Annotated in this window: 106 protein-coding genes, 3 tRNA genes and 1 pseudogene (1 of these 110 only partly in view); 59 read left to right on the top strand and 51 right to left on the bottom strand. The window is 64.4% G+C overall.

Annotation, left to right across the window (positions count from 1 at the left end; all coding sequences use genetic code 11):
* The 3 genes from cobA to ACH488_RS11940 form a co-directional block, all read left to right on the top strand.
* On the top strand, positions 1-485 hold the final stretch of the coding sequence (gene cobA, locus ACH488_RS11950; protein WP_397324409.1) for a uroporphyrinogen-III C-methyltransferase. 778 nt of this gene lie to the left of the window's left edge; the window shows 485 of its 1,263 coding nt (coding positions 779-1,263); its start codon lies off the left edge, out of view; the stop codon is at positions 483-485.
* 104 nt (positions 486-589) lie between these two features.
* Positions 590-2,056, top strand: coding sequence for an FAD-dependent oxidoreductase (locus ACH488_RS11945; protein ID WP_397324407.1), 1,467 nt, complete (start codon positions 590-592; stop codon positions 2,054-2,056).
* Positions 2,057-2,136: 80 nt separating this feature from the next.
* Positions 2,137-3,588 (top strand): rhodanese-like domain-containing protein, encoded by a 1,452-nt coding sequence (locus ACH488_RS11940; RefSeq protein ID WP_397324406.1) that lies wholly within the window; start codon positions 2,137-2,139, stop codon positions 3,586-3,588.
* Between the two features lie 64 nt (positions 3,589-3,652).
* Here ACH488_RS11940 and ACH488_RS11935 read toward each other — a convergent pair whose 3' ends face one another.
* From ACH488_RS11935 to ACH488_RS11925, 3 genes are all read right to left on the bottom strand, one after another.
* Positions 3,653-4,339: a FadR/GntR family transcriptional regulator gene (locus ACH488_RS11935; protein WP_397324405.1), complete on the bottom strand. Its 687-nt coding sequence runs from the start codon at positions 4,337-4,339 to the stop codon at positions 3,653-3,655.
* Complete coding sequence (locus tag ACH488_RS11930) at positions 4,336-5,619, bottom strand: MFS transporter (protein WP_397324403.1); 1,284 nt, start codon at positions 5,617-5,619, stop codon at positions 4,336-4,338. Before ACH488_RS11930 ends, ACH488_RS11935 begins: the two co-directional genes overlap by 4 nt.
* Positions 5,620-5,729: 110 nt before the next feature.
* The gene (locus ACH488_RS11925; RefSeq protein WP_397324401.1) at positions 5,730-7,172 is read right to left on the bottom strand and encodes a PucR family transcriptional regulator; all 1,443 of its coding nucleotides are present in this window, start codon (positions 7,170-7,172) and stop codon (positions 5,730-5,732) included.
* A gap of 147 nt (positions 7,173-7,319) precedes the next feature.
* Between ACH488_RS11925 and ACH488_RS11920 the strand changes: the two genes are divergently transcribed.
* Both ACH488_RS11920 and gabT read left to right on the top strand, forming a co-directional pair.
* Positions 7,320-8,750, top strand: a complete 1,431-nt coding sequence (locus ACH488_RS11920; RefSeq protein ID WP_397324399.1) for an aminobutyraldehyde dehydrogenase — start codon at positions 7,320-7,322, stop codon at positions 8,748-8,750.
* Positions 8,751-8,843: 93 nt separating this feature from the next.
* On the top strand, positions 8,844-10,199 hold the full coding sequence (gabT, locus tag ACH488_RS11915; protein WP_397324398.1) for a 4-aminobutyrate--2-oxoglutarate transaminase: 1,356 nt from the start codon (positions 8,844-8,846) through the stop codon (positions 10,197-10,199).
* 153 nt (positions 10,200-10,352) lie between these two features.
* On the opposite strand, the gene ACH488_RS11910 is transcribed toward gabT, so the two are convergent.
* Together ACH488_RS11910 and rarD are read right to left on the bottom strand one after the other, a co-directional pair.
* On the bottom strand, positions 10,353-12,761 hold the full coding sequence (locus ACH488_RS11910; RefSeq protein WP_397324396.1) for a polysaccharide lyase 8 family protein: 2,409 nt from the start codon (positions 12,759-12,761) through the stop codon (positions 10,353-10,355).
* Between the two features lie 413 nt (positions 12,762-13,174).
* Positions 13,175-14,269, bottom strand: coding sequence for an EamA family transporter RarD (gene rarD / locus ACH488_RS11905; protein ID WP_397324445.1), 1,095 nt, complete (start codon positions 14,267-14,269; stop codon positions 13,175-13,177).
* 130 nt (positions 14,270-14,399) lie between these two features.
* Between rarD and ACH488_RS11900 the strand changes: the two genes are divergently transcribed.
* From ACH488_RS11900 to ACH488_RS11875, 6 genes are all read left to right on the top strand, one after another.
* Positions 14,400-15,833, top strand: a complete 1,434-nt coding sequence (locus tag ACH488_RS11900) for an FAD-dependent oxidoreductase (RefSeq protein ID WP_397324394.1) — start codon at positions 14,400-14,402, stop codon at positions 15,831-15,833.
* A gap of 130 nt (positions 15,834-15,963) precedes the next feature.
* The gene (locus ACH488_RS11895) at positions 15,964-17,325 is read left to right on the top strand and encodes a GAF domain-containing protein (protein WP_397324392.1); all 1,362 of its coding nucleotides are present in this window, start codon (positions 15,964-15,966) and stop codon (positions 17,323-17,325) included.
* A gap of 100 nt (positions 17,326-17,425) precedes the next feature.
* Positions 17,426-18,949, top strand: a complete 1,524-nt coding sequence (locus ACH488_RS11890; RefSeq protein WP_397324391.1) for an aldehyde dehydrogenase family protein — start codon at positions 17,426-17,428, stop codon at positions 18,947-18,949.
* 95 nt (positions 18,950-19,044) lie between these two features.
* Positions 19,045-20,067, top strand: a complete 1,023-nt coding sequence (gene adhP / locus ACH488_RS11885; RefSeq protein ID WP_397324389.1) for an alcohol dehydrogenase AdhP — start codon at positions 19,045-19,047, stop codon at positions 20,065-20,067.
* On the top strand, positions 20,067-20,492 hold the full coding sequence (locus ACH488_RS11880; RefSeq protein WP_397324388.1) for a DUF779 domain-containing protein: 426 nt from the start codon (positions 20,067-20,069) through the stop codon (positions 20,490-20,492). Before adhP ends, ACH488_RS11880 begins: the two co-directional genes overlap by 1 nt.
* Positions 20,493-20,731: 239 nt before the next feature.
* A complete protein-coding gene (locus ACH488_RS11875) occupies positions 20,732-22,240 on the top strand; it encodes an amino acid permease (RefSeq protein ID WP_397324386.1) in 1,509 nt (502 codons plus the stop codon).
* Here the strand turns inward: ACH488_RS11875 and ACH488_RS11870 are convergent.
* The 4 genes from ACH488_RS11870 to ACH488_RS11855 form a co-directional block, all read right to left on the bottom strand.
* Entirely contained in the window at positions 22,237-22,872 is a 636-nt protein-coding gene (locus ACH488_RS11870) for a DUF2461 domain-containing protein (RefSeq protein ID WP_397324385.1), read from the bottom strand. The genes ACH488_RS11875 and ACH488_RS11870 overlap by 4 nt on opposite strands.
* A 120-nt stretch (positions 22,873-22,992) precedes the next feature.
* Positions 22,993-24,474: a catalase gene (locus ACH488_RS11865; RefSeq protein ID WP_397324383.1), complete on the bottom strand. Its 1,482-nt coding sequence runs from the start codon at positions 24,472-24,474 to the stop codon at positions 22,993-22,995.
* 7 nt (positions 24,475-24,481) lie between these two features.
* Complete coding sequence (locus ACH488_RS11860) at positions 24,482-24,958, bottom strand: Fur family transcriptional regulator (RefSeq protein ID WP_397324382.1); 477 nt, start codon at positions 24,956-24,958, stop codon at positions 24,482-24,484.
* Positions 24,959-24,988: 30 nt separating this feature from the next.
* Positions 24,989-25,819 (bottom strand): hypothetical protein, encoded by an 831-nt coding sequence (locus ACH488_RS11855; protein WP_397324380.1) that lies wholly within the window; start codon positions 25,817-25,819, stop codon positions 24,989-24,991.
* Positions 25,820-25,910: 91 nt separating this feature from the next.
* On the opposite strand from ACH488_RS11855, the gene ACH488_RS11850 reads away from it, so the two are divergent.
* Together ACH488_RS11850 and htpX are read left to right on the top strand one after the other, a co-directional pair.
* On the top strand, positions 25,911-27,182 hold the full coding sequence (locus tag ACH488_RS11850) for an MFS transporter (RefSeq protein WP_397324379.1): 1,272 nt from the start codon (positions 25,911-25,913) through the stop codon (positions 27,180-27,182).
* 87 nt (positions 27,183-27,269) lie between these two features.
* Positions 27,270-28,139 carry a zinc metalloprotease HtpX gene (gene htpX / locus ACH488_RS11845; RefSeq protein ID WP_397324378.1) on the top strand — a complete coding sequence of 290 codons (870 nt, stop codon included), beginning with the start codon at positions 27,270-27,272 and terminating at the stop codon, positions 28,137-28,139.
* A 105-nt stretch (positions 28,140-28,244) separates the two neighbouring features.
* On the opposite strand, the gene efeB is transcribed toward htpX, so the two are convergent.
* The 5 genes from efeB to ACH488_RS11820 all read right to left on the bottom strand — a co-directional run bounded on the left by efeB (position 28,245) and on the right by ACH488_RS11820 (position 33,037).
* Positions 28,245-29,678, bottom strand: a complete 1,434-nt coding sequence (efeB, locus tag ACH488_RS11840; protein WP_397324377.1) for an iron uptake transporter deferrochelatase/peroxidase subunit — start codon at positions 29,676-29,678, stop codon at positions 28,245-28,247.
* On the bottom strand, positions 29,675-30,871 hold the full coding sequence (efeO, locus tag ACH488_RS11835) for an iron uptake system protein EfeO (protein WP_397324376.1): 1,197 nt from the start codon (positions 30,869-30,871) through the stop codon (positions 29,675-29,677). The genes efeB and efeO overlap by 4 nt, the downstream gene beginning before the upstream one ends.
* Positions 30,872-30,901: 30 nt before the next feature.
* The gene (efeU, locus tag ACH488_RS11830; RefSeq protein WP_397324375.1) at positions 30,902-31,756 is read right to left on the bottom strand and encodes an iron uptake transporter permease EfeU; all 855 of its coding nucleotides are present in this window, start codon (positions 31,754-31,756) and stop codon (positions 30,902-30,904) included.
* Between the two features lie 211 nt (positions 31,757-31,967).
* Complete coding sequence (locus tag ACH488_RS11825) at positions 31,968-32,312, bottom strand: type II toxin-antitoxin system HicB family antitoxin (protein ID WP_397324374.1); 345 nt, start codon at positions 32,310-32,312, stop codon at positions 31,968-31,970.
* A 233-nt stretch (positions 32,313-32,545) separates the two neighbouring features.
* Positions 32,546-33,037, bottom strand: coding sequence for a YajQ family cyclic di-GMP-binding protein (locus tag ACH488_RS11820; RefSeq protein WP_397324373.1), 492 nt, complete (start codon positions 33,035-33,037; stop codon positions 32,546-32,548).
* Between the two features lie 199 nt (positions 33,038-33,236).
* Here ACH488_RS11820 and ACH488_RS11815 point away from each other — a divergent pair, with 199 nt between their 5' ends.
* Both ACH488_RS11815 and ACH488_RS11810 read left to right on the top strand, forming a co-directional pair.
* Positions 33,237-33,503, top strand: a complete 267-nt coding sequence (locus ACH488_RS11815) for a hypothetical protein (RefSeq protein ID WP_397324371.1) — start codon at positions 33,237-33,239, stop codon at positions 33,501-33,503.
* A gap of 129 nt (positions 33,504-33,632) precedes the next feature.
* Positions 33,633-33,714, top strand: a tRNA-Tyr gene (locus tag ACH488_RS11810).
* Between the two features lie 87 nt (positions 33,715-33,801).
* Here the strand turns inward: ACH488_RS11810 and ACH488_RS11805 are convergent.
* Together ACH488_RS11805 and ACH488_RS11800 are read right to left on the bottom strand one after the other, a co-directional pair.
* On the bottom strand, positions 33,802-34,569 hold the full coding sequence (locus ACH488_RS11805; RefSeq protein WP_397324370.1) for a potassium channel family protein: 768 nt from the start codon (positions 34,567-34,569) through the stop codon (positions 33,802-33,804).
* Between the two features lie 45 nt (positions 34,570-34,614).
* A complete protein-coding gene (locus tag ACH488_RS11800; protein ID WP_397324368.1) occupies positions 34,615-34,836 on the bottom strand; it encodes a hypothetical protein in 222 nt (73 codons plus the stop codon).
* A 177-nt stretch (positions 34,837-35,013) separates the two neighbouring features.
* On the opposite strand from ACH488_RS11800, the gene ACH488_RS11795 reads away from it, so the two are divergent.
* Complete coding sequence (locus tag ACH488_RS11795) at positions 35,014-35,601, top strand: acyl-CoA thioesterase (RefSeq protein WP_397324367.1); 588 nt, start codon at positions 35,014-35,016, stop codon at positions 35,599-35,601.
* Here ACH488_RS11795 and ACH488_RS11790 read toward each other — a convergent pair.
* From ACH488_RS11790 to ACH488_RS11780, 3 genes are read right to left on the bottom strand one after another with little or no spacing between them, the layout of a single operon-like run.
* Positions 35,598-36,398 (bottom strand): ABC transporter permease subunit, encoded by an 801-nt coding sequence (locus ACH488_RS11790; protein WP_397324366.1) that lies wholly within the window; start codon positions 36,396-36,398, stop codon positions 35,598-35,600. The genes ACH488_RS11795 and ACH488_RS11790 overlap by 4 nt on opposite strands.
* Positions 36,391-37,401 carry an ABC transporter ATP-binding protein gene (locus tag ACH488_RS11785; protein ID WP_397324364.1) on the bottom strand — a complete coding sequence of 337 codons (1,011 nt, stop codon included), beginning with the start codon at positions 37,399-37,401 and terminating at the stop codon, positions 36,391-36,393. Before ACH488_RS11785 ends, ACH488_RS11790 begins: the two co-directional genes overlap by 8 nt.
* Positions 37,367-38,074, bottom strand: a complete 708-nt coding sequence (locus ACH488_RS11780; protein ID WP_397324363.1) for a TetR family transcriptional regulator — start codon at positions 38,072-38,074, stop codon at positions 37,367-37,369. The genes ACH488_RS11785 and ACH488_RS11780 overlap by 35 nt, the downstream gene beginning before the upstream one ends.
* A gap of 258 nt (positions 38,075-38,332) precedes the next feature.
* On the opposite strand from ACH488_RS11780, the gene ACH488_RS11775 reads away from it, so the two are divergent.
* Entirely contained in the window at positions 38,333-40,063 is a 1,731-nt protein-coding gene (locus ACH488_RS11775) for a GDSL-type esterase/lipase family protein (protein ID WP_397324362.1), read from the top strand.
* Between the two features lie 185 nt (positions 40,064-40,248).
* Positions 40,249-40,629 (top strand): thioredoxin family protein, encoded by a 381-nt coding sequence (locus tag ACH488_RS11770; RefSeq protein WP_397324361.1) that lies wholly within the window; start codon positions 40,249-40,251, stop codon positions 40,627-40,629.
* Positions 40,630-40,720: 91 nt separating this feature from the next.
* Here ACH488_RS11770 and ACH488_RS11765 read toward each other — a convergent pair whose 3' ends face one another.
* Positions 40,721-40,999 (bottom strand): putative quinol monooxygenase, encoded by a 279-nt coding sequence (locus ACH488_RS11765; protein ID WP_223934120.1) that lies wholly within the window; start codon positions 40,997-40,999, stop codon positions 40,721-40,723.
* Positions 41,000-41,082: 83 nt separating this feature from the next.
* Between ACH488_RS11765 and ACH488_RS11760 the strand changes: the two genes are divergently transcribed.
* Positions 41,083-42,759 (top strand): AMP-binding protein, encoded by a 1,677-nt coding sequence (locus ACH488_RS11760; RefSeq protein WP_397324360.1) that lies wholly within the window; start codon positions 41,083-41,085, stop codon positions 42,757-42,759.
* Positions 42,760-42,828: 69 nt separating this feature from the next.
* Here the strand turns inward: ACH488_RS11760 and ACH488_RS11755 are convergent, their stop codons facing one another.
* On the bottom strand, positions 42,829-43,803 hold the full coding sequence (locus ACH488_RS11755; protein WP_397324359.1) for a DNA-3-methyladenine glycosylase family protein: 975 nt from the start codon (positions 43,801-43,803) through the stop codon (positions 42,829-42,831).
* 141 nt (positions 43,804-43,944) lie between these two features.
* Here ACH488_RS11755 and ACH488_RS11750 point away from each other — a divergent pair, with 141 nt between their 5' ends.
* From ACH488_RS11750 to ACH488_RS11715, 8 genes are all read left to right on the top strand, one after another.
* On the top strand, positions 43,945-44,337 hold the full coding sequence (locus ACH488_RS11750) for a VOC family protein (protein ID WP_397324358.1): 393 nt from the start codon (positions 43,945-43,947) through the stop codon (positions 44,335-44,337).
* Between the two features lie 67 nt (positions 44,338-44,404).
* Positions 44,405-45,382, top strand: a complete 978-nt coding sequence (locus tag ACH488_RS11745; protein WP_397324356.1) for a type IV toxin-antitoxin system AbiEi family antitoxin — start codon at positions 44,405-44,407, stop codon at positions 45,380-45,382.
* A gap of 67 nt (positions 45,383-45,449) precedes the next feature.
* Complete coding sequence (locus ACH488_RS11740; protein WP_397324355.1) at positions 45,450-46,211, top strand: hypothetical protein; 762 nt, start codon at positions 45,450-45,452, stop codon at positions 46,209-46,211.
* A 79-nt stretch (positions 46,212-46,290) separates the two neighbouring features.
* Positions 46,291-47,676, top strand: coding sequence for a cystathionine beta-synthase (locus ACH488_RS11735; protein ID WP_397324354.1), 1,386 nt, complete (start codon positions 46,291-46,293; stop codon positions 47,674-47,676).
* Positions 47,677-47,709: 33 nt separating this feature from the next.
* Positions 47,710-48,879 carry a cystathionine gamma-synthase gene (locus ACH488_RS11730; protein WP_397324352.1) on the top strand — a complete coding sequence of 390 codons (1,170 nt, stop codon included), beginning with the start codon at positions 47,710-47,712 and terminating at the stop codon, positions 48,877-48,879.
* A gap of 4 nt (positions 48,880-48,883) precedes the next feature.
* Positions 48,884-50,191 carry a glycosyltransferase 87 family protein gene (locus ACH488_RS11725; protein WP_397324351.1) on the top strand — a complete coding sequence of 436 codons (1,308 nt, stop codon included), beginning with the start codon at positions 48,884-48,886 and terminating at the stop codon, positions 50,189-50,191.
* 148 nt (positions 50,192-50,339) lie between these two features.
* The gene (locus ACH488_RS11720) at positions 50,340-50,867 is read left to right on the top strand and encodes a winged helix-turn-helix transcriptional regulator (protein WP_397324349.1); all 528 of its coding nucleotides are present in this window, start codon (positions 50,340-50,342) and stop codon (positions 50,865-50,867) included.
* A complete protein-coding gene (locus ACH488_RS11715) occupies positions 50,864-52,198 on the top strand; it encodes an MFS transporter (protein WP_397324348.1) in 1,335 nt (444 codons plus the stop codon). The genes ACH488_RS11720 and ACH488_RS11715 overlap by 4 nt, the downstream gene beginning before the upstream one ends.
* 71 nt (positions 52,199-52,269) lie before the next feature.
* Here ACH488_RS11715 and ACH488_RS11710 read toward each other — a convergent pair whose 3' ends face one another.
* The 4 genes from ACH488_RS11710 to ACH488_RS11695 are packed head-to-tail and all read right to left on the bottom strand — an operon-like array spanning position 52,270 to position 58,560.
* The gene (locus ACH488_RS11710) at positions 52,270-55,347 is read right to left on the bottom strand and encodes a glycoside hydrolase family 2 TIM barrel-domain containing protein (protein WP_397324443.1); all 3,078 of its coding nucleotides are present in this window, start codon (positions 55,345-55,347) and stop codon (positions 52,270-52,272) included.
* A 5-nt stretch (positions 55,348-55,352) separates the two neighbouring features.
* The gene (locus ACH488_RS11705; RefSeq protein WP_397324347.1) at positions 55,353-56,285 is read right to left on the bottom strand and encodes a carbohydrate ABC transporter permease; all 933 of its coding nucleotides are present in this window, start codon (positions 56,283-56,285) and stop codon (positions 55,353-55,355) included.
* Complete coding sequence (locus ACH488_RS11700; RefSeq protein WP_397324346.1) at positions 56,282-57,229, bottom strand: carbohydrate ABC transporter permease; 948 nt, start codon at positions 57,227-57,229, stop codon at positions 56,282-56,284. The genes ACH488_RS11705 and ACH488_RS11700 overlap by 4 nt, the downstream gene beginning before the upstream one ends.
* Positions 57,226-58,560, bottom strand: a complete 1,335-nt coding sequence (locus tag ACH488_RS11695; protein ID WP_397324344.1) for an ABC transporter substrate-binding protein — start codon at positions 58,558-58,560, stop codon at positions 57,226-57,228. The genes ACH488_RS11700 and ACH488_RS11695 overlap by 4 nt, the downstream gene beginning before the upstream one ends.
* A gap of 151 nt (positions 58,561-58,711) precedes the next feature.
* Here ACH488_RS11695 and ACH488_RS11690 point away from each other — a divergent pair.
* Both ACH488_RS11690 and ACH488_RS11685 read left to right on the top strand, forming a co-directional pair.
* Positions 58,712-58,864, top strand: a pseudogene (locus ACH488_RS11690) (TetR family transcriptional regulator); the annotation flags it as partial.
* The gene (locus tag ACH488_RS11685) at positions 58,865-59,371 is read left to right on the top strand and encodes a TetR/AcrR family transcriptional regulator (protein WP_397324442.1); all 507 of its coding nucleotides are present in this window, start codon (positions 58,865-58,867) and stop codon (positions 59,369-59,371) included.
* Positions 59,372-59,443: 72 nt separating this feature from the next.
* Here the strand turns inward: ACH488_RS11685 and ACH488_RS11680 are convergent, their stop codons facing one another.
* Genes ACH488_RS11680 through ACH488_RS11665 form a run of 4 tightly spaced genes read right to left on the bottom strand, consistent with a single transcriptional unit; the run spans position 59,444 to position 64,038 of the window.
* Positions 59,444-60,610, bottom strand: a complete 1,167-nt coding sequence (locus tag ACH488_RS11680) for an acyl-CoA dehydrogenase family protein (RefSeq protein WP_397324343.1) — start codon at positions 60,608-60,610, stop codon at positions 59,444-59,446.
* 1 nt (position 60,611) lies between these two features.
* Positions 60,612-62,135: an APC family permease gene (locus ACH488_RS11675; protein ID WP_397324342.1), complete on the bottom strand. Its 1,524-nt coding sequence runs from the start codon at positions 62,133-62,135 to the stop codon at positions 60,612-60,614.
* On the bottom strand, positions 62,132-63,340 hold the full coding sequence (locus ACH488_RS11670; protein ID WP_397324341.1) for a glutathionylspermidine synthase family protein: 1,209 nt from the start codon (positions 63,338-63,340) through the stop codon (positions 62,132-62,134). The genes ACH488_RS11675 and ACH488_RS11670 overlap by 4 nt, the downstream gene beginning before the upstream one ends.
* A 2-nt stretch (positions 63,341-63,342) precedes the next feature.
* Positions 63,343-64,038, bottom strand: a complete 696-nt coding sequence (locus tag ACH488_RS11665; RefSeq protein ID WP_397324340.1) for a Tat pathway signal protein — start codon at positions 64,036-64,038, stop codon at positions 63,343-63,345.
* Positions 64,039-64,189: 151 nt separating this feature from the next.
* On the opposite strand from ACH488_RS11665, the gene ACH488_RS11660 reads away from it, so the two are divergent.
* From ACH488_RS11660 to ACH488_RS11620, 9 genes are all read left to right on the top strand, one after another.
* Positions 64,190-65,692: an ATP-binding protein gene (locus ACH488_RS11660; RefSeq protein ID WP_397324339.1), complete on the top strand. Its 1,503-nt coding sequence runs from the start codon at positions 64,190-64,192 to the stop codon at positions 65,690-65,692.
* Positions 65,689-66,363 (top strand): response regulator, encoded by a 675-nt coding sequence (locus ACH488_RS11655; protein WP_397324337.1) that lies wholly within the window; start codon positions 65,689-65,691, stop codon positions 66,361-66,363. Before ACH488_RS11660 ends, ACH488_RS11655 begins: the two co-directional genes overlap by 4 nt.
* Positions 66,364-66,754: 391 nt before the next feature.
* Complete coding sequence (locus tag ACH488_RS11650; protein WP_397324336.1) at positions 66,755-67,411, top strand: MOSC domain-containing protein; 657 nt, start codon at positions 66,755-66,757, stop codon at positions 67,409-67,411.
* A gap of 382 nt (positions 67,412-67,793) precedes the next feature.
* Complete coding sequence (locus ACH488_RS11645; protein WP_397324335.1) at positions 67,794-69,854, top strand: DEAD/DEAH box helicase; 2,061 nt, start codon at positions 67,794-67,796, stop codon at positions 69,852-69,854.
* A 97-nt stretch (positions 69,855-69,951) separates the two neighbouring features.
* Entirely contained in the window at positions 69,952-70,410 is a 459-nt protein-coding gene (locus tag ACH488_RS11640) for a LysM peptidoglycan-binding domain-containing protein (RefSeq protein WP_397324333.1), read from the top strand.
* A gap of 117 nt (positions 70,411-70,527) precedes the next feature.
* Positions 70,528-70,599: transfer RNA gene (locus tag ACH488_RS11635), tRNA-Thr, on the top strand.
* 60 nt (positions 70,600-70,659) lie between these two features.
* Positions 70,660-70,733: transfer RNA gene (locus ACH488_RS11630), tRNA-Met, on the top strand.
* 84 nt (positions 70,734-70,817) lie between these two features.
* Positions 70,818-71,474 carry an NAD(P)-binding oxidoreductase gene (locus ACH488_RS11625; protein WP_397324332.1) on the top strand — a complete coding sequence of 219 codons (657 nt, stop codon included), beginning with the start codon at positions 70,818-70,820 and terminating at the stop codon, positions 71,472-71,474.
* 85 nt (positions 71,475-71,559) lie between these two features.
* Positions 71,560-73,131, top strand: coding sequence for a Na+/H+ antiporter (locus ACH488_RS11620; protein ID WP_397324331.1), 1,572 nt, complete (start codon positions 71,560-71,562; stop codon positions 73,129-73,131).
* A gap of 24 nt (positions 73,132-73,155) precedes the next feature.
* Here the strand turns inward: ACH488_RS11620 and ACH488_RS11615 are convergent, their stop codons facing one another.
* Positions 73,156-74,373, bottom strand: coding sequence for an ROK family protein (locus tag ACH488_RS11615; protein ID WP_397324329.1), 1,218 nt, complete (start codon positions 74,371-74,373; stop codon positions 73,156-73,158).
* Positions 74,374-74,605: 232 nt separating this feature from the next.
* Between ACH488_RS11615 and ACH488_RS11610 the strand changes: the two genes are divergently transcribed.
* The 5 genes from ACH488_RS11610 to ACH488_RS11590 all read left to right on the top strand — a co-directional run bounded on the left by ACH488_RS11610 (position 74,606) and on the right by ACH488_RS11590 (position 80,535).
* Entirely contained in the window at positions 74,606-75,877 is a 1,272-nt protein-coding gene (locus ACH488_RS11610; protein WP_397324328.1) for an ABC transporter substrate-binding protein, read from the top strand.
* 23 nt (positions 75,878-75,900) lie between these two features.
* A complete protein-coding gene (locus ACH488_RS11605) occupies positions 75,901-76,845 on the top strand; it encodes a carbohydrate ABC transporter permease (RefSeq protein ID WP_397324326.1) in 945 nt (314 codons plus the stop codon).
* Positions 76,845-77,741, top strand: coding sequence for a carbohydrate ABC transporter permease (locus tag ACH488_RS11600; protein WP_397324325.1), 897 nt, complete (start codon positions 76,845-76,847; stop codon positions 77,739-77,741). The genes ACH488_RS11605 and ACH488_RS11600 overlap by 1 nt, the downstream gene beginning before the upstream one ends.
* 73 nt (positions 77,742-77,814) lie before the next feature.
* Positions 77,815-79,569, top strand: a complete 1,755-nt coding sequence (locus ACH488_RS11595) for a glycoside hydrolase family 13 protein (RefSeq protein WP_397324323.1) — start codon at positions 77,815-77,817, stop codon at positions 79,567-79,569.
* A 12-nt stretch (positions 79,570-79,581) separates the two neighbouring features.
* On the top strand, positions 79,582-80,535 hold the full coding sequence (locus ACH488_RS11590) for an aldo/keto reductase family oxidoreductase (protein WP_397324322.1): 954 nt from the start codon (positions 79,582-79,584) through the stop codon (positions 80,533-80,535).
* Between the two features lie 92 nt (positions 80,536-80,627).
* On the opposite strand, the gene ACH488_RS11585 is transcribed toward ACH488_RS11590, so the two are convergent.
* The 4 genes from ACH488_RS11585 to ACH488_RS11570 are packed head-to-tail and all read right to left on the bottom strand — an operon-like array spanning position 80,628 to position 84,456.
* Positions 80,628-81,551, bottom strand: a complete 924-nt coding sequence (locus ACH488_RS11585; protein WP_397324321.1) for a TauD/TfdA dioxygenase family protein — start codon at positions 81,549-81,551, stop codon at positions 80,628-80,630.
* Between the two features lie 54 nt (positions 81,552-81,605).
* Positions 81,606-82,508: an ABC transporter permease gene (locus ACH488_RS11580; RefSeq protein WP_397324319.1), complete on the bottom strand. Its 903-nt coding sequence runs from the start codon at positions 82,506-82,508 to the stop codon at positions 81,606-81,608.
* Positions 82,508-83,392, bottom strand: coding sequence for an ABC transporter ATP-binding protein (locus tag ACH488_RS11575; protein ID WP_397324318.1), 885 nt, complete (start codon positions 83,390-83,392; stop codon positions 82,508-82,510). Before ACH488_RS11575 ends, ACH488_RS11580 begins: the two co-directional genes overlap by 1 nt.
* Positions 83,393-83,394: 2 nt before the next feature.
* The gene (locus ACH488_RS11570; protein ID WP_397324316.1) at positions 83,395-84,456 is read right to left on the bottom strand and encodes an ABC transporter substrate-binding protein; all 1,062 of its coding nucleotides are present in this window, start codon (positions 84,454-84,456) and stop codon (positions 83,395-83,397) included.
* A 378-nt stretch (positions 84,457-84,834) separates the two neighbouring features.
* Between ACH488_RS11570 and ACH488_RS11565 the strand changes: the two genes are divergently transcribed.
* The 6 genes from ACH488_RS11565 to ACH488_RS11540 all read left to right on the top strand — a co-directional run bounded on the left by ACH488_RS11565 (position 84,835) and on the right by ACH488_RS11540 (position 89,026).
* Positions 84,835-85,698, top strand: a complete 864-nt coding sequence (locus tag ACH488_RS11565; protein WP_397324314.1) for an HpcH/HpaI aldolase/citrate lyase family protein — start codon at positions 84,835-84,837, stop codon at positions 85,696-85,698.
* A gap of 2 nt (positions 85,699-85,700) precedes the next feature.
* Positions 85,701-86,621, top strand: coding sequence for a DUF2797 domain-containing protein (locus ACH488_RS11560; protein ID WP_397324313.1), 921 nt, complete (start codon positions 85,701-85,703; stop codon positions 86,619-86,621).
* 31 nt (positions 86,622-86,652) lie between these two features.
* Positions 86,653-86,877 (top strand): DUF3188 domain-containing protein, encoded by a 225-nt coding sequence (locus ACH488_RS11555; protein ID WP_397324311.1) that lies wholly within the window; start codon positions 86,653-86,655, stop codon positions 86,875-86,877.
* A 60-nt stretch (positions 86,878-86,937) separates the two neighbouring features.
* Positions 86,938-87,399 carry a MaoC family dehydratase N-terminal domain-containing protein gene (locus ACH488_RS11550; RefSeq protein ID WP_397324309.1) on the top strand — a complete coding sequence of 154 codons (462 nt, stop codon included), beginning with the start codon at positions 86,938-86,940 and terminating at the stop codon, positions 87,397-87,399.
* Entirely contained in the window at positions 87,399-87,833 is a 435-nt protein-coding gene (locus tag ACH488_RS11545; protein WP_397324307.1) for a MaoC family dehydratase, read from the top strand. The genes ACH488_RS11550 and ACH488_RS11545 overlap by 1 nt, the downstream gene beginning before the upstream one ends.
* A 125-nt stretch (positions 87,834-87,958) precedes the next feature.
* The gene (locus ACH488_RS11540) at positions 87,959-89,026 is read left to right on the top strand and encodes a UDP-N-acetylmuramate dehydrogenase (RefSeq protein WP_397324306.1); all 1,068 of its coding nucleotides are present in this window, start codon (positions 87,959-87,961) and stop codon (positions 89,024-89,026) included.
* Positions 89,027-89,047: 21 nt separating this feature from the next.
* On the opposite strand, the gene ACH488_RS11535 is transcribed toward ACH488_RS11540, so the two are convergent.
* On the bottom strand, positions 89,048-89,527 hold the full coding sequence (locus ACH488_RS11535) for a hypothetical protein (protein ID WP_397324305.1): 480 nt from the start codon (positions 89,525-89,527) through the stop codon (positions 89,048-89,050).
* A gap of 86 nt (positions 89,528-89,613) precedes the next feature.
* Between ACH488_RS11535 and ACH488_RS11530 the strand changes: the two genes are divergently transcribed.
* On the top strand, positions 89,614-90,762 hold the full coding sequence (locus ACH488_RS11530) for a winged helix DNA-binding domain-containing protein (protein WP_397324303.1): 1,149 nt from the start codon (positions 89,614-89,616) through the stop codon (positions 90,760-90,762).
* 73 nt (positions 90,763-90,835) lie between these two features.
* On the opposite strand, the gene asd is transcribed toward ACH488_RS11530, so the two are convergent.
* The 11 genes from asd to ACH488_RS11475 form a co-directional block, all read right to left on the bottom strand.
* Positions 90,836-91,978 carry an aspartate-semialdehyde dehydrogenase gene (gene asd, locus ACH488_RS11525; protein ID WP_397324302.1) on the bottom strand — a complete coding sequence of 381 codons (1,143 nt, stop codon included), beginning with the start codon at positions 91,976-91,978 and terminating at the stop codon, positions 90,836-90,838.
* 105 nt (positions 91,979-92,083) lie between these two features.
* A complete protein-coding gene (locus tag ACH488_RS11520; RefSeq protein ID WP_397324300.1) occupies positions 92,084-92,305 on the bottom strand; it encodes an NF038396 family protein in 222 nt (73 codons plus the stop codon).
* Between the two features lie 7 nt (positions 92,306-92,312).
* On the bottom strand, positions 92,313-92,912 hold the full coding sequence (locus tag ACH488_RS11515; protein WP_397324299.1) for a dihydrofolate reductase: 600 nt from the start codon (positions 92,910-92,912) through the stop codon (positions 92,313-92,315).
* Positions 92,909-93,712, bottom strand: a complete 804-nt coding sequence (locus ACH488_RS11510) for a thymidylate synthase (protein ID WP_397324297.1) — start codon at positions 93,710-93,712, stop codon at positions 92,909-92,911. Before ACH488_RS11510 ends, ACH488_RS11515 begins: the two co-directional genes overlap by 4 nt.
* Positions 93,709-94,107 (bottom strand): GntR family transcriptional regulator, encoded by a 399-nt coding sequence (locus tag ACH488_RS11505; RefSeq protein WP_397324296.1) that lies wholly within the window; start codon positions 94,105-94,107, stop codon positions 93,709-93,711. Before ACH488_RS11505 ends, ACH488_RS11510 begins: the two co-directional genes overlap by 4 nt.
* Entirely contained in the window at positions 94,104-94,709 is a 606-nt protein-coding gene (locus tag ACH488_RS11500) for a hypothetical protein (RefSeq protein WP_397324294.1), read from the bottom strand. The genes ACH488_RS11505 and ACH488_RS11500 overlap by 4 nt, the downstream gene beginning before the upstream one ends.
* A 47-nt stretch (positions 94,710-94,756) precedes the next feature.
* On the bottom strand, positions 94,757-95,143 hold the full coding sequence (locus ACH488_RS11495) for a hypothetical protein (protein ID WP_397324293.1): 387 nt from the start codon (positions 95,141-95,143) through the stop codon (positions 94,757-94,759).
* A gap of 437 nt (positions 95,144-95,580) precedes the next feature.
* A complete protein-coding gene (locus ACH488_RS11490) occupies positions 95,581-96,549 on the bottom strand; it encodes an NUDIX domain-containing protein (protein WP_397324291.1) in 969 nt (322 codons plus the stop codon).
* An 8-nt stretch (positions 96,550-96,557) separates the two neighbouring features.
* On the bottom strand, positions 96,558-98,807 hold the full coding sequence (locus tag ACH488_RS11485) for an RNA degradosome polyphosphate kinase (RefSeq protein ID WP_397324289.1): 2,250 nt from the start codon (positions 98,805-98,807) through the stop codon (positions 96,558-96,560).
* Between the two features lie 104 nt (positions 98,808-98,911).
* On the bottom strand, positions 98,912-99,883 hold the full coding sequence (gene mshD, locus ACH488_RS11480) for a mycothiol synthase (RefSeq protein ID WP_397324287.1): 972 nt from the start codon (positions 99,881-99,883) through the stop codon (positions 98,912-98,914).
* Between the two features lie 206 nt (positions 99,884-100,089).
* Positions 100,090-100,788: a winged-helix domain-containing protein gene (locus ACH488_RS11475; protein WP_397324286.1), complete on the bottom strand. Its 699-nt coding sequence runs from the start codon at positions 100,786-100,788 to the stop codon at positions 100,090-100,092.
* A gap of 264 nt (positions 100,789-101,052) precedes the next feature.
* Between ACH488_RS11475 and ACH488_RS11470 the strand changes: the two genes are divergently transcribed.
* From ACH488_RS11470 to ACH488_RS11440, 7 genes are all read left to right on the top strand, one after another.
* On the top strand, positions 101,053-101,787 hold the full coding sequence (locus tag ACH488_RS11470; protein WP_397324284.1) for a permease: 735 nt from the start codon (positions 101,053-101,055) through the stop codon (positions 101,785-101,787).
* A gap of 166 nt (positions 101,788-101,953) precedes the next feature.
* The gene (locus ACH488_RS11465; protein ID WP_397324283.1) at positions 101,954-102,553 is read left to right on the top strand and encodes an FABP family protein; all 600 of its coding nucleotides are present in this window, start codon (positions 101,954-101,956) and stop codon (positions 102,551-102,553) included.
* Between the two features lie 78 nt (positions 102,554-102,631).
* Positions 102,632-103,354 (top strand): flavodoxin family protein, encoded by a 723-nt coding sequence (locus ACH488_RS11460; protein WP_397324282.1) that lies wholly within the window; start codon positions 102,632-102,634, stop codon positions 103,352-103,354.
* Between the two features lie 52 nt (positions 103,355-103,406).
* Positions 103,407-104,492, top strand: a complete 1,086-nt coding sequence (locus ACH488_RS11455) for a YgfZ/GcvT domain-containing protein (protein ID WP_397324281.1) — start codon at positions 103,407-103,409, stop codon at positions 104,490-104,492.
* The gene (locus ACH488_RS11450; protein WP_397324280.1) at positions 104,489-104,914 is read left to right on the top strand and encodes an ankyrin repeat domain-containing protein; all 426 of its coding nucleotides are present in this window, start codon (positions 104,489-104,491) and stop codon (positions 104,912-104,914) included. The genes ACH488_RS11455 and ACH488_RS11450 overlap by 4 nt, the downstream gene beginning before the upstream one ends.
* 119 nt (positions 104,915-105,033) lie before the next feature.
* A complete protein-coding gene (locus ACH488_RS11445) occupies positions 105,034-105,663 on the top strand; it encodes a PadR family transcriptional regulator (RefSeq protein ID WP_397324279.1) in 630 nt (209 codons plus the stop codon).
* Complete coding sequence (locus tag ACH488_RS11440; protein WP_397324277.1) at positions 105,647-107,179, top strand: DHA2 family efflux MFS transporter permease subunit; 1,533 nt, start codon at positions 105,647-105,649, stop codon at positions 107,177-107,179. The genes ACH488_RS11445 and ACH488_RS11440 overlap by 17 nt, the downstream gene beginning before the upstream one ends.
* A 99-nt stretch (positions 107,180-107,278) precedes the next feature.
* On the opposite strand, the gene ACH488_RS11435 is transcribed toward ACH488_RS11440, so the two are convergent.
* The 5 genes from ACH488_RS11435 to ACH488_RS11415 all read right to left on the bottom strand — a co-directional run bounded on the left by ACH488_RS11435 (position 107,279) and on the right by ACH488_RS11415 (position 111,444).
* Positions 107,279-108,019, bottom strand: a complete 741-nt coding sequence (locus ACH488_RS11435; protein ID WP_397324276.1) for a GNAT family N-acetyltransferase — start codon at positions 108,017-108,019, stop codon at positions 107,279-107,281.
* A 9-nt stretch (positions 108,020-108,028) separates the two neighbouring features.
* A complete protein-coding gene (locus tag ACH488_RS11430; RefSeq protein WP_397324275.1) occupies positions 108,029-109,054 on the bottom strand; it encodes a 6-phosphofructokinase in 1,026 nt (341 codons plus the stop codon).
* A gap of 209 nt (positions 109,055-109,263) precedes the next feature.
* Entirely contained in the window at positions 109,264-109,512 is a 249-nt protein-coding gene (locus ACH488_RS11425; protein WP_397324274.1) for a PspC domain-containing protein, read from the bottom strand.
* 2 nt (positions 109,513-109,514) lie between these two features.
* Positions 109,515-109,916 (bottom strand): hypothetical protein, encoded by a 402-nt coding sequence (locus tag ACH488_RS11420; protein ID WP_397324273.1) that lies wholly within the window; start codon positions 109,914-109,916, stop codon positions 109,515-109,517.
* Position 109,917: 1 nt separating this feature from the next.
* Complete coding sequence (locus tag ACH488_RS11415) at positions 109,918-111,444, bottom strand: PspC domain-containing protein (protein WP_397324271.1); 1,527 nt, start codon at positions 111,442-111,444, stop codon at positions 109,918-109,920.
* 125 nt (positions 111,445-111,569) lie between these two features.
* On the opposite strand from ACH488_RS11415, the gene ACH488_RS11410 reads away from it, so the two are divergent.
* Entirely contained in the window at positions 111,570-113,054 is a 1,485-nt protein-coding gene (locus ACH488_RS11410) for a PspC domain-containing protein (protein ID WP_397324270.1), read from the top strand.
* On the top strand, positions 113,051-113,725 hold the full coding sequence (locus ACH488_RS11405; RefSeq protein ID WP_397324269.1) for a LuxR C-terminal-related transcriptional regulator: 675 nt from the start codon (positions 113,051-113,053) through the stop codon (positions 113,723-113,725). The genes ACH488_RS11410 and ACH488_RS11405 overlap by 4 nt, the downstream gene beginning before the upstream one ends.
* Positions 113,726-113,838: the final 113 nt, after the last annotated feature.

Here is a 113,838-nt window from a genome sequence, read left to right as displayed (position 1 = left end):
GTGGCGAGGAAGCAGAATTCTGCCGGCAGAACGGCGTCGAGGTTGAGGTGGTGTCCGGCGTGACGTCGGCAATCTCGGTTCCGGCCGCGGCCGGCATCCCCGTGACCCACCGCGGACTGGCCAAAGGCTTCAGCGTGGTGACCGGCCATGAAGAGTTGTCCGAAGTTCCCGCGCGTCCCGACCACACTGTGGTGTTGCTCATGGGAGTGGCCCAATTGCGCGAGTCTGCGGCCGCCCTGGCCGGCTCGGGTCTGCCTTTGGACACTCCAGTAGGTATCGTAGAAAACGGGTATTTGCCGGAACAGCGCGTCACCATCGGCACCTTGGAGACCATCGCGGACCAGGCGGAAGCCGTCGGCGTGGCCAATCCAGCGGTGATTGTCATTGGCGATGTTGTCCGTGTCAGCCCCTTCGCGCCCCAGCATTTCAAGACCGCTGACTACAGCACCATTACCCCCAACCGTCCCCGCGTCCGCACCAACTAGCCCCGCCCAACCCAACTAGGTCGCAGTTAACGCCGTTTTGAGCCCTCAAAACGGCATCAACTGCGACTCAGTTGGGAGGACTGAGAACAAGAAGGAACACAGCCGTGTCAAATAGCACCCCCGTAGGTTCTGCGGACCGTCCGCTTCGCGTCGCCGTCATCGGCTCCGGCCCTGCCGGCGTGTACGCAGCTGACATCCTGACCAAGAGCGAAGCCGTAAAGAGCGGCGAACTCACCGTCAGCATCGACCTCTTTGACCGCTACCCGGCCCCGTACGGCCTGATCCGCTACGGTGTTGCTCCGGACCACCCCCGCATCAAGGGCATCGTCAACGCCCTCCACAAGGTGCTGGACCGCGGCGACATCCGTTTCTTCGGCAACGTGGACTACGGCACGGACCTCTCCATCGAGGACCTGCGCAAGCACTACGACGCCATCATCTTCGCAACGGGCGCCATCAAGGACGCGGACCTGAACATCCCGGGCATTGAGTTTGAGGGTTCCTTCGGCGGTGCCGACTTTGTTTCCTGGTTCGACGGACACCCGGATGTTTCCCGCGAATGGCCGCTGGAAGCCACCGAAATCGCTGTCCTCGGCAACGGCAACGTGGCCCTGGACGTGGCCCGTGTCCTCTCCAAGCACGCCGATGACCTGCTGGTCACCGAAATCCCGGACAACGTCTACGCCGGGCTGAAGGCTTCGCCGGTCACCGACGTCCACGTCTTCGGCCGCCGCGGCCCGGCGCAGGTGAAGTTCACCCCGTTGGAACTGCGCGAACTCTCGCACTCCAAGGACGTTGACATCATCCTCTACGCCGAGGACTTCGAGTTCGACGAAGCCTCGGACGAGGCCATCCAGAGCAACAACCAGGTCAAGACCATGGTTGGCACGCTCACCAACTGGATCGCCGAGCAGCCCGAGGACCTCTCCGAGCTCAAGGCTTCCCGCCGCCTGCACCTGCACTTCCTGCACAGCCCGGTGGAGATCGTCGATTCCCCGGAGACCCCGGGCAAGGTTGCCGGCATCAAGTTCGAGCGCACGGAGCTGGACGGCACGGGCAACGCCCGCGGCACCGGCGAATTCATCGACTACCCGGTCCAGGCCGTGTACCGCGCCATCGGCTACTTCGGTTCGGCCCTGCCGGACGTTGAGTTCGACCACAAGAAGGGCGTCGTAACCAACGACGGCGGCCGTGTCCTGGACGCCGACGGACAGCACGTTCCGGGCCTCTACGCAACGGGCTGGATCAAGCGTGGTCCGGTTGGCCTCATTGGCCACACCAAGGGTGACGCCCTCGAGACCGTCACGTACCTGCTCGAGGACCGCGAAAACCTGCCTTTCGCCGAGGTTCCCTCCGCGGACGCCGTGGTGGAACTCCTGGATTCCCGCGGCGTGGAGTTCACCAGCTGGGAAGGCTGGCTGGCCCTCGACGCCCACGAACTCGCCCTCGGCGCAGCGGCCACCGAGGCCGGCACGTCGCACGGTGTTGAGGTCAAGCGTGAGCGCATCAAGGTTGTTCCGCGCGAGGAAATGGTGAGCATCTCCCGCGACGGTGTAGCTGCACAGGTCTAACCGCAACGCGGGGTCACGTACAGCCCATTCCGGACCTTCGGATGGGCTGTAAGTGACCCCGCGTTGTTTTAATCTGGGGTATGGACGTTGTCGTGATCGAGACTCCCCAGTTGGGCGACCGCAGCTACCTGGTCCATGACGGCTCTGTTGCCCTGGTGATCGACCCCCAGCGGGACATTGACCGGGTGGAAGCGGCCGCCTTTAAAGCGGGCGTCCGCATCACCCATGTGGCGGAAACCCACCTGCACAACGACTACGTCACCGGTGGCCTGGTCCTCGTGGAGAAACACGGCGCCTCCTACCTGGTCAACGCCGCGGACCGGGTTTCGTTTGCGCGGACGCCGGTGATGGACGGCGATGTCTTGTCCGTGGGACGCCTGTCCGTGCGGGTGGTGGCCACCCCGGGCCACACGCACACGCACCTTGCGTACGTGGTGCGGGATGTAGCGGACGACGGCGGCCCGGAGGCTGTGTTTTCCGGCGGCAGCTTGCTCTACGGCTCGGTGGGGCGGACGGACCTGGTGTCCCCGGAAGATACCGCCGCGTTGGCGCACGCCCAGTATTCGTCGGTCCGGCGCTTGGTATCTTTTGCGTCCGGGGCGGCCGCACTCTATCCAACGCACGGATTCGGATCCTTCTGTTCCATCGGCCCGGCAAGCCATCAGGATGCTTCCACCATGGGGGAGCAGTCAACGTCTAACCATGCCCTGACCGACCCCAGCGAGGACCACTTCGTGGCAGAGCTGCTGGCCAACATCACGGCCTACCCTGCCTACTACGCACACATGAGCCCTCTCAACGCTGCGGGTCCTGCCGCCGCAGACCTGGCTGTTCCGGAATCCGTGGAACCGTCTGAGCTTGCCCGGCGCTTGCACGACGGTGAGTGGGTGGTGGATCTCCGGCACCGGGTGGCTTTCGCAGAGGATCATCTGGAAGGCAGTGTGGCCTTCGAATACGGCAACGGGTCCAACTTCACCAGCTACCTGGGCTGGGTGATTCCTTGGGAACAGCCCTTGACGCTCCTGGGCGCACGCGAGGAAGTCGGTAAGGCGATCCGCGACCTGGCGAGGATCGGCATCGAAAGCCCGGATGCCGCCGTCGGGCCTGTAGACGATCCCCCCGCGATAGGTAGCCAAGCGCTCGTAGGAGAAGGGGCCGACAATCCGGGGCCGGGTGCTGGCCCGGGCGCGAGCTGGGTGGGTGCCCTGGCGCCAGGTATTCGGCGGCGAAGCTACCCTCACGGAGACTGGAGCCGGCTGCTGCGGGAAAGAACAGCGGCGGACATCGTCCTGGATGTTCGGAGGCCTGAGGAATTCAACGCCTCCCATGTGCAGGATGCCGTGAACATCCCTGTTTATGAGCTCCTCACGAGGATCACTGAGTTGGCCGGGACCAGGATCTGGGTCCACTGCGCCACAGGGTACCGGGCCAGTGTTGCCGCGAGCCTGTTGGACAGGGCCGGGCGTGAGGTGGTGCTGCTCAACGCCCGGTTTCGGGACGCGGCCGGCGCGGGGGTCGAGTTGGCTCGGTAGGATGCCGAAAGCCCACAGTTCCTTTGCCGGGCGGCAACGGGACTGTGGGCTCACCGCGTAAGGCTCAGGACTGATCCGGGCTCTTGTCCGCGCAGAAGTCCAGGTTCCGGTAGACGCTGGAAACAGCCGCCTCGGGATCGTGTGCCTCAAGGGCGTCCACCAGCTCATCGTGGCCCTCGCGGGGGATTCCGTTGAAGCCGTCCACGCGCTGCTGGCGGAGGAGATCGTTGTGGAACACGCCGCCGAAGGAGACGTACAGCTGGTGGAGCAGGGGATTGCCGGACGCCTGCGCTACGCGTTCGTGGAACTCCCAATCGGCGCCGGCCCACGTGGGGTAGTCCTCGGCGAGCCAGGCATCGTGGCGGAGTGCCAGGAGCCGGCGCATCTCGGCGATGTCCTCGGCCGTGGCGTGCTTGACGGCCAGACGGGCTGCCTGGGTGTCCAACCCTAGCCGAACCTCGACGATGTGTTCCTGCGTGTGCTCCTGGTACATGCGCTGGGCAGCACCGGAGATTTCGCTGTTGGCCCGGACATAGGTGCCGTCCCCGCGGCGCACTTCCAGCATGCCCGAGTGTGCCAGCGCCTTGATGGCTTCACGCAAGGTGCCCCGCGAAACGCCCAAGGTGGCCATGAGTTCAGGCTCCGCCGGGATGCGTTCCTGCAACGGCCATTCACCGGACTTGATCATGTCCCGCAGCTTGGCGGTGATCTCCTCGGCCAGGACCGGGCGATGCGAAGGGGTAAGGGTCATGCCGTCCTCGGTTGGGTCTTGGATACAGTGCGCTTGCTGGTGAGCAGGTGGCAGGTGACCATGAGCGCCACGGCCACGATGGACAGCAGGCTCAGCGGCAACACCCAGCCACCGGTGGCGCTGTGGAGCAGCCCCATGCCGAAGGGGCCGATTGCCGCAATCAAGTATCCCAGTGATTGGGCGATGGTGGACAGCGCAGTGGTCTCGGCGGTGGAGCCACCGCTGCGGCTGATGATCACCAGGACCAGCGGGAAGATGCCCAGCCCGAAGCCGAACAGGACGGCCGGAATGACGGCGAGCGAAGTGGGCAACCACAGCATGGTGCCGATGGCCACCAAGGTGGAGCTGCTGGCCAGGTACAACGCGGGGCGCAGCATACCGGGCCGGGAACCGAAAGCCAGCAGGATCATGCCGGCAGCAACGGAGACCAGCTGCATCACGCCGAACTGCAGCCCACTCTCGGAAGCGCTGAGTCCCTGTGACGTGAGGATGTAGGCGAACCAGCTCATCACGGCGTAGGCAAGGAAGGCCTGGAACGTGAAGATCGCGGTGATGAGGATGCCCAAGCGGGTGCGCAGCAGGGGCCACATGGACACCCGGGGGCGTTCAGTCTTGGCGGCATTGCGGTGGCTGTGCAGGACCACGGGGAGGAAGCCCAGGAGTGCGGCCACGCCCAGGAGTCCCCAGGCTGCCAAGCCCATGGACGGCGAACCCAGCTGCTGCGCCAGCGGAACGCTGACGGCTGCTGCGAACGTGGCGCCGCCGGACATGGTGAATGTGTAGAGCCCGGTCATCATGGAGGTGCGCTCGGAATAGTGCTCGCGGATCAGCGAGGGCATGGCCACGTTGCAGACAGCCAGCCCGGACATCGCCAGTACCGTGCCGCCCAGAAGTGCGCCAGTGGCGGGAACACCACGGACCAACAGGCCTGCCGCCAAGAGCGCCAAAGCGATGAAGATGGCTTTCTCTACGCCTACCCGGCGGGTCAGCCACGAGGTCCCCAGCCCGGCCACGGCGAAGCACAGCAGCGGAATGGAGGGCAGGATCGAGGCAACCAGTGCGCCATAGCCCAGGAACTGCTGCAGTTCATGGAAGAGGGCGGCTGCGCTGGTGATGCCGGCACGAAGATTGAGGCCGATGAGCACCACGGCAATAATGCCGACGACGGCGACGACGCGCGACTTGGGTGCGCGGGCGCTGGCTACCGGAGCAGCGGCAGTGCCGGCGGGGGAGATCGTAGGGATGTTTCCTGTCGTCGTAGTGAGTGAAGTCGTCGCCATATTTAAAGGTTAGACGTTTGACGTCTAATGTCCAGACTTCTGTGGCGAATCTCTCCAGCGTGGGACGCAGGTGCGGTGCGGCTCCCAACGGGAGTGCCGCCGTCGTACGTTTACCTGGGGTTGCGCGAACCGAGTCTCTGGACCGCCAAAGCCAGCCACAGCTGCACCCGGTCCTGGGTCTGGGAAGGGTCGTACCCGGTAAGTTCGGTGATTTGGGCCAGCCGGTAGCGGACCGTGTTCCGGTGCAGTGTGAGGGCCTCGGCCACGGCTGCCACGGAACCGTTGTGGTTCAGGTAGCTTTCCAGCGTGGCCACGAGTTCGGCACCATGGGCGGCGTCGAATTTGCGCAGGGGAGTGAGGGACTCGCTGGCCATGTCTGCCAGCGGAACGTCCTCGCTCGCCAGCAGCAACGACGTCAAACTCAGGCGCTCCGGCTCGTTGACCGGCAAGCCGTGCGCCACGGCGTCGCGTGCTTCGAAGTAGCTCCACCGCAGGCCGTTCGGCTTGGTGTAGGCGCCGCCAATGCCGATCACGGCATGGATTCCCGCCTCCTGCAGATGGTCGCTGAGGCTTCTCGCCAGCGCGGTGGCCGAACTGCCGTCGTCCGCCACCACCGCAACCAGGTCCTTCCCGACGACGGCGCTCACGCCACCTTCCAGCGCCTGCGGCAGCGAGATGCTGACCAGTTGCTTGTGGTGGGCCGTGGATTCGGCAACCAGTACCACGTTCTTCCGGGTGCTGTTGATGCCCACGCCGGCCAAACGGCGGGCGGCCTCAATGGTTTCCAGGGTGCCATGGATGACGTCGTCCAGCACCTGGCCGGCCATGGCGCGCTGGGCCTGCCGCTGCTTGACCATGTTGTTGAGCTCTACGCTGATGAGGTTCTGCGCGTAGCTGACTATGCCGGAGTCGATGAAGGGCTGCCGCAACCAGAGCGTGCAGGCGTCGCGGCGGCCGGTGGGGATCGGATAGGAGGCCCAGCCTTCCGCGGTGGGGGCCGGCTTCCCGGGCACGCTGTTGTAGAGCTGTGCGCTGAACTGGGTGAGCACAACTTCCGTGCGCAGCATGCTGCCGAGCTGCTTCAGTAGTTCTGCCAGTCCGCCGCCGGTGAGGAGGGCGCGGGCCAGGATTTGGTGCCCGGCGAGCAGGCGTTCCAGGTTTGAATAGTGGTCCGCGGAATGCGATTCGGCCACGAGCTTGCCGATGGCGATGAACGGTATCGCGTACGGCACCTCGACCAGTGGCAATCCCCAACGGTTGGCCTCGGCGATGAGGGGTTCCGGAACGGCCTCGTGGGTGAGCCCGATGCCGAAGCCGATGCCCACGGCGCCCGCGCGCTGGACCTGGCGGACAAAGCGCCGTTGGTCCGCTGCGCTCTTGAGGCGCAGGCCGGTGGTGAGGACCAGTTCGCCGCCGCTGAGGAAGCGTTGCGGATCTTCGAGTTCGGTCACTGCAACCCAGCTGATGTCCTGGTTCCACGTGGTCTCCGCAGCGCCCGTTTTCCGGAGTTTCAGGGAGGGGACAGCAAGGAGGGAAGCGAGGGACATGGCCATGGATACAAGGGTAACCCGGCACTGGGCAAGCGCACTAAGAGCCGGGTCTGGGAGTGTGCAGCTGACTATTCCGTGGGGCACCTCACTGGCATAGGCTCTGATCAGCTAACCAGCCCATGCCAACACACCGAAAGAGGGTTGCACACCGTGGTTCAAACCTTGCAGAACTTCATCAACGGCGAATTCGTCACGCCGTCAGGTACGGGTCTCCTGGATGTCGTGAATCCCACGAACGGGGAGATCGTCGCCAAGTCGCCCATTTCGGTGCAGGCAGATGTTGACGCTGCCATGGCCGCCGCCAGCGAGGCTTTCAAGACCTGGAAGCACGTCACCCCCGGCCAGCGCCAGCTCATGCTCCTCAAGCTCGCCGACGCCGTGGAGGCCAACAGCGACGAACTGGTTGAGGCACAGCACCGCAACACGGGCCAGGTCCGCTCCCTCATCGCCTCCGAGGAAATCGCAGCCGGCGCTGACCAGCTCCGCTTCTTCGCCGGTGCCGCCCGCCTGCTGGAAGGCAAGTCCGCCGGTGAGTACTTCGAGGGTCACACCTCTTACGTGCGCCGCGAACCGATCGGCGTCGTGGCCCAGGTGGCACCGTGGAACTACCCGTTCCTCATGGCCATTTGGAAGATCGGCCCCGCCCTGGCCGCAGGCAACACCGTCGTCCTGAAGCCCTCGGACACCACCCCGGAATCCACCCTGGTCCTGGCACGCCTGGCCGGCGAGATCTTCCCTGCCGGTGTCCTCAACGTTGTCCTGGGCACCGGCGAGACCGGCTCCCTCATGGTGGAGCACAAGGTCCCCGGCCTGGTGTCCATCACGGGCTCCGTCCGCGCCGGCATCGCCGTGGCCAGCGGTGCAGCCAAGGGCCTCAAGCGCGCCCACCTGGAACTCGGCGGCAAGGCCCCCGCGATCGTCTTCAAGGACGCCGACATCAAGAAGAGCGCCGCTGCCATCGCCGAGTTCGCCTTCTTCAACGCCGGCCAGGACTGCACCGCCATCACCCGCGTGCTCATCGAGGACTCGGTCCACGACGACGTAGTGGCCGCCATGGTGGAGCACACCAAGACCCTGCAGACCGGTTCGCAGAACGACGAAGACAACTACTTTGGCCCGCTCAACAACGTGAACCACTTCAACGCCGTGACCTCCGTGGTGGAGAACCTGCCGGAGAACTGCAAGATCGTCACCGGTGGCCACCGTGCGGGCGAGAAGGGCTTCTTCTTCGAGCCCACCATCATCACCGGCGCCAAGCAGAGTGACGACATCGTGCAGAAGGAAACCTTCGGCCCGGTCATCACCGTCCAGAAGTTCACCACCGAAGCCGAAGCGCTCGAGCTGGCCAACGACGTCGAATACGCCCTGGCTTCCAGCGTCTGGACCACGGACCACGGCACGGCCATGCGCATGAGCCGCGACCTCGACTTCGGTGCCGTCTGGATCAACACCCACATCCTCCTCACCGCCGAAATGCCCCACGGCGGCTTCAAGCAGTCCGGCTACGGCAAGGACCTCTCCATGTACGGCGTCGAGGACTACACGCGCATCAAGCACGTGATGTCTGCGTTGGATGCATAACCCCGCCGCATAGTCACCTTCGGCTCACCACTTCGCTTCGCACCGGCCAGGACCCCGGCTAGTGCGGCCCCCATCAGTAAAGAAGGAAACTCCATGACCACCACCGCGAACGAACTCTCGTACCGCATCGAGCAGAAGCGCAACATCAACGGCGCCTTCCCCGGCCCCAAGTCGCAGGCACTGGCTGAGCGCCGCTCCGCCGTCGTCGCTGCCGGCGTCGCTTCCGGCGTCCCCGTCTACGTTGAAGACGCCGACGGCGGCATCATCCGCGACGTCGACGGCAACTCCTTCATCGACCTCGGCTCCGGCATCGCCGTGACCAGCGTCGGCGCGTCCGATCCCGCCGTCGTCGCCGCCGTCCAGGACGCGGCCGCGCACTTCACGCACACCTGCTTCATGGTCACCCCGTACGAGGGCTACGTCGCAGTTGCCGAGCAGCTGAACCGCCTCACCCCGGGCGACCACGCCAAGCGCACCGTGCTCTTCAACTCCGGCGCCGAAGCCGTGGAGAACGCCGTCAAGGTTGCCCGCCTGGCCACCGGCCGCGACGCCGTGGTTGCTTTTGACCACGCCTACCACGGCCGCACCAACCTGACCATGGCACTGACCGCCAAGGCCATGCCCTACAAGACCAACTTCGGCCCGTTCGCGCCCGAGGTCTACCGCATGCCAATGAGCTACCCGTTCCGTGAAGAGAACCCGGAAATCACGGGTGCCGAGGCTGCCAAGCGCGCCATCACCATGATCGAGAAGCAGATCGGTGGCGACCAGGTTGCCGCGATCATCATCGAACCCATCCAGGGCGAAGGTGGCTTCATTGTTCCGGCCGAAGGCTTCCTGCCGGCGCTGTCCGCCTGGGCCAAGGAAAAGGGCATCGTCTTCATTGCTGACGAGGTCCAGTCCGGCTTCTGCCGCACGGGCGAATGGTTCGCTGTCGACCACGAAGGTGTTGTCCCGGACATCATCACCATGGCCAAGGGCATCGCCGGCGGCCTCCCGCTGTCCGCGATCACCGGCCGCGCCGACCTTCTCGACGCCGTACACCCGGGTGGCCTCGGTGGTACCTATGGTGGCAACCCGGTTGCCTGTGCAGCAGCACTCGCCGCGATCGACACCATGGAACAGCACGACCTCAACGGCCGCGCACGCCACATCGAAGAACTCGCCCTGGGCAAGCTCCGCGAACTGGCTTCCGAAGTTTCCGTGGTCGGCGATGTTCGTGGCCGTGGCGCCATGCTGGCCATCGAACTGGTCCATGCCGGTTCCAAGGAGCCGAACGCCGAACTCACCAAGGCTGTGGCCGCCGCTTGCCTCCAGGAAGGCGTCATCATCCTGACCTGTGGCACCTACGGCAACGTGATCCGCCTGCTCCCGCCGCTGGTCATCAGCGACGAACTGCTGCTGGACGGCCTCGACGTCCTCGCGAAGGCCATCAAGGCTCACGCGTAAGTCTTACTGCGAGAGGCGGGCCGGGGATTCAATCCCCGGCCCGCCTCTTTTAGCGTTGCCTCGTTACCGCTGATTTCGCGGGAAACCGTCGATTTCGCACGGAACCTTCCGGCGGTTTCGCAGGCTTCCGGCGAGTTCGACGGCGGTGCTTGCCTAGGCGCCGAGCGTCAGGTTCTTCTGGTGGCCATGACCGTCGAGCTGGACCTCGACGGTGTTGCTGCCAACCAGCGTGACGCCCTCATCGGACTGAACCAAGGTGTTCCACGCGCCGGGTACGGTGATCCGGACGCTGGCCTGCGTCCGGGACGGATCGGCAATCGAGACGGTGAGCTTGCCGCCTGTTTGATGTGTGGCGAGCGTACATGGACCGGATGCCGCATGACCGGCCGCATCAATTGCCGCAAAGAAGTTGGCCAGCACCAAGCCTTCCTTGCCCCACTGGATCATCTGGACCTCCGCCGAGTTGGCCAGCACCGTCACGTCCGGGTTGGCAGACTGGGAGAACGTGGCGTCGTGGGTCGCGGCGGGCAGCATCATGTACGCGTAGCCGGACCCCAGGGGATCCTTGCCGTGCCGGTGCGTCAGCGTCACGTAGTCCCGTGTGACGTTGTCCTTGCTGCCGCCCGTATCCGCTCCGGAGTTGATGTCATACCAACTGCCCGTACGGCGGACCACGGCCACCTCCGGACCTCCCGTAACTCCTGGTGCGTCAAGGAAGACGTAGCCACCATGACCCTCGATGTGCAGTGAGCGCTTCAGGACCACGGCCGCATCCCCGGGTGCCATGGCACGCTTCCGTGAGTCTGTCCGCAATGCCGGCGCCTTGCCTTGGGCGTAGGAGCGGTTTTCGATGGTGGTCTGAACCGAAGCGCCACCCGTGCCGGTGATGGCCGAACCCAGGCACACCACGGCGTCGTCGAGGAAGAACCACGACTTTCGGCCTGAGAGGGTCTTGTTGTGGTTGAGGTGGTCCATGCCGATGACACCCCAGCGGCCGTCAACTGTGAGCCCACCTGCGAACGCTTGGTAGGCGCGGGGAATGCCTGTTCCTGCTCCTCCTGCACCACTGGCCCTTGTTTGGTCGTTGACCGTGGTGCCAGGCAAGCCATAGGGGTCCACCGTGGGCCAGAAATCGGCGCTGAACTGGGACGGGTCCTGCCTGGTGTAGACGAACGTCATCCCATCACCTTGGTACCAACCCAGGTTGTTTTCGCTGTTGCCCCATTCGTACCGGCCAATGCGCTTCGAAGAGAGGTTGACGGTGCATCCCCACTGGGGACGGTGGTGCACCAGCCTGTCCTGGTCCGCGAACATGCGGCTATAGACCGGAGCCGGGGCCGCCGTCACGGAGGCATCGGACAACACCGACAGGGACAGCAGGGATTTCGCCAGGCTTTGCGTGGGGTGGCCTACCAGTTCCTGGTCCGCGCACCGTTCCAACCACCCCTTCGCCAGGGCAAGGAAGCGCGAACGGTAGGGCTCTTCGCAGCCTGGGGCCAGCAAGAGGACAGCGGAGATCAAGCCAAAGCCGCTCACGTAGTCCGGCTCACGCTGCCGGGAAACGGCACGCCCGCGCACGGTGTCCATGATCCGGCCGTCCCACACGAACGGAGCGTACGTGGCTTCAATGGCGTCGAGGAGAACTGATTGCTTGGGGTCGTTGATGGCCCAAGTGCTGCCGCCCAGCATCGCGATGATTTCGGCAATGCCGGCCAAGGCAACCACACCGTACGTTCCCGCGTAGGGCAGGTAGCTGTGCTGCACGAACGAGCCGTCCGTGTAGAAACCGTCGCCGCTGGTCACGTAGGTGAACACACTGTTGGCTCCTCCGCGTACAGTGTCGCTCAAGGCATCCCTGCCCAAGGCGACCTCATCCGTGTTGTTGTCCAGGATGCCCCGCATGCTGCACGCCAAAGACTTGTCCACCCGGTTGGCTCCGGTCTCCGCCAGGGATGTAGCACGCCCGCGCCAATTCGGGTTCGGCGCGAACCAACGAACTGCGGCGAGCAGGGAAGCCCTGAGGGATTCAGGGACTTCGGCGTACAGCAGGGTCAGGATGTCCACCGACTTCCGCGGAACCCCGATCTCCCAGAACCACCAGTTACCGGCGGCTCGGATGCCGGGGTTGTAGGCGGTGTCGTTGAGCAGCTTGAGCCCGGCGACGATGTCCGCCGCGAGCTCCGCGTTGCCGGCGTAGGGGTTACCCGGCACGGCGTACCCCAGGGCCATGTCGTAGAGCCTGTTGAAGTGCAGCCCCAGGTTTCCAGTGGCTGCAGCGGATTGGCCGATGCCGGTCAACGGGATGTCGTTCCAGAGGGAGGTCCGGACCGGGGCCTTGTCCATGGAGTTCCACCAGTTTCCTGCGGTTTGCCCCATTCCCTCCAGCTGGGTGGCCAGTTCGGGAACCCCTTCTGCGCTCCGTGCGCCCGTGAGGACCAGCTTGCGGCGGTCGATGAGTTCCTTGAGCCCTGCCGATGCTGCCAGGGCGGGGCCGGCCTGGGCCAGCATGGCTCCGGCGAGGGCGGCTGCGCCTGCAGCGCGGAAGAGGGTCCTGCGGCTCATGTGGTGTCCAAGGGTGTTCAAAGCTGCTCCGTTTCGAGAAACACACCCAACTGACTGGCAGCAGTGGTTGTTCCCAGCGCTGAGAACAACAACAAGTGCCAGTTACTTGGGTGCGGCGGAAATTTTCAGCAACCCTACGATCAGCCGCGGCCCACCTCAACAGAAGTGAACAGAAGTGCTCAGGATCTGCCCTGGCTCTTCAGGGAACGGAGCGGTGAAACAGGCGGGAGCGCTCAACTCGTGGGAAGCCTGCGCTGTCGCCGGGAAACTTCCGGCGAACCTGCAGTCTTCCCACGAACGCGGCGAATCGCGGCGCGGCGTTCCCACGAACCCGGCGAAACCGGGCGCAGCGTTCCCACGAACTCGGCGAAACGCGGCGCACCGTTCCCACGACCTCGGCGAAACCCCGGGACTCAGGCGGCCGCGAGCTTTGCCTGCCTCCGGAGCACCGCATTCTTCCGGGCGGTCCGGAGCATGTCGATGGTCAGGAGCAGCAGGGCCAGCCACACCACGCAGAAACCGATCCAGCGGGCTGTGGTCATGGCCTCGTGGAACACGGTGAGCGCCACAATGAACTGAAGCACAGGGGCAAAGTACTGCAGGAGGCCAATGGTGGTCATGGGCAGGCGCCGGGCGGATGCCCCGAAGAAGAGCAAGGGAACCGCGGTGATGACACCCGAGGCCAGGATGAGCCAGAAGTGCCCGGCGCCGTGCGTAGTGAGCGTCGCAACCCCGGAAATACCGAGGACCACCATGGTGATGGCCGCGAAGGGGGCCAGCACCACGGTTTCAACGGAGAGGCTGGTGAGCGCGTCCACCTTGGGTCCCACCTTCTTCTTGACGAAGCCGTACAGGCCAAAGCTGAAGGCCAGGAGCAGGGCGATCCACGGGAGCTGCCCGTAGGAGACCGTCAGCACGCCCACCGCGACGAAGCCGATTCCGACGGCTGCCCACTGCAGCGGCCGGAGCTTTTCTTTCAGGACGAACACGCCCAGGAGTACGGAAACGAGGGGGTTGATGAAGTATCCCAGGGAGGTCTCAACTGCATGGCCGGTGGTGACGCCAAAGGTGTAGGTGAGCCAGTTGACCGCGATCAGGCCTGCCGCCAACGCCAGCGGTCCCATCACTGAGCGATCCTTCACCGCCGCAAAAAGGATCCTCCAGGACCGCGTGATGGTGATGAGCAGTGCGCAGAAAACCAAGGACCAGACAATCCGGTTGGCGACGATCTCGATGGCGCCGGCAGGCTGCAGCACAAAGAAGTACAGGGGGAGCAGCCCCCACAGTCCGTACGCGCCGATGCCGAACAACACACCGGTGGTGGTCTCACTGCGAACCGGCTTTACCGCAACAGCACCCGCATCCGTACTGCTGCCACCGCCGCCCCTGGCTGCCGCCGTCGTGGGCTGGTTCGAAGAGGACGTGTTCGAAGAGGACGTTGCTGCGGTGGTTTGTTCGGGTGTCGACACAAAAGCGCCAACACCTCCTAGCGGCGCAATATTCCGCAATATTCCCTGAAACATTAGGAATTTGTGTGAGTCCTGCCATATGAGCGGCCGGGCGAGGGGTCGAGATCTAGAATTGGAAACCTGCGCGCCCCAACAACGGGCGTGGCTCACTGCTTCGGAAGGGCTCCCGGTGTCTGACTCAGCCGTAACAATCCCCAGTCGTCCACTCCGTGTTGCGATCGTCGGTGCGGGCCCGGCCGGCGTGTACGCCGCGGACATCCTGACCAAGTCCAATGAGGTCAAGGACGGGCATGTGGACGTCAGCATCGACCTCTTCGAGGCATATCCCGCGCCGTATGGCTTGATCCGTTATGGCGTAGCGCCGGACCACCCCCGCATCAAGGGAATCGTCAACGCCCTCCACAAGGTGCTGGACCGGGGCGACATCCGCTTCCTGGGCAACGTGACCTATGGCCGGGACCTTACCCTCCACGATTTCCGGGCTTTCTATGACGCCGTGATCTTCTCCACGGGGGCCATCAAGGATGTCGAACTGAACATTCCCGGCATCGAATTGGACGGTTCCTTCGGCGGCGCGGATTTTGTCTCCTGGTACGACGGCCACCCGGACGTTCCCCGCGAGTGGCCCCTTGAAGCCAAGGAAATCGCGGTGATCGGCAACGGCAACGTGGCCCTGGATGTGGCGCGCATGCTGGCCAAACACCCCGATGAACTCCTGGTCACCGAAATTCCGGACAACGTGTACCAGGGCCTGAAGAAGTCGCCGGTCACGGACGTCCACGTGTTTGGCCGCCGCGGCCCTGCGCAGGTCAAGTTCACACCCTTGGAACTGCGTGAACTTTCGCACTGCAAGGACGTGGACATCGTCCTGTACCCGGAAGACTTCGAGTTCGATGACGCTTCGGATGAGGCCATCCGCACCAACAACCAGATCAAGACCATGGTCAACACCCTGACCAACTGGCTGGTTGAGGAGCACGCCGAGTCTGAGCAGCCTTCCTCCCGGCGCTTGCACCTGCACTTCCTGCACAGCCCCGTGGAGATCCTGGATTCGCCGGAAAACCCGGGCAAGGTGTCGGCGATCAAGTTCGAACGCATGGAGTTGGACGGCACCGGCAACGCCAAGGGCACCGGCGAATTCATCGAGTACCCCGTGCAGGCCGTGTACCGGGCCATCGGCTACCACGGCTCCCCGCTGGAGGAGCTGCCGTACGACGCCCGCCGCGGCGTCATCCCGAACGACGGCGGTCGCGTCCTGGGTGCCGACGGCAAACCCGTACCGGGAATCTACGCCACGGGGTGGATCAAGCGCGGTCCCGTGGGCCTGATCGGGCACACCAAGGGCGATGCACTGGAAACCATTGGCTGCCTGCTTGAGGACCGGCTGAACCTGCCCCCGGCCGAGAACCCGGATCCGCAGGCCATCATCAATCTCCTCGAAGAACGCGGGATCGAGTACACCACGTGGGAGGGCTGGAACCGGCTGGACGCACACGAGGCTGCCCTGGGTGCATCATGGAGCGCGGACAACGGCGACGGCGTAGTCCGTGAACGCATCAAAGTGGTCCCGCGCGAGGAAATGATCCGCATCTCCCGCGGCTGAACCCCGGAGCAACCCGGCCGGCAACAAGCACGGCTGTACCCAAAGCCCGGCCGCCGAACTAGACTGGCCCGTACCGCCCGCCGTGAACGCCGCCCCGTGACCGCGGCAAGTACCGCAGCCAGGGAGTTCGATGAAGAGCCCAGTCCACCCGCCGCTTCCGGGTAGCGAAGCCGCCAAGCTGCTGCAGCGGCGTGCCCTTGCGGGCCACGAGCATCTTGAGTCCGGGGATCCGGCGGACCTGACCGGCCTTCGCAGCCTGGTGCGCGAGTCCTGGCAACGTTCGGCCATCCTGCAGGCCAACCCGGACATCGCCGAAGCGCCGCTCGCCATGGACATCGAGGAACTGGAAGATTACCGGCAGCGGCACCCACTGGCCACCATCATGCCGGTGATCCGGAAGCTCTTGATCCAGCCCAGTCACGACAGCGGCCTGCTGGTAGCGGTGGGGGACGACGTCGGCCGCCTCCTCTGGGTTGATGGCGATCCCGTGATGCAGCGCCGGGCTGAGGGCATGATGTTCGTCGCCGGCTCGGACTGGTCGGAAGCGTCGGTGGGGACCAGCGCACCCGGCACCGCGCTCGCCCTGGACCGCAGCATCCAGATCTCCGGCGCCGAGCACTTCAAACGTTCGGTCCATCCGTGGAGCTGCACAGCCGTTCCGTTCCACGATCCCGATTCCGGAGCCCTTCTGGGCGTCGTGGACATCACGGGCACGGAAACAGCTGTTGCCCCACACACGGTTTCGCTCGTGGAGGCGACCGTTGCGGCGGCCCAGGCACAGTTGCGGATTGAACGCCTGCAACTCGCGGCGTCAGCAAACGCAAAACCACGACGCCGGAGCTCACCTTCGGCTGCAAGCACCGGTGCCGGGGCCACGCCACAAAAGCAGTCCCTGTACCGCAACAGCCTCCAGCTCCTGGGCCGCGACCAGGCATTGCTGAGCATCGACGGAAAGACAGCGACCCTGTCCGCGCGGCACAGCGAAATCCTCGCCATCCTGGGCAACCACCCGGCTGGACTGAGCGCCGATGATCTCTGCGCCCAGCTGTACCCCGGGGAAGGTTCTGCGGTGACGCTCCGCGCCGAGATGGTCCGGCTGCGCAAGGTCATCCAGGAACTCAGCCCCGAAGCCGTTCCGGAGTCCAGACCCTACCGCTTGCCCGTGGAACTCCTGCCCGACTCCGGCCAGGTCCTGACCTGCTTGCAGCGCGGCGCCCACCGGATTGCCCTGGAGATCTACAAAGGTGCCGTCCTCCCACGATCGGAGGCGCCCGGCGTCGTCCAGTTGCGCGAACGCGTCTCCCATCTGCTGCGCGAGGCGCTGCTGAGCGACGCCAGCGCCGATTCGCTGCTCAAGTACGCCGAACTGCCTGAGGCAAGGTTCGACGTCGAACTCCGCCTTGCGATCCTGAAGCTGCTGCCGCCGCGCTCGCCCAAGCGGGCCGCAGTCGTCGCCGACCTTGAGCGGCTGGAAGACGAACTGACCGCTTGAGTGACCTGACTCACAAGGTTGCAACGTAGCTGCAACCTTCCCGCTCCTAGGCTCGGATCAATGGCGACAGCCACCGTGATTCGCAGCAAAGGAGCTAGCAATGACTGTTTATGCACAGCCAGGTGCAGAGGGATCGAAGGTCACCTTCAAGGACCGTTACGAGAACTGGATCGGCGGGGAATGGGTGGCCCCGGTGAAGGGCGGCTACTTCGAGAACATCACGCCGGTCACGGGCAAGGCCTTCTGCGAAGTTGCCAGGGGAACTGCCGAGGACATCGAACTGGCGCTGGACGCCGCGCATAAGGTGGCTCCGTCCTGGGGCAAGACCTCTGCCACCGAGCGCGCCGCGATCCTGAACAAGATCGCGGACCGCATTGATGAGAACGTGGAGCTCCTGGCCGTCGCCGAAACGTGGGACAACGGAAAGCCGGTCCGCGAGACCCTCAACGCGGACATTCCCTTGGCGGCGGACCACTTCCGTTACTTCGCTTCCGCGATCCGCGCCCAGGAAGGCCATCTCTCCCAGCTGGACGATGACACCACGGCCTACCACTTCCACGAGCCGCTCGGCGTGGTGGGACAGATCATCCCTTGGAACTTCCCCATCCTCATGGCCGTGTGGAAGCTCGCCCCGGCGCTGGCCGCGGGCAACGCCGTCGTCCTCAAGCCCGCTGAGCAGACGCCGACGTCCATCCTGGTCCTGATGGAACTCATCGGTGACCTGCTTCCCGCCGGTGTCGTGAACGTCGTGAACGGCTTCGGCGTCGAGGCCGGCAAACCCCTCGCTTCCAGCCCGCGCATCAGGAAGATCGCCTTCACCGGCGAGACCACCACCGGCAGGCTCATCAGCCAGTACGCTTCAAACAACCTGATACCCGTCACCCTTGAACTCGGCGGCAAGAGCCCGAACATCTTCTTCGACGACGTCGCATCCCAGAACGATGCCTTCTACGACAAGGCCCAGGAAGGCTTCACGCTTTTTGCCTTCAACCAAGGCGAAGTGTGCACCTGCCCGTCGCGTGCGCTGGTGCAGGAAGGCATCTACGACTCGTTCATGGCCGACGTTGTCGCCCGGACCAACAAGATCATCCAGGGCAATCCGCTGGACACCGAGACCCAGATCGGCGCGCAGGCCTCCAACGACCAGCTCGAGAAGATCCTGTCCTACATCGACATCGGAAAGCAGGAGGGAGCCAAGGTCCTCACCGGCGGTGCCCGGGCCGAGCTCTCCGGCGACCTCGCCGGAGGCTACTACGTCCAGCCCACCATCTTTGAGGGCCACAACCGGATGCGGATCTTCCAGGAGGAAATCTTCGGCCCCGTGGTCTCGGTGACCCGTTTCAGCGACTACAACGACGCCATCGGCATCGCCAATGACACCCTCTACGGGCTCGGCGCCGGCGTCTGGTCCCGCAACGGCAATGTCGCCTACCGCGCGGGCCGCGAAATCCAGGCCGGCCGCGTCTGGGTCAACAACTACCACGCGTACCCCGCAGGCGCTGCCTTCGGCGGGTACAAGTCATCAGGCATCGGCCGTGAGAACCACGCCATGATGCTGGACCACTACCAGCAGACCAAGAACCTGCTGGTCAGCTACAACGAGAACAAACTCGGCTTCTTCTAGAGAGCTTGTGCACGGCAGCCGTCCGCCAGCTGGTCCCTGTGGCGGCCGCCGTGCACAACCCATCCTGTTGTTCATCTGAAAAAGGGAGATCGTCAATGTCGACGACCATGCAAGCAGCAGTAGTTACCGAATTTGGAACCGACCTTAAGGTCATGGAAGTGGAACGTCCGACGCCGGGTCCCGGCCAGGCGCTGGTCCGTCTCCTGACGTCGGGGGTCTGTCATACCGACCTGCACGCCGCCGAAGGCGACTGGCCGGTGAAGCCCACGCCACCGTTCGTTCCCGGCCATGAGGGCGTGGGCGAAGTGGTTGAACTTGGCGAAGGCGTCACGGACGTCGCCGTGGGCGACCTCGTGGGCAATGCCTGGCTGTGGTCCGCGTGCGGTGACTGCCAGTACTGCCGCACAGGCTGGGAGACCCTGTGCGAGGCGCAGAAGAACGGCGGCTACAGCATCGATGGCTCGTTCGGCGAGTACATGCTGGTGGACACCCGTTTCGCCGCGCGTATCCCGGAAGGCTCGGACCCAGTGGAAGTTGCTCCCGTGCTCTGCGCCGGAGTCACCGTCTACAAGGGCTTGAAGATGACCGAAGCCAAACCTGGCCAGTGGGTCACCATCTCCGGAATCGGTGGACTGGGACACATCGCCGTGCAATATGCCGTGGCCATGGGCCTGCGGGTGGCGGCCGTGGACATCGCGGACGACAAGCTGGCACTCGCCCGTGAACACGGCGCAGAACTGACGGTCAATGCCCTGCACGAGGATCCAGCCGAGGTGATCCAACGGGAAACGGGTGGCTGCCACGGAGTCCTGGTCACAGCTGTCCATCCTTCCGCCTTCGGCCAGGCAATCGGCATGGCCCGGCGCGGCGGCACGATCGTCTTCAACGGATTGCCGCCGGGAGACTTTCCTGCGCCCATCTTCGACATTGTCCTGAAGGGCCTCACCGTCCGGGGCTCGATCGTGGGCACGCGCCAGGACCTGGAGGAAGCGCTCGAGTTCTACGCTCAGGGGAAGATCAAGCCGACGGTCTCCACCCGCGAACTCTCCGAGGTGAATGCTGTCTTCGACGAGATGAAGCACGCCAAGATCGACGGCCGAGTGGTCTTGAAGTTCTGATGAACGCCGCCCCGGACATCCTGGAAGCTTCGGTGACACTGCCGGGGGAGGACTTCTCCCGGGTTGCGCTGACCCCGGCCGCGGTGGAACTGCTGCGCAAACTCTGGGAGCAACACGGTCCGCTGATGTTCCACCAGTCCGGTGGCTGCTGCGACGGGTCTGCGCCCATGTGCTACCCGGCGGGTGACTTCCTGACTGGCGCCTCCGACGTTCTCTTGGGCAGGTTCGATATCCGGGAAGGCGGCACGGTGTCCCAGCCGCTCGAGTTCTGGATGTCACGGGAGCAATTCGCCTACTGGTCCCATACCCACCTGACAGTGGACGTGGTCCAAGGCCGGGGGAGCGGGTTCTCCGTTGAAGCGCCGGAAGGGAAAAGGTTCCTCATCCGCTCGACCATCATGGACTGGGACGTGCCAGGTGTCTGACAGCAAGCATTCCTGAACGTCCCCTGCTGGGTACGGGGAAGGCCCCATGACGGCGATTTTTTCGCCTGAATGGGGCCTTTCGCGTGATGTGATGCGGGCAACACCGAAAGTCACAGCAGCACCATCAGTCTCACTAGTCCATTTGTTGTCTCATTATTTGGGACAAATATGGCCGTCCATTGGCCGGACACTATCCTTGATGAGTCCTATACCACCCCCATCCAGAATGTGGCATATTTATGAACATTTTCAGGACCAAATCAATCGAGCAGTCGATCGCCGACGCCGATGAGCCCGGTCGCAAGCTCAAGCGAAGCCTGAGCACCTGGGACCTGATGATCATGGGCGTCGCCGTCGCCGTCGGCGCCGGTATCTTCTCCGTGGGCGCCAAAGCAGCGGCAAACTTCGCAGGCCCTGCGGTCACCATTTCCTTCGTGGTTGCGGCTGTCACCTGTGCCTTGGCCATCATGTGCTACGCGGAATTCGCCACGGCGATCCCCGTGGCAGGCTCCGCCTACGTCTTCACCTACGCCACCATGGGCGAGGTGCTCGCATGGATCATTGGCTGGAACCTCATCCTTGAACTTTTCACCGCCGCAGCCGTGATCGCCAAGTACTGGGGCATCTACCTCAGCAAGGTCTTCGGCCTCATGGGTGTGGACATGCCTCCCGCCATCAATATCGGAGGCGTGGACCTCTATTGGGGCGCCTTCCTCATTGTCGCTATCTTCACGGTGCTGCTGGTGCTGGGGACAAAGTTGTCCGCCCGCGTCGGCAACATCTTCACGCTGATCAAGATCGGCGTGGTCCTGTTCGTGATCGTCGTTGGCTTCACCTACGTGAAGTTCTCCAACTACACCCCGTTCGTTCCTGCCTCGCAGCCCACCGCGGGCAGCGGCGTGGACGACGTCATGAAGCAGTCCTTCTTCGGCTTCCTGACGGGCGCTGTTCCGGCGCAGTACGGTACCCTCGGCATTTTCGCCGGCGCAGCCCTGGTGTTCTTCGCTTTCATCGGCTTCGATGTGGTGGCTACCTCTGCGGAAGAAGTGAAGAACCCGCAGAAGACCCTTCCACGCGGCATCTTCGGCGGCCTTGCCCTGGTGACGCTCCTCTACATCCTGGTCTCCCTGGCCTTGACCGGCATGGTCTCCTACACGCAGCTCGCGGCAGAGAAAGCACCGACGCTGACCACGGCCTTCGAGGCAGTGGGTAACAACGACGCCGCCAAGGTCATTGCCTTCGGTTCACTGGTGGGCCTGACCACCGTGATCATGGTGCTCCTCATGGGCCTGGCACGCGTGGTCCTCGCCATGAGCCGGGACGGTCTCCTGCCCCGTGCCCTGTCCAAGACCAGCGAGAAGCGTGCCACGCCTGCCCGCCTGCAGATCATTTGTGGAGCGGCAGTGGCACTGGTTGCCGGACTTACCGCCGTTGACCTGCTTGAGGAAATGATCAACATCGGCACGCTCTCCGCGTTCGTCATGGTGAGCCTGGGCATCCTGGTGCTGCGCAAGAAGCGCCCGGACCTTAAGCCTGCCTTCCGTGTGCCGTTCGGCAAGGTAGTGCCGTGGATCTCCGCGATCCTGTGCCTGTACCTGATGACCAACCTGGCTGTGCAGACGTGGATCTTCTTCGGCATCTGGCTGGTTGTTGGGATGGCCATCTACTTCGCCTATGGCCAGCGCCACTCACGGTTGAACGAGAAGTTCGCCGCGGCCAAGGAGGCTGTGGACTCTCCCGTGGGCTAGGGTGCGGCGTGTTCGCTGACCCAGTCCACCAGTGGCCGGAGGGTTTCCCATCGGGCAGCGATCTCCTGGCGGGCCGCTGCCGTGGAGAGCCACTCCGGCTCACCCACCTCCACGCCGGCTGAGAGGGACTTGTGCTTCAGGAGTTCGGCCCGTGGATGGTCTTTGTCGAAACCGCGGGGCACGGTCTTGAGCTTTTCGCCTTCGACGGCAAAGCCGGCAGCCGCCACTGCGTCAACGATCTTCTGTAGTTCTTCGCCGCTGCCCGGGGCATCCACGGCGGCACGGAAACGGGCCAGTTGGGCGGGAGTGTGGGAGTGGTAGCCGCCGCCGATCAGCAAGCCGTCGGCGCTGATCTGGACGTAGAAGCCCACGCCTTCCTTGCTTTCGGCGAAGGCACCTTGGGCCGTCTTGTACGGCGATTTGTCCTGGGAGAAGCGGATGTCCCTGTTGGGCCGGAAAATCTTTGCCGGCCCGAACTCCGGTTCCAGCTCCGAAAGGAGAGCCGAAAGCGGCTCTTTCACCTCGGCGTCGTATGTCTTTTTGTGTTCCAGCCACCACTCGCGGTTGTTGTTCTCTTCCAGTTCCTCATAGAAGCGGAAAGCGGCAGCGGGGATTCCTTCAAATGTGCTCATGCAAGGATCCTATGGATGAGCCATCAGGCGAAGCCATAGCCCGAAAAGCCTATGTGGAAAAAGAAAACACCCCGCCGCGGAGAAGAATCCGCAGCGGGGTGTTCCCGTTAAGGCTGACTCTTAGAGCTTGTTGGCTGCTTCTGCGTCGGAGGCACCTTCGCCGGCACCGAGGTTGGCGCGCAGCTTGGCGCCGAGTTCGGCATCAACGTTGGTCCAGTACTGGATGGCGCGTTCCTTGATGTCGGCGCTCTTCACGCCGCCAACAGCACCGGTGATGGTGTCGAGGAAGCGTGCCTTGGCAGCCTCGTCGTAGACCTCGCGGTACAGCGCACCGGCCTGGCCGAAGTCGCTGTCCTCAGCGTGCAGGGAGTGTGCGGAGAGGGTGAGCTCGCCGTCGTTCTCCCAGCCGCCTGCGGGGGAAGCCGGCTCAACAGCAGCCGGGCCACCAACGGTGTTCGGTGCGTAGACCGGGGTGGACGGGGAGTTGAACAGGTAACGTCCCTGGCCATCCTGGCTGTAGTTGTGGACCGGGCTCTTGGGCTGGTTCACGGGGATCTGGGCGTGGTTGGTGCCAACGCGGTAGCGGTGTGCGTCAGCGTAGGAGAAGATGCGGGCCTGCAGCATCTTGTCCGGGGAAGCAGCGATGCCCGGCACGAAGTTCGACGGCGCGAAGGTGGCCTGCTCGATCTGCGCGAAGTAGTTCTCCGGGTTCTTGTTCAGCTCCATGGTGCCCACGTGGATCAGCGGGTAGTCGGCGTGCGGCCACACCTTGGTGAGGTCGAACGGGTTGAAGCGGTAGGTCTTGGCGTCTTCGTACGGCATGACCTGGACGTGCAGTTCCCAGGACGGGAAGTTGCCGGCCTCGATGTTTTCGTGGAGGTCGCGGATGTAGAAGTCTGCATCCGAACCGGCCAGGGCTTCAGCCTGCTCGCCGGTGATGGAGTTGACGCCCTGGTTGGACTTGAAGTGGTACTTGACCCAGAAGCGCTCGCCCTCGGCGTTGATCCACTGGTAGGTGTGCGAGCCGTAGCCCTGCATTTCACGCCAGGAAGCCGGGAGGCCACGGTCGCCCATGAGCCAGGTGACCTGGTGCGCGGATTCGGGCTGGAGGGTCCAGAAGTCCCACTGCATGTCAGCGTCACGCAGGTGGGTACCCGGGAGGCGCTTCTGGGAGTGGATGAAGTCCGGGAACTTGATGCCGTCGCGGATGAAGAACACAGGGGTGTTGTTGCCCACGAGGTCGTAGTTGCCCTCGGTGGTGTAGAACTTCACGGCGAAACCGCGGGGATCGCGCCAAGTGTCGGGGGAGCCGTTCTCGCCGGCCACGGAGGAGAAGCGGATCAGCATGTCCGTCTCGGTACCCGGCTGCAGGAAAGCGGCCTTGGTGTACTTGGAGACGTCAGAGGTGGTCTTGAAGGTACCGAAAGCGCCGCCACCCTTGGCGTGCACAACACGCTCCGGAACCCGCTCGCGGTTGAACTGGGCGAGCTTTTCCACCAGGTAGTGGTCGGTGAGGATGATTGCACCGTCGGCGCCGACGGACTTAGAGTGCGAGTCCGACGTAACGGGGGCACCTGACTGTGTGGTCGAAATGGCAGTCATGTTTCTCCTATTTCTGGGTTGCTGGTTGTTTGGGAAGCTGTTGTTTGGCTTGGCAGTCCTGGCAGATTCCTTGGTAAAGGACGTCTGCAATCTGGATGGTCATTGGCTTGGAGTTCTGGTCCCAATGCGGCGTGAGGCACGGTGCGTGTCCTACCGCGCAATCCACGTCCTCCACCCGGCCGCAACTGATGCACACGGCGTGGTGGTGGTTGTCACCCACCCGCGTTTCGTAGAGCGCGGGGGAGTGCGGGGGTTCGAAGCGTCGCAGCATCTGCAAATCCGTGAGGTCGCTGAGCACCACGTAAACGGACTGCGCCGTCAGTTCAGGAAGCTCTTCGCGTGCAGCGGCAAGGATGCCCTCTGCCGGAGAGTGCGGATGATGCTGGACCGCAGCCAATACTGCCAGCCGCTGTTTGGTCACGCGCCGTCCATGGGCATGCAGGGCTGCGGCCCATGCCTGCTGGTCGGTCGTGTGATCGGTCATGCATTCATTGAAACACTTATTTTGATGAGTTCACAATAAGGCGAGACTAACTTCCGGTAAACGGAACACATCCAACAGCGGACTCCCGTCTTCGGCCCCGGACCTGCCCACGGCATGGATCCGCACGGCAGAACCGGCGCGTTCGCCTTCCACGGCTACGCAACTGAAGCCGCTCAGGCCGCTCGTCAGCGGCAGTGCACCGAGCGAGGCGGCAATGGCCACCAGTTCACCGGGAAGCAGCCCGGCTATGGAGGCGGTGCCGCTGGCAGGTTCAATGACGCTGTGGTGCCGGGCGGCATCCACCGTCGCCACCAAGGGCACCAGCGTCCGGGCACGCACGACGCCGGCGCCCGGGCCAGGCGCGAACGGCACCCCTGGCGGCGGTTGGGTGCGCGGGTGGTGGACAGCCGAAGGCTGTTCCGGCAGGAAGGGACCCTCCGCGAAGAAACGGAGCGACTCCCGCAGTTCCGAGTCCACCCTCTCCAGGGCTTCCTCGGGTTCGGCCAGCCGCCGGTGGGCAGGCAGCGCAAGCTGGCGTCCCGGCGTCGTGGTTTCGGAAGCCCAGCGGCCGAAAAGGTGGAATGTGGGAGTGGAGGATTCCGCGACGGGTTCGCCCAGCGCCGAGCCGAGCGGATGCCAGCGGTGCGCGAACATGACGGCGCACCGGACAGCACCCAGGACATCCTGCAAGGCCGCGCGGGCGAGGTTATGGCACAGCAGCCAGTCGGCCGCAGAGGCCTCACCGAATTCGGTGGAAGGATCGGACAACCGGACCACAAGGTGCCCGGTTGTCAGCGGGTGTCGGGGCCGGGCTATTTCCCAGATGGCGGAACGGAACAGCAATTGACGTGACAACACCATAAGTACCCCCCTTCCTTCCCCGGGTGAGCCTACCAAGGGTGTGGTTACGCCGGGAGTCCTGCCCACGCCGGGCACTGGGTAGGGTTGCTGGGTGGCAAGACTCCTGGCAGACATCACTCCCCTCAAAGAAAGCCCGGCCTTCCGGAGGCTCTGGTTGGGGGCATCGGTAGCTGCCGTGGGCACGCAGCTGACGCTGGTGGCCGTCAGCCTGGAGGTGTACCGGCTGACCCAGGAGAGCTTGTACGTAGGGCTCTTGGGCATCTTCGCGCTGGTTCCTTTGGTCATCGCCGGGCTCTACGGGGGATCGGTCTCGGACGCCTATGACCGCCGAAAGGTGGCGTTGGTGGCGTCCCTGGTCCTCTGGGCAACCACAGCTGGGCTGGCCTTGCAGGCATGGTTCGAGGTGGGAAACATTTGGCTGCTCTACGCCCTGGTTGCCGTGCAAAGCGGAGCGCAGGGCATCAACGGTCCCGCGCGAAGCGCCATCATCCCGCTCCTGGTGCGCAAGGACCTGCTGCCGGCCGCCAATGCCCTGAACATGCTGACCTTCGGCTTGTCCATGACGGCGGGGCCGTTGCTGGCGGGCGTCCTGGTAGCGACCATCGGTTTTGGCTGGACCTACACCATCGACGTCGTCAGCTTCACGTTCGCGTTGTGGGGCCTTTTCAAGCTCCCAGCCTTGCCGCCGTCCAAGGAAGCCGTGCGGCCAGGCCTGCGTTCGGTGGTGGAAGGCTTCAGGTTCCTGGGCACCCGGCCGAACGTCCGCATGACCTTCATCATCGACCTCATCGCCATGATCTGCGCCCAGCCCCGCGCCCTCATGCCGGCGATCGGCGCTGTAATGATCGGCGGGGGCGAGACCACCGTGGGTGTGCTTCTTGCCTCCACGGCTGTAGGGGCCTTCCTTGCCGGCCTGTTTTCCGGTCCCCTCGGCCGCGTACGCCGCCAAGGCAGCGCCGTGGTTTTCGCCGTGGTGGGTTGGGGCGCCTCCATCGCATCGTTCGGTGCGGTGGTGCTCATGGCGGGGGATTCCGGGCGGAACGGCGTGACGTTATGGCTTATCCCTGCTGCCGCCTGTTGCGCGCTCGCCGGAATCTCGGACTCAGTCAGCGCCGTGTTCCGCACCACCATCCTGCAAGCGGCCACCCCCGACCATATGCGGGGGAGGCTGCAGGGCGTGTTCATCGTGGTAGTTGCCGGCGGTCCCCGAGTGGGGGATCTGTTGGCCGGCGGTGTCACCCAGTTCCTCAGTGAGGGTGGAGTGTTGCTGATCGGTGGGGTGCTCTGCATGGTCCTGGCATGGCTGGCGTCGCGCGTGCAGCCCGGTTTCGTGGCCTACGATGCGAAGCATCCGTTGCCGTAGGCGCCGACTACCGGAACATGCTGGCCGGCGTCGACGTTAATCCAGACAGAACTCCAGCAAAAGGGCCAACGAAAGCGAAAGAACACCGTGCACAAACACAACAATGGACTCAAAACCGCCGCGCTGTTCGGTGTGCTGTGGGCTGTGCTGTTGGGTTTGGGGGCCATCATCGGCGCCGGCACCCGCAGTTCCGCGCCCATCGTCATCATGGCGTTGATCGGAGTCGCCACTACCGCCTACGGCTACTGGAACAGCGACAAGATCGCCATCCGGTCCATGGCTGCCTACCCCGTCAGCGAGGCCCAGGCGCCGCAGCTCTACCAGATCGTGCGGGAACTCTCCGTCCGGGCCAACAAGCCCATGCCGCGGATCTACCTCTCGCCCACCATGACCCCGAACGCCTTCGCTACAGGCCGCAATCCCAAGAACGCGGCTGTGTGCTGCACGGAGGGAATCCTCCACCTGCTCGATGCGCGCGAACTCAGGGGCGTGCTGGGACATGAACTCATGCACGTCTACAACCGGGACATCCTGACCTCGTCAGTCGCAGCGGCCGTTGCCGGTGTCATTACCTCTGTTGGGCAGATGCTGCTGTTCTTCGGGGGAGGAGACCGGCGCAACGCCAACCCCCTTGCCATGATCGCCATGGCACTGCTGGCGCCCTTCGCAGCTTCGTTGATCCAGATGGCCATCTCGAGGACCCGGGAATATGACGCCGATGAGGACGGCGCCGAGCTGACCGGCGATCCGCTGGCCCTCGCCTCTGCCTTGCGCAAGATCGAATCCGGAGTGACCCAGGTGCCCCTGCCGCAGGACCAGCGCCTGGTCAATGCCTCGCACCTGATGATCGCCAACCCGTTCCGGGGAGGCGGAATGCGGCGGATGTTCGCCACCCACCCGCCCATGGCAGACCGCATCCGCAGGCTCGAGCAGATGGCCGGGCGCCCGCTCACCTAGAAGCGCGGCACGAATTCCTAGAAGCGCGGCACGAAGCGCCGAAAACGGCGGAAGCCCGCTGTTCTGTTGCTGGGCGGCAACGGGACAGCGGGCCAACAACGGCAGCTAGGCGAAAAGCCCTTCGCCGATGTACCCGCCCTGCTCCACGCCCGGCGGTACCGCGAAAAGCCCCGATCCGGTGTGCTTCAAGTACTCGACGGACAGGGTGTCGCCCTTGGCCAGCGCCAACTGCATGGGCACGTAGTGGGTCCGTGGGTCTTTCACGAAGGCGATGAAGAACAAGCCCGCATCCAGGTGGCCGAGTCCGTCCGAGCCGTCGGTGAAGTTGTAGCCGCGGCGCAGCATCCGGACCCCGCCGTTCTGCTCAGGGTGGGCAAGCCTGACGTGGGAATCCAGCGGGATCAGTGGATCGCCGTCGCGCCCCGCGATCTTGAAGTCCGGGGCCGTGAACTCGTCGCCGCCGGACAACGGCGCACCCACGCCCTTGGTCCGGCCAATCAGGCCCTCCTGCTCCCGCAAGGAGGTACGGTCCCAGATCTCGATGTGCATCTGGATCCGGCGCGCCACCAGGTAGCTTCCGCCCGTCATCCAGTTTTCCTCCGGGCGGCCACCGGATGGCACCCAGACGTGCTCGTTCAACAGTGATTGGTCCTCAACCTTGAGGTTGTTGGTGCCATCTTTGAAGCCGAAGAGATTGCGCGGCGTCACCTGTGCCCTTGACGTGGACGAGGTGCGGCCGAAGCCGAGCTGGGACCACCGGACACGGACCTTGCCGAAGCCGATCCTGGCCAGGTTACGGATGGCGTGCACAGCCACCTGGGGATCGTCGGCGCAGGCCTGTACAACCAAGTCTCCGCCGGTGCGGCCCGGCTGAAGATCGTCGCCCGGGAAGTGGGGGAGGTCGATCAAGGCCTCGGGCCGGCGGCCGTCCAGACCGAAGCGTGCCTTGCCGTTCTTTTCGAACAACCCGGCACCGAACCCAAACGTGAGCGTCAATTGGGAAGCTTCCAGGTCCAGGGCTTCCCCGGTGTCCTCCGGCGGCGCATCGTAAGGACCGTCGACGGCCCCGGTGGCACCTGTCGCTCGGCCCGCAGTCATGGCCTCCGCTGCTGCGGTCCAGTCCTTCAGGAGCTTGACCAGTTCCTTGCGGTCCTCGGTGGTCACGTCGAAGGCGGCCATATGCAGGCGGTCCTGCGCCGGCGTGCTGATGCCGGCCTGGTGCTCACCGAAGAATGGGACCACCGAATCCGCTGCGGGCGTGGCAGCGCTCGCGCTCCCCGCTGTCACGGCGTCGTGGCCCAGGAAGCCTGCGGCCAGTCCCGCCACGGCGCCGGCGCCGCCCACGCCGGCGAGCGAGAGCAGCCCGCGCCGGGACAACCGCGAGGCACCACCGCCGGCGGCAGCACCGCCGTCGGACGTTCCGCTGTTGGCCTCTCCGGCAGAAGGCACGACGGCGGCAGCCGCACCGGAGCCGGTGGCGGCATTCAGTTGGTCCGGGCGGTGTTCACCATCGGTGTGCCCGAAGGGGCAGCCGGTCACAGGACTACGGCTGAGGTGAGCTTGGACAGCGGTTCGCCGAGGGAATCAACCAGGGCAGCGAGTTGCTGCACCTGCTCCTGGCTGAGCTCGTTGTAGTAGGCAAAACCGTCACCCTTGGCGTGCTTCTTGAGCTCGGCCTGCAGGGCAGCGAACTTCTCGTCCAAGGACTTGGCGAGCTCGGCGTCCTTCTGCTCAAGGGCAGGCTTGAGGCTTTCGAACGCGATCCGGGCGCCGTCCACGTTGGCCTGGAAGTCCCAGAGGTCGGTGTGCGACCAGATTTCTTCCTCACCCGTGACCTTGCCGGTCGCAACCTCGTCCAGGAGCTCCTTGGCGCCGTTGCCGAGCTTGTCGGCGGTGAGTTCCACGGTGCGGGTGCGCTGTCCCAGGTCTTCGGTGTCGGCGACGAGCTGCTTGGCGATGGCGCTGCGCTCGGCGTCGGTCATGGGGGTGTAGCCGGCCGGCGGGAACAGGTCCTTCTCTGCCTTGTGCCAGCCGGTCCATTCCTGGCCGGGCTCAAGGTCAGCTTCACGGGCGTCAAGCTTGGGGTCGAGGTCGCCGAAGGACTCAGCCACGGGTTCGATCCGCTCCCAGTGCATGCGGGTGGAGGCGTAGAGCTCGCGGGCCTTGGCCGCATCACCGGCAGCGAAGGCGTCGGCGAAGGCCTTGGTGCCCGTGACCAACTGCTCGGTCTGGTCTTTCACATAGGCGGCGTACTGCTGGGTTCCCGTGTCCAGGAGCTTCTGGAAGTCGGCGTCCACGCTCGGCTTGTTCCCGGACTCGGTGACCTCGAACGAGGCACGGATGCCATCGCCCTGCATGCCGGGCTTGCACGCGGTGTTGTACTTGCCCGCCGGTGCGGTGACCACCAGGTTGCGGGAGATCCCCGGGCCAATGTTCTCCACTTCGCCGATGATCCGCAGGCCGTCCTCGGCCAGCAGGTAGAACTCGGTGACTTCGTTGCCGTCGTTCTTCACCTGGAACGTCAGGTTGCCGCTCGGCGCCGTTGCCGAGGACACTTTGCATTCGCTGGCCGTGCTGCTGACCTGGATGGGGCCGTCGGTGGCGGTTGCCGAGGTCTTGGTGTTGTCCGTGCAGCCGGTCAGCACCAGCGGGACGGCGGCTGCTGCGCCGATCACGGCGAGGGCTTTGCGGAAAGCGGAAGAAGACGCGGTGCGCCGGAAAGTTCCAGACATGGAGGGGTCCTTATGTTGGGGAAGGTGCGGCTACGGGTGGGCCGTGACAGCAGGAGTGGTGGCGGCGGTCTTTGCCTTAGGCGGGCCGGCCTTGTTGGTCCTGATGTACAGGAAGAGAACGGGGATGACGTAAAGCAGCCACGCGGCCGCTTCCAGCCAGGTGGTGGCCGGGGAGAAGTTGAGAGTGCCCTTCAGCAAGGTGCCGTACCAGGACGACGGCGGCACTGCGGCCGAGACGTCGAAGGCCAGGTTGTGGAGGCCGGGCAGGATGCCGGCTTCCTGGAGGTCGTGGATGCCGTAGGCGAGCACGCCGCCGGCAATGATGATGAGCCCCACTCCGGTCCAGGTGAAGAACTTGCCGAGGTTCACCTTCAGGACACCCCGATGGAGCAGGTATCCGAGGCCGGCCGCGGTCAGCAAGCCCAGCAGGGCGCCGAAAAGGGGCAGGGTTGTTTCGCCGGTAGCCTGTGCTGCGGCCCAGATGAAGAGTGCGGTTTCCAGGCCTTCGCGGCCAACGGCCAGCGCTGCCACGATCACCAGGCCCCATGCGGCGCCGTCGGCTGCTTTATCCACCTGCGAGCGGAGTTCGCCTCCCAGCGTGCGCGCCGTCCTGGCCATCCAGAACACCATCCAGGTCACCAGGCCAACGGCCACGATGGAAAGGCCGCCGCCGATCGCTTCCTGGGCTTCAAACGTCAGGCCGCGGGGGCCGAAGGTCAGGAGCGCGCCGAAACCCAGGGAGATCGCCACGGCCAATCCAACGCCGGCCCACAGCCGGGGGATCAGGGCCTTCCTGCCGGTCTTGATGAGGTAGGCCATGAGGAGCACCACCACGAGTGATGCTTCGAGGCCTTCGCGCAGGCCGATCAGGAAGTTGGCGGTCATAAGGGTGTCTTTCGTTCAGGGAGCCTTACTTAGGCTCGCCTAAGCAAGAAGGATACTTGCGCGACGGCATTACGCAAAACCTTTGTGCCCTAAATAATCCCTTCCATTACGGCGATCGATGGACATATGGGCGCAAAAAAGCCGGGGCCCGTCTCTGTGATCAGAGCGGACCCCGGCTTTCGCAGCACTGTGCGCTGACGCAGGGTGGCCCCTATCCGGCGAGGCGTTCCACGAGGTATCGGTTCAGCGAGACCCCTTGTTCCTGGGCGAGAATAACCAATTGGCGGTGCTTTGCGGGGGAAACACGCACCCTGAGATTTCCACTGAACTCGCGGTCAGCCAAGGGGATTGGTACTTGCTCACCTTCGCTGATCATGTCCTGAACTACTTCGTTGACCAACTTTTCCAGCCCATGCAGAGCCTCGTCCTTGTCGGCAGCCAGCCAGGAGAGCGACGGGAACTCAGTAACCTGAGCGACGTACTCCTCGTCCTCAGGGGACCAGGTGACTGTGTAGCGGTAGTGCGCCACCTTTGGTATTTCAGTTGTCGCCATCATCGTCTGCCTCCTTCAAGAATGGTCACACTATTGGGACCATTTGGCCAGTCACTCACAGCGGCAATGTGGCATCGCGGGTGGGGTTCTTTTCGCGGTCGATCTGCAGTCAGGCCATTGCCATAATGAAACGAGGACCGCAGGATCAAGGCTGATCGCTGCGGTCCTCGGAAATTCTGCGGACCCTGTGCGGACTGCTGGAGCAAGCGCCCAGTAATCACGCGGCCATATCCGCTTTAGCTGCGGAAGTTCACGAACTGCAGGTCGGCTTCCTCGAACTTCTTGAGGATCGCCATGGTCTCCTGCAGGTCATCGCGGGACTTGGAAGTGACGCGGAGTTCGTCGCCCTGGATCTGGGACTTGACGGACTTGGGCGCTTCGTCGCGGATGATCTTGTTGATCTTCTTGGCGATGTCCTGTGCGATGCCTTCCTTGATGGTGCACTCCAGGCGGAATTCCTTGCCCGAGGGGAAGGGTTCGCCCTGCTCCAGGGACTTCAGGGAGATGCCGCGCTTGATGAGCTTGGACTGGAAGACGTCCAGTACGGCCAGCACCCGGTCTTCCGAGTTGGCCTTCATGAGGATCTTCTCACCGCTGAAGTCGATCTCCGCGCCGACGCCCTTGAAGTCGTAGCGCTGCGCGATTTCCTTCTGCGACTGGTTGAGCGCGTTGGCGACCTCTTGCTTGTCCACCTTGCTGACGACGTCGAATGTTGATTCGCCTGCCATGACTCTCCTTAGGTTGGGGGCCCGGTAAGGGCGGTTTGTCTGCCATCAAGCCCTGTTTGTCTGCCCTCAAGCCTAGTACGGAAGAAGGTGGATGTGGCTGGGGATCCCTTTCACAGTTCGCTCACAGCACACGCATGGTTGGAACCGAGCCGGCTGTCTGAGAGTTGTACCAGTTGGAAAAGCCACCCTGGAGGTAAGCATGAGCAACAAGGCCGTCCACTATGTCAGTAAGTCCGCAAGCGCTGCGGCCGGTTCCATCGGAACGGCGGCAGCGGCCGCGGCAAGCGCAGTGGCTGCGGCCGCCGTGGCAGCGTCGATTGTGCTGAGCCCGGTCCCGAATGCGGCGGCACGGATGGATGGCGTCCACGCGGACCTCCAGCGGGCGGTGGAACTCAACCAGATCACTGCAGAACAGGCTGCGAAGTTCGAGGCCAAACTGGCCGGACGGATCCTCGGGGAAGCCTGAAAAGACGGGCGAATTCCGCCCCTCGGAGCTCGATTAGATTCTTGGCCGGAAGTTCTGTAAGGTTGTCTCTGCCTTCGGTTACCGGATCGAAAGAAATGGTCTTCCGGAAGTGATCTTCTTTTGAAGTTCGGCAGATTACCCGAGCGGCCAAAGGGGGCTGACTGTAAATCAGCTGGCACTGCCTACGGGGGTTCGAATCCCTCATCTGCCACCCAAACGGGAAATCCCCGGAACCACTGGTTCCGGGGATTTTTTGTTTCCGGATGGTCCGGCATGGTCCGGAGCGTAGAGGGGGCCCTCAATTTCCTGGACTGCGCTCCGAGGCTTGGCGCAGTTCGGCGATCTCCTGGCGTAAGGCCGTGATCTCGGTCAGGAGGACCGCAATCTCGGCACGCACAGGAGCCTCGGCGGCCAGGGTCTTGTCTTCGACGGCGGCCGCCACGTCCTCGGCGTTCTCCTCGATCCGCTGCACCAACCACGAGGCAATGGAAGCAGTGACAATACCCAGGACGGCAATGCCGCTCATCATCAGGGCTGCGGCCACCACGCGGCCCATGGGTGTTACAGGGTAGAGGTCGCCGTAGCCCACGGTGGTGATGGTGGTGATGGCCCACCAGAGGGCGTCGCCGAACGTCACGATTTTCGCGTCGGGCGCGCCCTGTTCAACGTCCAGGACGGCGAGCGCACCCACCAGCACCAGCATTGCGGCTGAGCCCGCCACGTAGGTGGCGATGCGTCCGCGCAGGGTTTCTCCCACGGTGCGGTGCAGCACGGAGAGCAAGGTGACGAGCCGAAGGAGCCGGAGGGGCCGGAAGAAGGGGAGGACCACTATGAGGAGTTCGTGCAGGTTCCAGAAGAACCATCGCTTGCGGTCTTCGGCCAGCCACAGGTTGGCGATGTAGTCCAGGGCGAAGATGCCCCACGTGATCCAGAGGATCACTTCGAAGGGTTGGGCCGCGGCGCCATCGACGCGTCCAATGACCTGCCAGGCGTAGGCGCCCAGGAAGATCAGGGCCGTGATCATGAGGGGCCACTCGACGAGGTCCCGGTATCGCGCTTGCGTCATACCGGAATACTAGTCACGGTGTGGCCCCGCACGGCCTCGGCGTAACTACGCTGCCGGGGTTTCGAGCCAGTAGCCGTCCAGGTGGTGGACCAGTTGGCGGCCCAGGCCCCCCTTGAGCTGGACCCACAGGGTGCTGCGGTCATCCGTCATGCCGTCGATGGTTCCTTCGATGCGGTTCCCGCGGGCATCGGCCAGGACCACTTCCTGGCGGATGGCGAGCTCGGGCCAGACGTTCCCGCCTGCCATGGTGGTTTGCAGTGTGCTCAAAGGAGCCCCCCGTTTGTTGTACGTGTTCATGAGTTCCAGATGTTGTGCACGGTTTTCGTGAACCTGCGGTAAACGTTTGTGCAAACGTTGGACATAAAGCGGCCTTGACTGGCGCCCGCGGTCCGCCTGCTGGATGCCTCTTTCCGGCAAAAGTTACTCATGGGTAACATGGGAACCATGCACCTGCTTCTCCGCACGATCCTGTTGCTCTTTACCTCCGCGAAGCGTTCACCGTTGGGCGTCTGGGATGCGTCGTCCTTGCCCTTGCGCGTCTTGCCTACTGACATCGACATCGCGATGCACGTCAACAACGGCATGTACTTCTCGCTCATGGACTTGGGCCGTTTCGACCTCATGGTGCGCAGCGGCATTTGGCGCAGGATGCGCAAGCGCGGCTGGAGCCCGGTGGCCGCGGGGGAGACCATCGCGTTCCGGAAGTCCCTGCAGCTATGGCAGCGCTACACGGTGGAGACCAGGATCATCGGCCTGGACGCCAAGGCCATCTACTTTGAGCAGCGCATGGTGGTGGACGGCGAGATCTATGCCCGCGCGCACATCGCCACCCGGTTGGTCAGCAAGGGAAAGCCGGTGAGCCAGGAGGACATCCTGGCAGAGTTTGGTCACCCGCCCGTGGATCTGGAACTTCCGGACTGGATCCACGAATGGCGTGAACACAATGCTCTCCCGGGAGCCCGCCGACCGGCCCCGCACTCCTGGAACACTGCGGAGGCGCACGTCCAGGAGCGCGTGAAAGGCCAGGACTAGACGCCCACATCCCGCTGCTGCAGGGCCACCGCGCCTGCGGCAATGAGCGCGGCCGAGATACCCAGCAGGCCCACCGCGGCTCCCCAATCGGCGCCGTTCGTCACTGGCGAATTGCCATAGGCCCAGTGGTAGGGCGAGAGGTTCAGAAGCCACTCCATGTTCGGGCTCTGCCTGCCCACTGCGTTGAAGACGTAGCCCAGTACTGCCACTGCCGCGCCGGCGGCAATCCCGTAGACCTTCCTGCCGGTCAGCGCCCCAAAGCACAAGGCAGCGGTTCCGCTGAGCAGTGCCAGCCCGGCGAACAGCACCACGGCTCCGGCGAGATGCCCGACGTCGATACCCAGTTGCGCTGGTCGGTTCAGTACCAGCACCAGCACGAAGACGAGCAGCGCCAGAGCGGCAACGCGGACTACGAGTGCCAAGGCCCGTTCCAGGACCACCTGGATGCGCGTGACACTGTGGGCCAGTGTGAGCTCCAGCAGCCCGGATTCCTCATCACCGCCCACGGCCGCGGCACCCCAGCCCACGGATGCCAAGGACATGAGCAGGAAGCCGATCAGCCCGAACAGTGTGGCCTGGGTGTAGCCGGTTCCTGTGGCGATTTGGTCGTAGTTGAGGGCCTTGGTCATTCCCTGCGGCAGGGCATCGATCATTTGCTGCATCTGCGAGCTGCCCCCGATGGACGGGTAGAGAGGCAGGTAGAGCATGATGGCGCCGGTCAGTCCCAACCCCCACGCGATGGTGGAGCGCCAGGAATCCGTCAGTGCCTTGGTGAAAAGGGGCAGGATCCTAGGCATGATGGGCTTCTTCCTTGGGTGCGGTGGCATGGCCTGATACGGCTGGCGTGCCGGGTGAATGATGGCCGTTGCCCTCGTAGTGGCCCGTGTAGAGCGTGAGCACGGCTTCCTCGAGGTCCGGTTCCTCCAACACCAGGTCAGTGAGTTCCAGCCGGGCCAACTCGCGGACCAGCGGTTGGACCTGGCCGGACAGAGTTGCAGTGGCCTCCACGGCAGGGCGGGAGGCGCCCTCGGGGGAAACTTCCCGCAGCGCCACGTTGGCGACGCCAGGCACCCGGGCCAGCAGCGCGCCGACGTCGTGCGTTCCCGTTCCGGTGACGTTGAACTTCAGCTGCCGCACGGCCGCGTTCCGCAAGGCTTCTACTGTGGAAATGGTGACGATGCCGCCGTCGCGCAGGATCGCGACGGCGTCCGCTGCCTGCTGGACTTCGCTCAGGACGTGGGAGCTGAGGAAAACGGTGGCACCGTAGTCCACGGCTTCGCGGACCATGGCGTGGAATTCCTGCTGGACCAATGGGTCCAGCCCGCTGGTGGGCTCGTCCAGCACCAGGAGTTCGGGGCGGTGCATGAAGGCCTGGAGCAGGCCCAGCTTCTGCTTGTTGCCCTTGGAAAGCTTCCGGGTTTGCCGGTCCAGGTCGAGGTCCAAACGGTCCGCGAGCGCCTTGACGTGGGCGCGGTCCACGGGGCCGCTGATGGCCTCGAAGTGTTCCACGACGCGTCGGCCGGTGGTCCGGTTTTCCAGATGGAGTTCGCCGGGCAAGTACCCGATCCGGCGGCGCAACGTTGTTCCGGCCCGCCGGGGATCCTGGCCCAGGACGGAGATCGATCCGGCGCTGGGCCGGATGATGTCCAGCAGGCAGCGCATGGTGGTGGTCTTGCCCGCGCCATTGGGGCCGATGACGCCGAACACTGTGCCGGCGTCCACGGTGAAGTTCAGTCCATGCAGGACTTCGCGGTGGCCGAACTTCTTACGCAACCCCTCGACGACGATTGCCTGGGTCACGGGGCATGCTCCCTTCGGTGGTGCTTGATTGGTGGTGGAGGGCTTCGCGGGCCGATTCGAGGAAGCGCGAGTCTGTGTAGAAACCGTGGGTGTAGATGTCCAAGGCCGGCAGGGTCAGGTGGCGGAGCAGTTCGGGGCCGATGCCGTGTGGTTCGGAGGCCGGCGTGCCGAGCGCCCGGGAAACGTGCCGGCCCAGCATGAGCATGGACAGGCTGTTGGAGGCAATGACGACGGCGGTGGCCCGGACATCCTCGAATGCGCGGATGGTGCCGGCCTGGATGCCTGTGTGGATGATGTCTTCCGTTTGGCTGACAACCCCGTCGAAGAAGGCATCTCCGGCGTCTGACTCGTCGCCCAGGGACTGGCGGATGTAGGCGATCTCGTCCGCGTACTCGTGGGGGTTGTTGAGGTAGTCCTGGATGAGGAGCCTCGTGGTGCGGGGGTCCGTTTTCTCGCGGCCCTGGTTGGCGGTTTGGGCCAGGACATGCTGGTCGCAGACTTCGCGGAGTCCGGCTTTGCTGCCGAAATGGTGGATGACCAGGCCGGGGCTCACCCCTGCCTCCGCTGCGACGGAGCGGACGGTGGCGCGGGCAAAGCCATCCCGGCCGAACAGGCCGATGGCGGCATCCCGGATGCGGGCCCGGGTGGTCAAATCCTCCGCGGTTGAACGCATGTTCCAAACACTAAACACTTGTTCAATGCACCGCAAGAGCTTGCGGAAAATAACGATGTTGCACCAATGACCGCGTCGACTAACAGGTATGCGCCGGCGTGAAACATACTTGCCTGACTGTGTCCGGTGGGGAGGCAGCAGCCGGGCGTTCCGCCCAAGTTTTTATGGGGTAGCAGTATGGGTTCCACAGGGTCAAAAACTGGCCATGCCCGCCGCAGGCTTTCGGTCTGCGCAAGCGTTCTTTTGCTGGCCGGGAGTGTGTTCGGAACAGCGGTTCCGGCAGTAGCCACGGACACATCAACGCCGTCCGTGTCGGGTGCCATCGGTCAGTTGTACAACACCAGCGCCTGGGCCCGAAGCGTGTTGCTCAAGCCGACGTCCAAAGAGGAATGTGTGGCCTCCGGGTGCGTGCAGCGCTTTACCGGCGGAGACATCGCCTGGTCAGCCCGGACCGGTGCCCGGGTAGTGGTCAACGGTCCGGTCCGCACCGCGTGGTGGGACAACGGTGGCCCGGCGGGATACCACGGGTACCCGACGACGGACACGGCCCTGGGCCTCCGCAACGGCGGCTCCAAGCAGGTGTTCGAACGCGGCGCCATCACTTCTTCTCCCGGAACCGGGGCACAACGCACCACCGGTTCCATCCACCTTGCCTGGGCACGCTCGGGCTTTGAAAGCGGCTACCTCGGCTACCCCGTCACCGGTGAGCGGACGGGACTGCCCGACGGCGGTGCGTACCAGGTCTTCGAGCGCGGCTTCATTGTGTGGTCGGCGGCCAGTGGGGCGCATCCCTCCATGGGTGCAATCCGTGGGCGCTGGCGGGAATCCGGCCTGGAGGGCGGGGATCTTGGCTACCCCACTTCGGATGAGGCCACCGGGCTGAGGAATGGGGGATCGGCTCAGCAGTACCAGCGCGGAACCATCGTCTGGTCTCCGGGGACAGGGGCCCGCGTGCTGACCGGAGCCATCCGGGCTTACTGGTCCTCCACAGGCGGACAGAACGGGGCCCTCGGGTACCCCGTGGGAGAAGAGAACCGCCAGGCGAACTTCGTGTACCAGCAGTTCCAAGGTGGCACGGTGTACTGGTCCGCGGCCACGGGAGCCCACTCCACCACGCACGGCGACATCCACAACCGCTACGTGGCGCTTGGCGGCGCGGCGGGGCAACTCGGACTGCCGCTGACGGACAAGATTCCCAAGGCCGGAGGACTGGTCCAGCAGTTCGCCAATGGCTGGCTGGTATGGGGGCCGGGCACCGGAACCCGGATCGTGGGCCACCCGAGCTACGTGGTGTGGTCCGTGAACCCGGGCGACTTTGGCTGGCCCCTCCGTGACACGTGGACGGATTCACGCGGAAACCACGTTGCTTTCCAGAAGCTGGAAACCATCTGGAACCCCACCACCCAGGAACTGTACTCGGCGGAGGCCGTGGACGCTTCCACGGCCGTAATCCTCGGAGACTCGCAGTTGGACCTGGACTCCTGGGGCGAACAGGGCGCCCGCGCCGCAGGCTACCCTCGCCAGGTGGTCCGCAGTATCGGCGGCATGGGCTATGTGTCCGGGAGTTCGGTTGGCTCCGCGACGGACGCTGTCCTCCTGGACCGTATCCTCCTGCCGCAGGGGAACCCCGGAGTGGTGATAGTGAACCTGGGTGGCAATGATGCCCGGATCATGGCCACCGACGCGGCCATCCTTTCCCAAGCCAACAAACTGTGGGATGAACTGCGGCGTAAGTATCCCCGGAGCACCATCGTCATCAACGGCGTGCTCTCCCGCTACGATTCCAGCCATTTCCAGCGCCGTTGGGTGGATGGCATGCTGATGCGCGAGGCTGCCCTCCGAGGTTGGCCACGGGTTTCCATGGCCGGCACCGCCACTATCGCCGGGGCAGACGGAAACTACCTGGACAACATCCACATGAACCAGACCGGCCACAACAAGGTGGCGCCCCTCTACGCCTCGGCCCTCAAGTACGTGCTGGGCAGGTAGGCACCCCGGTGTCCGCCGGTTAGGCATACCCGTTGCGGGGCCCGCTTTGCATTCTTTGTAGCGCTGTTGGCACGCAGGGCAGGCCCCGCAACGGAGCAGGTTCCGTGGCTATTCCCGGTGAAGCGGGAAGCGAACAGGAGGTCCCCGCACGGGACTTCCAGACCAGGGTCGCGTACGGTGGAATCATGGCTACAGTTGACATCACTGGAGAACAGTTCGCACAGACCATTGAGGGCAATAACATTGTCCTGGTGGATTTCTGGGCCGCATGGTGCGGTCCGTGCCGCCAGTTTGCCCCCGTTTACCAGGCGTCGTCGGACAACCACTCCGACGTCCTCTTCGCGAAGGTGGACACCGAGGCCGAGCAGCAGCTCGCCGCCGAGGCCGGAATCACCTCCATCCCCACGCTGATGGCTTTCCGTGAAAAGGTCCTGGTCTTCTCGCAGCCCGGTGCCCTCAACGGTCCGCAGCTGGAGCAGGTCATCGAGGCCGTGAAGGGCCTGGACATGGAAGAGGTCCACGCCCACGTCGCCAAGCAGCGCGCCGCGCAGGCCGAGGAAAACTAGGACTTCCCCGGCGATCGACGGGATCGCCGGAAACGCAATGAGGTCGCCGGAACATTCCGGCGACCTCATTGCGTTTGCAGCGACTTCGGGATCAGAGGCGTTCCAGCTGGACCGGCTCGGCCAGCAGGGCGCTCAGGGATTCGTTCAGGTCCTGGACGGCGATGCCCTTGGAGTGCTTCTCCAGCAGTTCCTCGGATTCCCAGCGCTCGGTCAGGACGAGCTTCTCTTCGGTGGCTTCGGTCAGCTCGTAGCGGATGCAGCCGGGCTCGTTGACCACCTCGTCGATTGCGATCTCAAGGGCGAGCTTCACACGGAAGAATTCGCCTTCGTTGGGAATGAACGTTGCCTGCAGGTCGATGGGTGCACTCATGGCTTCAACACTACCGGGAGGACACGTTCACCTCTGAGCTGTTTACGGTTCTGTTGCGGGCGGCGGCTTGGTAGCGTTCCGTCATGTTGTCCTACACCGCCGGTGACACTGATGTCCCGCTGCTCGAAGAGACCATTGGCGCCAATTTTGAACGCGTAGCCGCGCGCTTCCCGTTGCGCGATGCCTTGATCGAGGCCGCAGCCGCGCCGGGCGGGCAAGCCCGCCGCTGGAGCTACCAAAAGCTTAACGACGACGTCGATCGCCTCGCCCGCGCGCTGCTCGCCTTGGGTGTGGCCAAGGGAGACCGGATTGGCATCTGGAGTCCCAACTGCGCCGAGTGGACCATCCTCCAGTACGCCACCGCAAAGGCTGGAGCCGTGCTGGTCAACGTGAATCCGGCCTACCGCAGCCATGAACTGGAATTCGTGGTGAAGCAAAACGGTATGCGCATGCTGGTGGCCGCGCCTACGGACAAGAACAGCGACTACGTCGGCATGGCCAGGGCAGCTCTTTCTACCTGTCAGGAGCTCAGGGAACTGGTGTTCCTTCCGGGCGATCCGCTCCTGGGCCTGCGCTCAGGCGTGCCGGAAACCGGCCACGAACTGACGTACGCCGAACTGCTGACCCGGGCTGACGCCGTCGGGCCTTCCGCGCTGCGTGAGCGGATGGCGCAACTGAACCCGCACGATCCCATCAACCTGCAATACACCTCCGGCACCACGGGTTTCCCCAAAGGTGCCACGCTGACCCACCACAACATCCTCAACAACGGGCACTCCATCGGGCGGCTGCTCGGTTATACCGAACACGACCGTGTGGTGATTCCCGTGCCCTTCTACCACTGCTTCGGCATGGTGATCGGAAACCTCAACGCACTCAGCTTCGGGGCCGCCACGATCATTCCGGGGCGGGGCTTCAATCCGTCGGCCGCGCTGGAAGCCGTGCAGGACTTCGGTGGGACCTCCCTGTATGGCGTGCCCACCATGTTCATAGCGGAACTGGCGCTGGAAGACTTCGGATCCTACGATCTGTCCACGCTCCGGACCGGGGTCATGGCCGGCTCCCTGTGCCCCATCGAGGTGATGCGGCGGGTGATCGGGGAGATGCACATGGTGGACGTGGCCATTTGCTACGGCATGACGGAGACCTCGCCCGTATCCACCATGACCCGCGCGGGCGACACCCTGGAACAGCGGACCAGCACGGTGGGCCGCACCATGCCGCACCTGGAAAGCCGGATCATTGACCCTGGGAGCGGGGAGATGGTGGAACGGGGCGTGATCGGCGAACTGTGCACCCGCGGATACGCCGTGATGCAGGGCTACTGGGGCCAACCGGACAAGACCGCCGAGGCCATTGATGCCGACGGCTGGATGCACACAGGGGACCTGGCCCGCATGGACCAGGACGGGTACCTCGTGATCGAAGGCCGCATCAAGGACATGGTGATCCGCGGCGGGGAGAACATCTACCCGCGCGAGATCGAGGAGTTCCTGTACCTGCACCCCGCCATCCAGGATGTCCAGGTGATCGGTGTTCCGGACGCCAAATACGGCGAGGAACTCATGGCCTGCATCATCCTCAAACCAGGGGCAGCCGCGCTCACCGCCGAGGACGTGGCGGAGTATTGCCGGGGCAGGCTGGCCCACTTCAAGATCCCGCGCTACGTGGATGTCCGGGAGAGCTTCCCCATGACCGTTTCCGGGAAGGTCCGGAAGGTCGACATGCGCCAGGAAGCCGTGTCCCGCCTCCACCTCTAAAAGCAACGCGGGGTCACTTAGAGCCCAAAAATAGCCGGTGAAGGGGCCGCAAGTGGCCCCCGCGTTGCTTTAGTGGGAGCGGTGGTCCTGGACCGTCATGCGCGGGCCGAACGTGGGTTTGCGGAAGCCACTGAGGTAGAGCATGCGGACCAGGCGCTGCCGATGCCCGTTCCAAGGTTCCAGGAGTTGGAGCATCCCGGCGTCGTCGGTCTTCCGGCCGGTCAATGCGTACCCCACGTAGGCCGCCAAATGGTAGTCGCCCACGGAAATCGAATCCGGGCAGCCATGGGTCCGCTGCACCACCTCGGCTGCCGTCCAGATGCCGATGCCAGGGATGGTCTGCATTTTGGCCCCGGCTTCAGCCGCGCTGAGCGCACCCAGGCGTTCAAGCGCGACGGCGGACTGCAGCGCCCGCATCACCGTGGCCGAACGCTGTGGCCCCACGCCGGCCTTGTGCCACTCCCATGAGGGAACACCGAGCCATTGCCGCGCCGTGGGTGGAACAAGGAGGCCCTGCGGTGCTACCCGGCCTGGAGCCTTGGTGCCGTACCGGTACATGAGGTACCGGTACCCGCGGCGGGCCTCCAAAGTGGTGACCTTTTGCTCCAAAATGGTGGGCACCAGTGAATCAACCACCCGTCCGGTGGAGGGCAGCCGCAAAGCCAGGTTCCGGCGTCGTGCTTCAGTGACCAGGCGGGGGAGGGTGGAATGGAAGGCGGGCTCATCGAAAGCTGCCCAATCGTCGTCGGCGCCCAACAGGCGCGGGACACCTGCGATGGCGTCTTCCGCACCGGGGCCCCAGGCCTGCGCGTCCACCCACGCGCCGGACCCCAAACCGCCGGAGGAAAGCCGCAACGTCACAGGTCCGGAGGCAGTTGTGAAAGCCAGCCAAAAACCGCTGGGGTGCGCCGCGAAGGAAGGATCGCCGTTGCCGCGCTGCAGCGGGAACAGGGTTTGATCGAGGCGGTAAGGGGTTCCCGGATGCCACCTGAGGGATGCGTCCGCCGCGGCCGCAACAAGCGGCGGAGCTTCAGCAATGGTCATGTTTTCATGGTCCCATGCCGGGCTGACAATTTGCTCCGCGAAGCCCTTACCGGCGCTGGGGTACGCGGCTAGACTCCCTGATGTGGCGTGGAACAGGCCGCGCCACCCCAGGAAAATTCCCAGGAACAAGGAGCGCTAGCCATGGCCGCGATTGTGCATTTCGAAATTCCCACGGACAACAAAGAACGGGCCAACACCTTCTACCAGAGCACCTTCGGTTGGAACCTCAGCCCCATGCAGGGGATGGACTACACGATCGCCCTCACCACGGATTCCGACGAGCAAACGGGCATGCCCAAGGAACCCGGCGCCATCAACGGTGCCCTCTTTCCCCGGTCGGAGAACCTGAAAACGCCTATCCTCACCATTGATGTTGACGATATTGACGCCGCCCTCGGACAAGTGGAACAGGCCGGCGGTTCGGTGGTGCAGGGCAAGGACGCCGTGCCAACCATGGGATGGTACGCGTACTTCAAGGACACGGAGGGCAACATCCTGGGCCTGTGGCAGACGGACCAGTCCGCGGGAAGCTGAACGTTAACTCCCGCTTGTTCACTATTTTCTCTTGTTCACGAATAATGAACAGCCTAGAATAGTGAACATGATTGAAGCGGAACTCTTGGAGGCCTTCCGGGACTTACTTGTCACACGAGGAATGTCGCTGGATGTTGAAGGCCTATCGGAGGATGCCGGGATACCCGCGGTTATTCATACACCAAGAAGCAGTCTCCAAGTTTCGATTCTGTCGCCGGCAGAGGCCGAGCAGCGAAACCGACGTTCACGAAACATCCCGCTGGTTCTCGCTCCGGTGATCAGGCCTGCACACGCAGAGTCTTTGAGGAGAGGGGGCGTCAACTTCGCCGATCTCAAAGGCACTATGTTTATAAGCGCGCCAGGCTTCTATGTGGACATTCGTGGACAACGCCCGGAAATCGACTTCTCACATTTGGTCGGAGAGAAACGGAACATGCTGAGGAGCCCGCTGGACTTATTCACGCCGGCCAGGGCCCAGGTAGTCTTTGCCCTCATTACTTGGCCGGACTTGATCGGCGAAGGCATTCGGGAGATAGCCAGGGCCTCCGGTGCTTCCATCGGGGCAGCCCAAGGGGTGGTCGAGTCAGTCCGGAAAGAACACCCACGATTCGATAAGGGCGATCGGGCGAAACTTTACTTGGACTGGCTCTCGGCTTACCCCAGAAGGTTGCTGCCTAAGCTCATCGTCGCCGAAGTCCATACACAGAATCCCCGATCAATCGTCGGGCCGGACATTTGGCTGAGTGGCGAGTCCGCCCTGCCAGAACTCATCCGGCCGGCCACGATTACGGTCTACGTTGACGAGCTCAGGCCGAGTCTCTTGAACGCGAACCGGTGGAAGAAGGCCGACAATCCCAACGTCAGCGTGCGTCGCAAGTTTTGGACGGCTCCCATCGACTGGAGTATTGCCGAGGATGGACAAGAGGTGGCTCCTGCCACATTGGTCTATGCGGACCTGCTGGCGAACGGCGACGCACGGATGAAGGAGGTGGCCAGCGACTTTGCCGGGACAAACGCACAACTTCGAGAGCTCACCGCACGCTGAGTTTCAGATCGTCATGGATGTCATGTCGCTATTGGAACAGCGCATCCGGGGGCTACGCAGGAGGACAATGCTCGTTGGTGCGCAAGCGCGGGACCTGATGCATCGGCGACTCGGCAGCCCGGGGCATTTCCTGCGGACCACTTCTGACGTGGATCTTGCCTTGGTCGTGGCAAGCCGTGAGGACTATGCCGCACTGACTGCCGAATTCGAGGCCCGCAAGTCGGCTTCGGACGTGAAGTACATCATCGGCGGGCTCCCTGTGGACCTGATTCCCTTTGGCGGAATCGAAGAACCAGAAGGCTCCGTTCAACCCTCGGCCGGATCGTCACCGCTCAGCGTCCTTGCGTACTCGTCCGCCTACAACGTCGCAGATGAGTACATTCTTCCGGATGGGCGGAACCTCAAGGTTGTTGATCCGCTGCATTACACGGCACTCAAATTGGACGCCTGGGTTGACCGAAGCGCCTATGGCCAATACAAGGATGCAGATGATATCCGGGTTGTCTTTGATTGGTTCCGACAGCATCCGGAACACATTGAATCCGCATACGAAGGTGACCCAACACCCGCCCAGCAGTTCGAGTGGGATGAAGCGTTGGCGTGTCTTTGGATTCTGGGATCCAAGGTGGCCCGGGCTATCGGACCGGCCAACACCCAGGCCATTGTCTCCAAATGGGACGCGAGGTGCCGGGTATCGCTCGGAAAGCACCTCGGGAGGCCATGGGAATCTGCCGGCAGCAGAGCCAGTCCCATGGCTGAGGTTGACGCGTTCGCAGGAGGGCTGCAAGCGCCTACGAGGGAGCAGGTGTCGCCCTCTACCCCGGAATGACAGGCTTTCGAACCATGGGTACGCGGTGGGACGCTCCTCCGGTCCGGGACCGCAGCGGGCAGACGGTAACTTTGTACCTATGAAGTACGCCCAGTCCGTGTTGGACCTCATCGGCAATACACCGCTCATCAAGCTCAACCACATCACGGACGGGATCAAAGCCACAGTCCTGGTGAAACTCGAATACGTCAACCCCGGCGGATCCATCAAAGACCGGATCGCCGTGAAGATGATCGAAGACGCGGAGAAGGACGGCCGGCTCAAGCCCGGCGGAACCATCGTTGAACCGACCTCGGGTAACACCGGCGTGGGCCTGGCCCTCGTGGCCCAGCAAAAGGGCTACAAATGCGTGTTCGTGGTGCCGGACAAGGTTGGCGAGGACAAGCGGGCCGTCCTGCAGGCGTATGGCGCCGAGGTAGTGGTGACGCCCACCGCTGTCGCTCCCGACAGCCCGCACAGTTACTACGGTGTGTCCGACCGCCTCGTCCGGGAGATTCCCGGTGCCTTCAAGCCGGACCAGTTCTCCAACCCCGCCGCGCCGGGCAGCCACTTCGAGTCCACCGGACCGGAGATCTGGCGGGACACCGACGGTCGCGTCACGCACGTGGTGATCGGGGCCGGAACCGGCGGCACCATCACCGGCACAGGCCGGTTCCTCAAGGAAGTTTCGGCGGAGCGCCCCGAGTCCGACGGCGGCCGGGTCAAGATCATCGGCGCGGACCCGGCGGGCTCGGTCTACTCAGGCGGCACCGGACGCCCCTACTTTGTTGAGGGCGTCGGGGAGGACATGTGGCCGGACAACTACGACCGGTCCGTTCCGGATGACGTCATTGCCGTGTCCGACGCCGACTCCTTTGCCATGACCCGGCGCCTTGCCCGCGAGGAAGGGCTGCTGGTGGGCGGCTCGTCCGGCATGGCCGTGGCAGCTGCCCTGCAGGCCGCGAAGGACCTGGACGAATCCGCCGTGGTGGTGGTGATCCTGCCGGACTCCGGCCGCGGATACCTGGCCAAGATCTTCAACGACCAGTGGATGCGCTCCTACGGCTTCCTCTCCGGCGGCGAGGAAGCGTCTGTTGGCGAAGTGCTGAAGTCCAAGACCGGAGAAATGCCGGACCTGGTCCATATCCACCCCAACGAGTCCGTCCGCGATGTCATCAACATCATGAACGAGTTCGGCGTCTCCCATATCCCGGTCCTGTCGCAGGAACCGCCCGTGGTGATGGGCGAGGTCCTGGGCGCGGTGGACGAGCGCAGCCTCACCTCCAAGCTGTTCAAGGGCGAAGCGAAGCTTACGGACACGATCGCCGAGCACATGGGTGAGCGCCTGCCCGTGATCGGCTCACTGGAAACCATTTCCGCCGCGCGTGAACTGCTGTCCGACGTCGATACCGTCATGGTCACGTTCGCCGGAGCCCCCGTGGGGATCCTGACCCGCCACGACCTGCTCGCGTACCTGAGCAACTAAGCGCCGAGCCAGAAGCACAGAAGAGGAGCACTCATGTCTGCCAACAACAACGCAGGTTTCAACACGCGCGCCGTCCACGCCGGCCAGGACTTCGAGCCCCGTACCGGTGCCGTGGTGCCGCCCCTGCACTTCAGCTCCACGTACGCCCAGGACGGCATTGGCGGCCTGCGCTCCGGCTATGAGTACGGCCGCGGCGGCAACCCCACCCGTGACGCCCTGCAGGAACAGCTCGCGGCACTCGAAGGAGGCACGGCTGCGTTTTCCTTCGGTTCCGGGCTCGCCGCCGAGGATTCGCTGATCCGCGCCGTCGCACGGCCAGGTGACCACATTGTGCTCGGCAACGACGCCTACGGTGGAACCTACCGCCTAATCAACCGTGTGCTGGGCGACTGGGGGATCGGCAACACTCCTGTGGACATGTCCGACCTCGACGCCGTTGCACGCGCCGTGGCCGCGAACCAGACCCGCATTGTCTGGGTGGAAACGCCGTCCAACCCGATGATGAAGATCACGGACATCGCTGCACTCGCCGCCGTAGCGCACGACGCCGGCGCCCTCCTGGTGGTGGACAACACCTTCGCTTCTCCCTACTTGCAGACCCCGCTCGCCTTGGGTGCCGATGTGGTGGTCCACTCCACCACGAAATACATCGGCGGCCACTCCGACGTCGTGGGCGGCGCCATCGTGGTGAAGGACGCGGAGTTGGCTGAAAAGATCGGCTTCATCCAGTTCGCTGTGGGTGCGGTATCAGGACCCATGGACGCGTTCCTGACCACGCGAGGCCTCAAGACGCTTGGCGTGCGGATGGACCGGCACAGTGAAAACGGCCAAGCGGTTGCCGAGTGGCTGCTGACGCGCCCCGAGGTGGAGGCAGTGCTCTACCCGGGCCTTCCGGACCACCCGGGCCATGATCTCGCCGCGAAGCAGATGAAGAAGTTCGGTGGCATGGTGTCCGTTCAGTTCAAGGGTGGCGAAGCCGCAGCCCGCACGGTGGCGGAATCCACCTCGGTGTTCACTCTCGCGGAGTCCCTCGGCGGCATCGAGTCCCTCATGAACTATCCGTCCGAGATGACCCACGCCTCTGTCAAGGGAACCGAACTGGCCGTCCCCGAGAACCTGTTGCGCCTTTCCTGCGGCATCGAGGAATCCGAGGACCTGATTGCCGACCTTGAACAGGCTTTCGCCAAGATCAGCAATGGCTAGGACCGTGGCATCTCCTACACCTGCGGTTTCCCAACCGGCGACGCGATCTACGGCCAGGCGCGGCTGGATCCTGACCACGGCCGCCGCGCTGACCCTGGCCGTGGCGGTCTGGTTCCTGTACACGGACTATGAGCCGGCGCTGAACGACTTCGAGGTCTACTACTACGGTGGTGGAAGGGTCCTTGAAGGCGGCGACCTGTACGCCGTCCGGGATGGCCTGCCGTTTACCTACCCACCCTTTGCCGCGCTGCTGTTTTCGGGACTGGCCGCACTGGGTTTCTTTGGTGGCAGCCTGGTCTTCATCCTCGCAGCGCTTCTTGGGGCCGGCGTGGTGGCCGCTTGGCTGTCCCGGCACTACTTCTTCGGCTTGGCCTCCTGGCGGGTGGCATTCGCCGACTACCGGTTCCGGACCACCGCGTTGCTGGGGACAGGGGCCATCCTGCTCCTGGGGCCGTGGCGGGACACGTTCGTCTTCGGCCAGATCAACATTGTGTTGATGGGCGTCATCCTGGCCGACTTTGCGCTGCACGGTAAGGCCCGGGCCGGGCAGATCCGCTGGCCTGCCGGACTGCTGATCGGCATGGCCGCAGGTGTGAAGCTCACGCCCCTGGCTTTTGGCCTCTACTTCCTGGTGCGCAAGGACTTCAGGGCCCTCGGATGGATGGCCGCCGGGTTCTTTGGATCGATCGCGTTTGCCTGGGCTGTCCTGCCCCAGGCGTCCTTGGCGTTCTGGACGCAGATCCTTCCGGACACGGGACGTATCGGCGGGCCAGGCTACGTGGACAACCTGTCGCTCAAAGGCCTCCTGATCCACTTCGGCATGCCCGATTCCTCGACCACCAGCTTGGTGTGGCTGGTCCTGTCGCTGGGCCTTGCTGCGCTCGCTGCCTTGGTCATCAAGTGGGCCGTGGACGTCGAAGAGAACTTTGTGGCAGTGTCCGCCACTGCCGTGTTGATGCTGCTGGTCAGCCCGGTTTCGTGGTCCCACCACTGGGTGTGGGTGGCCGTTGCGCTGCCGAGCATGGCCTTCGCGATGCACCGGGTGCCTTCCCGCAATGGACGGATGCGCACCGCGGGGTGGGTCATCGTGGCCTTCTCGACCATCGCGTTCTACATGACTCCAAAGAACCTCGCAGTGTGGGCCGGAGCCGCCGAGTGGGGGAAGGATCCCCAGACGCAGTGGCAGCTCATGGTTTCCAGCCTGGGCGTGGTGTGCGGGATCGCGATGCTGGTGTACTGGGCCCTCGCCTACCACCCTTCCAGGGCCGGGCTGAGGAACGAACTCCCGGCATCCGTCGTCGAGAACCGGTAACCCCTGCCGGGCCGCCACCACTGACTTTGGCGGCGGTTGGCCGGTCAGGCAATCGATAGAGGTTGCATTCACCTTCCCTGCCGGGCAAAGAGGGTCGCGAAGGCACACCACCTAGCTTTCTTTAGAAAAGTCAGCTAACTTTCAGGGTATGCCTTTGCGATCTGACTGGTCTGCCCGAACGTGCAGCCTTGCCCGTGGCCTCGATGTCCTCGGCGACCCCTGGGGAAGCCTGGTGCTCCGCGAGGTCTTCTTCGGCAACGGCCGGTACGACGCCATCAAGAAACGCCTGGAAGTGGCAGATAACGTGCTGAGCAAGCGGCTTGGCTGGCTGGTGGAGTCCGGACTCCTGGCGCAGCGGCCCTACAAGGACGGAGCGCGTACCCGGCAGGAATACGTCCTCACACCCAAGGGGGAGGACTCTCTCCCCGTACTTAACGCCATCATCATCTGGGCCGAGAAGCACCTGGACGCGCCCAACGAGGTTTCGCACATGCGGGTCATCCACACCGAATGCGGCAAGCCAACGTCCTCGGCAGACACGTGCACCCATTGCGGCGCGGCACTGACCGCCGCCAACACCAGCTGGCACAGCCTCAAACGGAGCGAACAGCCCATGCCACTCGCCGTCGCGCCGTCCACGGCCCACGAACACGCCGAAACGGAGATCCCCGCATGACCGCCCCCGAGACCACCGAGGTTCCCACCCGCAAACGACGCCGGCTCCACCCTGCCTGGATCGTCGCTGCCGTCGCGTTCCTTGCCCTCGTGGGAGCTGCGGGATTCCGTGCCGCACCGGGCGTCCTCATGGTTCCCCTGCAGCAGGAATTCGGCTGGTCCACCACGGTGTTGTCCCTGGCAGTCAGCATCAACCTGGTCCTCTTCGGGCTGACGGCACCCTTCGCTGCTGCCCTCATGGAGCGCTTCGGCATCCGCAAAGTGACGGCGATTGCACTGTGCCTCATCGGCTTGGGATCCGCACTGACGGTGCTCGTCAACCAGTCCTGGCAGATCCTCCTCACGTGGGGTCTGCTCATCGGCCTGGGCACTGGTTCCATGGCCCTCGTGTTCGCCGCCACCATCGCCAACACGTGGTTCGCCAAGAGCCGTGGACTCGTCATCGGCATCCTCACCGCAGGCAGCGCCGCAGGCCAGCTGGTCTTCCTTCCCTTCATCGCCATGCTGGCACAGGACCCCGGCTGGCGCGGCGCCTCGCTGCTCATCGCCGCCGGTGCGCTCGCAGTAGTACCGCTGGTGCTGCGCTGGCTACGGAACTCGCCCTCCGACGTCGGCGTCCTGCCTTACGGTGCGGAGCTCCAGCCGGAAAGCACGACGGCGGCCCCCGCCGCTGCGGACAACGCTGCGGTTAAGGGGGACTCACCCAACGCGGCAGTCCGGGCACTCCAGGTCCTCAAGCGGGCCAGTAAAGTGCGCACCTTCTGGGCCTTGGCTGCGGGTTTCGCGATCTGTGGGGCCACCACCAATGGCTTGATCGGCACCCACTTCATTCCCTCGGCCCACGATCATGGCATGCCCGAAACCACGGCGGCGGGTTTGCTGGCCGTCGTCGGGATCTTCGACATTGTGGGGACCATCGCCTCCGGTTGGCTCACGGACCGCTTCAACCCCCGCGTCCTGCTTGCCGTCTACTACCAGTTCCGCGGCATTGGACTGCTGGTACTGCCGCTGTTGCTGGGCTCCTCGGTTGAGCCGAGCATGATCATTTTCGTGGTGGTGTACGGCCTCGACTGGGTAGCCACCGTTCCGCCCACGGCTGCGATCTGCCGCCAGGTGTTCGGAGCCGACGGTTCCGTGGTGTTTGGCTGGGTGTTCGCCGCGCATCAGCTTGGAGCGGCTGCGGCCGCCCTCCTGGCCGGATACATCCGCGATGCCACTGGGCACTACAACTACGCCTGGCTGGGCGCGGCCGCCATGTGCACGGTGGCGGCCGTGATCAGCGCAACCATCCGCAAGGACGCTGCCCGGAAGGAGCCTGTAGCCGTCCAGTAGCCACCTTGCGGGGCCTGCTCTGCGCGCTATCTTCGTCCGAAAGCGCGCAGAGCAGGCCCCACAGTGTTCGTTTACAGCTGGGTCAGGCGGAAGGCCAGGGTCCGGGCCTCGGGCCGAAGTGTGTAGTCAGGCCACACGTCCGGCCCGCAGGCCCTGGAGCCCAGCCCATGCTGGGCCGCGTCCAGGTACAGGTAGCTGCCGCTGCTGGACGGGAGCTCATGGGGATGGGCCGCTCCCGAGACTTCCTGGGCTGTGTGCCGGGCAAGGGTGAAGCCCGGCAAGCGTCCCCTGGAGTCCGGCAGGGCCTCAAAACCAAGCCACGGAGAACCGGCGTTGTGCAGTTCCAAGGATCGGACGCCGGAGCGGTGGCCGGACTCCTGCGGCTTGGAATAGCGGACGGACAGCTTATCGATGCTGGAGGAGTACCTCCCCACGAGGGCTGAGTGGACGCTGTCCGGATAGGACTCGCGCGGACCCGTCCCGAACCAGGAGGCGTGGTCCACGGAGGCCGGCAGATCGAGCCGAACGCCCACCCGTGGCCACACCATGTCCCAGCCCGAGCCCGGCACGATCTCCACACGCAGCCAGAGCCCGCCTTCGCAGAGCTGCCATTCCTCTGCAACGGACACCCAATGGCGGCTGTTGGCAGCGGAGTACCGCGTCCGCCTTTGAATGCTGTCCGAGCCTGCAGCGACTTCCTCAACGCGGCCAACCAAGCGGTCAAGGCCAGCCTTGCGCCACGTCTCCGCCAAGGAAGGTGCCGGGACGCCATCGCCGTTGTTGAGCCACGGATCGGCGGCGTCGTAGCTGCCGCGCCCCGCACCGGCGTCGTTATCCGTGGGTGCCCGCCACAGTTCCAAGCGCGGACCGGCTACCGGTAGCCCGGCCAGTTCAACAAGCTTGCCGCCGTGGAATGTTGCCGGTCCCAGCGAGAGAGTACCGGCCGGAATGCCAGTGGAGCTGGGCGTGGGCAAAGGACGGGGTCCGATCCGGCGGTCCCGGGGCCGGACGGCTTGCAGCTGGGCCGCGGAGATCACGTGGCCGGCATCGGCCCACTCTGCGTCCTTCTGCAGCACAACCTCGGCCGTGAACCACTGTTCTCCGTCGCTCCCGGACGAAACCGGTGGGACATCAAAGCGCGCCGTTTCGCCGGCGCCAAGCGGCTGACCTGCGGCATTGACGGCCTCAAATTCACCGGAAGAGGCCACCTGGCCGTCTGTTTCCCATCGCCAGCGGACCACGACGTCGGACGCATCAGCCGAGCGCCGCAGGTTGGCGAGCGTCAGGAAGTGGTGCGTTCCGCCGTCGTCCGGTTCGGACAAGAAGCCCAAGCGCAGGGGAGCCACAACCTGCTTGTACTCGAAAAGGCCGGGACTTGGCGTCGAGTCGGAGAGGACCATTCCGTCCATCACAAAGTTGCCGTCGTGGACCACCTCGCCGAAGTCGCCGCCATAGGCGAAGAATTCCGTACCATCCGCGGCCGTCGTGCGGATGCCGTGGTCGCGCCACTCCCAGACGAAGCCGCCGTGCAGGCGCGGGTAGCGGTCCACGAGGTCCTGGTACTGGTCGATCGCCCCGGGTCCGTTGCCCATCGCGTGCACGTATTCGCACAAGATGAAGGGCTTGGTGCGTTGGCGCGCCGATTCGGCGGCCGAGCAGCCCAGCAGCAGGGATCCAACGTCGTCGCGTCCGATCGATTCGGTTTCCGGCACGGAAGAGTACATCCTCGAATACACGTCTGTGTAGGCACCGGTGTAGTCGCCTTCGTAGTGGACCGGCCGCCCGGCGTCGCGGGCATGGGTCCACGCGGACATTGCTGCCAGGTTGGAGCCGGTCCCGGACTCGTTGCCCAGGGACCACATGACGATCGAGGGGTGGTTCTTGTCCCGCTCAACCGTCCGCTCCATCCTGTCCAGCAGCGCGCCACGCCAGGCAGGGTCATCGCTGGGGTTGCCAACCCAGCCTTGGGCCTCGAAGCCGTGCGTCTCCAGATCGCATTCCAGGATGACCCAAAAACCCAGCTCGTCGGCGAGGTCCAGCAGCCGCGGGTGGGGAGGGTAGTGGCTGGTGCGGATGGCGTTGACGTTGAACCGCTTCATCATGGCCAGGTCCTCGCGGGCAAACGCCTCATCGAAGACCCTGCCCCGGTCCGGATGGGTTTCGTGCCGGTTCACTCCGTTGAACACCACCCGCCGGCCGTTGACCAGGAAGCGGTCGCCTCGGATCTCCACGGTCCGGAAGCCGAGTCGAAGTGTGATGGTCTCAGCCTCGCTGCTCACGGTGGCCGAATACAGCCGCGGCAGTTCCGCGGACCAAGGCTCGACGGCGGCGATCGCCACCGGGGCGACGTCGGCAAGCGAGTTCCAGACGACGTCGACATCCAACTCAGGTACCGTCAATCGGACCGGGAACGCGGCCGGGGATGCGGTAATTTCCGGCTCGATGGTTCCTTCGCCGGCGCTCGAATACCCCGTGCGCAACCACACGTCCTCGATTCCTCCGTGCGGCCGGGCTTGAAGCGTCACATCGCGGAAAATCCCGGGCATCCACCACTGGTCCTGGTCCTCGACGTAACTGGACGCCGACCATTGATGGACACGGACGGCGATCAGGTTCATCCCGCTGCGCACGGCATCGGTGACATCGAACTCCTGGGCCAGCCGGCTGCCCGTGCCGACGCCGATCTCCACACCGTTAACCCATACCTTGTAGCGGGATTCAACACCATCGAAGCGCAACACAACCCGTTCGGCCGAGGTCCAGTCGGCGGGCAGTTCGAAGGTCCTCCGGTAGTCGCCCGTCGGATTTTCATCCGGCACAAAGGGTGGATCGATGGGGAACGGGAACTGGACGTTCGTGTAGATGGGCCGTCCGTACTGGCCGTCTCCTTCCAGGACCCAGTGGGCGGGAACCGGGATCTGGTCCCAGCCTGAGTCGTCCAGGTCTACGGCCGCAACGCTTTCTGCGCTTTCGCCGTGGGGAAGGACTCCGTGCCCGCCGGGTGTTCCTGGCGCTCCGGGCAGGAGACGGAAGCGCCACTGTCCGTTCAGTGACAGGGTGGGTGCGTTGGTGTGCAGCCACGAGCGTGCGGGTAAACGGTTGCCTGATCCGGGGCCTGGATCGGTGATGTAGGCAGTTTCTGGGGACATTGTCATTACTTGACGGCTCCTTCTGTCAGCCCGCCGCGCCAGAAACGCTGCAGGACGATCATCGCGATGCTGAGCGGGATGATGGACAGCAGCACCCCGCCGGTAGTGAGTTCGTAGAATTCGGGCAAACGGTCAACCTGGCTGAGCCAGTTGTTCAGGCCGAGCGTGATGGGGTAGAGCTCGGAATCGGACAACATGACCAAGGGCAGGAAGTAGTTGTTCCAGATGCCCACCAGTTGGAACAGGAATACGGTGACCAGGGCCGGAGTGAGCACCTTGAGGCCGATCGTGTGGAAGATCCGCAGTTCCCCGGCCCCGTCGATCCTGGCTGCTTCGATCAAGGCAGTGTCCACCGTGGCGTCCGCGTAGATCCGGCACAGGAATAGACCGAACGGTGAGACCAGTGACGGAAGCAGCACGCTCCAGTAGGTGTTGGCGAGCCCCATCTGGCTGAACAGCAGGAACAACGGGAGGGCCGTAGCCGTACCGGGCACCAGGACGCCGCCGAGGATGGTTCCGAAGACGAGGTTCCTGCCGCGGAATTGGTACTTGGCCAGTGCGTACCCGCCGGCGGCCGCGAAGTAGGTTGCCAGCAGGGCGCCCGCACCGGCGTAGATGGCCGAGTTCAGGAACCAGCGGCCGAAGATTCCGCCGTCGTAGCTCAGGACCTTGCCGAGATTCTCCCCGAGGGCGAACGTGGGAGCGAACCAGAACCCGTTGGTTGAGAACAGGTCCGCCGTGGACTTGGTGGAGGCTACGAACACCCAATACACCGGGATGAGGAAGTAGAGGGCGACTACCACCAGGATGGCCGTGACGATGATGGTGGAAGAACGACGGCGGCCTGCCGAGCGGTCCGGGCCGGTGGCCTGCTTCTTGGCTGGTCCGGCGGTACCGGCCGTGGAGACTTTGGTTTTGCTGGTGGTTGTTGCGGTCATGATGACTTCCTGTTCGTGAATGCGAGGAAGGCGAAGGACAATGCGAAGGCTGCGACGGCGATGATCACCGATTGCGCAGCGGCGACGTTGTAGTCGTTGTAGGCAAACGCCGTGGTGTAGGCGCTCAGGTTGGGTGTGTACTGGCTGTCGATTGCCGGGGCAACGGTCTTGAGGACCTGCGCTTCGGCGAACAACTGCAGCGTGCCGATGATGGAGAAGACGGTGGTCAGGACCAGTGCCGGACGAATCAAGGGGAGCTGGATGCTCCAGGCGACCCGCCAGCTTGACGCGCCATCAACCCTGGCGGCCTCGTACAGTTCCCCGGGAATGGCTTTCAGTTGGGCCACGATGATGAGCATGTTGTAGCCGGTGTAGCTCCACGTCACGATGTTGGCGATGGACCACAGGACGCTGTTGGCGCCGAGGAAGTCGGGCGTGATGCCCACGATCTTGGCGGCATCAAACAACGGACTGAGTCCTGGCACGTAAAGGAAAGACCACAAAATGGTGGCGATGACCCCGGGAACGCCGTAGGGCAGGAAGTAGGCGGCCCGGAAGAAGCCGGGCCAGCGGGCGGACGCCGATTCGAGGAGCAAAGCGAGGATAGTGCAGAAGACGATCATCACGGGAACCTGGACGACGCCGAAGAGCAACACCCGGCCGATGGAGGCCACGAAACTACCGTCGCCCAGCGCCAAGGCGTAGTTGTCGAAGCCCGCAAACCCGCTGGTTACCCCTGCTTCCCCGAAGAGGCCGCTGCGGGTCACTTTGGTGAAGCTGGAGCCGATGGCCGCCAGGATGGGCAGGATGAAAGTCAGGGTGAAGAGGGCCAGGAAGGGTGCCAGCAGGATCCATGGTGCGCGGGCCGTGGCACCGGTCCGTCTTTTTGAGGTTCCCGCCGAGACTGTGCGTTGGGCTGCAGGAGCGGGGCGTGTTGTTGTCATGCCGTTTCCTTCCGGATGGTGAGCCCTTTGTTCTTGAAGACGTTGATGATTTGCTGCTCTGAAGCCACCACTGCATCCACCAAACTGGTCCCGGAGGCCTTCTTGCGGAAACCGTCACTGAGGATGTTGAACGACTGCTGCGTGACGGGCCACCAGGACCACTCGGTGTTCTGCTGCTGGGTAGCCGGTACGAAGACTTCCTCGTTGTAACGCTGTCCGCCGAAGAACTCCGAAGCCTGTTGCCGCGGGGTACCTATGAACTCCGGATTGGGCGACCAGCCGATGCCGCTGTACTTGATCTCGGCGTCGATGCCTTCCTTGGACGTGGTGAGCCACACGGCGAAGTCGAGGGCTTCCTTGGGGTGCTTGCTGTTGGCAAGGACGGCCGCCGAGGAACCGCCGAGGTATGTGGAACCGAAACCGCTGCCGCCCCACGTGGGCATGGGGGCCACCTTCCATTTGCCCGCAGCCCCGCTGACTCCCTCAATAAGGGCATCGCCCCAACTGCCTGTGATGGTTGAAGCAATGCCACCCTTCGCCGCAGCGGCAAACCACGCGGGGGAGAAGGCTCCGTAGGCGGTGTTGACGATGTCCTGGTCTATGGCCCGGTCAAAGAAGCGGGCGGTGTCCAGGGTGGCGTCGTCGGTCATGTTGATGACCCAGCCATTTTCCTCGGGACGCAGCCAGACGGCTCCTGCCTGGGAGGCGTACGAAGCAAAGGGCGAAGCGTCGCTGATGGGGAAGCAATCGATGTAGGCATCCTTCGATCTGAGTTCCTTTCCCAGGGCCGCCCACTCGTCCCAGCTTGCAGGTGTCTTTCCGCCCACGGACTCGAGGATGGCCGGCTGGTAGAACAGGGCCATGGGTCCGGAGTCCTGGGGGATGCCGTAGACACCTCCTGCGTAGCTCACCTGGTTCCACAGCGTCTTGTCATAGAGATGGGCGTGATCGTTGGCGCCATAGCGGGATACGTCAACCAGTCCGTTCACCAGGAGGAATTCGGGAATCGATCGGAGTTCCACCTGGGCAAGGTCCGGCCCGCCGCCGGCCGCAAGGGCTGAGTAGAGCTTTTGGTACCCGCCTGAGTTGCCGCCGGGAATCCAAACCACATCCACCTGAACGCCGGGGTTCTTGGCGTTCCAAATGTCGGCCACCTTCTGGAAGTCCTTGAGCCACGCCCAGTAGGTGAGCCTCACGGGCCCTTCCGCGGGCGGGATGGTGGCCAGGGTATTGACTGACTGGGTTCCGGGGGTTGCGCACCCCGCCAGGAAGCCCATGGCGGCAGTACCCAGTCCGGCGCCAAGCAGTTGTCTTCGCGTGAGAGCGGTCATGTGCCTTCACCTCTTTGTGTCGGTAGTGAGGCCGTTGGGCGCAGGAAGCAAACGCCCATCCGACGGCCGAATGTGACCACGGTAACACAAAAGTCGAGTGACTACTCGAAATTCATTGAAGGCGACATTTCCGCCTGTACACTGGCATGCCATGACCACAAAGGAAGGGAACCGCTCGGGGCGACGCGGTCCCTATGCCAAGTCGGAGGCCCGCAGGCGGACGATTTTGGATGCTGCCCATGCGGTTTTTGCGGCCAGGGGCTATCGCGGAGGGTCCTTGCAGGAAGTTGCTGACCACGCCGGCATGAGCCAGACGAGCTTGCTGCACTACTTTCCCTCGAAGAGCGATCTGCTCATGGCAGTCCTGGCCCGTCGCGACGAAATCACGGAGACAGCAAATCCGGCTGATATGGCCGAGGGCCTCGCCGAGGTGGTGTTCCGGACGGCGAAGTACAACGAGGACATCCCAGGGGTCATTGAGCTGTACACAGTGCTGTGCGCGGAGTCGTTGACGGAAGGACACCCGGGCCGGGAGTACTTCATGGGCCGCTTCGACCGCCTGCGCAGGAGCTACACCCGGCGGTTCATGGAACTGCAGGGGGAAGGAAGGCTGCGCCCCGGGGTCGAACCAGCGCAGGCGGCAGCATCGTTGGTGGGGCTGTGGGATGGACTGCAGACGCAGTGGCTCCTGGCCCCGGATGAGATTGACGTCGCGCAGGGTCTCCGTGGATTCTTCGACCTGGTCCTCCTGCCGGAACCGGAACCCCTAACGGAAGCCGAAGCGGAAGCTGGCCTGGATTCAGGCAAGTAATCACGTTGTGTGGCCCGCTCTGCGCCCTGACTTCGCTCGAAGGCACGCAGGGCAGGCCCAACAACGCAAGGATCAGCCGCGGAAGGCCCCGATGCCCGTGATGTGTTGGCCGAGGATCAGGGTGTGGACCTCGTCCGTGCCCTCGTAGGTCCGGACGGACTCCAGGTTGTTCGCGTGCCGGAGGGGTGAATAGTCCATGGTGACACCGTTGCCGCCCAGGATGGTGCGGGCCTCACGGGCTATGGCGAGTGCTTCGCGGACGTTGTTGAGCTTCCCCAGGGAAATCTGCTGCGGTTCAAGCCGACCCGCGTCCTTGAGCCTGCCCAGATGAAGGGCAAGCAGGGTGCCCTTCTGGATTTCCAGGAGCATGTTCACGAGCTTTTCCTGCGTGAGCTGGTAACTGGCCAAGGGGCGTCCGAACTGCATACGCGTCCCGGCATACTCGAGGGCGGCTTCATACGAGTCGCGTGCCGCGCCCATGGCTCCCCAGGCGATGCCGTACCGCGCTTCGTTGAGGCAGGAGAACGGGCCGCGCAGTCCGGAGACACCCGGGAGGATGGCATCGGGACCCAGCTTCACGCCGTCGAACTTAACATCGCATTGGATCGAAGCGCGCATGGAGAGCTTCGGCTCGATCGGCACCACGTGCACGCCCGGCGTTCCCGACGGCACCAAGAATCCACGGATGCCGTCCTCGGTTCGGGCCCACACCACCATCACGTCAGCGATGGAAGCCAGCCCGATCCAGCGCTTGGCGCCGTCCAACACCCAGCCGTCGGCAGTTTGCCGGGCAGAGGTGGCCATGGAAGAAGGATCGGAACCCGCACTTGGCTCGGTCAGCGCGAAGCAACCGATCAGCTCGCCCGCGGCCATCCGGGGGAGCCACTGCTCCTTCTGTTCCTCGGAGCCCCACTTGTGGATGGCCGTCATGGCAAGCGAGCCCTGCACCGACACGAACGTGCGGATGCCGGAGTCGCCTGCCTCCAGTTCCATCGCGGCCAGGCCATATTCAACGGCGGTCCGGCCAGGGCAGCCGTAGCCGTCCAGGTGCATGCCAAGAACGCCGAGCTCGCCGAGTTCCGGGACAATCTCCCGGGGGAACTCGGCCGCTTCGTACCAGTGCGCGATGTTCGGCTTGATGCGCTGGACGGTGTAGTCCCGCACCTTCTCCCGCACCAGGAGTTCGTCGTCGCTCAGGAGGGAGTCCAGGTCAAGGAGGTCGGAGGTCGAAGGGCCCACGCTATTCGCCCCGGACAATTCCCATGTCCGCGTGCTTCCCTGTGAAGTAGTCACGGGTGGCCGGTGCGAAGCGGCACACGATGGCCAGCACTACGCCGAGCAGCAACAACAGTACGCCGCTGACAAACGCCCCGCCGATGCCGAAGATCCGGGTGTCCCCGTAGGCCGGATCCCACATCTGGACGGCGGAAATGAAGAACGCCACCGTCAAAGCCACTGCTCCGATGAGCGGAAGGATTCCGCGGAACCAGAGGTTGCGGGCCGACTCGCGAAGAGTGGTCCGGAAGAACCAGACACAGGCGAAACCGGTCAACGCGTAGTAGAAAGCGATGAACAAACTGATGGCGCTGATGGAATCGGCCAGCAGGTCCTCGCTGAGGAAGCTCATGGCCACGTAGTACACCACGGCCGCGACGCCCATGACCTGCGTGGAAAAGCCCGGAGTCTGGAATCGCTCGTGGACCTTGCCGAACCTGGCCGGCAGTGCGCCGTGGACACCCATGGACAGCGTTCCACGGGCCGTCGGGAGGATGGTGGTCTGCGTGGAGGACAGCACCGAGGCCAGGACGGCGACGACAATCAGCCACCCCCACGGACCCAGCACTACGTCCTTCATGGCAAGGAATACGTCGTCCTGGTTGGCGGAGTTGCCCAGCCCGATCCCGTCCGTGCCGATGGTGGCGTACATCATCACCAAGAGCGCCATGGAAACGTAGATGGCCACGAGCACAAAGGAGGAAATCACGGCGCCGCGGCCGGGAGTCTTGGAAGGGTTCTCGGTTTCCTCGTTGAGGGCCAGGCAAGTATCCCAGCCCCAGTAGATGAACAGGGCCAGGAGGACGCCATGGACCACCGCGCCGGGATCGTTGAACGCGCCCACGGGGTTGAACCACTCGAAGTCGAAGGCCTGGCCTTCCGGAGCGCCGCCGGCAATACGGATGATGATCGCCAGGGCGAAGATGCCCAGGGAGATGTACTGGATGTACGTCAGCGTCCGTTGGACATGCTCACCCAGCCGGATGCCGCGGTGGTTGACGAACGTCATGAAAGCTATGAACAGCACGCCCGTGGCCGTGACAATCCACGTGTTCTCGGCGAGGGAGCCGTCGCCGATCAAAAGCCATAGATACTTTCCGGCTACCTGGGCCAGGTTGGCCAAGACCACGATCCCTGCAAGGGCAACACCCCAACCGCCAAGCCAACCGGCCCACGGACCGAAGGCCCTACGGGCCCAGATGAACGTGGTGCCGCAGTCCGGCATGGCGCTGTTCAGTTCGCGGAACGCATAGGCAATAAACAGCACAGGGATGAAGCCGAGGACCAGGATCAACGGAGTGTAGTTGCCGTTGACGGCAACGATCAGTCCCAGCGTCGCGGCCAGGGAGTAGACGGGTGCGGTGGAGGCCAGGCCCAGCATGACGGAGTCGCCCAGGTCCAGGATTCCTGCCCGCAGGCCTTTGGAAGGAACGACGGCGGTGCGGTCACCGCCGGGGGCGCCTCCCGGCGTCGAGGTTTCAGTGCTCATAATGCGGCTCCAAAGAGGGAAGTTGAGGGTGCGCTTTGGGGTGCGGGTGCGTCGATGGTGTTGGGGACGAAGCGGCAGAAGTAGTCCGTGATGGGTCCGTCCGACTCGCGGATCCCGCAGCCCACGGATTCACCGTCCACCACCCACAGGCCCAGGACGGGATGGTTTCCGTCGAAGTCCGGGAGCGAGTGGTACTGCTGGTAGCACCAGCCTTCGCGCCCGTAACCACCGGGCTGCGTGATGTCGATGCCTGCAGCGTGGATGCGGACGTTGTCCCCCTCGCGCCCGTGCAAAGGTTTGGCAACCCATTCCTTGAGTGGACCGGGATCTCCGAGGTAGGCGGGCAGGAGATTCTCGTGGCCGGGATAGAGGTGCCACAAGGCAGCAAGCAGCGCCTTGTTGGAGAGCAACATCTTCCAGGCCGGCTCCACCCAACGTGGGTTGTGGGCACGCTGCAGGAGGCGGTGGCCGAACGGCTCCTTCATCATCAGTTCCCACGGGTACAGCTTGAACATGGTGCTGATCATGAAGTTGTCCAGGTCCACGAACCGGTTCAGGTTGGGGTCCCAGCCGATGTCCGACATGTTGATGCCAATAGTGGTCCAGCCACCCTGGCTGGCAACGTCCCGCATGTACGCCGCGGTCATCCAGTCCTCGCCGGACTCCTCGGCCTCGGAGTGTGCCACGTGCAGGGTGCTCATGCCGGTGCGGAACTGCAGTTTCTTCCACTGCCGGATCAGGGCCTCATGGATGCCGTTCCACTGGTCCTTCTCGGGGAACACATCCTGGAGCCAGAACCACTGGGCCACTGCCGCCTCGATCAGGCCTGTTGGGGTGTCTGCGTTGTACTCCAGCATCTTTGCCGGGCCGCCCTGGCCGTCATAGATGAAGTCGAAGCGGCCGTAGATGTCCATGTCGCCGGCCTGCAGCGACTCCGCCGCAAGTTCCAAGGCCTGCCTGCCAATGCCGATATCGCCCATGGCACCCGTTGCCAGGTACTTGGCCGCTTCCAGGCACATGAGGTGCATGTCTTCGGCGGTTTTCTCGAGCGTCTCCACCTCGTCCATGGAGAACTCGTAGTACGCCGATTCGTTCCAGTATTCGATTTTCCGGCCATCGGGCATGGTGGTGGTCGAAAAAACCAGGCCTTGCTCTTCGATCTTCTTCTTCCAGTCCGGCCGCGGCACGGAGGAGAGTCGCCGCACGCTTAGCCTCCCGAGCTTCCGCCGCTTTTCGAGCTGCTGCCAAATCCGCCGCGGCTCACGGTTCCGCCCTTGGTGCTGTAACCGGTGGAGGTCTTTGCGCCCTGCGGGACCGTTTTGGTGGCGCTCGGGTAGGAGCTGCGGTTTTGGCCGATCCCAGGCACGCTTGCGCCCCTGGAGTAGAAGTACCAGGCATAGACGCCCGAGCTTCGGCCCGCCGAGCTGCTGTTGTTGCACTGGTCGTCGTCGACGCGCTCGCCGGTTTCCTCGTTGAAGCACACCTGTGCGTAATCGGCCTCGGCCTCGTTGCTGGCCACGATCGCCGTAATGGTTCCTGCCAGCAGCGCGGTGACGCCCAAACCTACGACGACGGTGCGGCGCTGCGAACGCTTCTTCCGTGCCGCGGCATCGCGTTCTTTGCGTTCGCGTTCCTTTTCGAAGGGATCGACGACGGGGAGCGGTCCGTTGGGGCGCTGGGCCTTCTGTCCAGCCGGCGTCCCGCCAGGGGTCTTCCCGTCCGAGGCTTTCCCGTCTGCCGGAGCCCCGCCGGGCACAGGAGTGCTCAATTCGGGGTGGAGCTCGGGTTTCGGCACTTGCCACGGTGGAAATTTGGGGGCGTTGTTGCCCGCGCCCGGATCGCCGTTGGCACCCTGTCCACCGGCATTGGTGCCGTGGCCTTCAGGGCCTTCTTTTGGGTCCATGTGTATCCCCCTGGATAGACCGTAGGAGTGGCCGGCTCGCGCCGGATAGGAATTCTGAATGCAAGCCTAGTCCTTGCCGTGGCCGCGGGCACCGCTGACATCGCCCGGTGGGTAGAACTACCCGTCTGCCGGGACGTGCAAGGATGTAGCCATGCCTGCCACCGACTCCCATAGCGACGACGCCGAGGGGTTGTTGCTGCGGCTCCCGCCGGTGCGGGGGATTGGCCGACGCCGGGTGCTCAGCGGCCTTGTCCTGGCGCTGTTGCTGCCACCCGCCGTCGAACTTTTGGTGACGGTCCTCAACTTCCGTAACTTCGCCATGATCATGCTGCTGCAGTTGGCGGTGGCGGTGGCTGTTGCAGCGATCGGGGGACTGTGGCCCGCGGTGGTGGCCGCCGTTCTGGGCAGCTTCCTCCTCAATTACTTTTCCGCGGATCCGGTGGGGTCCCTGTCCATCGCCGACCCCACCACCCTGTTCACGCTGGTTGTCTTCCTTGCCGTCGCCTGCGGCGTGGCGCTCGCCGTAGGCCTGGCCACCCGCCGGGCACAGGAAGCGGCACGGTCCGGCGCGGAAGCCACGGCCCTGAGCGCGCTGGCCCTCCGGATTCTCAGCTCGGACGGGAGTCTTGAATCCTTCCTTGAGAAGGTGCGCGGCAACTTGGGAATGGAGGCGGTCACGCTCCTGGGCGCCGCGACTCCTGCCTCGGCCGGGGTTCCGGCCACGTGGCGGGTCCTGGCGAGTGCCGGCCCCAATCCTCCGGTGACCCATGCTGCGGCCGACCATGCCGCCGTCGTCGATCCGCACTACACCCTGTTGCTGCGGGGAGGGCCGCTGACGCTCCAACACCAGCGGCTGCTGGCCGCCTTCGGCGCGTTCGTGGTTGCTGTGCGGGAGCGGCAGCAATTGGTGAAGAGCCGCAGGGACAACCTCCGCCTGGCCGAGGGCAACAAGATGCGGACGTCCATCCTTCGTGCCGTCTCGCATGATCTGCGGACACCGCTTGCGGGCATCAAGCTGGCCGTCAGCAGCCTGCGGCAGGAAGACTTGCACTTCCCGCCGGATGTGGAGCGCGAACTGCTGGAGACGATCGAAAGCTACGCCGACCGGCTCGACCATCTGGTGGACAACCTGCTGGACATGTCCCGCATTACGGCCGATGCCGTCAACCCGTTGCTGGCCGGCGTAGCGTGGGCCGAGGTGCTGCCGGACGCGCTGCGTGGAGTTCCCTCGGACAGGCTCCGCAACGAACTGCAGCCCAATCTCCCGCCGGTGCAGGCCGACGCCGGGATGCTGGAACGCGTGGTGGCGAATATTGCCGAGAACGCGGTGAAGTACGCGGCAGGTTCCGACGTCGTCCTGACGGCACGTGCCGGAGCGGGCATCACTGTGGGGGACACCCCGGCCAGTGAGCTTCGCATCGCGGACCATGGCAAGGGAGTGGGACAGGCTGAAGTCCTGGAGATGTTCCGGCCCTTCCAACGCCTTGACGATTCGGCCGGAGGCGGCCCCGGGGTCGGGTTGGGCTTGGCGGTTGCAAAGGGATTCACCGAGGCCATGGGCGGTACCCTGCGGGCGGAGCCGACGCCGGGTGGCGGCTTGACCATGGTGGTCACCCTTCCGCTCTGGACCGGGCACCAGGAAGGCATGGAATGACGCGCGTACTGATCGTCGAGGACGAAGCCCAGATTGCCCGGGCCATGCAGATCACCCTTCAAGCACACGGCTACCAGGCATTTTCCGTCGGGACAGGCGCAGATGCCCTTGTTGCCGTGGCAAAGGGGAATGTGGACATTGTGGTCCTGGACCTGGGTTTGCCGGACATGGATGGGGTGGAGATCATCCGCCGCGTCCGCGGCTGGAGCAGCATGCCCATTATTGTGCTCTCCGCCCGGCATGCCTCGGAGGACAAAGTTGAAGCGCTCGACGCCGGTGCGGACGACTATGTGACCAAGCCTTTCGGTCTCGATGAGCTGCTCGCGCGGCTGCGGGTCGCCTCGCGCAGGCTCGTCACCTCGCAAGAGGAACCCACCTTGGCTACGGCCGACTTCATGGTGGACCTGGCCGGGAAGAAGATCGTCAAGGACGGTGCCGAGGTCCGCCTGACGCCAACAGAGTGGAACATCCTTGAGCTGCTGGTCCGGAACAAGGGGAAGCTGGTCAGCCAGCAGCAGCTCCTGACACAGGTGTGGGGGCAGGCGTATGCCAAGGAGACCCAGTACCTTCGGGTCTACATAGCGCAGCTCCGGCGGAAGCTGGAACGCGATCCCGCGGCTCCCCGCCACCTGCACACGGAGGCGGGGATGGGATACAGGTTCGATCCGTAGTTCGGTGATGTTTGTATCCTCTGCGAACACCTGGCGACCAGTCGATCGCGCAACCAGCCAGCCGCCGTCGTAATTCCCTGCGAGTGCCGTGCCGCCGCCACCAACTTTCAGGGCGAAAACCGGCCTGGAGCCCGGTGGAACGGCGTGTTGTGGAGTATTCCAATCCAAAGTGGGTCGTGACGGAACGACGACGGGTGCAACACGGAGTACGAAGCCAAAGGTGAGGGAGCGTCCGGCGGGAGGGGGTGTTTGGTGAGAGAGCGTTCGCCGGGGAGGGGGTGTTTGGTGAGGGAGCGTCCGGCGGGGAGGGGTGTTTGGTGAGAGAGCGTTCGCCGGGGAGGGGTGGTTTGGTGAGAGAGGGTTGGGGTGGGTGGCTCGTAGACTAATGCCCATGAACACCGCCTCCCTCCTTGCCGTGTGCCGAGTCCACCAACTGTTGCCGGATCCGGAGGGCAGCGTGGGCGTAACCGCGATCGACAAACGCGCGGTGGAGGGGCCCGTCAAGGTGCACAAACTGGGCCTTCACGGCGATGTCCAGGCCAGCCGCAAGGATCACGGGGGAGAGGACCAGGCCCTCTACGCCTACTCGCAGGAGGACGCCGACTTCTGGTCCGCCGAACTGGGACGCGAGCTGCCTCCGGGAATCTTTGGCGAGAACCTCCGCGTTGCCGGCATCGACGCAACGGGCGCGGTCATCGGGGAGCGGTGGAAGATCGGCCTGGACCTGGAAGTCGAAGTGACCTCGCCGCGTGTTCCGTGCGCCACGTTCCAACGGGCGCTGGGGGAACCGCAGTGGGTCAAGAGGTTCACAACCGAGGGCCGGGTGGGAACGTACCTGCGCGTGATCAAGACCGGGAGTATTTCGGCCGGCGACCACATCCATCGTCTCTTCGTCCCGAAGCACGGCATCACAGTGGGGCAGTGGTTCAGCGAACCGACCCCGGAAATCGTCCAAGCACTGTTGGACGCGGAGGCAGATGGGGAGATCCGTTTGCAGGATGAATACCACTCAAAATTCGAGAAAGTCCTGCGCCGCAACGGCCTTTAGTACGGCCCAACACAGAGGAGTGTGCGCAAGCTCTCACCGCCGCTGGCGCAGTATAAGTCGCGGTGAAGATGCTGCGTGCCCTACACTGGATACATCCCCCACTCCGGAATTCCCTTTATCCTGCCCAATTTTTGAGGCAGGACTGGTAAGTGTTGGGGCCCGCAAACTGTGTGCGGGCATTTTCATAGGGAGCGCCGGCTAAAGAAAACGCTGTACAGACTGCTGGGATAGCAGCCAAGAGATGCAGCGCGAAGTCCTGCCATGGGATTGCGACAGCGCCGGACTTCTGCGAAAGCAGGGCACCCTTGCCGGGCTTTCGCGTGTACTGCGGCCAAGCCCAACCGGGCCGCGCCGACGCCCTATGGATGAGGAATTTCCCCACATGCCCGAGACTCTCAACGAGAACCTTGACGCCGAGACCGCAGAGACCGTGAGCGACGCTCCGGAAGCACCTGCCGCCGTCGAAACCCCTGCGGCCGAAACCGCCGCCCCCGCTGCCGAAACCGAAGAAGAGGGCGTCCGCTTCACCGACCTCGGCCTTGACGGCCGCGTCCTTGCAGCCCTCCAGGATGTTGGCTACGAGAAGCCGTCCCCCATCCAGGCCGCCACCATTCCGCTGCTCCTGGAAGGCCGCGACGTCGTTGGCCTGGCCCAGACCGGTACCGGCAAGACCGCAGCCTTTGCTGTTCCTGCCTTGTCCCGCCTTGCCGAGCTCCACGACCTCAACGGTCCCTCCCGCAAGACCCAGGCGCTGGTCCTGGCTCCGACGCGCGAGCTCGCGCTGCAGGTGGCTGAGGCCTTCACCTCCTACGCCAAGCACATGGACGACTTCACCGTCCTGCCGGTCTACGGTGGCTCGGCTTACGGCCCGCAGCTCGCAGGCCTGCGCCGCGGTGCCCAGGTTGTTGTGGGTACCCCTGGCCGCGTGATCGACCACATCTCCAAGGGTTCCCTGGACCTCTCCGAACTCCAGTACCTGGTGCTGGACGAGGCCGACGAGATGCTGCGCATGGGCTTCGCCGATGACGTGGAGCAGATCTTCCAGCAGACCCCGGAGACCCGCCAGGTTGCACTGTTCTCCGCCACCATGCCCGGCCAGATCCGCCGCATGTCCAAGCAGTACCTGAACGACCCCGCCGAGATTTCGGTCAAGTCCAAGACCTCCACGGGCTCCAACATCCGCCAGCGCTACGTGCAGGTCATGGGCCCGCACAAGCTGGACGCGATGACCCGCATCCTCGAGGTGGAAGAGTTCGACGGCGTCATCGCCTTCGTGCGCACCAAGATGGCCACCGAGGACCTCGCCGACAAGTTGAAGGCCCGCGGCTTCCAGGCGGCCGCCATCAACGGCGACATCCCGCAGCAGCAGCGTGAGCGCACGGTTGACGCCCTGCGCGAGGGCCGCATCGACATCCTGGTGGCAACCGACGTCGCCGCCCGTGGCCTCGACGTGGAGCGCATCAGCCACGTCGTGAACTACGACATCCCGCACGACACTGAGTCCTACGTCCACCGCATCGGCCGTACCGGACGTGCAGGCCGCAGTGGCGACGCGATCCTCTTCATGACCCCGCGCGAGAAGTACTTGCTCCGTGCCATCGAGAAGGCAACCCGCCAGTCGGTGGAGCAGATGCACCTGCCGACGGCGGAGACGGTCAACTCCCTGCGCCTGGGCAAATTCGCCGAGCGCATCACCGAAACCCTCGAGTCCGAGGATGTTTCGCTGTTCCGCGACCTCATCGCTTCCTACGAGGAAGAGCACAAGGTTCCGGCTGCCGAGATCGCCGCAGCCCTGGCTGTCATGGCACAGGGTGGCCAGCCGCTCCTGGTCAAGGACCTCCCTGCAGCACCGGAATTCCAGAAGCGCGAACGCAAGGACGGCTTCAACTCCCGCGGCCCGTCCCGTGCCCTGACCGAGGGCAACGCCACGTACCGGATCGCCGTCGGACGCCGCCAGCGCGTCATGCCGGGTTCGATCGTGGGCGCCATCGCCAACGAAGGTGGCATCTCGTCCTCGCAGATCGGTGGCATCGACATCCGTTCGGACCACTCCCTGGTGGAGCTCCCCGCGGACCTGAGCCCCGAGCAGCTGCGCGCACTGTCCCGCACCCGGATTGGTGGCGAGCTGATCCACCTCGAGCTGGACACGGGACGCAAGCCCCGCGGTGAAGGCGAGCGCGGCGGCTACTCAGGTGGCCGCGGCGGCGGAAACTTCAAGGGCAACGGTGGCTTCAAGAAGGAGTTCCGGCGCAACGACGGTGAGCGCTCCTCGGCAGACCGTGGCGGCCGCTCCTACAGCGAGCGTACGTCCGGCAGCTACGGCGACCGTGACCGCGGCCAGTCCAGCGGATCGCGGTTCGGCGGTCACGGAGACGGTGCCCGCAAGCCCCGCGGCGGCGGCGAAGGCGGCCACCGCGACTTCAACCGCAAGGGCAAGTGGTAAACCCAGCAACATCCCCAGGGGTCGGCTTTCGAGCCGGCCCCTGGGTCGTTTAACGCGGCGGGTTCCATGCCACTGGCAGCCGCCGTACCATCGAGCCATGGGATTCCTGGACAACGTGAAGAAGAACCTCGGTTTGGGTCACAAGGACCACGCTGCCGGGGAATCGGCAGCGCGCCAAGCGGCTGAGGACGCTGCCGCCGTCGAGGTTTCCGCCTCGGACACGGAGGCCGCGGAGGCCGCGGCAGCGCAGGCGGCTGAACAGCAGGAGGCAGCCACCGCTGCGGCCACGCAGGAGGCGCACGACGTCGGCCTGGAGCCTTCGGATCCGGAGGTGCGGCAGGCGGGCCAGGACGCCGCCGTGGAGGCCGCTGCGGGCGCTGGACAACCCGGGAGGGTGGCTCCCCGCGTCACGGAGGTGGTGGTGGAACCTGGGGACACCATGGGCGGCATTGCGGCCCAGTTCAAAGTGGACCTTGGAGCGCTGATCGCGACGAACGCAGACAAGGTGCCGAACCCGGATGCGATCTACCCCGGACAGGTGCTCCGCTTGCCCTGAAATGGACCCTTTTAGAACAGGAAATTGGTCGGTTCGCAAATTGTGTCGGAGCTGTTTTTCCCCGTCTTTGCGCCGATTTGGAGCTTCGGAAAACCTCCGGTAGAGTATTTACTCGTTGCCCCCCTAGCTCAGTGGTAGAGCGCGTTCTTGGTAAGAACGAGGTCACCGGATCGATTCCGGTGGGGGGCTCTGGATGAGGGCCTGCGTCAAGGCGGTTTTGACCGGCTGACGCAGGCTTTTCTCATCCGTGGCGGTGTAGCTCAGTTGGTTAGAGCGCACGACTCATAATCGTGAGGTCGGGAGATCGAGCCTCCCCACCGCTACAAAGCAAGGCCCCGCAGGTTTTCATCTGCGGGGCCTTTTTTGTTGCCACGCCGCGTGGGGCCGATGTGGGACAGAATGGGTGCATGAGCCGAATCGCAATCATTGGCGGCCACGGCAAGGTGGCCCTGCATCTGTCCAGGATTCTTAGTGGCGAAGGTCACGATGTCACGTCGTTCGTCCGGAATCCCGACCATGTGTCGGATGTCACGGAGACCGGGGCCGTCGCCGAGGTACTGGACGTGGAAAGTTCGACGACGGCGGAACTCGCCCAGGCGCTCACGGGCCATGACGCCGTGGTCTGGTCGGCGGGTGCAGGGGGAGGCAACCCGGCGAGGACCTATGCGGTAGACCGCGACGCAGCTATCCGCTCCATGGACGCGGCCGCCGAAGCGGGCGTCAACCGCTACGTGATGGTTTCCTACCTTGGCGCGGCGAAGGATCATGGCGTCCCTGAGGATCACGGTTTCTTCGCCTACGCCGAAGCCAAGGCAGCTGCCGACGACTACCTGCGCAGCACGTCGCTGGACTGGACGGTCTTGGGGCCGGGGACACTGACGGATGTGCCGCCGACGGGTCTGATCGAGGTGGATCCAGCGAACCCGGACGACGGTACGCAGACTTCCCGGGCCAATGTGGCGCTGGTGGCTGCAGCGGTCCTGGAACTTCCGGATACGGTCCGCCGCACTATCAGGTTCAAGGACGGCGCCGTGGACGTAGTGGACGCCCTGACCGGGGAGTGAGGCCCGGCCCCCGGGATATGTTGGTAGGGAACTTCCGCGGCCTGGTCCGCTGAAGTACCGGACATACTCATGGGGAAGCGGGACTATGGATCAATTGGCGCTGATTATCGGATTGCTGCTTGCAACGGTGGTGGCTGTTGGTTTGGGGGACCGGCTTCGCCTTCCCTACCCGGTTCTGATGCTGCTGCTGGCGGTGGCGCTGACGTTCATTCCGGGGTTCCCCGAGTTCGAGATCTCCCCGGAACTGATCCTCCCCATATTCCTTCCGCCGTTGCTTTTCGCCACGGCGCAGAAGAGTTCGTGGGCCGTGTTCCGTGTGCGGTGGAGGACGTTGCTGCTCATGGCCGTGGCCTTGGTGGTGGTCTCCACCGCAGTAGTGGCGGGAGCCGCCTGGCTCATGATCCCGGGCATCGGTATTCCTGCGGCGATCGCCTTGGGGGCCATGGTGGCGCCGCCGGACCCTGTGGCGGTGGAATCCGTTGCGGGCCGCGTGCACATGCCGCGTCGGCTGATCACTGTCCTGCAGAGTGAGGGATTGTTCAACGACGCAGCGGCCATCGTGATCTTCCAGGCGGCAGTTGCAGCCACGCTGGCCGGCAGCGAGGTGGGCCCGGGAATCATCCTCCAGTTCGTCATCGGCGCGGCTCTCGCCGTCCTGATCGGGATCGCCATGGGCTGGCTCACCAAGGTCATCACCAAGCTGGTGTCCTCCATGGTGGCCAGGAGCGCTGTGACGCTGGTTGTTCCGTTCGCCGCGTACATCCTGGCTGAAGAGCTGCACGCCTCAGGCGTGGTGGCCGTCGTCGTCACCGCCCTTGAACTGCAACGCCACGCGCGGCCGCAGGACGCCGCCGAACGGGTTACCCGGAACGCCTTCTGGGATGTTGTGGAGCTCCTGGCCACCGGCTTGGCGTTCGGATTGGTGGGCCTGGAGATCCGTCATGTGATCCGGGATGAGGGCACGGCCATCTTTGGCATGATCGGCATGGCCGTGGTGATCTGCGTGCTGGTGTTCGTGGTGCGCTACCTCTGGCTGGGTCTCCTGGCGTTGTCCGCCAACAGGCGCAGGAATCTCCTGCAGCCTACGACGCCCAAGGAAGTACTCATCCTGACGTGGTGCGGCATGCGCGGGCTGGCCACCCTGGCGCTCGCGCTGGCGCTTCCGCTCACCCTCCCGGACGGCAGCGATTTCCCGGCCCGGCACGAGATCCTGGTGATCGCCTGCGCGGTGCTGCTGGCCACGCTGGTGGTGCCCGGGTTGACGCTTCCTTGGCTCATGCGTGTCCTCAAGGCCACCGAGGATGGCTCGCATGAGAAGGATGCGGCCCGGTTGCTGGCCAAGCGTGCCCAGACTGCCGCGGTGGCGGCGCTCAAGGAGCATGACCTCATGAAGGAGCTGCCGCCGGAGAAGGTGGCCCTGGTCAAGGAAAAGATGCGCCGCCTGCACGCCGAACTGCTCGATGGAACGCTCAAGAATGAGTCGGCTGCGGAGAAGCGCGAGCGTGGCCGGGAATTGGCCATCACCGTGCAGACCATCGCCTTGGACGCTGCCCGTCTGGAAGTGGTGCAGGCCCGCAACGAGCCGGGGACGGATCCGGAGGTTGCCGACCGCGTGCTCCGGCAACTGGACCTGCGGACCATGTCCATGCCGGAGTAGTCCGGAGCCGCCAGCAGGGTGGTATCAGGAAGCCCGCTTTGGCAGGGATGAAGGGGAGAGGTCCAGTGCGTGCTCTTCCACGTAGTCCAAGGCGTGCCGGATGGCTCCGAGCGAGACGATGCCTTCCCCCAGGGTGGACGTGGCCAACCTCGGGGGAGTGAAGGTGAACTCCGGCAGGTGCTGCTGGATGCCCGGAAGCAACGTCCCCGCGGAGGCTGCCACCCCTCCGGCGAGCACAACGAGTTCCGGGTTGACCAACGTGCTGATGGAGCCAACTACCCTCGCCATGCGCAATGACACCCGGTCCAGCGCACTGCGGGCGGCACCGTCTCCTTCCGCCGCTGCTGCGAAGACCATCTCGGCGGTCAGGTCATCCGGGTTGCCGCCACAGAGACCGCGGAGGGTTGTCTCGTCTTCCGCTTCCATGGCTTCACGGCCCGCCAAAGCGGCGTAGAAGGCGATTCCGTACGTGTTGCCTACGCCCTCCACGTTGTTGAGGAACCCCAGTTCACCGAAGCCGCCCACCTGGCCGTGGAGGAGGCGGCCGGATTCCAGGATCCCGGAACCCAGGCGGTCTCCGGCCAGCATGACCACCAGGTTGTCCACCCCTTGGGCCGTCCCTTGCCATCGTTCGGCCAGGGCTGCGAGGTTGGCGTCGTTTTCGAGGAGAACATGCCACCCGTGGCGCTCGGATACGATCCGGCGGACGTCGAAGGATTTCCAGAACTCCTGGACGGTGAGGACCTCGCCCTCCCGGCTGACGGGTGCGGCCACGCCAACGGATACTGCCAGGACGGAGTCGGCAGGAACCCCGGCCTCCTGCAAGGCGTTGGCTGCGATCTTGTCCAGCACGTCGGCGCGTTCGGCCGCGGAGACGTTGTACGTCCGGAAAGGCATGGTGACTTGCGAGAGTGGGTTCCCGGCCATGTCGGCGACGATCGTGGTGATCTTGTTGGCACCGATGTCGATGCCCAGGACGCTGGCGGCGCCGTCGTCGAACACGAAACGGCGGGCCGGGCGTCCCTTGACGTAGTCGCCGGCGCCGCGCTGGTTTTCGAGTTCCCGAAGCCAGCCGAGCCGGACCAGCTCGTCGCAAATGGAAATGACGGTTGCCCGGGAGAGCCCTGTCTGGGCCATCAGTTCGGTTCCGGTGACGACCCCTGCGCCGCGCATGGCCTTGAGCATCGCACCGGCGTTGAGCCTGCGTACCAGCTGGGTTGAGGGCGCCGTTCCAGTGAGCATGGTGTGTTCCCACCTTTCCTGGCCGCCGGTGGAGAGAGGTATCGGCCTCTCTAAATTTAGTACATAAATTTAGACTTCGCCGTGTTACGTCTTCGAGCTTGACGGTGTGGCGGCCCTCACACAATACTTGCGACAGGTAATAAATTTATCTCCTATCTAAAATCCCGGGGTGGTGTCGCGCGCCATCACCCCGTTGGCATGCGGCAGAGGGGCCGCACGACGAAAGGATCACGTGTCTGTGAAAGTGACACGCAAGAAACGTTGGGCCGCCATGGGCCTTGGGCTGGCATTGCTTGCCGGCCTTCTTTCGGGATGTGCAGGAGGGCACGGGAAGGAAACCATCCGCTTCACCTTCAGCAAGCGCGAAGCGATTGGCTTCATGACCAAGCTCGTCTCCGAGTACAACGCCTCGCAGGACCACACAGAAGTGGTGCTGGATACGTCCGGCGTCGATGTGGTCTCGGCCAGCTTTGTCCGGGGCAATCCGCCGGACATCGCCTTGGCAAACTACAACATGGAGACCTCGCGCTTTGTCCAGCGGGGTGCGCTGAGCGATCTGTCCGGTACGGGTGCGGCAAGCCGCGTCCGCGAAGACCTCCAGCCGCTCATGGACCAGTACGGTTCCTACCCCGGCCGCACCAGCGCCCTGCCGTATTCGGTCATGGCTTCCTCGGTGATCTACAACAAGCAAATCTTCGCGGCCAACAACATCAAGGTACCCACCACTTGGAGCGAGCTGATTGCCGCGTGCGAGAAGCTCAAGGCTGCCGGAGTGACGCCGTTCTATGCCACGTGGAAAGACGACTGGACCATCGCCCAGGGCTGGTTCGACTATGCGGTGGGAGGCCAAGTGGACACCCTTGGCTTCTTCGACAAGCTGGCCTCCGAAGGTACGGCTGTTGGATCCGGCTCCGAGGCTTCGTTCCAGAAGGACTTTGGCCAGCCGGTGGAAAAGATGCTGACCCTGGCCAAAAAATACGTCAACAAGGACGCTGCCAGCAGGGCTTACGGGGACGGAAACCTCGCCTTCTCCCAAGGCAAGGCCGCCATGTACCTGCAGGGGCCGTGGGCTTTCAGCGAAGTGGCCAAGACGGCTCCCAACCTGGAACTGGGAACCTTTCCGCTTCCCATGACGGACAACCCGCAGGACCTGCGCGTCCGCGTCAACGTGGACCTCGCCGCGTGGATTCCGGAGGCGTCCCAGCACAAGGATGCCGCCCGTGACTTCCTGGAGTATCTGTACCGGCCCGAAGTCATCGACGCCTACAACCAGTCGCAACTGGGCTTCACGCCCACCAAGGATGCGGCCGGCGCTGCCGATCCCCGGATCGAGGGAATGGTGAAGTACTACGACAACGCCCAGGTGTACCAGGGGCCGTCCGTGCTGGTTCCAAAGACCATCCCGATCATGAACTACACCCAGGCGCTCGTGTTTGGCGCAGACCCCACATCCACCCTCCGCACACTCGACGCAGACTGGGCACGCCTGGCCTTCCGCCAGTAGCGCAGACACAGGGAGCCAGATAAATGTCCGTCCTCACCACTTCAACGTCATCCAAACGCCCTGCGAGCGGGCACAGCGCGCAAGGGAATCCCGCACCCAACCGCCGTCGGCCCCGGAAGGTCGAGCCGATCTTCTACTTGTTCCTCCTGCCGAGCCTTGTTCTTTTCACCTTGGCAATCACCGTGCCCGGAGTCGTCGGCATCTTCTTCAGCTTCACCGACTCCATTGGGATCGGCGACTGGGAGTTCGTGGGCCTGACCAACTACATCGCCATTTTCAGCGACCCGGCGATCCTGCAGAGTTACCTCTTTACCTTCGGGTTCTCGATCGTCACCGTGATCGTGGTGAACGTGATCGCGTTCCTGCTGGCTGTGGGACTGACCTCCCGCGTCCGGATGAAGTCTGCGCTGCGGACCGTCTTTGTCATCCCCATGGTGGTTTCCGGCATCATCATCGCTTACGTTTTCAACTTCCTCTTCTCCAATTCGCTCCCGGCACTGGGCGCGGCCGCCGGGATTCCGTGGCTGGAAGGCAGCCTCCTGGCCAATCCGGACCTCGCTTGGGTCGCCGTCGTACTGGTCACCGCCTGGCAGGCTGTCCCCGGTTCCCTGCTGATCTACATAGCTGGTCTCGTGGCCGTTCCCGGTGACGTGTATGAGGCTGCGGAACTCGATGGTGCCGGTAAGGTCCAGCAATTGCTGAAGATCACGCTTCCACTCGTGGCCGGCTACGTGGTCATCAACGTCATCCTGGGGTTCAAGGGCTTCCTCAACGCCTACGACATCATCGTGGGGCTCACCAACGGAGGTCCGGGGACCTCCACGCGGAGCATTGCCATGACCGTCATCACCGGCTTCAACGGCGGCGACTACGCCTACCAGATGGCCAATGCCACCATCTTCTTCCTGGTGGCGATCATTATCTCCCTTGTCCAGCTTTCCCTGACCCGCGGACGGAATGCCCTCTGATGAGTACACAAGCAACCCTCGGACGTGAGGGCACCACCAAAGCCACCGACAATACCCGGCGGTCTGCCGGCAGGCCGGAACGGATCAACTGGTCCGGAACCACCATCCTCATCCTGTGCGCGGTGACGGTCCTGTTGCCCCTCTACGTCACCGTGTCCATGGCGTTCAAGACCCAAGGCCAGGCGGTGGACGGCAACGCCTTCTCCTTGCCCGCTCCCTTCAGCCTGGACGGATTCGTCCAGGCCTGGACCTTGACCAACTTCCCCGTGGGTGCGGCCATGTCCTTGCTGGTGACCGCGGGAACGGTTGTCGCCACCATTGTCCTGGCGGCGTTCGCCTCCTATGCCATTGTCCGGAACTGGGACCGACGCCTCTTCAGGTATTCGTTCTTCTACCTGCTGGCCGCCATGTTCATCCCGTTCCCCGTGGTGGCCCTGCCGCAGATCCAGTTGACCGGCCGGCTGGGCTTGGACAATCCGCTCGGCGTGATCCTGCTGGCCACCATGTTCCAGCTGAGCTTCAGCGTGCTCCTCTTTACCGCCTTCCTCCGCTCGATCCCCATGGAGTTGGAAGAGAGTGCCAGAATCGACGGGGCCACCACGTGGCAGACATTCTGGAAGCTGATCTTCCCGCTGCTGGCCCCCATGAGCGCAACTGTGGGGATCTTCGCCTTTCTCTACGCCTGGAACGACTTCATGATGCCTTCGTTGATCATTTCCGATCCTGCGCTGCAAACCCTTCCGGTGCGGCAAAGTCTGTTCCAGACTCAATTCAGCAACAACTACCACGTGTCCTTTGCGTCCTACTTGATGGCCATGGCGCCGGCGATCGTTGCCTACCTGTTTACGCAAAGGTGGGTCATGGCCGGCGTGACCCAGGGAGCCGTCAAGGGCTGAGTGTTGACCTGCCGGGCCAGCCGTCAGATACTGGTTCGGGAACTAAATTTAGAATCTAAATCAAAGGAGTTTCGTGAGTACCTCCGCCACCAAGGCAAACCTGTCCCACTCCGACCGCATGGCCGACCCCAACTGGTGGCGCCAGGCGGCGGTGTACCAGATCTACCCGCGCAGCTTCTACGACGCGAACGGTGATGGGCTGGGCGACATCAAGGGCATCACTGCCAAGGTCCCGTACCTGAAGGAACTTGGCGTCGACGCCGTGTGGCTGAGCCCGTTCTACCCCTCCGCACTCGCCGACGGCGGGTACGACGTGGACGACTACCGCAACGTTGACCCCAAGCTTGGAACGCTGGAGGACTTCGACGAGATGGCCGCGGCCCTCCACGACGCGGGAATCAAGCTCGTGGTGGACATCGTGCCCAACCACTCCTCGGACCGGCACGAATGGTTCAAGGAAGCACTCGCATCGCCCAAGGGTTCCGCAGCCCGTAACCGCTACATCTTCCGCGATGGCAACGGCGAAAACGGTGAGCTGCCGCCGTCGGATTGGGATTCCGTTTTCGGCGGCCCCATCTGGGAGCGCATCACCGAACCTGACGGCACGCCCGGCCAGTGGTACATGCACATCTTCGCCAAGGAACAGCCGGACTTTAACTGGGAAAACCCGGAGATTCGCGAGGACTTCCTGAAGACCCTGCGCTTCTGGTCCGATCGTGGCGTGGACGGCTTCCGGATCGACGTTGCCCACGGCATGGCCAAGGACCTCTCCGAACCCATGCCCATGAAGGCGGACCTCGCTGCCAAGGCCCACAACACCGACGGCTTCATTGATGGTTCGCACCCCTTCTGGGACCGCGATGAAGTCCACGAGGTCTACGCGGAATGGCGCAAGCTGTTCAACGAGTACAACCCGCCGCGCACCGCCGTCGCCGAAGCCTGGGTCCACGAGTCCCGCCGTGCCCGCTATGCCAGCCCGGAAGGACTGGGCCAGGCGTTCAACTTCGACCTCCTGCAGTCGGACTTCGACGCTGCCTCGTTCAAGAAGATCATCACGGACAACCTGGTGGCCGCCAAGGAATCCGGTGCCTCCTCCACGTGGGTCTTCTCAAACCACGACGTCGTCCGCCACGCCACCCGCTACGGGCTGCCGAAGGGTGGGTCCGTAGCCCAGGGAACCAACGCAGCCCAGGACATCACCGGCACCGAACCCAAGGGCCAGGACGGCAAGGGCTGGCTGCTCGCGGGTGCCCCGGCCGCGGAACTGGACATTGAGCTTGGCCTGCGCAGGGCACGCGCCGCATCGCTCCTCCTTCTCGCCCTCCCCGGTTCGGCGTACCTGTACCAGGGCGAAGAGCTGGGCCTGCGTGAAGTCACGGAGATTCCCGACTCCGAGCGCCAGGACCCGTCCTTCTTCCGCAACAAGGGCGTGGAGATCGGCCGCGACGGCTGCCGCGTTCCGTTGCCTTGGACCCCGGAAGGGTCCGCCTTCGGTTTCGGCGGAAGTACGGCGCACCTGCCGCAGCCTGCCTGGTTCAAGGACTACGCAGTGTCCACCCAGGAGGGCGTGGAGGGCTCCACACTCGAGCTGTACCGCAAGGCTCTTCGTCTTCGCAGTGAACTGCAGACCGATGAGGAACTCGAATGGGTGGAGACCGGGAACCCGGACGTGCTGCACTTCAGCCGCCACGGTGGCTGGGAGACGGTGACCAACTTCGGAACCGAAGCCCTCGAGCTTCCGGCGGGGACCGTCGTCTTGAGCAGCGGACCGTTGGACGACGGCAAGCTGCCGGCCGACACCACCGCTTGGGTTGTCCGGGACGCCTAGGTACCTGCACCAGTGACTCATACGAACGGGCGGGGACGCCTCATTTACGGTTGCATGGGACTCGGTGGTCCGTGGGACGGCACGTCCTACGGCTCCACTGAGATCGACCAGGCTGCTGCGGTGATCGAAGCCGCTCAGGGGATCGGGATCGAACTGTTCGATCATGCCGATATCTACCGCAGCGGCAAATCGGAGGCCGTCTTCGGGGAAGTCCTCGCCCGTTCGCAGGGTTTGCGGGAGAAGATCCAACTGCAGAGCAAGTGCGGAATCCGGCTGGGGGAACGGGGGCTTGATACCCACTACGACCTCAGCCGCGAAGCCATCCTGGAGCGGGTCAACCAGAGCCTGAAAAGGCTCCAGACAGACTACGTGGACATCCTCCTCCTGCACCGGCCGGATCCCCTCATGGACGCGCGCGAGGTGGCTGACGCCGTCGGGCAGTTGCTGGCCGAAGGCAAGGTGCGGCACTTGGGCGTGTCCAACATGTCCGGGGCGCAGATTGCGTACCTCCAGGACCGGTTGGAGACGCCCATCGTGGCCAACCAGCTGGAAATGAGCCTGCTGAAGCGGGATTGGCTGGAGAGCACTGTGCTGGTCAACCATCCCGAGGGCGCTGCAACCAGCTTTCCGCACGGGACACTGGAGCTTTGTATGGCGAACGGGATCGAGCTGCAGGCCTACGGATCGCTGGCGCAAGGCCGGTACACCGGGGCCGGCGGGCTAAACCCAGCCGATACGGCGACAGCCGCACTGCTCGAACGGCTGGCAGGGGAGAAGAACGCCACTCCCGAATCCGTCCTCCTGGGGTGGCTCATGAAGCACCCCGCGGGCATTTCGCCCGTGGTGGGCACCACCAACCCGGGACGGATCGCAGCGTGCGCCCAGGCCGCCGACGTCGCGGTAACCATGTCCCGCGAAGAGTGGTACGGCCTCTGGATCACAGCCCGCGGAAGCAACCTCCCGTAAACCCAACCAGGGGACAGCAGACGTCGCTATGGGTATCCATAGGGACATCTGCTGTCCCCTGGTTGGGTGACAACAGCAACACATAAGGCCCCCTACGAAGCGTCAGCCACCACCGAGTAGGTGCTCGAATCACCCTGGATGGACTGGCTCAGCTTGCCGTCCACACCCACGGGGATGTCACCGGCAATGGTCACGCGGTTCAGCTTGCGCGGCTGGCCGTCGTAGTTGTCCGGAGCGTAGTGCTGGGTGATCCGGTTGTCGAACAGGACCACCTGGTTGGGTTCCCAGTTCACGCGGACCACGTTCTCCGGACGCGTCACATACGCCTGCAGCAAACGGATGATGTCCTTGGACTCCGTGTTGGACAGGCCGACGATCCGCAGCCGCTGCGCGAAGCCCCCAATGAACAATCCGCGCTCGCCGGTCAACGGATGGACACGCACCACCGGGTGGGCCGTCTCGAACTTCAGGCGGGTGAACTCCTTGCGGCGTTCCTCGGCGTTGGCGTGCTCCAGGTTCTTGGGCACGGAGTAGTCGTAATCATTGGTGTGGATGGCCCAGAGAGTGTCCGCGAAGTTGCGCAGTTCCTCCGGCAGGTCGCGGTAGGCACCCGCCGAGGAGGCAATCAGCGTCTCCCCGCCGTATGCCGGAAGGTCGATGCTGCGGAGCGTGGAAGCCTGCGGCGGGTTCACTACGAACGTGACATCCGTGTGCCAGTTGTTGGCCGAACCGTTCTCGCTGTCCACGGGGAGGACGTTCTCCTCGCCCTCAACCGAAGCCACCGTGGGGTGTGCCTTGGTCAGGGGGCCGAAGTGCGAGGCAAACTTCACCTGGGCTTCGTCGGTGAGGATGTTCGCTTCCCGGAACACCAGCGCCTTGTGCTCGTTGAGCGCCGAACGGATCTGTGCGACGGTCTCCGGGCTGAGGTGACCGGAGATGTCGAGGCCACGGATCTCGGCTCCGATGCGCGAGCCCAGCTTGGCGAATTCGAGCTTGGTTTCGGTGATGACAGTCATGGTTTCTTTCCTTTTCTTTCAGGGATGGGTGTGGCGGGGTGCCACGGGTACAAATCAGGCGGCAGAACCGACGGCGGTCCGCCAGCGGGAGAAGTGCCGTTCCAGGGCGACCAGCAGGAAGTTCACCGCAAGCCCCAGCAGGGACACGGTGAGGATGCCCGCGTACATGTCCGGGATGAGGAAGCTGCTCTGCGCGTTGACGATCAAATAGCCCAAGCCGGCCTTGGCTCCGACCATTTCAGCCGCGATCAGCACCAGGATGGACGCGGTGCCGGCCATGCGGATACCGGTGAAGATGGTGGGTACCGCAGAGGGCAAGATGACCTTCTGGAAGAGCCGGAAGTTGTTCAGCCCCAGTGAGCGTGCGGCCCGGATGAGCAGGGGATCCACGGTCTTCACGCCGGCGATCGTATTGAGCAGCACCGGGAAGAACGCCGCATAGGCAACGATGCTGATTTTCGATTCCTCGCCGATGCCCAGCAGCAGCGTGAACACCGGCAACAAGGCCAGCGCGGCAGTATTGCGGAACAGTTCCAGCAGCGGGTTCAGGACGGCGTTCAGCTTCCCGTACCAGGCGATGAGCAGCCCCAGCGCCACACCCGCCACCAGCGCAGCACCGAATCCGGCAACCGAACGGGTCAGGCTTGCGGCGATGTGCCCTTGGATGGTCCCGGCATCGAACAGCTTGCCCCAGGCTGCGAGGACTTCATGGAGCGGCGGAAGGAACACCCGCGTGGACGGGCTGGCCAGGTACGTCGGCCCGAGTTCCCACAGCAGGAGAAAGGCCAGGATCGCAGCGGACTTCCACACGGCGGAACCGGCAACTGCGGTGACCCGGCGGACCAACGCGCGGACCGGCGTCGTGCGTTCCGCTTCCACACGGACTGAAGGTTCGACGGCGGCAGTCGGCTGGGGTGCGGCGGCTGCGGTTTCTGCGTGCGTCAGGGTGGTTGTCATCAGGCCGCGCTCCTTTCAAGGGTTGTTGGTTCGTCGGGGGCACTGCCGTCCGGCAGGATCTTGCGGTGTCCTGCGTCCTGCGCTCGCCGGACTTCGTCGTGCAGGAGGGTCCAGACCTGATGGCGGTGTTCCACGAAGGCGGGGTTGGAGCGGATGTCCTCATCCCCGTCGCGGTCCGGAATATCGATGTCCACGATTTCCTTGAGCCGGCCGGGCCGGGCACTGAGCACGGCGACCCGCTGGCCCAGGTACACGGCCTCGTCGATGCCGTGCGTGATGAAGACGATCGTCTTGCCGGTGGCTTTCCAGATCCTGAGCAGTTCGTCCTGCAATTGCTCGCGGGTTTGTGCGTCCAGGGCTGCGAACGGCTCGTCCATCAGCAGGACGTCGGGCTCGTAGGCCAGGCTTCGGGCAATGGCCACGCGCTGCTTCATGCCGCCGGACAGCTCGTGGGGGTAGCGGTCCTCGAAGCCCGCCAACCCTACGAGTGCAAGGTACTCACTGGCTTTCGCAGCGCGTTCCCGGCGGCTCAGCTTTTTGCCGTCAGGTCCCTTACCTTCGAGTCCAATGGACACATTCGCCGAGGCCGTCCGCCACGGGAAGAGGGCGTATTGCTGGAACACCACGGCACGGTCCTTGCCGGGGCCGGTCACGGGTTTGCCGTCCACCAGGACCTCTCCGGAGGTCGGTGTGGAAAGCCCAGCCAGCAGGTCCAGCAGGGTGGTCTTGCCGGAGCCGCTGGGTCCTACCAAGGTGAGGAACTCGCCGTCGCGCACGTCCAGGCTGAGCCCATCGATGGCTGTGAGCCGGGACGCGGGTGCCCCCTTCGTGGCGCGGACAGTGAATTCCTTGGTGACGTTTTTCAGGCTGATTTTCGTGGTCATGGCTATCCCTTCGTCGTTCCGCTGGAAGCCGTGGCACTGGCCGCAGGCTGCTTGGCGAGGTCGTTGAAGTCGTTGGTGTAGTACTTGGACGGAGTCAGGTTGCCCTTCACGATTCCCGAGGAATTCAGCCACGCCTCCCAGCGGGTGAAGTCCTCGTCCTTGATCACGCCGTTGTCCGGAACGCCCGGGCTCTTCCAGTACTTGAGGTTGGCCGTGCTCTCGTTGCGCCCACGGCTTTCGATGATCTTGGTGAAGCGTGCGATCACTTCCTCACGCGGCGTTTCCGTGGCCCACTTGAGGGCTTTGGCAATGGCGGTGGTGAACTCGCGGGTGGTGTTCGGGTTCTTTTCGATGAAGTCGTTCCGGAGCACGATCTGGCCGCCGGCGAACGTCCCAAACAGCTCGTAGTCGTTGAACAGCGAACGCAACCCGCCGGCCTCGATGGCCCGGTCCTGCAGCACGCCGCCCAGTGTTCCGGCGTCAACCTGTCCGCGACGGATGGCTTCCTCGGTGTCGTTCGGCGGCAGCGGCACCAACTGGACCTGCTTGATTTCGTCTTGGCTGAGGCCGTTCTTGGTGAGGTAGGTGTTGATGACGGCCTCATGGTGGGCGCCCAAGGTGTTGACGGCGATCTTCTTGCCGATCAGGTCCCGGGGTCCTTTGATGTCGCTGTCGGCTTTGACGTAGTAGCCGCTGAAGTTCTTGGCGTCTGCTCCGTAGTAGTTGATGACGCCCTTCACGGGTGCGCCGGCCTCGATCAGCTTGGTCACCGCGCCGGTGAACGCCCCGCCAAAGTCGGTCTGGTTGGTCGCCGCCGACTGGATGTCCTGCGGACCGCTGGTGGTGTTGCCCACCCAGTTAAGCTTGATGTCGCCCAGGTAGCCGAGGTCTGCGGCGAGCTCCGGGAAAGTGACTTGGTTGGCCCAGCCCTGGTAGCGGAGTTCCTTGACTTCGGGGCCTGCTTGGCTGGCTTGACCGGCGTCGGCTGAACCGCCGCAGCCGCTCACCGTCAGCGCTAGTACGACGGCGGCCGCGACGCTCAGGAGGGGCAGTTGCAGTTTCATGGGAGCTACTTTCGGGTGGTTGGTTTGTGGTTGGGGAACCGTCTGTGAAACGGCTTGGGAACGATGAAAGCCCATATCGACGGCGGCAGGGAAGTGATCCGGTAACGGCCGGAAACGCTGGGAAACAGCGGGAAACGCAATGAAATCCGGGGCCTTTCGAGGCAACGGAACGACACAAAGACGCCGGGTTGAGCTCCGTGAAGCTTGTGTTCCGGAAAGTGACCCAGTGCTTACGGTGGGCCAAAACGACTGGCGCGTACCGGCGTCGGGCAGTCATACTGCGTGACCCCACAGCATTCGGGCGTTTAGTTCGTATTGATCCTCACAACCGGGCGCAATTCTTCGCCCCGCGGGCCGGTGGGCGGATACGGTAGATACATGACGTCTAGCATCGCCGCCGAGTCCGTTCGGCCTACCCGCAACATTCCTGCCGACATCGCCCGTTCCTGGCTCCTCGTGAACGCCATGAAGACGGAGCTTTTTGACGAATCGGCGGGCTCGCGTGCAGACGCCATCATCCTTGACATCGAAGACGCCGTTGACCCGTCCCAGAAGGACAAGGCCCGCGAGAACGTGGTGAATTGGCTGGCCAACGGCGGCCAGGCCTGGGTCCGCATCAACGACGCCACCAGCCCGTTCTGGGCCGACGACCTCGCAGGCCTGCGCGGCACCCCCGGCCTGCTCGGCGTGATGCTGGCCAAGACCGAATCCGCGGACCAGGTCACCGAGTCCTACCACCGCATGGACGGCAAGACCCCCGTGGTCGCTTTGGTGGAGTCCGCCCTCGGCATCGAAGAGGCCAACCACATTGCCCGCGCCCAGGGTGCGTTCCGCCTGGCGTTCGGTTCGGGCGACTTCCGCCGGGATACCGGTATGGCGGCCACCCCTGAAGCCATGGCGTACCCGCGTGCCAAGCTGGTTGTAGCCAGCCGCGTGGGCAACCTGCCGGGCCCGATTGATGGCCCCACCGTGGGCACCAACCACCCGATCCTGCGCGAGCAGACCGGCATCACCGTGACCATGGGTATGACCGGCAAGCTGTGCCTGGCCATCGACCAGACCACCGTCATCAACGAGGTCATCAGCCCCACGCCGTCCGACGTTGCCTGGGCCACCGACTTCATGAACGACTTCGAAGCCAACGGACGTGTGATCCGCGACGGCTCGGACCTCCCGCGCCTTGGCCGCGCAGAGAAGATCATGAAGCTCGCGGTGGCCTTCGGGGTCCAGCCTTCGCTGTAACCATGCTCGTCCACGGCGTCGTCTGGGACTCGTCCTCCCCAGCGCTGCGGCTCCACACTCACGCCGGGGAGTTCAGCGACATCGCGTTGGCCCAGGGATCATCCCTGGGCCTGCGCGTTATCCCGGGCCTGTGGTGCCTTGGCCATGTCAAAGTGCATGGGCCGGGGGACCGGACCCACGTCCCCTGCCGCAGTTCTTCCCCTGCCGAACGCGGCAAACAGTGCGGGGCCTGCTTTGCCAAGGACGATTCCAGGCTCATGCACGATTTCCACCGCGGTGGCTCCGTCCCGGCCGGACTTCGGGCCTACCTCATGCAGCCGCACTGGCTCTACGTTGCCACGTTCGCCAACGGCGCCACCAAGGTAGGGACGGCCTCTGCCTCACGGAAGTGGAACCGGCTCGCCGAGCAAGGAGCCGTTCACGCCTCCTACGTTGCGAACGCCGAGGATGGCCGGGTTGTCCGTGTACTCGAAGACCTCGTGACGCGGGATCTGGGGCTCGTCCAGCAGGTCCGCTCCGCTGCCAAGGCGACCTCGCTCGTGGAGCCGCGTCCCGGCGTCGAACTCCAGGCGATCAACCGGAAGCAGGCCACCGGCGTGCGGGAGCTCCTCGGCGGACTGGCCATGACCGGCTACACGGTTGTTGAGGAGGAGTGGGAACGCCCGGCTTTGGCCGACCAAGTGTGCAACGCACGCGTGGCCGGCGCCGTGCGGCACGCTTACCCCGCAGCGTTCGACGACGGCGGTCACGGACTGCGGGTCCGCTCGCTGTCAGGGGCCATTGCCTTGGCCGGGCTTCCGGACGCTTCCGGGGTTGAGGTGGAGGGCAGCTTCGTTGCCGACCTCGGAGCGCTGAAGGGCCGCAGGATCGAATTCGGCGAGCACGTCACGGAGATCCCCGCGCTGCAGGACTCCCTGTTCTAACGCGTTGCGGGGGCGCCGGTAGACTTGGACGGTGCTGAACGAATTCTGGGCCACTGCCTCCACCGGGTACAAAGCGCTGGTTTTCAGTGCCATGGGCCTGATCGCTGTCGGATTGATCCTCTCGATCGCAGGCAATACCTCCGGCAACCAAGGGCTGGCGATGGCCTCGCTGCCGGTCATTGGCCTGGGCCTGGTGCTGCACGTGGTGGGGCTGGTGGTCCGCGGCCAGAAAATCCGCAAGAGCTACAAGAAATAACTGCCTCCTCAGGCGGAATCCACCCGGCAGGCACACCGGCTGGCCGATAGGGTTGGAACCATGAGTATCAATCCGGACCTGCAGGGCCGAAGCTACCCTGCCGCAGAGGTTTACGACGTTGGCCGAGAGAAGATCCGCGAGTTCGCGAAGGCCGTGAAAGCCACCCATCCCGCGCACTTCGACGTTGAGACGGCACGCGCCTTGGGCCACAGTGACCTCGTTGCTCCGCCCACGTTCGCCATCATCATTGCCCAGCGCGCCGATGCCCAACTGGTGGAAGATCCCGAGGCCGGGATCGATTTCTCCCGCGTAGTCCACGCCGACCAGCGATTCACGCACCACCGTGCCATCGTGGCCGGTGACCGGTTGGTTGCCGAACTCCATGTGGACGGGGTCCGGGCCATGGGCGGCGGTGCCATGATTACCACGCGTTCGGAAATCTATGCGCTGACCGACGGCGACAACCGTGAGAAGGTAGCCACCACCACCTCATCCATCCTGGTCCGCGGAGAGGGACAGTAATGCCAAAGTTCGAAGACCTGTCAGTCGGCCAGGAAATTGGCTCCGCCAGCATCGAGGTCACGCGCCAGGACCTGGTCAAGTACGCCGGGGCATCCGGTGATTTCAACCCGATCCACTGGAACGAAGCATTCGCCACCTCCGTGGAGCTTCCGGGCGTCATCGCCCACGGCATGTTCACCATGGGCTCCGCAGTGCAGCTTGTGAGCGACTGGGCAGGCGACCCTGCCGCCGTCGTCGATTACCAGACCCGCTTTACCAAGCCGGTCCTGGTCACCGACACCACCGGTACCGCTGAAGCGGGAGCCGTCATTGACGTCACCGGCGTGGTTGGCGCGCTCGACGCCGAGGCTGGCACCGCCCGCATCGACCTGACCGTGGTTGCCGCCGGGCAGAAAGTCCTCATGAAGTCCCAGGCGGTTGTGAAGGTCGCCTGACCCAACGCCATACTGCAACGCAGCGGCGCGCCACCAGGGCAGGAATGCCAGGTGGTGCGCCGCTGTTGGTGCCCCCTACGCGGCCAGCGGCGGAGCTCGTTGCCAATCCCCGCTAGGCTTGATGGGTGACCCAGACGCTGCTTTCCGAACTGACCACGGCTGCCGTCGGCGGCCCCGCAGGTACCTATGTGGAGGCCCGTACCGAGGCTGAAATCATCGACGCCGTCCGGTCGGCTGACGCTGCGGGGGAGAAGCTGCTGATCATCGGCGGAGGCTCCAACCTCCTCGTATCGGATGCGGGCTACCCCGGGACGGTCCTCAAGATCGCCTCCGAGGGGTTCACTGTGGACTCCGAGGACAGTTGCGGGGGAGTCTCCTTGATGGTCCAGGCAGGCCACAACTGGGATGCGCTGGTTGAATACACCGTGCTGCATGCCTGGTCCGGCCTCGAAGCGCTGTCCGGGATTCCCGGTGCCACGGGCGCCACTCCCGTTCAGAACGTGGGAGCATACGGTGCCGACGTCTCGCAGACCATCGCAGCCGTCCGCACCTGGGACCGCGAACGCAATGCCGTGCAGACCTTCACCAATTCCGAGCTGAAGTTTGGCTACCGGGATTCCATCCTCAAGCAGACCACTGTGGAGGGCTCGCCACGCTACGTGGTGCTGACGGTCGAATTCCAGCTGGCACTGGGCAGGATGAGCGCTCCGATCCGTTACGCAGAGCTGGCCCGCGTCCTGGGAGTCGAGGTGGGGAAGCGTGCCTACTCCAACGATGTCCGCCGCGAAGTCCTGAAGCTCAGGGCGTCCAAGGGAATGGTCCTGGACGCCGAAGACCGTGACACCTTCTCCACGGGCTCGTTCTTCACCAACCCGATCGTGCCCGCCGAGCAGGCTGCGCAGTTGCCGGAGAACGCGCCCAAGTATCCCGCGGGGAGCGACGGACTGGTGAAGCTTTCCGCTGCCTGGTTGATTGACCAGGCGGGATTCACCAAGGGCTTCGGCCTGGAGGAGTCGAGTGCTTCCGGTGGCCGGGCCTCCCTGTCCACCAAGCACACCCTGGCCATCACCAACCGCGGCTCGGCCTCGGCCGCGGACATGGTGGCGATCGCACGCGAAGTGCGTGCCGGCGTCGTGGATCGCTTTGGAATCGAGCTCCACCCGGAGCCGCTGCTCATCGGGGTAGCGCTCTAGGGCTTTCCGGAAGGTTGGGCGTCAGCGGACGCGTCGCTCCGCGATGGGCAGAACCTTGTTGAGCAGCAGGAATGTCAGGCCACAACTGACTGCCCCCAGCAGGAAGATCTGGCTGAAGGCGATGCTCTGCGGCGACGGGCCGCTCGGGAGGAAAAGCCCTGCCGTGGCAAAACCCACCAATCCGAGCATCATGACGATGGAGCCCAGCAGGAAACTGCGGACCTGCGCCGCGGCGGCAGGGTAGAACCATGGTTCGGGGGCGTCGTCGTCGCGGTCCGATACTGGCTGGCTCACGGCAGCGGTGCCGATCAGGAGGGCAGCTGCGGCTGTGGCAACGAGTCCCGCCAGCTGGATTCCCTGCATGGAGGGGGACAGGCTCACTCCGGTGCCGACGGCAACGATGAGTCCGGCGCCGAGCCCAATGGCGGTGCAGCACCAACCGGCGGCGGCAAGCCAACGGCTGAGCGGCCGCACCAGAGGGGCAAGATCACCAAAAAGCATGAATCCATCCTAGGAAACGGTTCTGGAAGGCCGCTGGGAGGCGCGGTAAGGTTCCCTGTGTCCCCGGGCGGCCCATAGGATGAAGCATGCCTGCGAAGCCGCTTTCCTCCAGTACGCTGTCCGTCCGGCCGCAGGTCATGGGCCGCTTACGCCTGGTGAGCCAGGGACTGCTGGGCGGCGGGTTTCCTTCCGTTCCCGATGCTGTCCGCTGGATGACGGCCATGCAGGCCCAAGACCTCGGCCACGCACTGTGGGCCGTGGGACAAAGGGTGCCCGGCACAGCGGCTTCCCACGTCCGGGCCGCCCTGGACGCCGGCACCATCGTCCGTTCATGGCCCATGCGCGGCACGCTGCACCTGTTGGCACCGGAAGATCTTCGCTGGATTCTTGCCATCACCCGTCCGCGACTCCTTAAGTCGCTGACCGGCCGGCACCGCGAACTCGCCATCACCCCGGATGACATCAGCCATACCAGGGACATTGCACTGAAGACCTTGGAGACCCTGAAGAGTTCCAATGGGACCACCGGGGCCAGCCGTGAACAGCTCTTTGCAGCCTTCGAGGAAGCCGGCCAGATCACTACGGGGCAACGCGGAATCCACCTCCTGGGCAGCCTGTGCCAGGAGGCGTGGCTGGTCCAAGGTCCCATGGCGGGGACCAACGGCAAGGTGGGCGTCCAGCAACTGTTCGTGCCTTTCGACCAGTGGGTCAAGGAATCCCGTGATCTGGACCGTGAGGAAGGCATCGCCGAGCTGCTGCTGCGCTACATCCGAGGCCATGGACCGGCCACCATCCGGGATTTCGCCTGGTGGAGCCAGGTGCCGCTCACGGAGGCCCGGAAGGCACTGACTGCGGTGCAGGAGCAGATGGTGGAGCTGGCATTCGACGGTGCCAGCTATTGGCTCTCGCCGGAGACAGCCGCCATGCTCGACGCCGGTGTGCCCGGCTCCCGCTCGTTGCTGGCCCTCCCCGGTTTCGATGAGTACCTGCTCGGGTACCAGGACCGGAACCTGGTGCTGGATCCCGGGCACGCCGAATTGGTGGTCCCGGGCCGGAACGGAGTGTTCAAGCGCATCATCGTCTCCGGAGGCGTGGTGGTCGGGACGTGGGCGCGGACCGGCAACGGGAAGGACTTGGGCGTGGTTCCGGAGCCGTTCGCCGGCGGGCTCGGTCCAGCCGCAAGCCGCTCGTTCCAAGCGCAGGGCCGGGCTTTCGCGAAGTTCATGGCGGGCTGAGACGCCAAAAACCCGCTTTCCCGTCGCTGGGCAGCAACGGAAAAACGGGTTCAGGACGTGAATGCGGTGAAGCTTAGAGCTTGCCCGTCACAATGTTCAGCATGCGGCGCAGCGGCTCGGCTGCGCCCCACAGGAGCTGGTCGCCCACCGTGAAGGCGCTGATGTACTCCGGGCCCATTTCGAGCTTGCGGATACGGCCCACGGGGATGTCCAGGGTTCCGGAAGCGGCAACGGGAGTCAGGTCCGCCATGGAGGCTTCCTTGGTGTTGGGCACAACCTTGGCCCACTCGTTGTCCTTGGCCAGGAGGTTCTCGATCTCCGTCACGGACAGGTCTTCGCGGAGCTTCAGGGTCAATGCCTGCGAGTGCGAACGCATGGCGCCGATGCGGACGCAGAGTCCGTCCATGGCAATGTGTTCCTTGCCTGCGGCGCCCTTGGCGGTGCCGAGGATCTTGTTGGTTTCCACACCGGCCTTCCACTCTTCCTTGGACTGCCCGTTGCCCAGGTCGGCGTCGATCCAGGGAATCAGGGAGCCGGCCAGCGGAACGCCGAACTGCGTCGCGTCAACACCGGTGCGCTGCGTGGCGAGGACCTTGCGGTCGATTTCCAGGATGGCCGAGGCCGGGTCGTCGAGCTCGCTGCTGACCTCGTTGTTGAGGGTGCCGAACTGGTTGAGGAGTTCGCGCATGTGCCGGGCGCCACCGCCGGAAGCGGCCTGGTACGTCATGGACGTACCCCACTCCACGAGGTTGTTCTTGAAGAGGCCGCCGAGGCCCATGAGCATGCAGGACACCGTGCAGTTTCCGCCGATGAAGTCCTTCACGCCGCCGGAGAGCCCGGCATCGATGACGTCGCGGTTGATGGGGTCCAGCACGATGATCGAATCGTCGTTCATGCGCAGGGTTGAGGCGGCGTCGATCCAGAGCCCGTCCCAGCCACGGCTGCGGAGTTCGCCATGGACCTGCTTGGTGTAGTCGCCGCCCTGGGCGGTAACAATAATCGGCAGCTTGGCAAGCGTCTCAATATCGAACGCATCCTCGAGCTTGCCGGCCCCATCAGCGAAGGACGGGGCGGCACCTCCTGCGTTCGAGGTGGAGAAAAATACCGGGTTGATGTTGGCGAAGTCGTTCTCTTCCTGCATGCGGTGCATCAGGACGGAGCCGACCATGCCACGCCAACCGACCAGTCCAACGGACGGATTAGCTGCTGTAGTCATTCACCCAGTCTAAACTTTCGGACCCGCCCGCCGCTGTTGGTTACGTCACCCGCACAACGTACGACGACGGCCCGCACCACAGCGCCCGGCGACCCCGAAGCGGGACTACTGGCCGGCGTCGTGCTCCTGCATAAGTGCCGTTTTCCGGGCCCGCAGCGCAAAGAAGGCGCCGAAGGCGAAAACCTGCGTGACTACGACGAGCACGATGATTCCCAGGATCTTGTTCCCACCCAGGATCATGGTCAACCCCACGATGGCCGAGAGCAGGGCGAAGAGCGGGAGCAGCATGTAGCCCAGCACAAAGAGGGTTTCGGGTTTCTTGAGCATGCTGTTCCTAGCTTTCCGTCCGGCGCCATGTGGTGAACCGGTAGTTCGTGCCATTGTTGGCAGTGAGCCAGCCCTCCGCCGGCGCCATGGTGTCAAAGGTCCAGTCGTCGCCCAGTTCCGGAGCGAAGGTATCGCCGTCCAGGTCGGCGTCGATGATGGTGATCACCGCAAGGTTGGCGATGCCCATGGACTGTTCGAAGATCTCTCCGCCGCCGATGATCCAGACCTTTTGGCCGCCGGGCGCGAATTGGGATTCCAGCAAGGCGGCGTCGAGGGAGGACACCACGGTGGCGCCTTCGGCCTCGGGTGTTGACGCCCACTCCTGGTTCCGGGTGACCACAATGTTGGTTCGTCCCGGCAGGGGCCTGTACTTGTCCGGGAACGACTCCCAGGTCTTCCGGCCCATGATCACGGGGTGGCCCGAGGTCAGCTTGCTGAAGTGCTTCAGGTCCTCCGGCAGGTGCCAGGGCATGCTGCCGTCCTTGCCGATCACGCCGGCTTTGGTCTGGGCCCAGATCAAGCCGATACCGGTCATTGCGGCAGCGGTCTCCTGGGTGAAGATGACGCCGGGGAGTTGGGCCGGATTCTCTGGGGAAGGAGTGCTCATACGGCGATCGGTGCCTTGATGGTGGGGTGGTGCTGGTAGTTGACCACTTCGAAGTCGTCCAGCGTGTAGTCGAAGATCGAGTCCGGCTTCCGCAGGATGTTCAGCTGCGGGTACTCGTACGGCTCGCGGCTGAGTTGTTCGGCCACCTGTTCAACGTGGTTGTCGTACACGTGGACATCGCCGCCGGTCCAGACGAATTCGCCCGGCTCAAGATCCAGCTGCTGGGCAACCATGCGGGTGAGCAGCGCGTAGGAGGCGATATTGAATGGGACGCCGAGGAACGTATCCGCCGAGCGCTGGTACAGCTGGCACGAGAGCTTGCCGTCGGCGACGTAGAACTGGAAGAAAGCGTGGCAGGGCGGCAGTGCCATGTCCTTGAGCTCGGAGACGTTCCATGCGGAAACGATGTGCCTGCGCGAGTCCGGGTTGGCTTCCAAGCCCTTCATGAGCTCGGAGATCTGGTCGATGTGGCCACCGTCGGGCGTGGGCCAACTGCGCCACTGCACCCCGTAGACCGGTCCGAGTTCACCCTCGGCGTCCGCCCACTCGTCCCAAATGCTCACGCCCTGGTCCTGCATCCACTTGACGTTGGAATCGCCGCGCAGGAACCACAGGAGTTCAACGGCGACGGACTTGAAATGGACGCGCTTGGTGGTGATGAGCGGGAAGGTCTCGGCGAGATCGAAACGCAGCTGGCGCCCGAAGACACTCCGGGTTCCGGTGCCTGTGCGGTCCGATTTATGCGTGCCATTCGCCATGACGTCACGCAGAAGGTCTTCGTAAGGGGTGGGAATGCTCACGAGTCCAGCTTACTTGTTTGGGCAAGCCGGCCCCGCAGCAGATCGACGAGCGTTTCGTCACGGAACCCCGCGTGGCGGGCCGTTGCAATCAGGCCATCGACGGCGGCCATCACCGCCGCGTCTGCGCCGGCATTGCCGTGCGGCACCTCAGCCGGCCCGACGACAATAGTCCCGTTCCGCCGTCGTGCTTCAATCAGTCCGGACTGCTCAAGTTCGCGGTAGGCGCGGGCCACCGTTCCAGCGGCGATGCCGAGATCGGCGGCCAGGCTGCGGACCGTGGGCAGCCGGCTTCCGGGAGGGAGCGCACCGACGGCGATCAGGGAGCTCAGCTGCCTGCGGATCTGCTCGTAGGGCGGAACGGGATCGCCGAGGTCGATCGTGATGCCGGCCGTCATGGCGCGTTCTTTGTGACGCTGCTCCGGCGGGGAATGCTCCGAAACAAACTCCGGACGGGCGTAACCGATACTGCAACGGCGATAGCCAACAAGATGGCACCGACGAGTGTGGCGGGACTCGGGGCCAGACGATCGAACGCCGGAAAGAGCGCCCCCCAGGCCTCGACGTTGGTCAGCAGCAGCATCGCAGACTGCGCCAGGAAGTATGCCGCGAGTGTCCGGATAATCCGGCACATCGCGATGGCCCGCAGCGCAGCATCGATACCTTGCTCCTCTGGAGACTCAGGAAGACCACGACGACGGCGGGCGGCCAGGATCGAGGCGGCGCCCACTACTCCCACGCCGAAGGTGAGCAGCAAGGAAGCGGGCCACGACGGCGATGCTGCCAAGAGACCCTGGCCCGCACCGGTCATGACGATGGCAATGGCAAAGATGGCAGCGGAGGCTATCCCGAACGCGAGCAGACCCCGCGATACTGGCTGCCGCGGCCAGTGCAGCGGTGCTTCCGGGTCCCCGTAGTTGCGGGCAATCAGCAGTTCCCCGACGGCGATGGACAAGAGGACGAGGGAAGCCATGACGGCCACGAGGATTACCAGTCCCAAGCGCCCCTCGCCTTGCGCGGGTATGTAGCTGTACCAAAACACGATAGTCAGGAGGGGGCCGCTCCCATGATGCCCATCAAAGCGCCAATGGAGATGCTGAGTTTCGCCGCGCCGTGGGTCCCGGGATCGGCGCGGAGGGCGTGGCCGTTCACGGTATTGCTGCCAGCGGCGAGGGAGGGGAGCTTCGGCACCCGCCACCACCACATGGCCAGCAGGACCGCCATGTTGACGAAGCCGAGCATGTTGAACCACGAGGACTGCCAGGCAGCTCCGGGTGCGGGCAGTGCTGCGAAGTTGCCAGCGATGGCGGCCAGGCCTGCCGCGATCGTTGAGGCCGTGCGCAGGAGCCGGTTGGCCGCGATAGCGCGGAGAACGCGGTTATCGTCGCTGTCCAGGGTTTCCAGTTGCCGCCGCCGCGCGATGAGCACCAGCACCAACCCCGTCCCCGCCGCCAAGACCGCCAAAGCGCCACCGAGCCACCCTGCGAGTTCCGATCCAGGGAATCCTGCCGTCCTGGCCCTGGCCCATGTAGACGGTGGTCCCTTCCGCCGACGGGGGAGCGGGGGTGGGAAGCACGGCAGCGTAGGCCGGCAGCGACGCGATCGAAACTACTGCGGCGGCGGCGCAGGCAAAGATCACCAGTGTGGTCCAAGCCAGTTTTCGTGGGAGGAAATCGCGAATCCTGCGGACGGTGAGCTCCGCGTACCTGTGGGGTGCTTTCGGTGCCGGGTAGCTCCACTGGCCCAGGGCATGGACGATCAAAACCGCGGCGATCGGCCAAGACAATGCCGAAAGGAGCCCTTCCGAGGTGAAGGGCGTTCGAATCAATGTGTCAAGTATTTGATACAAAGACCTGGGTGGTCAACCGGGCTCAGTCGTCGAAGGGCTTGACCTGCTCCACGGACACCACTTTCCGTTCGCTGCCGCGGACCACCTGGCAGACGATGACCTCGCCCGGCGTCAGGAACGGATCCGAGTCCGGAAGCGTCTTCCGCAGTGCTCCCGGCATATGGAGGGCAAGTTGCTTCAGCACCGTGGGCAACGCCGGCCGGTGCGTGCACACCGCAATGGGGACCTGCTTGTCGAACAAGGCCTCCACTGCTGCCGCGGTCTTCTTCGGTGACCGGTCGTGGTTGTGCTCCGTCAGAGCCTCAACCAGTTTCACCTTGGCTCCGCTGGCCTTGGCATAGGGAGCGATGGTGGCCACGCAGCGCACCCACGGACTGGTCACGATGCGCTGGGGTTTCCAACCCTGCAGGAGGCGCTGCACGGCAACGGCTTGCCGCTGTCCCGTGGCAGCCAAGGGACGGTCGCCTTCGGCCTTGGTCCACGAGGACCGCGGCTTGGCCTTGGCGTGGCGGATCAGCACCAGCGGCCAGGTATCCAGTTCGCCCCGGACATGGGTCTTGGCCAGGTATTCGAGCGGGGCCACATCCGTGGGGTTGCTCAGGAATGTCGCGGCCCTCTCCGGGCTGCACCACATGACGCTGTCCACTTCCTTGCCGTCGGGACGGAGAAGGTCTCCGTTGACCCGGACAGCCCAGTAGCGAACAACCTTGAGGCCCGCATTCACGTGATAGTGGATGGGTGGCAAGGGGATGCCCAGGGTGGCATCCAGCCCAATCTCTTCACGCACTTCCCGGACGGCACACTCCGGAACCGTCTCGCCGTCGTCGAGCTTTCCTTTGGGCCACGACCAATCGTCATAGCGGGGGCGATGGATGAGCAGCACTTCCAGGGCGCCCTTGTTGATGCGCCAGGGAATGGCGCCGGCCGCGACGACGGCCACCGGTTCGCCCGGATGGTCCGTCTGGTCGGCCACGGGGGTATCGCTGTTCAACTCTTCCCTTACCGCCGCGCTGCTGCCCGCTGACGCGAACGCGAAGCCAGGAGCCAGGACTGCATGTCCAGCAGCGGTTCGCCGTTCCCGTCCAGGTGGTGCCGGGTCCAGTGGCCTTGGTTGTCCAGGTGCCAGCTGGCCGTCCCGTCGTCCACATAACGGCGCATCAGGTCCAGGACCGTGTTCACATCATCCTTGCTGGCAAGTTGCACCAACGCTTCCACACGCCTGTCCAGGTTACGGTGCATCATGTCGGCAGAGCCGATGTACACCACGGGATCCCCGCCGTTCGCGAAGGCGAAGACGCGGGAATGTTCCAGGAACCGGCCCAGGATGGAACGGACCGTGATGTTCTCGCTGAGGCCGGGAACCCCGGGCCGCAGCGAGCAGATGCCACGGACCACTACGTCTACCTTCACGCCCGCCTGGGACGCCCGGTAGAGGGAGTCGATGATGGCTTCGTCCACCATGGAGTTGACCTTGATCTGCACGCGGGCAGGAATACCCTTGCGGGCGTTGCGGATCTCCGTCTCGATCCGGTCCACCAGGCCGGAACGCACCGAACGAGGTGCCACGAGGAGCCGCTTGAACGTGGACTTCGGGGCGTAGCCGGAAAGCTGGTTGAAGAGCTTGGAGAGGTCCTCGCCCACCTGCTCGTTGGACGTCAGCAGGCCCAGGTCCTCGTAGTAGCGGGCCGTGCGCGGATGGTAGTTTCCCGTGCCGATGTGGCAATAGCGCCGCAGTCCGTCCACTTCCTGGCGGACCACCAGTGACAACTTGCAGTGGGTCTTGAGGCCCACGATGCCGTACACCACATGTACGCCGGCCTGCTCGAGCTTTCGTGCCCAGGAAATGTTGGCTTGCTCGTCAAACCGTGCCTTGATCTCCACAAGTGCCAGGACCTGCTTGCCGGCCTCGGCAGCATCGATCAGGGCATCCACGATCGGGGAGTCGCCGGAGGTCCGGTACAGGGTCTGCTTGATGGCCTGGACCTTGGGGTCGGCAGCAGCCTGCTCAAGGAACGCCTGGACCGAGGTGGAGAACGAGTCGTAGGGGTGGTGCAGCAGGATGTCGCGGCGGCGCATCGCGGCGAACACGTTGGCTGCCTTGGACGTCTCGGATTCGTTCAGGTACCGGGACGTGTGCGGAACGTGCTTGGGGTAGTGCAGGTCCGGGCGGTCGATGCCGCCGATCACCGAGAGGCCCCGGAGGTCGAGTGGCGCCGGAACCGAGTAGACCTCGGATTCGTCCACGCCGAGTTCGCGGACCAGCAGCGCTCGGATGTTCGGGTTGATGTCCGTGGTGACTTCAAGGCGCACGGGCGGGCCGAAACGGCGGCGCAGGAGTTCCTTCTCCAGTGCCTGCAGCAGGTTCTCGGCGTCGTCCTCTTCCACCTCGACGTCTTCGTTGCGGGTGACGCGGAAGGTGTGGTGCTCCAGGACCTCCATGCCGGGGAAGAGCTTGTCCAGGTGGACTGCGATGAGTTCTTCAAGGGCGATGAAACGGGCAACGCGGCCGGGAACTGCACCGGCGCGGGGGCCGTCCACGGAGATGAGCCGCGGGAGCTGGTCCGGAACCTTCACACGGGCAAAGAGTTCCTTTTCGCTGACCGGGTTGCTCACGATCACGGCCAGGTTCAGGGAGAGGCCGGAGATGTACGGGAACGGGTGGGCCGGATCCACCGCCAAGGGAGTGAGGATGGGGAACACCTTCTCCTGGAACATCAGGCTGAGGCGGTGCCGGGCCTCTTCGTCGAGCTCGTTCCAGTGCATGATGTGGATGTGCTCGTAGGCCAAGGCCGGGCGGATCTGCTCGGCGAAGACGCGTGCGTGGCGTTCCTGGAGCTTGTGGGCTTCCTCGCCGATCTGTTCGAGCACCTCGATGGGGCTGAGGCCTGCGGGGGAAGGGACAGCCAGGCCCGTGGCGATGCGGCGCTTGAGGCCGGCCACGCGGACCATGAAGAACTCGTCCAGGTTGGAGGCAAAGATGGAAAGGAAGTTGACCCGCTCCAACAGGAAGAGGTCCGGATCTTCGGCGAGTTCCAGGACGCGCGAGTTGAACGCCAGCCAGCTGAGTTCGCGGTCGAGGAACCGGTCCGGCGAAATGTCGCCTTCGGGCTCCAGGCTCGGGGCGAACTCCGGAATGTCAATGCGATCCTGGGTGGCCCGTGCGGCGGGCACTTCCGATGAGCCGAAGCGCGCGGGCAGCGTGGCGCCCTTTGAGGTGGATCCGGCGGTGCCGACGGGGTCCGGCTGCATGGGTTTCTCCTAAGCTCAGGACTGGGGTTTCCTCCCACATTACAAGCAATTGGGCGGCTCGAATCGATGATGTCCAGCCCTTTCCGGCAGATGGACGCTCGTGGTTAATTTTTGGTTAACGGTCCATACAAAACGTCCGTGTCCCAGCGGACGAAGCCCAGTTTTTGGTATAGGGCCACGGCGGCTTCATTGTCCGCGTCCACGTACAGCATGACCGCGTGGAGGTCCTGGTCCTGGAGGTGCCGGATGCCCGCCACAGTGAGTGCTTTACCAAGCCCAAGCCCCTGTGCTTCCGGCGTGACACCCACGACGTAGACCTCACCGATCGCCGGGTGGGCTCCCTGCCGTGGATGAACTTTGGTCCAGTGGTAACCCAGGAGTTCCCCGCCGGCGTTTACGGCGAGAAGGAAGCCCTCGGGGTCGAACCAGTCCTCGGCCTCGCGTGCCTGCACATCTGCCAGCGTCATGGAGCCCTGCTCCGGATGGTGCGCAAAAGCGGCGCGGTTGGCAGCCAGCCAGGCTTGCTCATCTTGACCCGGCACGAAGGCGCGCAGCGAAACATCCGGCGGCAGGACGACGTCGGGCAGTGCTGCGGTGGAGGACATCAGCCGCATCTTCCGCAACTCCCGGACCGGGCCGTACCCGAAGCGCGCGGCCAGTTCGGCGGCCGCCTCGTGGTTACCGTGGGACCACGCCGTCAGGCCTGCGAAGCCGCGCTTTTCCTGGAGTGCCGCCAGGAGGCGGCCCGCTACGCCCTGGTTCCGGTAACTGGGGTGCACGGCCAGTTCCAGGACGCCGCTCCCGTCGGGCGCTTCAACGACGACGGCGATGCCGGCGAGGTCGTCCGCGGTGGACGGATCCGAATCTTCATCGGGGGCGTAAAGCGCCAAGGAAAGGAGGGAGTGCCCGCCGCCGTCCGCGCCGCGCAAGGTGACCAGCGTCTGCTCCGAGAGCGGGGGGTTCCCGTCCGACTCGCCGGCAGCAGCGGCAAGCGTGCTGAAGTCCTTGAAGAGTCCGGGGTCAAGTGCGCCGGTGACGTGCAGTACGGGCCAGTTCTCGGGGTGCGCGTGACTCATGATGCAAGGCTATACGCCCGGGGCAAGCCCTGCGATTTGGCATGCCCGGCCAACGGGGGTAGTCTCGTTATCTCGTTCGGCTTCCTGAAGCCGGGTGCGAGGGGGATCCACCAGTGGGGTGGCTTCGATACGTTCGACCCGTATGTCCTCCACAAAACGGCAAAGGGCCGGGAATCCGTACGGATTCCCGGCCCTTTGCCGTGTTGTCAGGCTTCGGACAACTCGTCATCCGGAAGCCGGACCAGCGTCAAGCGGTACCCGACGTTGCGGACCGTGCTGATGAGGTTTTCGTGGTCGACGCCGAGCTTGGCGCGCAGGCGGCGGATGTGGACGTCCACGGTGCGGGTGCCGCCGTAATAGTCGTAGCCCCAAACCTCGGTGAGAAGCTGCTGGCGCGTGAAAACGCGGCCGGGGTGCTGGGCCAGGTACTTCAGGAGCTCGAACTCCTTGAACGTAAGGTTCAGCGGCTGCCCGGCTACGCGGGCTGTGTAGCTTGCCTCGTCAATGACGACGCCGGCGGCCCGGATCTCGGTCTGGGTTTCCTCTTCGCCCGGCGTGGCACGGGCCATGGCCAGGCGGATGCGGGCCTCCACCTCTGCGGGGCCGGCGGAATCCAGCACGATGTCGTCAACGGACCAGGCCGAAGAGACGGCAGCCATGCCGCCCTCGGTCAGGATCAGCATGAGGGGTGCGCTGAGGCCGGTGGCCTTGAGCAGTTGCGTCAGGGAACGCGCGCCTACCAGGTCCTTCCGGGCATCGAGGAACACGATGTCCGTGGGGTCGGTTTCAAGCAGGGCTGTGGGTTCTGCCGGGAGGATGTGCACACGGTGGTTGAGCAACTCCAAGGCAGGCAGGATGTCCACCGAAGAGCCGGTGCTGTTCGTCAGGAGCAGGATGTGCGACATAGTTCCTCCAATGGGCTGTCCGCGCATCATCGGGCGTCGAAACCGGAGTTTCACCGGCCGGTCACGGCGAACTGGGACCGCCCTTGCCGTTGTAACGGGATTGAGGCGATGACAGTGCACTGTTGATGTCCGAGTATACCCACCAGGGCCCGTGCAGTCAGGGATTCGTGACGGTCAGGCACCGGAATTACGACATATCGGGCCGCCATGAGGCAGGATTGACGAGAGGTCGTTAGGCGCATCGAATTGAGGATCGGGCACACAGTGAAGTCTTGGAGCATTGGGGTATTCGGACTTGTGGCGCTCGCAGCCATCGTGTCCAGCACCTTCGTTTCCCGGGAGGCCATGGTGGGCGTGGGAATCGTTGCCTCTGCCGCTGTGGGAATCGGCTGGCCCCACTTCCTTGCCGTCCCCGCCAAGAAAACCCTGGCCTCGGTCATTGCGTTGGCCGGCGCCGGCTCGGCCGTGACGGCCGCCTATATGCCCGCGCCGGGATTCCTGGACGGCACCCCTGCCTTCATCGCCGTGGGCGTGATGGCCGTCTTCATCATCCAGCTGATCCGGGGAACCGGACAGGCGCAGCGGCTTGAATCAACCCTGGGGTGCTGCGCCGGCGTGCTGCTCAACTGCCTCGGCGCGGGTTGGATCGCCGGTGCGCGGTTCAACGGCGTCAAGGAGATGGTCCTGGTGGCCGGACTCAGCGCGGCCGTGGCACTCCTGGTGGGCGTCATCCGCTGGCCGGACCGGATCGTCGCACCCCTGGGTGTCGTCATGGCCGGGCTCATGGCGCCGCTGGCAGGGCTGGTCTTCTCCGATATCGCGGTTCTTCCTGCCGCGTTGGTTGGCGTTGTCGTGGGCTCGGTCCTGGTGTGCTTCCGCCGCATGACCACCCTGCGGCGCGGCCGCCTCAATCTTCCTGCTGCATTGGGCATGGGTGTTGCACCCGTCTGGGCAGTAGGGGCGCTGGCTTACTTCATAGACAAACTACTCATCTACTAACGGTTAGGATGGCATCATGTCTGTTCTCGCATTTGAAATCTTCTTCCTGGTCCTCCTCGGCCTCGCCAGCATTTCCATGGCCTGGTTCGCCGGCTTTGTTGTCTACCGCCTTTTCAAGGGCCAGAAGTAATCACCCCCTTCACGCACTGCAACAGAGGTAGTGGTTGTGCCTATTGAGATCCCAACGGACCTGACCCCTGAACTCGTCCCCCTTTCCTGGCTCATTGGTGAGTGGGAAGGCCGCGGCCGGCTTGGCAGCGGCGACGAGGACTCGGAGCACTTCGTCCAGCATGTTTCCTTCACCCACAACGGCCTGCCCTACTTGCAGTACCGGGCCGAGAGCTGGATCAGTGACGATGCCGGCACAAAGTTGCGCCCGCTGACCGTCGAGACCGGATTCTGGGCGCTGGAACGGGAACTCCAGGAGGGCGATGGCGGCCCCGGGCTGGTCCCCGCGGACATCGTTCCCGTTCTTAAGACTGCAGATGATGTGGAAGAGCGCCGGAACAAGGACGGCGGCTTTGACCTCTCCGTTTCGATCTCCCACCCTGGTGGCATCACTGAGCTGTACTACGGCCAGATCAAAGGCCCACAGATCCAGCTCAGCACCGACATGGTGATGCGGGGCAGCCACTCCAAGGAGTACACGGCGGCAACCCGGATCTTCGGCCTGGTGGACGGTAACCTGCTGTGGCGCTGGGATGTAGCCGCCAACGGCAAGTCACTCGAAGCCCACGCCTCGGCATTCCTCCATAAAGCCTCCTGAGGCATCGGCCTGACGGCCGCCCACCGCGGCGAGGCCTCACTGAACGTTCCATATAGCAACCAGCAAAAGGAGCAGCAAGTGACAGACAACCTCAAGCCCGGAGGCTACGAGGGCCTCAAGGCAGTGTTCTTCAACGGAACCTTGAAGCCCTCGCCGCAGCTCAGCAACACCGACGGCTTGATCCGCATCAGCCGGGACATCATGGAGAAGCAGGGCGTCTCCACCCAGCTGTTCAGGACCGTGGACCATGACATCGCCAGTGGCGTCTATCCGGACATGCGGGAGCACGGCTGGAAGAGCGACGAATGGCCGGAGATCTATCCTGCCGTGCAGGAAGCGGACATCGTGGTGGTGGCCGGCCCCATCTGGCTGGGCGACAACTCCTCCCAGACCAAAAAGCTGATCGAACGCCTGTACGCCCACTCGGGCCAGCTCAACAACAAGGGCCAATGGGCTTTCTACCCGAAAGTCGGCGGCTGCCTGATCACCGGTAACGAGGACGGCATCAAGCACTGTTCCATGAACGTGCTTTACAGCCTCCAGCACGTCGGCTTCACCATCCCGCCGCAGGCCGATGCCGGCTGGATCGGTCCTGTGGGTCCCGGGCCCAGCTACCTGGACGAAGGATCGGGCGGTCCGGAGAGTGATTTCACTAACAGGAACACCACCTTCATGACGTGGAACCTGCTGCACATGGCCAAGCTCCTGCGCGACGCCGGTGGCATTCCCGCCTACGGGAACCTGCCGGACGAATGGAAAGCCGGAACGCGCTTCGATTTCGAAAACCCCGAGTACCGCTGAGGAACCGTACCCCTCAGGGAATACGCCCGAACACCAAGGACTTCTACTACATATGACTTACAAGAGCCCTCTGTTGTCGCGCCCTGGCGCGATCGAGGACACCGGCCTCGATGCCGGCGTCGCGGCCCACTACGGCGAGCCGCTGCGCGAGCAACGCGCCCTCGCAACCGGTACCGCCGTCGTCGATCTGTCCAATCGCGGCGTGGTCACGGTGGCCGGACCCGACCGGCTCAGCTGGCTCAACACCCTTTCATCGCAGCAGCTCACCAACCTCCAGCCGAAGGTGGCCAGCGAACTGCTGCTGCTCAGCGTCCAGGGCCGCATCGAATTCGATGCGCGGGTGATTGACGACGGCGGCACCACCTGGCTGATCGTCGAGGCAGCGGAAGCCGAACCCCTTGCCGAGTGGTTGAACAAGATGAAGTTCATGCTGCGCGTGGAGATCGCCGACGTTTCAGCGGACTGGGCCGTGGTTGGCTCCACCAAGCCAGTGGAGCAACTCGCCGACCGCCTGGTGTGGGAAGACCCCTGGCCGCATGTGGGTCCGGGTGGCTACTCCTACAGCTTGGTTCCCGAAGAATCGCATCCAGGACTGGAACGTCCCTGGTTCGAGTACCTCGTGTCGGTGTCAGAGCTTGAGGCCGCAGTCGAGGACTTGCCCTTGGCTGGTGCCATGGCGGCCGACGCCCTTCGCATCGCCGCCTGGCGTCCCCGTTTGGGCGCCGAAACGGACGACAAGACCATTCCGCACGAACTGGACCTGATCCGTACGTCCGTCCACCTGAACAAAGGTTGCTACAAGGGCCAGGAAACCATTGCCCGCGTCCACAACCTCGGCCATCCGCCGCGGCGGCTGGTCTTCCTCCAACTGGACGGTTCGCAACACACGCTTCCCGCCGCCGGCAGCGTCGTATTTGCCGGGGAACGCAAGGTGGGTACTCTGACATCTGTGGCGCAGCACTTCGAGATGGGCCCGGTGGCTTTGGCTGTCATCAAGCGTTCGGTGTCTGCCGAAGATACGTTGACGGTGATGGACGGCGATGAGCCCTACGTCGCAGCCCAGGAAGTGATCGTCGCCCCCGACGCCGGCCAGGTGGTCGGGCGCCAGACCGGATTCCTGAAGGGACCCCACCGATGACCCAGCCCACCACGCCGGAGGCGGCGGACGCCCAGCCTCCGAACCAGGCCGACGACGAAACGTTGGCTTTGGCTCACGCCCTCTTTGACGCCGCCCGGGAAGGCAACTCCGAACTCCTGCGGGGTTACCTCAGCGCCGGTGCTCCCGCGACGCTGACCAACGCCGCTGGTGATTCCTTGCTCATGCTTGCGGCCTACCATGGCCACGAGGAAACCGTGCAGCTCCTGGTGCATCACGGTGCCGACGTGAATGCGGCCAACGACCGGGGACAGACTCCGCTCGCCGGGGCGGTTTTCAAGGGCTACGCAGGCGTCGCCAGGGTCCTGGTGGACGCAGGCGCGGATCCCGACGCCGGTACACCCAGTGCCCGGGACGCAGCGAAGATGTTCGCTCGCACCGAGATCCTGGATTTGTTGGGCTAGCCGCCAGGCACTTCCTTCCGGAGAAAACCCTGTTGCCTGCGGCAACAGGGTTTTCTTGCGCCTGACTATTCCACGTGGAATAGTTGTAGTGGAATATTTGCTGTGGAAGGGGTTTTGTCGTGCCAAAAGCTGCTGACCTGACGCCCTTGGGCGTCGCCGCGCTGGCGCTGCTGGCCGAAGGACCCATGCACCCTTACGAGATGTACCAGGTCCTGATGGCACGGCATGAGGACCGCCTGGTCAAGGTCCGTCCCGGAACGCTGTACCACGCCGTCGGACGCCTGGCTGAGAGCGGCCTGGTGGAAACCGCCGGTACCGAGCGCGAAGGCAACCGGCCTGAGCGCACAACGTACCGGATCACGTCCGCCGGCCACGAAGCCCTGGATACTCGACTGCAGGACATGCTGGCGACTCCCATCAATGAATACCCCACCTTTCCCCACGCCATCGCGGAGGCCCATCACCTCCCGGCGGAGGTGGTGGCCGGACTGCTCGAGGGACGGTTGGCGGCCCTCAGTGCCGATCTCGACTTCCTCCGGCAGGCCGAGGCGGCTGTGACGGCCAAGGGCCTGGAACGCAAATATTGGATAGACGTCACCTATCAACAAGCCATGCTTCGAACAGAGATCTCGTGGATCCGCGAGCTCCTTGCGGAGTTGCGCAGCGGTCAGCTGCCCTGGGACAACCCCCAGCCAACTCCGTCCGAACTTTCCACCAAGCCAAAGGAATCCCTTGGAAAACGTAGCTAAGCCGTGGCCGGCCCTCTGGTCACTCGTGGTTGGCTTCTTCATGATCCTGATCGACACCACCATTGTGTCGGTCGCCAATCCACGGATCATGGAAGGCCTCAATACCGATATCAACGCCGTGATCTGGGTAACCAGCGCGTACCTCCTGGCCTACGCGGTGCCCCTGCTGATCACCGGCAGGCTTGGTGACCGCTTCGGTCCCAAGAACCTGTACCTCATTGGCCTGGTGGTCTTCACCCTGGCCTCGCTGTGGTGCGGACTCTCCGGAGACGTCACCATGCTCATTGCCGCACGTGCCGTCCAAGGCCTGGGTGCAGCCATGATGACGCCCCAAACCATGGCCGTCATCACCCGCATCTTCCCGCCGGACCGCCGCGGCGCAGCCATGGGTTTGTGGGGTGCAACAGCGGGCATGGCCGTCCTGGTGGGACCCATCCTGGGTGGCGTGCTGGTGGACGGGCTCGGCTGGGAGTGGATCTTCTTCGTCAACGTTCCCATCGGCATCGTGGCCTTCATCCTGGTCACCCGCTTCGTGCCCAAGCTGACCACCCACAGCCACTCCTTCGACATCCTTGGGGTGGTGCTCTCGGCCATTGGCATGTTCCTGCTGGTCTTCGGCATCCAGGAAGGCCAGACCTACAAGTGGGGAGCGGTCAACGGCGTCATCACGGTGTGGGGCCTCATCATCGCCGGCATCGTGGTGTTGGCCGTCTTCGTAGCCTGGCAGTGGTGGCTCGAACGCCGTGGTGGTGAGCCGCTCCTGCCCCTGGGCTTGTTCAAGGACCGCAACTTCTCCCTGGGCAACTCCACCATCATGGCCGTGGGCTTCACGGTCACCGCGTTCCCGCTTCCCACGATCTTCTACTACCAGGTGGTCCGTGGACTGACGCCCACGCAGTCAGCGCTGCTGATGATCCCCATGGCCGTGATCTCCGGCGGCCTGGCCCCGTTTGTTGGAAAGCTGATCGACCGCGCCAACCCCCGCTGGTTCGCCGCATTCGGACTGGTCTGCCTGTCCGGCGCGCTCTTCTGGACAGCATCGCTTCTGGGCCCGGACACCCCCATCTGGATGTTCCTCCTCCCCAGCGCCCTCCAGGGTGTGGCCAACGCCTTCATCTGGGGTCCCGTGTCCAACGCCACCACCAGGAACCTCGCGCCACGCCAGGCCGGGGCAGGATCCGGCGTGTTCAACACCACGCGGCAAATCGGCGCAGTGCTTGGTTCAGCCGCCATCGCCGCGCTGATCCAGTCCCGCCTGGCCGCTGAACTTCCCGCCGCGCCGGCAGGTGCACCCGTGGGTGAAGCATCCATGACCGGCGCGCTCCCGGAGTTCCTGCATGCAGGCTTCTCGACGGCCATGAGCCAGTCCATCCTGCTGCCCGCGTTCGCGATCTTGCTAGGTGCGCTGATCGCGCTTTTCTTCGCCAAGCCAAAGTCGGTGGAAAGCTGGGGCGCCAAGCCAGCGGACGCGGCCGTTCCTGCGCAGGATCCCGCAGCGCAGGACGCCCGCCACTAACAGCCGAATAAAGTCTCAGCGGCCAAGAGAGAGTGTGCACTGCGGTTGCCCGCACAATGGGCAGCAGCGGTGCACACTTTTTTGTGCCCGCCGGCTTGGCTAACCGAGCAGCACGCCAGCGTGGAGCCCTCCGGTGGCAAAACCCAAGCTGCGGGCCATGGCAAGGGCTCCCGTATTGCTGACGTCGGCCTTCCACTGAAGAGTGAGGCCGGAGGCCAAGGCCTCGTGCGCGGCAATGGAGGCGGCAAGCTTTCCCACGCCCCGGCGGCGCCATGCGGGAGCCACCAGCACACCCATATCCGCCAGGAGGCCTTCCCACTCCGCGTAGGCCCCGCATGCTACCGGCGAGGCTTGCTCGTCCTCGGGATGCATGATGGTGAAGCGGTGCTCCAGCGACTGGAGGCCAACCTCGTTGACGTCGTCGGGTGGGCACAGGCTTTCCAGGGCGATCGCTTCGGGATTGCCGCGGGATACCGTCAGGTCCTCGGACGGTTGGTTCAAAGGAAGGTCATCGGCGAAGAACAACGCCGATGACCCCAGGCCGTGACCGCCGTGGGTCCGGGTGAGTGTCAGCAGCGTGACGTGCTGAGCGAGTTCGGCATCGGGTATGTCCGCTGCCGAGTCAAGGGCCCATTGGGGACCCACCAGCGCTGACACGCCGAACAGACGGAGGAACTGGACGGAGCGGGCCGACTCATCGGCCAGCGTGATCCGATCGCGCGGGCCTGCCGGGGAAGAGGCCAGCCGGTCCGCGGCGGTGGCGAAAGCAGCGTCGTCGAGCCTTAAACGGCGAGCCCACGCCAGCTGGATAATGGCAGCGGACGTGGGCTCGAGAGTCATGGATTCAGACTAGCCGAACAACACACTCGCTTCGTCGTAGCGGTGCTGCGGCACGGTCTTGAGCTTGCCCAAGGCCTCTTCGAAGCCAACGTGGGAGATGTCCGTGCCCTTCAGCGCCACCATGGTGCCCCAGCGCCCGTCCACCACGGAGTCGATCGCGGCCATGCCCAGGCGCGTGGCCAGGACACGGTCGTAAGCCGTGGGGACGCCGCCGCGCTGGATGTGTCCAAGGATGGTGGCGCGGGTTTCGATCCCGGTGCGGGCCTCGATTTCAGGGGCGAGCTGGTCGGCGATGCCGCCCAGGCGGGGACGGCCGAAGGTGTCCAGGCCGCGCTCGGAGTGCGGGGATTCCATGTGGTCCGGCACAAAGCCCTCGGCCACCACAACCAGGGGCGCACGGCCACGGTCATGGGCTTCCTGGACCCATTCGGCGATCTGTTCGATGCTGACCTTCTGCTCGGGGATCAGGATGGCATGTGCGCCGGAGGCCATGCCGGAGTGCAGGGCGATCCAGCCTACGTGCCGGCCCATGACCTCGGCGATCATGCAGCGGTGGTGGGACTCACCGGTGGTACGGAGACGGTCGATGGCTTCGGTGGCGATTTCGACGGCGGTATCGAACCCGAACGTGTAGTCCGTGGCGTCGAGGTCGTTGTCCACGGTCTTGGGGACACCGACGATCTTCAGCCCGGCGTCGGTGAGCCGCTTGGCTGCGGCGAGGGTGCCTTCGCCACCGATCGCGATGATCGCGTCGATGCCCAGGCGTTCCATGTGCTCTTTGATGACCTCGGGGCCGCCACCGTTTTCGAAGGGGTTGGTGCGCGAAGTGCCCAGGATGGTGCCGCCCTGCTTGGCGACGCCGCGGACCATGGTGCGGGGGATGTCGATGACATCACCTTCGACTACGCCGCGCCAGCCGTCGCGGAAGCCTACGAACTCCTGGCCATGGATGGCGATGCCCTTCAGGACAGCGCCCCGGATCACAGCGTTGAGGCCGGGGCAGTCGCCACCGCTGGTAAGAATGCCAATTTTCATGTTTGCTCACTCATGGCTTGGAGGAATACGTGCCGAGCGCCACGCTGAGCTCCCCACGATTCTAGACGTGCATGTGGGGTGGGACACAAATGGTTACTTTTCAACCCGCGCGTGCGGTATTGGAAACCTGCCCAAAACACGCAAAACGCCCTGCGTCCCGGGAAGTCTCCACGGGAGGCAGGGCGTCTTTCACACGAGGGGCCCGGAGATCAGCGCGAGCGCTGGCTGATGAACGATTCCAAGGGGATCTTGTTTCCCTGGTCCGGAAGGATGAGCCAGGCAAGGACGTAGAACACGATGGCCGGGCCAGGCAGGAGGCAGAAGAGCAGGAAAGCCACCCGGACATAGGCCACATCGACCTTGAGTTTGGCCGCAATACCTCCGCAGACGCCACCCAGCCAGCGTTGCGGTCCGCGCTTCAGGCCGAAGCCCCTGACGATGCTGAAGAACTTGTCCATGGCTACACCCTTCCTTGTCCGGAGCTCTTTGTCACTCGCTTGGAGCCCCTGCTGGCTGCCAGGAGGCCGCCGACCACCAGGGCTGCGCCGGCGCCGATCATGAGTCCGATCAGCACGTAGGTCCCGTTCAGCACCACCCAGCCCAGGGTGGAGACGAGCAACAATGCTGACAGTGCGATGACCACCAGGCCCCACACCACGGTGCCGATCCGCGCCTGCCGGGGTTCGTCGTCGTCCGCTTCCCGGTCCACTTTGTAGGTGGGTTCCAGGTGCGGTGTCAGCGGGATCTGCTGCAGGCGGGGCGATGGGAGGGGCCCGGTGTCGCGGGTCTCCCGGGGGAGGGGCGCCGTTGCTGCTTCGGCGGCCTTGGAGTCGTGGGTACCGTTCGGCTCATTCGTGCTCATGTCAGTTTCCTTCCTGGATGGTCACGTTGCTGAAGGTGCCATCGATCTTCACCACGAGGTTGGCTCCTGGTTTGTCCGTGTTGTAGAGCGTGCGGTCGTCCTGGAGCCTGCCGCCGCGGTCCGTGCCGCGCTCGTTCAGGTTGCCGAAGGTCATGTCCGCTTGGACTTCCACGGGCACGTTGTCCGGGATGACCACGGTTACGTTGCTGGCGGTCGCGTCCACCGGGATGGTGACCGGTGTGGTCAGCGGCGGGGTCAGGTTCAGGTCCGTGAGGTCCACGGTGCCGCTGGCCCCCGTGACGTTGAATCCCGAGCGGGCCTGTTCGATGCTGACGGGTGCCCAGTTGACGTCCCTGAATGTGAAGCGGTCGCCGTTGCGGGGGACCACGTTGAAGATGCCACCGATCACCAGCGCAACGATCGCAAGGAAGCCCAGGAACCCGGAGGTGCGGCCTCGAAGGCCCGCCACCAGGATGCCAAGGCCCAGGACAGCAGCGCCTACAGCCCAAACCACGGCGTTGGCAGCATTGCCCAGGTCGATCACGTTGCCGGCGTCGAGGGCTTTCAGCGTGCCACCGGCCAGGAGCGCGGCTCCGGCGGTGACGGCCACAATGGCACTTCCCGGGCCCTTGCGCTTGGGACGGGCCGGCTTGGGCTCTCCGCCCTGCGGCGGGGTGGGACCGTAAGGCGGCCGGGGACCTGAGGGGTTATAGGGGCCTGCCGGGTTGTAGGCGCCTGCCGGGTTGTACGGGCCGGCGGGGTTGGCTGATCCGGCCGGGCTCTGGGAGGTGCCTGCTGCGCCTGGCTTGCCGGTCCCTGCCCCATAGACGGGGACGCCGGTGTTGGCACCCGAGGGGCGGGTCACCGTGGGGGCGGAGCCGGCGGCGCCATAGGCCGTAGCTGTTGGTGCCGAGGCGCCGAAGTCTTGCCGGTTCATGGGCTGCGTCGCTTTCTGGTTCTTGTTGCGTTGCACGAGGTAATAGACCAAGTAGGCAACTGCGCCTATCCAGAAGAGGGTCCAGAACAGGCCGGGAAGTCCGTTCCAGCCCCAGCCCCAGAAACCGCGCCCAAGGCCCGGAAGGCCGATGATCGTGGTGATCAATGCACCCGTCATGCCGCCGGACCAGCGTCCTGCGCCGGCTTCCTGCACGTGGATGCGGCCGTCCGGTTCGGGAAGGAGTGCCCACGCCAGGCCGTAGAGGAGCACGCCGACGCCGGCGAACAATGCCAGGACAATGAAGATGCCGCGGACAATGAGCGGATCGATGCCGAAGCGGTGGGCAATGCCGCTCGCGACGCCACCAACCCAGCGGTCCGGTCCACGGCGGATGCCCTGGTTGCGGATCCAATCGAAGAAGTTCTGCTGGGGAGCGGCGGGACCGCTGCCCGGGGTCCAGGACCGTCCGGAGTGATTTTCGGATTCGCCGGTGGGTGCGCCGGAAGGTGCACCGGTGGTGGCGTCGGGACCCGGGGAGCCCGCGTTGGCAGGGCGGCCGGATTCCTCGGGGTTCATGCTGTTCGCGTTCATACTTCGATCCTGCCGTTGGTGCCTGCCTGGCCTCTACTGGGGGATACCCTGAATGATCCCTGAGGGACCCCCGAACAAGGCTGGTTTCCGGTCCGGGCAACCCTGATCCGTGTTTGGATGGGTACATGAGCACTGCTGTACAACGCCCGCCGCTGGTCCGCAGCAGCGACCGCATGATCGCGGGCGTCTGCAGCGGACTCGCCGCGCATTTGGGCTGGCCGGTCAAGTACGTCCGGGTGGGCATGGTCCTGGCCTGTTTCGCCGGGGGAGCGGGCCTGGCCTTCTACGCCTGGTTATGGACCATGGTTCCCACCGCGGATGAGAATGCACGCCGCAATGCCAAGCGGCCGGCGTCGCCCATTGCTCCTGCGGTGAGCCAGCCGCCGTCGGCGTCCGGGACAGAAGGAACGTACGACGCCGGTCCGTCGCCTGCCGTTTTTGGCGCACCGCCGGGATCTCCGGCTTTCGGGGCCGCGACAGCATCCGCAGCGTCCGGCGCGCCATCCGGGGCGGCTGCGTACGTGGCGGCTCCGGGAACTCCGGGAGAACCCGTTGCAGGTGCAGGCGGGTGGTTCAGGCCGGCGGACGGCACCGCACCTTGGTTTACGTTCCGGCGCATCCAGTACGGCAAGGAGATCCTGCTGGGCGCCGGCCTGCTGCTGGTTGCAGCAATCCTGGTGGCCCGGCAATTCGGCGTGGACCTTCCCCTGGGAACACTCATCCCTGCTGCGGCGATCCTGGGTGGCGCAGCCATAGCGTGGATGCAGCTCGACGAGACCCGCAGGGCCGGCCTGGTGGACAAGACCAAAGCGGACCAAGCCGGGGGCTGGGTCCGCCTGGCGGCCGGCCTGGCCCTGGTGGTGGCCGGAGTCCTGGTGATGGTTTCCGGCTCGGGGTCCTGGGAGCAAACGTGGCTGGCCCTCCTTGCTTCGGTGGCCGTGCTGGGCGGTGTGGCCCTGGTGCTGCTCCCTTGGGGCCTGAAGTTCTGGAAGGACCTGGAGACGGAACGGGCCGGCCGGGTCCGGGAAACCGAGCGGGCCGAGATCGCCGCGCACCTCCACGACTCCGTCCTGCAAACGCTCGCCCTCATCCAGCGAAGGGCCGGTTCCGAGCAGGACGTGGTCCGCCTGGCGAGGGCCCAGGAACGTGAACTGCGTTCATGGCTCTTCAGCGACTCCACCAAGGAATCAGGACTCCTGGCCGAGCGCATCAAGGCCGTCGCTGCCGAGGTGGAGGACGCCCATGGCCATGCCGTGGAGGTGGTGACTGTTGGTGACACGGAGATGACCGACAGGCATGAGGCCCTTGTCCAGGCCGCCAGGGAGGCGATGCTGAATGCGGCTCGCCACGGCGGCGGGACTGTTTCGGTCTATCTGGAAAGCACGGCCGGTGGTACGGAAGTCTTCGTCAAGGACCGTGGTCCCGGATTCGACCCCGACGCCGTGCCGGATGACCGCATGGGCGTCAAGGAATCCATTATCGGCCGCATGAAACGCCACGGCGGCACCGCGAAGATCATCAGCAGTGCCGACGGCACGGAGGTCCGCCTGGCGCTGCCCGCGGCCACCGCCGAGAACGGCGACTCAAGGAACGGAGAAACCAAGCCATGAATAACACCACCCAGGACGGCATCGGGCGGAGCGTGCGTGTGGTGATCGTGGATGACCACACCATCTTCCGGTCCGGGTTGAAGGCCGATCTCGACCAGAGGATGAACGTGGTGGGCGAGGCCGGCACCGTTGAACAGGCCATCGCCGTGATCGCAGAGACCCGGCCCGAGGTGGTCCTGCTCGACGTCCACCTTCCCGGTGGACTGGGCGGCGGCGGGCGCGAAGTCATTGCGGGTTCCGCTGCCTTGCTGGGCTCCACGAGCTTCCTTGCGCTCAGCGTGTCCGACGCCGCTGAGGATGTGGTGGCCGTAATCCGTGCCGGTGCGCGCGGATATGTCACCAAGACCATTTCCGGCGCCGAGATTTCCGATGCCGTGATCCGGGTGGCCGATGGTGACGCCGTCTTCTCGCCCCGGCTCGCGGGGTTTGTCCTGGACGCCTTCGGGACGGCCCCGGCGGACATCGCGGACGATGAGCTGGACAAGCTGTCCGCCCGCGAACTGGAAGTCATGCGCCTGATCGCCCGGGGTTACAGCTACAAGGAAGTGGCCAAGGAACTGTTCATTTCCATCAAGACCGTGGAGACGCACGTCTCCGCGGTACTCCGGAAACTCCAGCTCTCCAGCCGCCACGAGCTCACCAAGTGGGCCGCCGAACGCCGCCTCCTCTAAACAATTCCCCACCCCCGTGACGCTCGTTACCTTTTTCGTAGCCTGTTTCCTGGTGCAGGATATGGGTGTGCTGGCCTGCCGGCTCCGGCATGATTTTGACGCTCTGTCGCTTG

Source organism: Paenarthrobacter sp. NPDC018779, from assembly GCF_044391085.1.
In the GTDB taxonomy this organism is placed as follows: Bacteria; Actinomycetota; Actinomycetes; order Actinomycetales; family Micrococcaceae; genus Arthrobacter.
This window is presented reverse-complemented; position numbering and strand designations above follow the sequence as displayed.

Excerpts from the sequence above, each read along its gene's own strand:
- ACH488_RS11940 (WP_397324406.1), top strand. The coding sequence starts at position 2,137 with ATGGACGTTGTCGTGATCGAGACTCCCCAGTTGGGCGACCGCAGCTAC.
- ACH488_RS11935 (WP_397324405.1), bottom strand. The coding sequence starts at position 4,339 with ATGACCCTTACCCCTTCGCATCGCCCGGTCCTGGCCGAGGAGATCACC.
- ACH488_RS11930 (WP_397324403.1), bottom strand. The coding sequence starts at position 5,619 with ATGGCGACGACTTCACTCACTACGACGACAGGAAACATCCCTACGATC.
- ACH488_RS11925 (WP_397324401.1), bottom strand. The coding sequence starts at position 7,172 with ATGGCCATGTCCCTCGCTTCCCTCCTTGCTGTCCCCTCCCTGAAACTC.
- gabT (WP_397324398.1), top strand. The coding sequence starts at position 8,844 with ATGACCACCACCGCGAACGAACTCTCGTACCGCATCGAGCAGAAGCGC.
- ACH488_RS11910 (WP_397324396.1), bottom strand. The coding sequence starts at position 12,761 with ATGAGCCGCAGGACCCTCTTCCGCGCTGCAGGCGCAGCCGCCCTCGCC.
- ACH488_RS11895 (WP_397324392.1), top strand. The coding sequence starts at position 15,964 with ATGAAGAGCCCAGTCCACCCGCCGCTTCCGGGTAGCGAAGCCGCCAAG.
- ACH488_RS11890 (WP_397324391.1), top strand. The coding sequence starts at position 17,426 with ATGACTGTTTATGCACAGCCAGGTGCAGAGGGATCGAAGGTCACCTTC.
- adhP (WP_397324389.1), top strand. The coding sequence starts at position 19,045 with ATGTCGACGACCATGCAAGCAGCAGTAGTTACCGAATTTGGAACCGAC.
- ACH488_RS11880 (WP_397324388.1), top strand. The coding sequence starts at position 20,067 with ATGAACGCCGCCCCGGACATCCTGGAAGCTTCGGTGACACTGCCGGGG.
- ACH488_RS11875 (WP_397324386.1), top strand. The coding sequence starts at position 20,732 with ATGAACATTTTCAGGACCAAATCAATCGAGCAGTCGATCGCCGACGCC.
- ACH488_RS11870 (WP_397324385.1), bottom strand. The coding sequence starts at position 22,872 with ATGAGCACATTTGAAGGAATCCCCGCTGCCGCTTTCCGCTTCTATGAG.
- ACH488_RS11865 (WP_397324383.1), bottom strand. The coding sequence starts at position 24,474 with ATGACTGCCATTTCGACCACACAGTCAGGTGCCCCCGTTACGTCGGAC.
- ACH488_RS11860 (WP_397324382.1), bottom strand. The coding sequence starts at position 24,958 with ATGACCGATCACACGACCGACCAGCAGGCATGGGCCGCAGCCCTGCAT.
- ACH488_RS11855 (WP_397324380.1), bottom strand. The coding sequence starts at position 25,819 with ATGGTGTTGTCACGTCAATTGCTGTTCCGTTCCGCCATCTGGGAAATA.
- efeO (WP_397324376.1), bottom strand. The coding sequence starts at position 30,871 with ATGTCTGGAACTTTCCGGCGCACCGCGTCTTCTTCCGCTTTCCGCAAA.
- efeU (WP_397324375.1), bottom strand. The coding sequence starts at position 31,756 with ATGACCGCCAACTTCCTGATCGGCCTGCGCGAAGGCCTCGAAGCATCA.
- ACH488_RS11825 (WP_397324374.1), bottom strand. The coding sequence starts at position 32,312 with ATGATGGCGACAACTGAAATACCAAAGGTGGCGCACTACCGCTACACA.
- ACH488_RS11820 (WP_397324373.1), bottom strand. The coding sequence starts at position 33,037 with ATGGCAGGCGAATCAACATTCGACGTCGTCAGCAAGGTGGACAAGCAA.
- ACH488_RS11815 (WP_397324371.1), top strand. The coding sequence starts at position 33,237 with ATGAGCAACAAGGCCGTCCACTATGTCAGTAAGTCCGCAAGCGCTGCG.
- ACH488_RS11805 (WP_397324370.1), bottom strand. The coding sequence starts at position 34,569 with ATGACGCAAGCGCGATACCGGGACCTCGTCGAGTGGCCCCTCATGATC.
- ACH488_RS11795 (WP_397324367.1), top strand. The coding sequence starts at position 35,014 with ATGCACCTGCTTCTCCGCACGATCCTGTTGCTCTTTACCTCCGCGAAG.
- ACH488_RS11790 (WP_397324366.1), bottom strand. The coding sequence starts at position 36,398 with ATGCCTAGGATCCTGCCCCTTTTCACCAAGGCACTGACGGATTCCTGG.
- ACH488_RS11780 (WP_397324363.1), bottom strand. The coding sequence starts at position 38,074 with ATGCGTTCAACCGCGGAGGATTTGACCACCCGGGCCCGCATCCGGGAT.
- ACH488_RS11770 (WP_397324361.1), top strand. The coding sequence starts at position 40,249 with ATGGCTACAGTTGACATCACTGGAGAACAGTTCGCACAGACCATTGAG.
- ACH488_RS11765 (WP_223934120.1), bottom strand. The coding sequence starts at position 40,999 with ATGAGTGCACCCATCGACCTGCAGGCAACGTTCATTCCCAACGAAGGC.
- ACH488_RS11760 (WP_397324360.1), top strand. The coding sequence starts at position 41,083 with ATGTTGTCCTACACCGCCGGTGACACTGATGTCCCGCTGCTCGAAGAG.
- ACH488_RS11755 (WP_397324359.1), bottom strand. The coding sequence starts at position 43,803 with ATGACCATTGCTGAAGCTCCGCCGCTTGTTGCGGCCGCGGCGGACGCA.
- ACH488_RS11750 (WP_397324358.1), top strand. The coding sequence starts at position 43,945 with ATGGCCGCGATTGTGCATTTCGAAATTCCCACGGACAACAAAGAACGG.
- ACH488_RS11745 (WP_397324356.1), top strand. The coding sequence starts at position 44,405 with ATGATTGAAGCGGAACTCTTGGAGGCCTTCCGGGACTTACTTGTCACA.
- ACH488_RS11740 (WP_397324355.1), top strand. The coding sequence starts at position 45,450 with ATGCTCGTTGGTGCGCAAGCGCGGGACCTGATGCATCGGCGACTCGGC.
- ACH488_RS11735 (WP_397324354.1), top strand. The coding sequence starts at position 46,291 with ATGAAGTACGCCCAGTCCGTGTTGGACCTCATCGGCAATACACCGCTC.
- ACH488_RS11730 (WP_397324352.1), top strand. The coding sequence starts at position 47,710 with ATGTCTGCCAACAACAACGCAGGTTTCAACACGCGCGCCGTCCACGCC.
- ACH488_RS11720 (WP_397324349.1), top strand. The coding sequence starts at position 50,340 with ATGCCTTTGCGATCTGACTGGTCTGCCCGAACGTGCAGCCTTGCCCGT.
- ACH488_RS11715 (WP_397324348.1), top strand. The coding sequence starts at position 50,864 with ATGACCGCCCCCGAGACCACCGAGGTTCCCACCCGCAAACGACGCCGG.
- ACH488_RS11710 (WP_397324443.1), bottom strand. The coding sequence starts at position 55,347 with ATGTCCCCAGAAACTGCCTACATCACCGATCCAGGCCCCGGATCAGGC.
- ACH488_RS11705 (WP_397324347.1), bottom strand. The coding sequence starts at position 56,285 with ATGACCGCAACAACCACCAGCAAAACCAAAGTCTCCACGGCCGGTACC.
- ACH488_RS11700 (WP_397324346.1), bottom strand. The coding sequence starts at position 57,229 with ATGACAACAACACGCCCCGCTCCTGCAGCCCAACGCACAGTCTCGGCG.
- ACH488_RS11695 (WP_397324344.1), bottom strand. The coding sequence starts at position 58,560 with ATGACCGCTCTCACGCGAAGACAACTGCTTGGCGCCGGACTGGGTACT.
- ACH488_RS11685 (WP_397324442.1), top strand. The coding sequence starts at position 58,865 with ATGAGCCAGACGAGCTTGCTGCACTACTTTCCCTCGAAGAGCGATCTG.
- ACH488_RS11675 (WP_397324342.1), bottom strand. The coding sequence starts at position 62,135 with ATGAGCACTGAAACCTCGACGCCGGGAGGCGCCCCCGGCGGTGACCGC.
- ACH488_RS11665 (WP_397324340.1), bottom strand. The coding sequence starts at position 64,038 with ATGGACCCAAAAGAAGGCCCTGAAGGCCACGGCACCAATGCCGGTGGA.
- ACH488_RS11660 (WP_397324339.1), top strand. The coding sequence starts at position 64,190 with ATGCCTGCCACCGACTCCCATAGCGACGACGCCGAGGGGTTGTTGCTG.
- ACH488_RS11655 (WP_397324337.1), top strand. The coding sequence starts at position 65,689 with ATGACGCGCGTACTGATCGTCGAGGACGAAGCCCAGATTGCCCGGGCC.
- ACH488_RS11650 (WP_397324336.1), top strand. The coding sequence starts at position 66,755 with ATGAACACCGCCTCCCTCCTTGCCGTGTGCCGAGTCCACCAACTGTTG.
- ACH488_RS11645 (WP_397324335.1), top strand. The coding sequence starts at position 67,794 with ATGCCCGAGACTCTCAACGAGAACCTTGACGCCGAGACCGCAGAGACC.
- ACH488_RS11640 (WP_397324333.1), top strand. The coding sequence starts at position 69,952 with ATGGGATTCCTGGACAACGTGAAGAAGAACCTCGGTTTGGGTCACAAG.
- ACH488_RS11625 (WP_397324332.1), top strand. The coding sequence starts at position 70,818 with ATGAGCCGAATCGCAATCATTGGCGGCCACGGCAAGGTGGCCCTGCAT.
- ACH488_RS11620 (WP_397324331.1), top strand. The coding sequence starts at position 71,560 with ATGGATCAATTGGCGCTGATTATCGGATTGCTGCTTGCAACGGTGGTG.
- ACH488_RS11615 (WP_397324329.1), bottom strand. The coding sequence starts at position 74,373 with ATGCTCACTGGAACGGCGCCCTCAACCCAGCTGGTACGCAGGCTCAAC.
- ACH488_RS11605 (WP_397324326.1), top strand. The coding sequence starts at position 75,901 with ATGTCCGTCCTCACCACTTCAACGTCATCCAAACGCCCTGCGAGCGGG.
- ACH488_RS11600 (WP_397324325.1), top strand. The coding sequence starts at position 76,845 with ATGAGTACACAAGCAACCCTCGGACGTGAGGGCACCACCAAAGCCACC.
- ACH488_RS11585 (WP_397324321.1), bottom strand. The coding sequence starts at position 81,551 with ATGACTGTCATCACCGAAACCAAGCTCGAATTCGCCAAGCTGGGCTCG.
- ACH488_RS11580 (WP_397324319.1), bottom strand. The coding sequence starts at position 82,508 with ATGACAACCACCCTGACGCACGCAGAAACCGCAGCCGCCGCACCCCAG.
- ACH488_RS11575 (WP_397324318.1), bottom strand. The coding sequence starts at position 83,392 with ATGACCACGAAAATCAGCCTGAAAAACGTCACCAAGGAATTCACTGTC.
- ACH488_RS11570 (WP_397324316.1), bottom strand. The coding sequence starts at position 84,456 with ATGAAACTGCAACTGCCCCTCCTGAGCGTCGCGGCCGCCGTCGTACTA.
- ACH488_RS11565 (WP_397324314.1), top strand. The coding sequence starts at position 84,835 with ATGACGTCTAGCATCGCCGCCGAGTCCGTTCGGCCTACCCGCAACATT.
- ACH488_RS11560 (WP_397324313.1), top strand. The coding sequence starts at position 85,701 with ATGCTCGTCCACGGCGTCGTCTGGGACTCGTCCTCCCCAGCGCTGCGG.
- ACH488_RS11550 (WP_397324309.1), top strand. The coding sequence starts at position 86,938 with ATGAGTATCAATCCGGACCTGCAGGGCCGAAGCTACCCTGCCGCAGAG.
- ACH488_RS11545 (WP_397324307.1), top strand. The coding sequence starts at position 87,399 with ATGCCAAAGTTCGAAGACCTGTCAGTCGGCCAGGAAATTGGCTCCGCC.
- ACH488_RS11535 (WP_397324305.1), bottom strand. The coding sequence starts at position 89,527 with ATGCTTTTTGGTGATCTTGCCCCTCTGGTGCGGCCGCTCAGCCGTTGG.
- ACH488_RS11530 (WP_397324303.1), top strand. The coding sequence starts at position 89,614 with ATGCCTGCGAAGCCGCTTTCCTCCAGTACGCTGTCCGTCCGGCCGCAG.
- asd (WP_397324302.1), bottom strand. The coding sequence starts at position 91,978 with ATGACTACAGCAGCTAATCCGTCCGTTGGACTGGTCGGTTGGCGTGGC.
- ACH488_RS11520 (WP_397324300.1), bottom strand. The coding sequence starts at position 92,305 with ATGCTCAAGAAACCCGAAACCCTCTTTGTGCTGGGCTACATGCTGCTC.
- ACH488_RS11515 (WP_397324299.1), bottom strand. The coding sequence starts at position 92,912 with ATGAGCACTCCTTCCCCAGAGAATCCGGCCCAACTCCCCGGCGTCATC.
- ACH488_RS11505 (WP_397324296.1), bottom strand. The coding sequence starts at position 94,107 with ATGACGGCCGGCATCACGATCGACCTCGGCGATCCCGTTCCGCCCTAC.
- ACH488_RS11485 (WP_397324289.1), bottom strand. The coding sequence starts at position 98,807 with ATGCAGCCGGACCCCGTCGGCACCGCCGGATCCACCTCAAAGGGCGCC.
- mshD (WP_397324287.1), bottom strand. The coding sequence starts at position 99,883 with ATGAGTCACGCGCACCCCGAGAACTGGCCCGTACTGCACGTCACCGGC.
- ACH488_RS11475 (WP_397324286.1), bottom strand. The coding sequence starts at position 100,788 with ATGTCGCACATCCTGCTCCTGACGAACAGCACCGGCTCTTCGGTGGAC.
- ACH488_RS11455 (WP_397324281.1), top strand. The coding sequence starts at position 103,407 with ATGACTTACAAGAGCCCTCTGTTGTCGCGCCCTGGCGCGATCGAGGAC.
- ACH488_RS11450 (WP_397324280.1), top strand. The coding sequence starts at position 104,489 with ATGACCCAGCCCACCACGCCGGAGGCGGCGGACGCCCAGCCTCCGAAC.
- ACH488_RS11435 (WP_397324276.1), bottom strand. The coding sequence starts at position 108,019 with ATGACTCTCGAGCCCACGTCCGCTGCCATTATCCAGCTGGCGTGGGCT.
- ACH488_RS11430 (WP_397324275.1), bottom strand. The coding sequence starts at position 109,054 with ATGAAAATTGGCATTCTTACCAGCGGTGGCGACTGCCCCGGCCTCAAC.
- ACH488_RS11425 (WP_397324274.1), bottom strand. The coding sequence starts at position 109,512 with ATGGACAAGTTCTTCAGCATCGTCAGGGGCTTCGGCCTGAAGCGCGGA.
- ACH488_RS11420 (WP_397324273.1), bottom strand. The coding sequence starts at position 109,916 with ATGAGCACGAATGAGCCGAACGGTACCCACGACTCCAAGGCCGCCGAA.
- ACH488_RS11415 (WP_397324271.1), bottom strand. The coding sequence starts at position 111,444 with ATGAACGCGAACAGCATGAACCCCGAGGAATCCGGCCGCCCTGCCAAC.
- ACH488_RS11410 (WP_397324270.1), top strand. The coding sequence starts at position 111,570 with ATGAGCACTGCTGTACAACGCCCGCCGCTGGTCCGCAGCAGCGACCGC.
- ACH488_RS11405 (WP_397324269.1), top strand. The coding sequence starts at position 113,051 with ATGAATAACACCACCCAGGACGGCATCGGGCGGAGCGTGCGTGTGGTG.